Annotated in this window: 88 protein-coding genes, 5 pseudogenes and 1 riboswitch; of the genes and pseudogenes, 48 read left to right on the top strand and 45 right to left on the bottom strand. The window is 57.6% G+C overall.

Annotated features, from left to right (window positions below; all coding sequences use genetic code 11):
• The first annotated feature begins 39 nt into the window (after positions 1-39).
• The 3 genes and pseudogenes from ltrA to A3220_RS16930 all read left to right on the top strand — a co-directional run bounded on the left by ltrA (position 40) and on the right by A3220_RS16930 (position 1769).
• Positions 40-993 (top strand): group II intron reverse transcriptase/maturase, encoded by a 954-nt coding sequence (ltrA, locus tag A3220_RS10315; protein WP_252860453.1) that lies wholly within the window; start codon positions 40-42, stop codon positions 991-993.
• Positions 994-1018: 25 nt separating this feature from the next.
• Positions 1019-1546: pseudogene (locus A3220_RS10320) on the top strand (helix-turn-helix domain-containing protein); the annotation flags it as partial.
• Positions 1547-1613: 67 nt separating this feature from the next.
• Complete coding sequence (locus A3220_RS16930) at positions 1614-1769, top strand: hypothetical protein (protein WP_208596182.1); 156 nt, start codon at positions 1614-1616, stop codon at positions 1767-1769.
• A 21-nt stretch (positions 1770-1790) separates the two neighbouring features.
• Here A3220_RS16930 and A3220_RS10325 read toward each other — a convergent pair whose 3' ends face one another.
• Positions 1791-3371, bottom strand: a complete 1581-nt coding sequence (locus A3220_RS10325) for an ATP-binding protein (protein ID WP_062361343.1) — start codon at positions 3369-3371, stop codon at positions 1791-1793.
• Between the two features lie 170 nt (positions 3372-3541).
• Between A3220_RS10325 and A3220_RS17435 the strand changes: the two genes are divergently transcribed.
• Positions 3542-3769 (top strand): hypothetical protein, encoded by a 228-nt coding sequence (locus A3220_RS17435; RefSeq protein WP_062374717.1) that lies wholly within the window; start codon positions 3542-3544, stop codon positions 3767-3769.
• Positions 3770-3852: 83 nt separating this feature from the next.
• Here A3220_RS17435 and A3220_RS10335 read toward each other — a convergent pair whose 3' ends face one another.
• From A3220_RS10335 to A3220_RS10360, 7 genes are all read right to left on the bottom strand, one after another.
• Positions 3853-5061 (bottom strand): DUF3322 domain-containing protein, encoded by a 1209-nt coding sequence (locus A3220_RS10335; RefSeq protein WP_062361338.1) that lies wholly within the window; start codon positions 5059-5061, stop codon positions 3853-3855.
• Positions 5058-8087, bottom strand: a complete 3030-nt coding sequence (locus tag A3220_RS10340) for an SbcC/MukB-like Walker B domain-containing protein (protein ID WP_217284286.1) — start codon at positions 8085-8087, stop codon at positions 5058-5060. The genes A3220_RS10335 and A3220_RS10340 overlap by 4 nt, the downstream gene beginning before the upstream one ends.
• Entirely contained in the window at positions 8084-8449 is a 366-nt protein-coding gene (locus A3220_RS17565) for an ATP-binding protein (RefSeq protein WP_217284287.1), read from the bottom strand. Before A3220_RS17565 ends, A3220_RS10340 begins: the two co-directional genes overlap by 4 nt.
• Complete coding sequence (locus A3220_RS10345) at positions 8439-9047, bottom strand: DUF4194 domain-containing protein (RefSeq protein WP_062361334.1); 609 nt, start codon at positions 9045-9047, stop codon at positions 8439-8441. The genes A3220_RS17565 and A3220_RS10345 overlap by 11 nt, the downstream gene beginning before the upstream one ends.
• Positions 9044-10501 carry a DUF3375 domain-containing protein gene (locus tag A3220_RS10350; RefSeq protein ID WP_062374719.1) on the bottom strand — a complete coding sequence of 486 codons (1458 nt, stop codon included), beginning with the start codon at positions 10499-10501 and terminating at the stop codon, positions 9044-9046. Before A3220_RS10350 ends, A3220_RS10345 begins: the two co-directional genes overlap by 4 nt.
• Positions 10502-10720: 219 nt before the next feature.
• Positions 10721-11344, bottom strand: a complete 624-nt coding sequence (locus A3220_RS10355) for a cytochrome b (protein WP_062374720.1) — start codon at positions 11342-11344, stop codon at positions 10721-10723.
• Positions 11337-12269, bottom strand: coding sequence for a siderophore-interacting protein (locus A3220_RS10360; RefSeq protein WP_062361326.1), 933 nt, complete (start codon positions 12267-12269; stop codon positions 11337-11339). The genes A3220_RS10355 and A3220_RS10360 overlap by 8 nt, the downstream gene beginning before the upstream one ends.
• A gap of 197 nt (positions 12270-12466) precedes the next feature.
• On the opposite strand from A3220_RS10360, the gene fhuB reads away from it, so the two are divergent.
• Entirely contained in the window at positions 12467-14458 is a 1992-nt protein-coding gene (gene fhuB / locus A3220_RS10365) for a Fe(3+)-hydroxamate ABC transporter permease FhuB (RefSeq protein WP_062374722.1), read from the top strand.
• A gap of 117 nt (positions 14459-14575) precedes the next feature.
• Entirely contained in the window at positions 14576-15187 is a 612-nt protein-coding gene (locus A3220_RS10370) for a LysE family transporter (RefSeq protein WP_044628963.1), read from the top strand.
• A 139-nt stretch (positions 15188-15326) separates the two neighbouring features.
• On the opposite strand, the pseudogene A3220_RS16935 reads toward A3220_RS10370, so the two are convergent.
• A pseudogene (locus A3220_RS16935) lies at positions 15327-15488 on the bottom strand (beta-eliminating lyase-related protein); the annotation flags it as partial.
• 142 nt (positions 15489-15630) lie between these two features.
• Here A3220_RS16935 and A3220_RS10375 point away from each other — a divergent pair.
• Both A3220_RS10375 and speG read left to right on the top strand, forming a co-directional pair.
• A complete protein-coding gene (locus A3220_RS10375) occupies positions 15631-16836 on the top strand; it encodes an FAD-dependent oxidoreductase (protein ID WP_062374724.1) in 1206 nt (401 codons plus the stop codon).
• 124 nt (positions 16837-16960) lie between these two features.
• Positions 16961-17560: a spermidine N1-acetyltransferase gene (gene speG / locus A3220_RS10380; protein ID WP_062374726.1), complete on the top strand. Its 600-nt coding sequence runs from the start codon at positions 16961-16963 to the stop codon at positions 17558-17560.
• Positions 17561-17568: 8 nt separating this feature from the next.
• On the opposite strand, the gene A3220_RS18175 is transcribed toward speG, so the two are convergent.
• On the bottom strand, positions 17569-17691 hold the full coding sequence (locus tag A3220_RS18175) for a hypothetical protein (RefSeq protein ID WP_255319117.1): 123 nt from the start codon (positions 17689-17691) through the stop codon (positions 17569-17571).
• A 764-nt stretch (positions 17692-18455) separates the two neighbouring features.
• Here A3220_RS18175 and A3220_RS10385 point away from each other — a divergent pair.
• The 9 genes from A3220_RS10385 to A3220_RS10425 all read left to right on the top strand — a co-directional run bounded on the left by A3220_RS10385 (position 18456) and on the right by A3220_RS10425 (position 27843).
• Positions 18456-19148 carry an alpha/beta hydrolase gene (locus A3220_RS10385; protein ID WP_252860454.1) on the top strand — a complete coding sequence of 231 codons (693 nt, stop codon included), beginning with the start codon at positions 18456-18458 and terminating at the stop codon, positions 19146-19148.
• A gap of 43 nt (positions 19149-19191) precedes the next feature.
• Positions 19192-19953, top strand: a complete 762-nt coding sequence (locus A3220_RS10390; protein WP_062374727.1) for a metallophosphoesterase — start codon at positions 19192-19194, stop codon at positions 19951-19953.
• A gap of 223 nt (positions 19954-20176) precedes the next feature.
• Positions 20177-21088, top strand: coding sequence for a 5-dehydro-4-deoxyglucarate dehydratase (gene kdgD / locus A3220_RS10395; protein ID WP_062374729.1), 912 nt, complete (start codon positions 20177-20179; stop codon positions 21086-21088).
• A gap of 42 nt (positions 21089-21130) precedes the next feature.
• Positions 21131-22075, top strand: a complete 945-nt coding sequence (locus A3220_RS10400) for a tripartite tricarboxylate transporter substrate binding protein (RefSeq protein WP_062374730.1) — start codon at positions 21131-21133, stop codon at positions 22073-22075.
• A 7-nt stretch (positions 22076-22082) separates the two neighbouring features.
• Positions 22083-22616, top strand: coding sequence for a tripartite tricarboxylate transporter TctB family protein (locus tag A3220_RS10405; RefSeq protein ID WP_062374732.1), 534 nt, complete (start codon positions 22083-22085; stop codon positions 22614-22616).
• Between the two features lie 2 nt (positions 22617-22618).
• On the top strand, positions 22619-24067 hold the full coding sequence (locus A3220_RS10410; RefSeq protein ID WP_062374734.1) for a tripartite tricarboxylate transporter permease: 1449 nt from the start codon (positions 22619-22621) through the stop codon (positions 24065-24067).
• Positions 24068-24119: 52 nt separating this feature from the next.
• Positions 24120-25445 carry an enolase C-terminal domain-like protein gene (locus A3220_RS10415; RefSeq protein ID WP_062374737.1) on the top strand — a complete coding sequence of 442 codons (1326 nt, stop codon included), beginning with the start codon at positions 24120-24122 and terminating at the stop codon, positions 25443-25445.
• A 53-nt stretch (positions 25446-25498) separates the two neighbouring features.
• A complete protein-coding gene (locus A3220_RS10420) occupies positions 25499-26236 on the top strand; it encodes a FadR/GntR family transcriptional regulator (protein WP_062374739.1) in 738 nt (245 codons plus the stop codon).
• A gap of 29 nt (positions 26237-26265) precedes the next feature.
• A complete protein-coding gene (locus tag A3220_RS10425) occupies positions 26266-27843 on the top strand; it encodes an aldehyde dehydrogenase (NADP(+)) (protein WP_062374742.1) in 1578 nt (525 codons plus the stop codon).
• Between the two features lie 66 nt (positions 27844-27909).
• On the opposite strand, the gene A3220_RS10430 is transcribed toward A3220_RS10425, so the two are convergent.
• From A3220_RS10430 to A3220_RS10445, 4 genes are all read right to left on the bottom strand, one after another.
• Positions 27910-28848, bottom strand: coding sequence for a cation diffusion facilitator family transporter (locus A3220_RS10430; protein ID WP_062374744.1), 939 nt, complete (start codon positions 28846-28848; stop codon positions 27910-27912).
• A 132-nt stretch (positions 28849-28980) separates the two neighbouring features.
• Entirely contained in the window at positions 28981-29355 is a 375-nt protein-coding gene (nirD, locus tag A3220_RS10435; protein ID WP_044628971.1) for a nitrite reductase small subunit NirD, read from the bottom strand.
• Positions 29356-29383: 28 nt separating this feature from the next.
• Complete coding sequence (nirB, locus tag A3220_RS10440) at positions 29384-31909, bottom strand: nitrite reductase large subunit NirB (protein WP_062374804.1); 2526 nt, start codon at positions 31907-31909, stop codon at positions 29384-29386.
• A gap of 17 nt (positions 31910-31926) precedes the next feature.
• On the bottom strand, positions 31927-33246 hold the full coding sequence (locus tag A3220_RS10445) for an FAD-dependent oxidoreductase (protein WP_062374746.1): 1320 nt from the start codon (positions 33244-33246) through the stop codon (positions 31927-31929).
• 637 nt (positions 33247-33883) lie between these two features.
• On the opposite strand from A3220_RS10445, the gene A3220_RS10450 reads away from it, so the two are divergent.
• From A3220_RS10450 to arfA, 3 genes and pseudogenes are all read left to right on the top strand, one after another.
• Positions 33884-36631, top strand: a complete 2748-nt coding sequence (locus tag A3220_RS10450; RefSeq protein WP_062374747.1) for a nitrate reductase — start codon at positions 33884-33886, stop codon at positions 36629-36631.
• Positions 36591-37486, top strand: a pseudogene (cobA, locus tag A3220_RS10455) (uroporphyrinogen-III C-methyltransferase). Before A3220_RS10450 ends, cobA begins: the two are co-directional and overlap by 41 nt.
• 296 nt (positions 37487-37782) lie before the next feature.
• The gene (gene arfA, locus A3220_RS16940; RefSeq protein WP_074210948.1) at positions 37783-37932 is read left to right on the top strand and encodes an alternative ribosome rescue factor ArfA; all 150 of its coding nucleotides are present in this window, start codon (positions 37783-37785) and stop codon (positions 37930-37932) included.
• 103 nt (positions 37933-38035) lie between these two features.
• Here arfA and A3220_RS16945 read toward each other — a convergent pair whose 3' ends face one another.
• From A3220_RS16945 to A3220_RS10465, 3 genes are read right to left on the bottom strand one after another with little or no spacing between them, the layout of a single operon-like run.
• On the bottom strand, positions 38036-38245 hold the full coding sequence (locus A3220_RS16945; protein WP_275041228.1) for a helix-turn-helix domain-containing protein: 210 nt from the start codon (positions 38243-38245) through the stop codon (positions 38036-38038).
• Positions 38246-38268: 23 nt separating this feature from the next.
• A complete protein-coding gene (locus tag A3220_RS10460; RefSeq protein WP_044628975.1) occupies positions 38269-38799 on the bottom strand; it encodes a chromate transporter in 531 nt (176 codons plus the stop codon).
• Complete coding sequence (locus tag A3220_RS10465; RefSeq protein ID WP_354702736.1) at positions 38796-39284, bottom strand: chromate transporter; 489 nt, start codon at positions 39282-39284, stop codon at positions 38796-38798. Before A3220_RS10465 ends, A3220_RS10460 begins: the two co-directional genes overlap by 4 nt.
• 259 nt (positions 39285-39543) lie before the next feature.
• Between A3220_RS10465 and A3220_RS10470 the strand changes: the two genes are divergently transcribed.
• Both A3220_RS10470 and A3220_RS10475 read left to right on the top strand, forming a co-directional pair.
• On the top strand, positions 39544-40212 hold the full coding sequence (locus tag A3220_RS10470) for an FCD domain-containing protein (protein WP_062374751.1): 669 nt from the start codon (positions 39544-39546) through the stop codon (positions 40210-40212).
• Positions 40213-40302: 90 nt separating this feature from the next.
• Positions 40303-40860, top strand: coding sequence for a DUF1415 domain-containing protein (locus A3220_RS10475; RefSeq protein WP_062374753.1), 558 nt, complete (start codon positions 40303-40305; stop codon positions 40858-40860).
• Positions 40861-40975: 115 nt separating this feature from the next.
• Here A3220_RS10475 and A3220_RS10480 read toward each other — a convergent pair whose 3' ends face one another.
• On the bottom strand, positions 40976-41470 hold the full coding sequence (locus tag A3220_RS10480) for a GNAT family N-acetyltransferase (RefSeq protein WP_054641363.1): 495 nt from the start codon (positions 41468-41470) through the stop codon (positions 40976-40978).
• A gap of 302 nt (positions 41471-41772) precedes the next feature.
• On the opposite strand from A3220_RS10480, the gene A3220_RS17965 reads away from it, so the two are divergent.
• A complete protein-coding gene (locus A3220_RS17965) occupies positions 41773-41949 on the top strand; it encodes a hypothetical protein (protein ID WP_252860455.1) in 177 nt (58 codons plus the stop codon).
• Positions 41950-41959: 10 nt separating this feature from the next.
• Here A3220_RS17965 and A3220_RS10485 read toward each other — a convergent pair whose 3' ends face one another.
• From A3220_RS10485 to A3220_RS10515, 8 genes are all read right to left on the bottom strand, one after another.
• Entirely contained in the window at positions 41960-42952 is a 993-nt protein-coding gene (locus A3220_RS10485) for an LLM class flavin-dependent oxidoreductase (protein WP_062374754.1), read from the bottom strand.
• 110 nt (positions 42953-43062) lie between these two features.
• Positions 43063-43749, bottom strand: coding sequence for an SDR family oxidoreductase (locus A3220_RS10490; protein ID WP_062374756.1), 687 nt, complete (start codon positions 43747-43749; stop codon positions 43063-43065).
• A gap of 88 nt (positions 43750-43837) precedes the next feature.
• A complete protein-coding gene (locus tag A3220_RS17970) occupies positions 43838-43972 on the bottom strand; it encodes an ANTAR domain-containing protein (RefSeq protein WP_252860456.1) in 135 nt (44 codons plus the stop codon).
• Between the two features lie 193 nt (positions 43973-44165).
• On the bottom strand, positions 44166-45092 hold the full coding sequence (locus tag A3220_RS10495; RefSeq protein WP_252860457.1) for a nitrate- and nitrite sensing domain-containing protein: 927 nt from the start codon (positions 45090-45092) through the stop codon (positions 44166-44168).
• A gap of 79 nt (positions 45093-45171) precedes the next feature.
• Positions 45172-46524: a NarK family nitrate/nitrite MFS transporter gene (locus tag A3220_RS10500; RefSeq protein ID WP_044628983.1), complete on the bottom strand. Its 1353-nt coding sequence runs from the start codon at positions 46522-46524 to the stop codon at positions 45172-45174.
• A 316-nt stretch (positions 46525-46840) separates the two neighbouring features.
• Complete coding sequence (locus A3220_RS10505) at positions 46841-47860, bottom strand: patatin-like phospholipase family protein (protein ID WP_044628984.1); 1020 nt, start codon at positions 47858-47860, stop codon at positions 46841-46843.
• A gap of 87 nt (positions 47861-47947) precedes the next feature.
• On the bottom strand, positions 47948-49045 hold the full coding sequence (locus A3220_RS10510) for a CZB domain-containing protein (protein WP_062361435.1): 1098 nt from the start codon (positions 49043-49045) through the stop codon (positions 47948-47950).
• Positions 49046-49220: 175 nt separating this feature from the next.
• Positions 49221-49940 (bottom strand): murein L,D-transpeptidase catalytic domain family protein, encoded by a 720-nt coding sequence (locus A3220_RS10515; protein WP_044628986.1) that lies wholly within the window; start codon positions 49938-49940, stop codon positions 49221-49223.
• A gap of 172 nt (positions 49941-50112) precedes the next feature.
• On the opposite strand from A3220_RS10515, the gene A3220_RS10520 reads away from it, so the two are divergent.
• On the top strand, positions 50113-51744 hold the full coding sequence (locus tag A3220_RS10520) for a L,D-transpeptidase family protein (RefSeq protein ID WP_062361432.1): 1632 nt from the start codon (positions 50113-50115) through the stop codon (positions 51742-51744).
• 88 nt (positions 51745-51832) lie between these two features.
• Here A3220_RS10520 and A3220_RS10525 read toward each other — a convergent pair whose 3' ends face one another.
• Positions 51833-53527, bottom strand: a complete 1695-nt coding sequence (locus A3220_RS10525) for a peptidoglycan DD-metalloendopeptidase family protein (protein ID WP_062374758.1) — start codon at positions 53525-53527, stop codon at positions 51833-51835.
• A 592-nt stretch (positions 53528-54119) separates the two neighbouring features.
• Between A3220_RS10525 and A3220_RS10530 the strand changes: the two genes are divergently transcribed.
• Together A3220_RS10530 and A3220_RS10535 are read left to right on the top strand one after the other, a co-directional pair.
• Positions 54120-55040, top strand: coding sequence for a LysR family transcriptional regulator (locus A3220_RS10530; protein ID WP_062374759.1), 921 nt, complete (start codon positions 54120-54122; stop codon positions 55038-55040).
• A gap of 81 nt (positions 55041-55121) precedes the next feature.
• Positions 55122-56114, top strand: a complete 993-nt coding sequence (locus tag A3220_RS10535; RefSeq protein WP_044628990.1) for a glutathione S-transferase family protein — start codon at positions 55122-55124, stop codon at positions 56112-56114.
• An 81-nt stretch (positions 56115-56195) separates the two neighbouring features.
• Here A3220_RS10535 and A3220_RS10540 read toward each other — a convergent pair whose 3' ends face one another.
• Complete coding sequence (locus tag A3220_RS10540) at positions 56196-56678, bottom strand: PRC-barrel domain-containing protein (RefSeq protein ID WP_044628991.1); 483 nt, start codon at positions 56676-56678, stop codon at positions 56196-56198.
• A 571-nt stretch (positions 56679-57249) separates the two neighbouring features.
• Here A3220_RS10540 and A3220_RS10545 point away from each other — a divergent pair.
• Positions 57250-58962 carry a DEAD/DEAH box helicase gene (locus A3220_RS10545; protein WP_062374761.1) on the top strand — a complete coding sequence of 571 codons (1713 nt, stop codon included), beginning with the start codon at positions 57250-57252 and terminating at the stop codon, positions 58960-58962.
• 141 nt (positions 58963-59103) lie between these two features.
• Positions 59104-59793 (top strand): deoxyribonuclease V, encoded by a 690-nt coding sequence (gene nfi, locus A3220_RS10550; protein ID WP_044628993.1) that lies wholly within the window; start codon positions 59104-59106, stop codon positions 59791-59793.
• On the opposite strand, the gene A3220_RS10555 is transcribed toward nfi, so the two are convergent.
• Positions 59790-60500 carry a glutamine amidotransferase gene (locus tag A3220_RS10555; protein WP_044628994.1) on the bottom strand — a complete coding sequence of 237 codons (711 nt, stop codon included), beginning with the start codon at positions 60498-60500 and terminating at the stop codon, positions 59790-59792. The two genes, nfi and A3220_RS10555, sit on opposite strands and share 4 nt — an antisense overlap.
• Before the next feature lie 112 nt (positions 60501-60612).
• Here A3220_RS10555 and tpx point away from each other — a divergent pair, with 112 nt between their 5' ends.
• Positions 60613-61116 (top strand): thiol peroxidase, encoded by a 504-nt coding sequence (gene tpx / locus A3220_RS10560; protein WP_062374763.1) that lies wholly within the window; start codon positions 60613-60615, stop codon positions 61114-61116.
• Here tpx and A3220_RS10565 read toward each other — a convergent pair.
• Both A3220_RS10565 and A3220_RS10570 read right to left on the bottom strand, forming a co-directional pair.
• The gene (locus A3220_RS10565) at positions 61113-61781 is read right to left on the bottom strand and encodes a type 1 glutamine amidotransferase (RefSeq protein ID WP_044628996.1); all 669 of its coding nucleotides are present in this window, start codon (positions 61779-61781) and stop codon (positions 61113-61115) included. The two genes, tpx and A3220_RS10565, sit on opposite strands and share 4 nt — an antisense overlap.
• Positions 61774-62772 (bottom strand): amidoligase family protein, encoded by a 999-nt coding sequence (locus tag A3220_RS10570; protein ID WP_044628997.1) that lies wholly within the window; start codon positions 62770-62772, stop codon positions 61774-61776. The genes A3220_RS10565 and A3220_RS10570 overlap by 8 nt, the downstream gene beginning before the upstream one ends.
• Before the next feature lie 126 nt (positions 62773-62898).
• Here A3220_RS10570 and A3220_RS10575 point away from each other — a divergent pair, with 126 nt between their 5' ends.
• Positions 62899-65325 (top strand): mechanosensitive ion channel family protein, encoded by a 2427-nt coding sequence (locus A3220_RS10575; RefSeq protein ID WP_062374765.1) that lies wholly within the window; start codon positions 62899-62901, stop codon positions 65323-65325.
• Here A3220_RS10575 and A3220_RS10580 read toward each other — a convergent pair.
• Together A3220_RS10580 and A3220_RS10585 are read right to left on the bottom strand one after the other, a co-directional pair.
• Positions 65242-65673 carry a hypothetical protein gene (locus A3220_RS10580; protein ID WP_044628999.1) on the bottom strand — a complete coding sequence of 144 codons (432 nt, stop codon included), beginning with the start codon at positions 65671-65673 and terminating at the stop codon, positions 65242-65244. The genes A3220_RS10575 and A3220_RS10580 overlap by 84 nt on opposite strands.
• Before the next feature lie 31 nt (positions 65674-65704).
• Positions 65705-66721 carry a DnaJ domain-containing protein gene (locus A3220_RS10585; protein ID WP_062374766.1) on the bottom strand — a complete coding sequence of 339 codons (1017 nt, stop codon included), beginning with the start codon at positions 66719-66721 and terminating at the stop codon, positions 65705-65707.
• Positions 66722-66832: 111 nt separating this feature from the next.
• On the opposite strand from A3220_RS10585, the pseudogene A3220_RS10590 reads away from it, so the two are divergent.
• The 5 genes and pseudogenes from A3220_RS10590 to A3220_RS10610 all read left to right on the top strand — a co-directional run bounded on the left by A3220_RS10590 (position 66833) and on the right by A3220_RS10610 (position 72601).
• Positions 66833-68241 (top strand): annotated as a pseudogene (locus A3220_RS10590) (hypothetical protein).
• A 140-nt stretch (positions 68242-68381) separates the two neighbouring features.
• Positions 68382-69161: a ThuA domain-containing protein gene (locus A3220_RS10595; protein ID WP_044629002.1), complete on the top strand. Its 780-nt coding sequence runs from the start codon at positions 68382-68384 to the stop codon at positions 69159-69161.
• Complete coding sequence (locus tag A3220_RS10600; RefSeq protein ID WP_062374768.1) at positions 69158-70207, top strand: Gfo/Idh/MocA family oxidoreductase; 1050 nt, start codon at positions 69158-69160, stop codon at positions 70205-70207. Before A3220_RS10595 ends, A3220_RS10600 begins: the two co-directional genes overlap by 4 nt.
• Positions 70208-70270: 63 nt before the next feature.
• Positions 70271-71533, top strand: a complete 1263-nt coding sequence (locus tag A3220_RS10605; protein ID WP_062374770.1) for an ABC transporter substrate-binding protein — start codon at positions 70271-70273, stop codon at positions 71531-71533.
• An 84-nt stretch (positions 71534-71617) separates the two neighbouring features.
• Positions 71618-72601 (top strand): LacI family DNA-binding transcriptional regulator, encoded by a 984-nt coding sequence (locus A3220_RS10610; protein WP_044629005.1) that lies wholly within the window; start codon positions 71618-71620, stop codon positions 72599-72601.
• Positions 72602-72740: 139 nt separating this feature from the next.
• Here A3220_RS10610 and cdd read toward each other — a convergent pair whose 3' ends face one another.
• The 7 genes and pseudogenes from cdd to A3220_RS10645 form a co-directional block, all read right to left on the bottom strand.
• Positions 72741-73148 (bottom strand): cytidine deaminase, encoded by a 408-nt coding sequence (gene cdd, locus A3220_RS10615; RefSeq protein WP_044629006.1) that lies wholly within the window; start codon positions 73146-73148, stop codon positions 72741-72743.
• A 37-nt stretch (positions 73149-73185) separates the two neighbouring features.
• Positions 73186-73911: a purine-nucleoside phosphorylase gene (deoD, locus tag A3220_RS10620; RefSeq protein WP_062374771.1), complete on the bottom strand. Its 726-nt coding sequence runs from the start codon at positions 73909-73911 to the stop codon at positions 73186-73188.
• Between the two features lie 90 nt (positions 73912-74001).
• On the bottom strand, positions 74002-75246 hold the full coding sequence (locus A3220_RS10625) for a phosphopentomutase (RefSeq protein ID WP_062374773.1): 1245 nt from the start codon (positions 75244-75246) through the stop codon (positions 74002-74004).
• Positions 75246-76598 carry a thymidine phosphorylase gene (deoA, locus tag A3220_RS10630; protein ID WP_062374774.1) on the bottom strand — a complete coding sequence of 451 codons (1353 nt, stop codon included), beginning with the start codon at positions 76596-76598 and terminating at the stop codon, positions 75246-75248. Before deoA ends, A3220_RS10625 begins: the two co-directional genes overlap by 1 nt.
• A complete protein-coding gene (gene deoC, locus A3220_RS10635; protein WP_062374776.1) occupies positions 76599-77405 on the bottom strand; it encodes a deoxyribose-phosphate aldolase in 807 nt (268 codons plus the stop codon).
• A gap of 83 nt (positions 77406-77488) precedes the next feature.
• A pseudogene (locus A3220_RS10640) lies at positions 77489-78771 on the bottom strand (NupC/NupG family nucleoside CNT transporter).
• Positions 78772-78805: 34 nt separating this feature from the next.
• The gene (locus tag A3220_RS10645) at positions 78806-79651 is read right to left on the bottom strand and encodes an outer membrane protein OmpK (protein ID WP_062374778.1); all 846 of its coding nucleotides are present in this window, start codon (positions 79649-79651) and stop codon (positions 78806-78808) included.
• Positions 79652-79941: 290 nt separating this feature from the next.
• On the opposite strand from A3220_RS10645, the gene A3220_RS10650 reads away from it, so the two are divergent.
• From A3220_RS10650 to cyoE, 6 genes are all read left to right on the top strand, one after another.
• Positions 79942-80709 (top strand): DeoR/GlpR family DNA-binding transcription regulator, encoded by a 768-nt coding sequence (locus A3220_RS10650; RefSeq protein ID WP_062374779.1) that lies wholly within the window; start codon positions 79942-79944, stop codon positions 80707-80709.
• A 298-nt stretch (positions 80710-81007) separates the two neighbouring features.
• Positions 81008-82054 (top strand): ubiquinol oxidase subunit II, encoded by a 1047-nt coding sequence (gene cyoA / locus A3220_RS10655; RefSeq protein ID WP_062374781.1) that lies wholly within the window; start codon positions 81008-81010, stop codon positions 82052-82054.
• 2 nt (positions 82055-82056) lie between these two features.
• Positions 82057-84084 (top strand): cytochrome o ubiquinol oxidase subunit I, encoded by a 2028-nt coding sequence (gene cyoB, locus A3220_RS10660; RefSeq protein WP_062374783.1) that lies wholly within the window; start codon positions 82057-82059, stop codon positions 84082-84084.
• On the top strand, positions 84084-84695 hold the full coding sequence (gene cyoC / locus A3220_RS10665) for a cytochrome o ubiquinol oxidase subunit III (protein ID WP_058575962.1): 612 nt from the start codon (positions 84084-84086) through the stop codon (positions 84693-84695). The genes cyoB and cyoC overlap by 1 nt, the downstream gene beginning before the upstream one ends.
• A gap of 1 nt (position 84696) precedes the next feature.
• The gene (cyoD, locus tag A3220_RS10670; RefSeq protein ID WP_044629017.1) at positions 84697-85023 is read left to right on the top strand and encodes a cytochrome o ubiquinol oxidase subunit IV; all 327 of its coding nucleotides are present in this window, start codon (positions 84697-84699) and stop codon (positions 85021-85023) included.
• Positions 84981-85904: a heme o synthase gene (cyoE, locus tag A3220_RS10675; protein ID WP_062374785.1), complete on the top strand. Its 924-nt coding sequence runs from the start codon at positions 84981-84983 to the stop codon at positions 85902-85904. The genes cyoD and cyoE overlap by 43 nt, the downstream gene beginning before the upstream one ends.
• A gap of 116 nt (positions 85905-86020) precedes the next feature.
• Here cyoE and pta read toward each other — a convergent pair whose 3' ends face one another.
• Complete coding sequence (gene pta / locus A3220_RS10680; protein WP_062374786.1) at positions 86021-88204, bottom strand: phosphate acetyltransferase; 2184 nt, start codon at positions 88202-88204, stop codon at positions 86021-86023.
• A complete protein-coding gene (locus A3220_RS10685) occupies positions 88201-89385 on the bottom strand; it encodes an acetate kinase (protein ID WP_062374788.1) in 1185 nt (394 codons plus the stop codon). The genes pta and A3220_RS10685 overlap by 4 nt, the downstream gene beginning before the upstream one ends.
• Positions 89386-89538: 153 nt before the next feature.
• Between A3220_RS10685 and A3220_RS10690 the strand changes: the two genes are divergently transcribed.
• The 5 genes from A3220_RS10690 (at position 89539) to A3220_RS16955 (ending at position 93644) form a co-directional block, all read left to right on the top strand.
• Positions 89539-90459: a DMT family transporter gene (locus A3220_RS10690; RefSeq protein WP_062374790.1), complete on the top strand. Its 921-nt coding sequence runs from the start codon at positions 89539-89541 to the stop codon at positions 90457-90459.
• Positions 90460-90591: 132 nt separating this feature from the next.
• Positions 90592-91101 carry a porin family protein gene (locus A3220_RS10695; RefSeq protein ID WP_058575966.1) on the top strand — a complete coding sequence of 170 codons (510 nt, stop codon included), beginning with the start codon at positions 90592-90594 and terminating at the stop codon, positions 91099-91101.
• A gap of 186 nt (positions 91102-91287) precedes the next feature.
• On the top strand, positions 91288-92349 hold the full coding sequence (locus A3220_RS10700; protein ID WP_062374792.1) for an HlyD family secretion protein: 1062 nt from the start codon (positions 91288-91290) through the stop codon (positions 92347-92349).
• Positions 92339-93457 (top strand): DUF2955 domain-containing protein, encoded by a 1119-nt coding sequence (locus tag A3220_RS10705; RefSeq protein WP_084812770.1) that lies wholly within the window; start codon positions 92339-92341, stop codon positions 93455-93457. The genes A3220_RS10700 and A3220_RS10705 overlap by 11 nt, the downstream gene beginning before the upstream one ends.
• Before the next feature lie 28 nt (positions 93458-93485).
• Entirely contained in the window at positions 93486-93644 is a 159-nt protein-coding gene (locus A3220_RS16955; RefSeq protein WP_084812772.1) for a CsbD family protein, read from the top strand.
• A 58-nt stretch (positions 93645-93702) separates the two neighbouring features.
• Here A3220_RS16955 and thiC read toward each other — a convergent pair whose 3' ends face one another.
• The 3 genes from thiC to A3220_RS10725 all read right to left on the bottom strand — a co-directional run bounded on the left by thiC (position 93703) and on the right by A3220_RS10725 (position 97560).
• Entirely contained in the window at positions 93703-95619 is a 1917-nt protein-coding gene (gene thiC / locus A3220_RS10715) for a phosphomethylpyrimidine synthase ThiC (protein WP_062374795.1), read from the bottom strand.
• Positions 95620-95642: 23 nt separating this feature from the next.
• On the bottom strand, positions 95643-96311 hold the full coding sequence (tenA, locus tag A3220_RS10720) for a thiaminase II (RefSeq protein ID WP_062374797.1): 669 nt from the start codon (positions 96309-96311) through the stop codon (positions 95643-95645).
• Positions 96312-96392: 81 nt separating this feature from the next.
• Positions 96393-96524, bottom strand: a riboswitch (TPP riboswitch).
• Positions 96525-96615: 91 nt separating this feature from the next.
• Positions 96616-97560, bottom strand: a complete 945-nt coding sequence (locus A3220_RS10725) for an integron integrase (RefSeq protein WP_062374799.1) — start codon at positions 97558-97560, stop codon at positions 96616-96618.
• Between the two features lie 225 nt (positions 97561-97785).
• Here A3220_RS10725 and A3220_RS10730 point away from each other — a divergent pair, with 225 nt between their 5' ends.
• Positions 97786-98106 carry a hypothetical protein gene (locus A3220_RS10730; protein WP_164834383.1) on the top strand — a complete coding sequence of 107 codons (321 nt, stop codon included), beginning with the start codon at positions 97786-97788 and terminating at the stop codon, positions 98104-98106.
• Between the two features lie 122 nt (positions 98107-98228).
• Positions 98229-98543, top strand: a complete 315-nt coding sequence (locus A3220_RS10735; protein ID WP_054641851.1) for a hypothetical protein — start codon at positions 98229-98231, stop codon at positions 98541-98543.
• The last annotated feature ends 6 nt before the right edge of the window (positions 98544-98549 follow it).

Consider the following 98549-nt stretch of genomic DNA (forward strand, 5'->3'; position numbering starts at 1 on the left):
RAGAACCGCGAGTAGGCGATGACGTCTCGAGGATCGATCATGAAGACAGACACTGACGCTGATACCGTCACCCACCCAGAGGGGCAGGGGCGGAACCCTGAGTCCCGGCCGGTGGGCGTCGAGACGGTCCCGGCGTCGTCATCGTGGACGAAAGCGGAGCCCGCCCCGCTCATGGAGGCCGTGGTAGCGAAGGCCAACATGGCGCGGGCTTACCGGAAGGTGGTTGCCAACCAAGGCGCACCGGGTGCCGATGGCATGACGGTGGACCAGCTGGCCGATCACCTGAAACAGTACTGGCCGACGCTGCGTGAGCGGCTGCTGGCCGGTGAGTATCATCCCAGCCCGATCCGGGCCGTCGAGATTCCCAAGCCCAAGGGCGGGACGCGGCAGCTCGGCATCCCCACGGTGACCGACCGGCTGATCCAGCAGGCGCTGCTTCAGGTACTGACGCCGATCTTCGATCCGACATTCTCGGCATCGAGCTACGGATACAGGCCAGGGCGCAGTGCCCAGCAGGCCGTCTCGGCGATGAAGGCCCATGTGGCGGCCGGCCACCGTTGGGTGGTCGATCTTGACCTGAAAGCCTTCTTTGACCGGGTGAACCACGACCTGCTGATGGCGCGGGTCGCGCGCCGTATCCGCGACAAGCGGGTACGGCGCCTGATCCGCCGCTACCTGGAAGCCGGGATGTTCCAGGACGGTCTGGCTGCGCCACGCCAGCAGGGAACACCCCAGGGCGGACCGCTGAGTCCGCTGCTGGCGAATATTCTGCTGGATGACGTGGACAAGGAGCTGGAGCGTCGCGGCCACCGCTTCTGCCGCTACGCCGACGACCTGCAGGTGTATGTCAGGAGTCGGCGAGCGGGCGAGCGCGTCATGGCCAGCCTGAGTGATTTTCTCGAGAACTCACTCCGGCTGACGGTCAACCGCCACAAAAGTGGGCTCTTCGTCGTTGGGTGTGGAATTCGCCCCCTGAGCTGGGCCAGGATATGACCTCCACGACGACAGGAGGCATGGCATGGACGGCACCCAGATTCTGACCCTCGGCCTGGGCCTGGAAGCGCCCTGGATCCTCAAGGACCAGCACCTGGATACCTCCGTGTCACCCCATCGCCTGGACCTCTACGTCGAGGCCGAGCGAGGCAGCCTCTACCCCTGTCCTGAGTGCGGCAAGGCCTGCCCGGCTCACGACTTCGCCGACAAGACCTGGCGGCACCTCAATTTCTTCCAGCACCACTGCTACCTGCATGCCCGCGTGCCTCGCACTAAGTGCCCCGTACATGGCGTCAAGCGCATTGAGGTGCCTTGGGCGCGGCCAGGCAGCGACTTCACCCTGCTGTTCGAGCAAGCCGCCATGTCGCTGGTCAAGGAGATGCCGGTACTGGCCGTCTCCCGGCAGCTGGAGATCTCCGACAAGCGGCTGTGGCGCATCGTGCACCACTACGTCGGCCGCATGCTGGGGGAGCTGGATTTGAGCAACGTGGCCACCGTCGGCGTCGACGAAACCGCCTCTCGGCGCGGCCAGCGTTACGTGACGGTATTCCTCGGCGGCGGATCAGGATCCGTTATTCAAAGAGGTGTTTTACTGCGAGGTGTTGCTCGAGCTAAAACGCATGGGCAAAGCGGTGCTGGTGATCACCCACGATGACCGCTATTTCCACCTCGCGGATAGGTTGGTGCGGCTGGAGAGTGGCAAGCTGTTGGCGACAGAGCAGCTAGATGGTGAGCAGCCGACTAGTGTGGAAATGGAGGCAATCGAACCGCCGTAGGGTTGTTGAGCCAGGGATGGTTCAAGAGCTTTTAACCAAGGTCTCCACCTCAAACGCTACAATCTGGCGCTGGGTGCTGGAAAACTCCACGCCGATCAGGTGTATGGGTTTGCCGGAGGCGCGGTGCTTATCGGCATAGCCCTTGTATTTGATTTGCGTCAGCGCTTTACCTTCTGGCAGTTGTTCGACCACCTTAAACTCAAACAGGTAAATATGCCCACCAACGTCCACACTCATATCCACCTTGCCGTGGTGGCTGGCATCTTCCACCGTCACATCCAGCCCCAGAGCGGCAAAGTGGCTATAGAAGACACTGGCATAGTGGCCTTCATATTGGGCAATGGGATTGTTGCGGTACCAGTCGTGGGGGAGTCCTGCATAAAGGGCTTTGAGATGAGCTTCCAAAGCAGCCAGATCATGGCGCTGAAAAATATCGAATAACGCCAGTTGATGGGTTTGTGCCTCGCTTGCGTTGATACCCAGTACCGGTAGCAATAAATCGTTGAGACTGCTTTCCACCTCTCGATTCGGAAAGCCTAGCGTATAGAGGCGATAGCCCAGTATGGGCTCCTGCACGTCCTTAATGGTGATATAACCCGTTTGAAAAAGTAGCCCTTCGGTGGTGATGTCATCCACATCAAAGCGCCCTAGCAACTGCGCTTTTGCCTGTAAGGTCTCCAATCGAGGGGTAAACACTCCCCGCTGCTTGAGGATATCGACCAAAAACGTCGGCGTCGCAGACTCAAACCAGTACGGGCCGAACTCTTGTTCTTGGAACAGCAACAGTACATCGAAGGGATTGTAGACAGACGTAACCTCTCGGCCACCCCAACGATAGCCGTTATACCACTTTTTGATTTCCTGACGGTCTAACCCAGACAGTTCGGGTTCAAATACTGTATCAATGTCGTCATCGGTATAGCCACAAAGGGTCGCATAGTCGGGCGACAGGGTAATATCGCGCAGATTGTTCAAGCCCGAAAACAGACTGACCTTGCTGAACTTGGAAACACCGGTAAGCAGCACAAAGTGCAAGTGCGGGTCGGCGTCTTTGATAACGCTGTAAAGGTTTTTCAGGCCCTCGCGTAGTTCTCGGGCGCGCTCCGACACCAGGATATTATCCAGAATCGGTTTGTCGTACTCATCGATCAGCACAACCACCCGCTGGCCGCTCTGCTGGTGGGCGGCGCGGATTAGGGCAGAAAATTCACCCGGTATATCGGTTTTATGATGCTGAGTAATGCCGAACTGCTCGCGTTGAACCCTTAACTGCTCACGAATACGCTCGTCCAGCCCTTCACGGCTCTGCATCACTCCATCGGCAAAGCTAATACGAATCACCGGGTAGCGCTGCTGCCAGTCCCACCTATCATGAATATAGAGCCCTTCAAATAGCGCTTGGCGGCCTTCAAACAGGCAGCGCAGGGTATCCAGCAACAGGCTTTTGCCGAAGCGGCGCGGCCGCGATAGGAAATAGTATTTGTTCTGATTAACCAAACGCTCGATATGCGGGGTTTTATCGACGTAGTAATAGTTGCCCTCGCGGATATCCGAGAACGTCTGAATCCCGATGGGTAACTTACGGCGGTGGGAATTCGTCACGGCGGCCTCCAGAGCAAAAAACAGCGATACAAATAGCAGTTTAGCATGCCCAGCGGCTTGGCATAACGCGTACTATATCGCGGAGCAGCCTCGTCGGGTTGAGTATGTCTACCGAGGCAATATTCGGTAAGTCTGGGTGTAGATCATTGATCAAATCGACGAGTAGAGTTATGGCCGATCAACCCGTAGATCTTGCCCTCTTTGAAACGGTGCGCCACAGAATGCAGCAGGCATTTGCCGTTGATCTCGAAACGAAAGTGGCACCCTTGACCTCGAACATGCTGGTTTCCTTGTGCAAGGAGTTTATCTTACAGGGAGTCGATCTCCATAGAGTAAACGAGAATCGTTGCTTCTATCTCTCGTGCTTGACCTCCTTGCATTTCTCAACTCTGGGCTGATTCAATTACCCGCACCCTGCTAGCTTGTTACCGATAGTCGATGCAGCGTTAGGTCATGCGTAGCATCGCGATAGCGGTGCGCATTAACGCCCTTGTGTAATGACCTCGGTCGCCGCCACCGCACGCTCGACGGCGCTGAAGGAGATGCGCTCCTGCTCCAGTCGCACCCTCGCGCCCAAACGGTCTGCGCGCAGTTCCTCGAACAGTGCCTGCTCGTCGGCGGTGAGCCGGGTGGGGTGGCCGGTGTAGCGCTTCTCCTCGGGTTCCTGGCCCCACAGGGGGTGGTGGCCCATCAGAGTGGGACGGTCCATCAATAGGGAGCGGGCATGGGGCAAGCTGGCGCGCAGGCGGTTGAGGATGCCGAAGCCGTGGGTGTCGATGTCGCCCCAGTACCAGAGCGCGCTATCGTGCAGCCAGGGGATCTCTCTCAGCCTCTCCAGGCCATAGCCCAAGCCGAAGATCACCAGGCTGGCGGATGTCTCGGGGAAGGCCAGGCCGTTGGTGCGGTTCTCGGTGATAAACACACGCTGCACCGGCAGGCTCAGCCCGGAGAACTCCTCCGGCGGAACCGCGATATCGCGCAGGCCCTGAATGGACAGCGCCGGGTCGAGCAGACGGAAGCGGATCTGCGGCGCTTCCGTGCGCAGGCCATAGCGGCGCGCGAAGCCCTTAACGCCGCTGGCATCGCGGTGGATGGCGGTCGCCGGTAGCACCACATCCAGCAGCTCGGCGAGCAGGCCCCGGCGGGTTTCGATGAACTTGGTGTCGACGCCGGGAATGTCCAGTTGGCGCAGGTAGAGCCCTGGCCGCGGGTGGGCCAGGAACCACGCCAGTACGGCCAGCAGGCGGGGCCAGTCGTGGGCATGGCGGAGCACGGCGAGGGGGTGGCGCGCTATCCAATCCTGCAGTTCGAGGTGGTGGTGAAGCAGGGTGTCGACCAGGGCCTGGAAGCGCTGGGCATCCTGCTGGCGACGGATCAGCTGCAGGGCCTGGGTTTCATCGGCGATGATCGCTGCCACCGGAATGGCGTTGCTGCCGTGAACCCGGTTGTTGACCTGCTGCCAGCGCAGTTCGTAGCCGTAGCCGCGTCTCTCCCGGCTCTGCTCCCGCAGTGCGTTCACCCAGTCCATCACCGCGCCGAAGCGCTCGGTGATGTCCCGGGCGCTGGGGCGGCGCAGGCGGATCTCCAGGGGGAACGGCGATTCGCCGGACACCCGGGCGGCGAGAAGGCGGCCGCTGTCCCAGGCCTTTTCCACCTGCGCGCGGATGGATGCAGGGGTACTCCAGCTCATGACGCGCTTATCATGCTGCGGGCGGCGCGCTCGGCGCGATACTCCTCGATGCTGAGGTTGCGCACCATCGAGTGCTGACCGCCGTCGTTGTGCACATAGCCGACGTTGGCCACAAAGGGCTCAATGATGTGGATTTTCTGCAGCGGGGTGATGATCAGCAGTTGCAGATTGAGCCGCTGGAACAGCTCCAGACCGTAGCGGGCGGATTCGTCGGAGCCGCGGCCGAAGGCTTCATCGATGACCACGAAGCGGAATGAACGTGAACTTTGCCCGCCCGTTTCGAGGCCGAACTGGTAGGCCAGGCTGGCGGCCAGCACCGTGTAGGCGAGCTTTTCCTTCTGACCACCGGATTTGCCGCCAGCATCGGTGTAGTGCTCGTGCTCGGCGTCGTCCTCTCGCCAGCGTTCCGAGGCGGAGAAGACGAACCAGTTGCGCACATCGGTGACCTTGCGTGTCCAGCGCTTGTCGGGTTCGGTCTGGCCCTCCCGCCCGCGCAGGCGCTCGATGATGGCTTTGACCTGCAGGAATTTGGCTTCGGAGTACTCCTCGGTTTCCGAACCGGTCAGCGCCCCTTCGGTGCAGGCGCGCAGCGACTCGCGGAACTCGCGTACCTCGGGATCCGGGGTCGGTTCGGCCTGCAGGCGGATATAGCGGTTGGGGTTGTAGTCGATGGCGTGCAGCGAGCGGTTGATGGTATCGATGCGTTCGCGGATCAGCTCGCGCTCCTGGTTGAGCTTGGCCTGGAAGCCGGCCACCTCGCGGATGGTGTTCTCCTTGAGCAGCTTGCGGAAGTCGGCTTCGAAGCGCGGCAGGTCGTCACCGACCAGCTGCTCGAGCATGCCGCGGTACTCGTCGCCGGCGGCGATGCTGACGTCCACCTCGCGGGTCTCCAGTGGCCACTCGGTCTGGTAGCTACGCATGGCGTCGATGATGCGTTCGCCGAGGCGCTTGAGGCGTTTCTCCTCGGCGTCGATGCGCCCCTGAAGCCAAGTGCGCATCTCCCGCTCGGCATTGTCGCAGGACTCCACGGTCAGGCGCCGCTCGGGCAGGGCCTCGGGGCGTAGCGCGTCGAGGCGGGGAAAGTCGCTTTCGCGCACCGTGGCAGCGGTACGCTCCACCAGGGCTTCGGCCTCGGCCTGGGTCTCACCGGCCTGATCGTACTTGAGCCGTGCAGTGGCGCGTTCGTCGCGCAGCCCGGTCAGGCGCGCATCCTGCTCCTTGAGCTCTGCTTCCAAGTCGCCGAGCTGCTGCTGGAGCAGGCGCAACGTATCCGAGGTTGACTCGAGCGACTGGCGCTCCTCCTCGAGTCGCTGGATGAGCAGCGTCGGGGTGTGCCAGTCAAGCTCCTGAAAGTGGCGGTAGACATCGATCCGGTGGAGCAGGGTGCCGCGGGTTTCCAGTTGCTTCTGGGTCTCCTGGGCCTGGCTCAGGGTGTCGGCCAGCTGCTGTAGCCGCTGCTGCAGCTGATACTGCTGCTGCTCCAGGGCGGCGATCTTGGCCTCGTTGCTCCAGCCCAGCACATAGCGGGCACGGTCATTGATGGCGTGGCGGTCGTCCTTCTCGTGGCGCTCGCCTTTGGCCTTGATCTGGCCGCTACGGGTGATGGCGCGTTGCTCGCGGCGCAACTGCGCCAGGTCGCGGCAGCAGGCGTAGTCGAAGCGGCGGGCGAGCTCCTGTTCCAGCCAGGCGTAGAAGTCGGAGTCTGGCCGTACGGCGAGCTTGCGCACCAGGGAGTCCGGGTGCAGCTGCGGCAGGCTGGCGCCTTTCGGCTCGCGCACCCGGTAGTAGACCAGGCGTCCACGCAGGTGGGTGCGGTCCACCCACTCGGCGACCTCCTGATAGTGTGCATCCGGCACCAGCAGCGACAGACCGAAATTGTGCAGCACGCGCTCGATGGCGCCCTCCCAGTCGCGCTCTTCATCACGCACCTGGATCAACTCACCGGCAAAGGGCAGCGACTCCACTGGCAGCCCGGTGCTCTCGCACAGCCGCTCACGCAATGCCAGCATGGCGGCAGGGATGTTGGAGCGACGCTGGCGTAGGGAGTTCAGCTCGCGCTCGACCTCCTCGACACCCTCGCGGCCATCGCGGAAGGCGACCGCCGCCTCGGTTACCGCGTTCTGGGCCTCGGCCTTGCGGTCCTCCAGGGTCTCGAGGGCGTGTTCCACCCGCTGGCGGTTCTCCACAAACACCGCCTCGTCGCCCAGTGGGTCCAGCGCCAGGCGCTGGGTAAGCGTTTGGTACTCCTCGGCCCGCCGACGGCGCTCATCGGCCCGCTCGCCCTGATCCTTGATCTGTCGCTTGAGTTGCTCCAGGCGGTCGCCGCCGTTGTCGGCAATGGCCTGCTTCAGCTCGTCGCGCTTGGCCTGGTTGTGCTGTTGCTCGCTGGTCAGCGCCTCAATACGCGAGGCCAGCCGTTCCAGCTCCCGCTCCAGCTTCTCCCGCCGCTGCTCAAGTAACTGTGCCTTGATTCCGGCGAACCAGGGTTGTAGCGCCTCGCGGCAGGCGGTGAGCTCCCGGGCCTGGTCGCTGGCCTCGGCGTAGCGGTCCAGGTTGTCGACCATCGGCTGCAGGGCGTCGATCTGCGCTTTCGCCTTGAGCACCGCCTGGTGGGCGCGGTCAAGGTCCTCGAAGTGACGGATCAGCGCGTCGATGCGCTCCTCCACCGCGAAGGCTTCCAGCATATGCCCGCGCACGAACTCGGTGAGATTGCCGACCGATTTCATCGAGACCGTCTGGTTGAACAGCTCCAGGGCCTGCTCGCTGTCGAGACCAAAGCGCCGGCGGAACGCCGCCCCATAGGGCGGGAAGTGGTCGAAGAGCTCCACCTGGGGCAGCTGGCGCAGGCGCTTGCGCAGGGCATTGAGGTCGCTGCCGAAGTTGGCGAAGTCCTCGGTGATGGTCAGCGGCCGGTCGGCGACCACATAGCTGCGAGCGGGTTGCCCTTGGCTGTCGCGCAGCCAGAACAGCTGGGCCAGGGTGACGTGCTGGTCGTAGCCGGCATGGTAGAACTGCGCGAGAATCACCGAGTAGCTATTGAAGTCACGCAGGGCAACGGGCTTGGCGGCCAGGCGCCGTCGCTGCGCTCGGTCTTATAGTAGCCAAGCACGTAGGAGCGCAGGCTACGCTCGCGCTGTTCGGCGCCGGCGGCCTTGTTGTAGGTGATGCGCTGGGCCGGTACCAGCAGGGTGGTGATGGCGTCCACCAGCGTCGACTTGCCGGAGCCGATGTCGCCGGTGAGCAGGCTGGTTTCGCCATTCGGTGCCAGGTGCCAGACTCGCTGATGAAAGGTGCCCCAGTTGTAGACCTCCAGGCGCTGGAGCCGAAACCCGGTGTGAGAGTCGTCGCTGGCGAAGTCGAACAGCGCGTTCTGCGGATTATCCGTCATCGTCGTTATCCAGGTGCTGGCGGTAGTCTGCTAGGTGTTGGTCGAACTCGGCGAGCCATTGGGCGTCGACGAAGGCGGCGAGAATGCGGCGCACCTCGAAGCGCTCCTCCTGGCCGCGCAGCCGGCGCAGGAAGCCCAGTTCCACTACCCGCTTGATATGGCTGTCCATGCGGCTCATCAGGCGCACTTCATCCCCTGTTTCAGGCAGGAACAGGCGCAGCATGTCGGCGATCTGCTCGCGAGAGAGAATCAGCCGCGGATCGCAGCCGGTGGCGTCATGCTCTGCCAGCTTCTTGCGCAGCAGTGCCAGCAGCAGGCTGACCGGGTAGCTGAGCTGGCGGCGTGGTACCAGACGCGGCAGCTCCTCCTCGCCCTCCTCGGTCGGGCGCTGGCGCAAATAGGCGTAGCCCTCGGCTTCGTCCAGGATCAGCTCCAGCCCGAATACACCGGCATGGTCGCGTACTTGCGCCTGGAGTCGCAACAGATCCTGCCACGCTCCAGACTGGTCATCGCGGTAGAGGACGCCTTTGAACAGTTGGATCAACACCGGAGAGAGCGCCGGTTCGCGCTCGTTGGGTGGGGTGCCGGTCTCGTTCATGGGTGGGCTCCCTGGTGGCCACTAACGAAGATCACCGCAGGCAGGGCGGCGCGGCGCTGCTGGCCCTGGTCATCGGTCCAATACACGACCTGCTCCTGCGTTTCATCGACGAGGCCCAGCCCCTCCCCGGTGGCCAGGCTCAGCCAAGTCACCAGCTCCGCCAGTCCCTGTTCCAGTGGATGCCGCTGCAGCAGCGCCTCCAGGCTGATCTGGCGCTGGGTCTGCAGCGCCTGGCGTAGCCGGGCCCGCAGCCGCTCCTTCTCCACGTAGACCTGTTCGAACAGTGGGTCGGCAGCGATGTCCGCGGTTCCCTCCTCGAGCGGCGCCTGCTCGATACGTGGCTTGATGGGAGGGCTGAACAGCGGCCGATCCATGGCCAACTGGACGTCGGGGGCGGGAGCCTCTACGGTCATGAAAGGGGTGGTTGGCAGGTTCTCGCGCACCGCCAGGGCGTGCTGTTCCAGACCGCGCAGCAGATCCATGATACGCCGATTCTCCAGCCAGGCTTGATCGTCCAGATAGCGTCGCAGCTGTTCGGAGAGCCGGGCCACGGTGCGCTGGGTCGCTTCTCCGGCGGTTAGCCAGTCATAGTGGATGCGGCGCAGCCTCGGGTCAGGATTCAGCTCAGCGACCGGCTCCAGCGACAGGATCGACTCCAGCAGTTCGGTGAGCTCCTGCTGGCGGTCGGCGGACATCAGGAAGTCCCAGAAGGCACGAAAACTGCGGCCCTGGTCGGAGTCTGTAATGGCATCACGCTGGCCCAGTACCTCCTCCAGTATCGCGGCCTTGCCGCCCTCCCAGGTGGCGATTCGTTCGCGTACCTGGCGATCCAGGTCACGAAAATTCTGCTCCACCTGGCGGAAGTCGGCCAGTAACGCCCGAGCCGTGTCGGTGGCCTGAAGAAAGCGCTCGCGTAGTCGCGTGGGATCCATGAACGCCATATGGCCGGCACGAATCTCCTCGATCTCTGCGTCAATGGCGGCGCGGCGGCGACTCAGCTCCGCGATGCGCGTCTCGGGATCCGTTTCGCTGTTCTGGGAGATGTCACGTAGCAGGTCGAAGACCAACTTCAATCGCGACTCCGCCCCCACGAAGGTGCGCTGCTCGAGCCCGGCCAGCCACTGAATGGCTTGCTCGACGGCAGGTATCAGGTCGTAATGCGGTTCGTCCGAGTCGGCGGGAAAATAGCGCCGCAGCCAGCCGCGTTCATCGCTGGCCCAGTCATTCAGATACTCCCGCGCGGGCTTTGGGAAGTGCCCTTCGCCCAGCCCCTGGCGAAGGTGGAACAGATAGTCTTCCAGCCTTGCCGCCAGCTCCTGCTCCGGCAGGCTGCGCACATTGGGCTCGATAAAACTGCGATGCACGAAGGCAATGATCAGCGGTGCGTGGTCGGCCAGCAGCAGCCGCCAAGCGGGATGGTATTTACGTAGACTGTTGAGGTAGTCGTAGTCCATGCGGCTGGATTATGCTCTATGAATAGCCACCCATGTCCAGGCCGCACAGGGGGAACTAGGTAGCCTTGAACAGTTGGATTGAGATTCGTTCGATTATGCCTCACCTTAGGCCGCGCTTGCTACCCCAGCCAACCACGCAGCCGTTGGCGAGGGGATGAGTAGGCGGCAGTGTTGCGCTGTGCACTACTCGAAAGCTGTGCGGTGGCTTTGCTCAATGCTTCACCGCCCCCTTGCCCCCACCATACGTGCCAGTACCCGGTCTTTGAGCCAGAAGCGGTGAATCAGCGCCATCGTGATGTGGCCGATGACTAATCCACATAACAGCCACGAGAGCGGGCCGTGAAGGAGCTTGGCTGGGGCGATCATCCAGGTGATGTCGCGTTCCGCTTCGGGCAGCAGCTCCATGCCATAAAAGCGTAGTGCCCCGCCGCGGCCGTACTGGCGCAAAATGGCGAAAGCAGGCAGCAACAGCAGGAGCGCATAAAAAGTGATATGTACAAGGCGTGCTATGCGGCCATCCCATCCGAGCGGCTGCGGAGGACGCTGCTTGCGGTTGACCCATGCCCAGCCAAGGCGAGCCAGCGTCACGATCAGAATCAGAAACCCTAACGAGCCATGAGGCCCAATGCTTGCCAAAAACAGCGTGATAGCGTTTCCGCCCATTCCCCGCCAAGCCAGCAACACAGTAAATTGCAGCGTGACCAGCGCGGCGGTCTGCCAGTGAAGCGCACGGCTGACCCGCCCATAGCTGTCAGGGCTGTCTCGCCAGCCAATAGGCGTTTGAGCTGGCTTGCGTGTGAGATCACTGTTTAACGCCGTGTTGTTTGCCGTTCCTTTAACCATTGGCCTTGCCCTGGCGCCAGTAGCCCATGCTGGTAACGTACTGCTTGGGTAGCCCGCACTCGTTGACTAAGTAGCGACGCAGCTTCATAGCGACCTTGGTTTCAGCAGCTATCCAAGCGTAGAAGGGAGCTCTGTCATCCAGGGTGGCGGGTTCCCAGAGTGGGCCGTCCTCATCGTCGCTTTCGTCGTTGCTAGTGGCTGCCGTAGGCACGCCGCCTAGCGCTTGAATTTCCTTATGCAAATCAATATCGCGCACTGCTCTCATCAGCAGCTCACCGTGTTGGCAGCCGGGTTCAGCATCGCGGGCCAGCCAGTGCAGCTTAGCGGCTTGGGGCAGCGGCTGAACGTCGTCACTGCGAGGCACTTCGAACAGCGCTTCGACCCTGGGTTTGAGCGGCAGGTCATCAAGAGTTTCAAGAATGCCTGCGGCGGCGGGGAGGGCGGTTTCATCGGCGATGATCAGAATACGGCGTACACCTTGGGGCGGCTTCCACTCGTAGCCCAGCTTTGGGCCTTCCGAGTTAGCGTCGGGGGCTGTCATGGCAAGGCGGTCACCTGGGCGGGCGTGCATAGCCCAGCGCGATGCGGGGCCATTGTCGCCATGGAGTACAAATTCTACGTCCACCTCTGCCTTCTCCGGCCGCAGAGCGCGAATGGTGTAGGTGCGCGCAGAGGGGCGCTGTGCATCCGGTAGTGCGCGGTAAGCGCCGTACCAGTCATGCTCTTCCAGCTTGGCAATCTCAAACAGCGGATCGAGACTACCACCGCCTTCGGGGAAGAACAGCTTGACACGCTGATCCGGTGCGTAGGTCGCCATATGGCTGACTTCCGGGCCAGTGAAAGTAAACCTGACTAATGAGGCGCTGACTTGGGTGCGTCTGGCAAGGGTGATATCGAAAAGCCGATAGCTCGGTTTGGCTGCCATGATGGGGTTCCTCATGCGGAGACATAAATCAAGGGGGCAATTGTAGTGCTAATTATTATCATTTAGAATCTTCGACAGTCATTCACGCGCTCATTTCCATGCACTCGTTTGCTTATATCCAAGGTCACTCCCATGACGCAGCCGCCTGCCCTCGCTCTTTTGGTGAATCGTCCCGCCACCACCAACGGAGGGGCATCATGCTAGGCGCTGCTCAACGAATGGGAGGAATGACCCCCGCGAAAGCTTGTCTGTTGCTGAGCCTGCCGATGGTCGTGCTGTTTTGGGTCGGTCTAGAGAGCCAAGGCGGTTTTGCGCTGGGCCTAGAGGCATTAGTGACCCCTTCTTTCGAGAATGTCGACGAGCTTCTGCTCTATTACGCCTGGTGGCCGCGCCTCTCGATCGCGCTGTTGGCCGGGGGCGGTTTGGGGCTAGCGGGCGTGCTCATGCAGCAGGTGCTGCGCAACCCGTTGGCGTCACCCACCACGTTGGGGGTGGCATCGGGCGCTAATCTGGCGCTGATGACCGCTACCTTGCTGGCGCCAGGGTTGTTGGTGGTGGGGCGTGAGTGGGTCGCCTTGTCGGGTGGCGCACTGGCGGTGGGGCTGGTGTTCCTGCTCTCCTGGCGGCGCGGTTTGGCCCCTGTTGTGGTGGTGTTGGCGGGCCTGGTCGTTAATTTATACCTGGGCGCACTCTCCACCGCGCTGTTGCTGTTTAACCACGAGGTGCTTTCCGGGCTGCTGATTTGGGGCGCGGGATCGCTGGCTCAAAATGGTTGGGATGGCGTGGCGTCGCTGGCTCCTAGGCTTGCCATTTGCGGCTTGGCGGCATGGCTGTTGCTGCGTCCTTTGGCGGTTTTAGAGTTAGATGACGCCAGCGCCAAAAGCCTGGGGATTTCGCTGAAGCATTTGCGCTTTGCCGGGTTAGGGCTGGCGGTGTTTATTACCGGTAGCGTGGTGAGCGTGGTGGGTATTATCGGCTTCATTGGTTTAGCGGCCCCCAATATTGTGCGTATGGCGGGGGCACGCACGCTGCGTGCGCGCTTGCTTTGGTCGACATTATTAGGCGCCGTGCTGCTGGCCACCACGGACCTCTTACTGCAGCGCTTTTCCGGCATGGTGGCGACGCTGATTCCCACCGGGGCCGTGACGGGCGCCTTAGGCGCACCGCTGCTGATGTGGTTAATTCCGCGCCTTAAGCTGCAGGGCGACCGTCCTCCCCAGGCCTCCGGCGTGGTGATCACGCGCCATGCCGCGCCCTATCGATTAGCCACTGGGCTACTGCTGGCGCTGGTGGCAGCTATGGTGGTGGGCCATTTGGTGGGGCAAGGGGCAAACGGCTGGAGCATCATCGCCCCGACGAATTGGGGTGTGATTGAGTGGCGCTTTCCGCGCGTGATAGCAGCAGCGGCCAGCGGTTTGATGCTGGCAATAGCGGGCACTATTCTGCAGCGCCTTTCGGCTAACCCTATGGCGAGCCCCGAAGTGCTGGGTATCAGCGGTGGCTGTGCCATTGCACTGATTTTAGGTATTTACCTGCTCCCCGCCCCCAGCAATGCCCTGCTGGTGGCGATAGGAACGCTAGGGGCGTTGGCGACGCTGCTTGTGCTGGTAGCGCTCAACCGTAAGAGTGGCTTTGTGCCTGAGCGTTTACTGCTCAGCGGCGTAGCGATTAGCGCGCTGTTCGATGCGGTGCGCAGCGTGCTGCTGGCGGGCGGTGACCCGCGCGGCCAGCAGGTTATTGCATGGCTGGCAGGCTCTACTTATTACGTGGATGTAGGCAGCGCGCTGCTCGTAGGCAGTATGGCGGCGGGGCTTGCGTTGGTATCGCTGCCGTTCACCCGCTGGCTAGATATTATGCCGCTGGGTACCGCCACAGCGCGTTCTCTGGGCATAGGTCTGAACCGTGCGCGCCTAGCGCTGTTACTGCTGGTCGCCTTGCTTACCGCCTGCGCCACGCTAGTGGTGGGACCGCTCTCCTTCATTGGCTTGTTGGCCCCGCATATGGCTCGGCTAATGGGCTTCGCCCGCGCCCGCCAGCACTTAGTAGGCGCTGCCTTGATCGGTATGCTGTTGATGGTGCTGGCCGACTGGGTAGGCCGTCAAATCATGTTCCCTTATGAGATTCCGGCAGGCTTAGTGGCTTCGCTGATCGGCGGCGCCTACTTTATGTGGGGGCTGCGGCGCTTATAAGCGCTTAACCTGAGCGTGTATAAGCTGCGCTAATGAACTATTAGCAAGATGATTTTTTGTTATGTCAACTTACCCTTACCCTAGCGCTTTCTTAACTCAAGCATAAGGCGAGCGGCGATGTGGGAAAGCTACCTAACGGGTTTAGTGGTGTGCGGCGGCATTATCATGGCGATTGGGGCGCAGAACGCCTATGTGCTGGGGCTGGCCATTCGTCGTGAGTATCACTGGTGGTCGGCGGGGCTGTGTATGAGCGCGGACATCATTCTGCTTACGGCGGGTATGTTTGGTGCCAGTGCGTTTTTGCTCACCATGCCTAACGCCATGGAAGCCATGCGCTGGGTGGGCGTGCTGTTCTTGGCCTGGCTAGCGGCACAAGCGTTATGGCGAGCTGCCAGTGGCCGTGAAGGCTTAAAGGCCAACAGCGCCAAAGCGCGCAGCTTGCGCGGCGTGTTACTGGCAACTCTGGCGGTCACGGTGCTTAACCCGCAAGTCTATCTCGATACGCTGCTGTTAATTCCCGCCATTGGCGCTCAGCAGGAGAGCGCCGGTGTGTTCGTCGCCGGGGCGTCAACGGCGTCGATTCTTTGGTTTAGCTTGCTGGCCTGGGGCGGCGCGGCGCTGTCGCCCTGGCTCTCTCGCCCCGGCGCTTGGCGCACCATCGATGGGCTGATTGGCCTGATGATGGCTGCCATCGCGGTGCACCTCGCACTCGGCTCAGCGCTGTTGTAAGGGACGAATCGCTCGGTTAAGCCTGAACGAAGTAGCGCTTGATGGTATTTAATACCTGCTCAATATCGCTGTCGCTGATATCACGATGCACCACCATCTGTGTGGCGTAGAGCAGCTCTATCAGTACGCCGTGCTCTTATAGCAGCGCGGCTTCCTTACCTGATCGCTCGGCTAGCGTGGCTTGAAAGGCATTCACCGTTGGGTCGTCGCCCCACGCATTATCGTCCAGCGGTGCTGACATCATAGCGTCTCGCATGGCGGCGGTAGGGCGTGTCACCGTATCGCTACGTAAGTCGATCATATAATTCTCTCCCGGCGGCCCTCCCGAACAGGGCACTATGGATATAAACAGCTATGGTTATCGCAAACATGGTTATCGCAGACATGGGTCATCGTTTGTATAACCAACTCCTACCGCATGGCAACCTAGCATAGGCAATTAGATGGATCTTAAAAGTGGTTACCCGTTTTGGACGGTGAAAAATGGTCTGTTAACGGCTTTCCCGCAGCTTACCTACGATCACCAAACGGAAACGGTGATTATTGGTGGCGGTATTACAGGGGCGTTAATTGCCGACGAGCTAAGTCGCCACGGTCATCAAGTGGTGGTTCTTGAACGCAGGGACGTAGGGTGGGGCAGCTCTGCTGCCAGTACGGCGCTGCTGCAGTACGAAATTGATACCCACATGGTCCATTTGGCCGAGCAGTACGGAGAAGCTAATGCGGTGATGGCTTATCGTAGCTGTGCCGAAGCGATTCATTCGCTGGAGCGACTCGCGGCGGAACTTGGCAATGTGGCGTTTAGCCGTCAGCAGAGCCTCTATTTTGCCAGTCATGACGGAGATGTGGCGGCCCTGAAAGCGGAGCTTGCGATGCGCAAGCGCTTTGGCTTTGACGTTGCCTGGCTTGACCAGCGTGCGCTTGAATCCGACTACGGTTTTTCAGCTCCAGGGGCGATTCTTTCCTCGTTGGCCGCCAGCATCGACCCTTACCGTATGGCGTATCATCTGCTGGAGAATGTGGTGCGGCGTGGCGGAGGTGTGTTTGATCGCACACAGGTCGAGCGGCTTGAGCCGAACGCCGAGGGTGTCGAGGTGATCTTGCGCAACGGAGCGACGCTACGCTGCCAACAGGTGATTATCGCAGCGGGTTACGAGAGCCAGTCGTGGTTGCCTGAACCGGTAGCCGAAAATCGCAGCAGCTACGCGTTTGTCACTGACCCGTTGCCTCTTGAGGTGCTGGGCAAGCTAAGCCATACCCTGGTGTGGGAGTCGGCGCGACCATATCTCTACCTACGCTCTACCCAGGATGGGCGGCTGCTCATCGGCGGTGAAGATGATGAGGAAGATATTCCGGAGTGCCGGGATGCGCGTGTGATGGAAAAAGCCCAGACGCTGGCCGCAAAGGTAGAAGCGCTCTGGCCGGGTTTAAAGATCAACCCGACGTTTTGTTGGGGCGGCACCTTTGCGGAAACGGACGATGGTTTACCCTATTTCGGGCCTCATGAGGCGCTAGGGCCACGGGTTCATTTTGCCATGGCCTATGGTGGCAACGGCATTACCTACAGCATGATAGGCGCACAACTGCTGCGCGCGCTCATTGAAGGCCGTCAGCACCCGTTAAGCGCGCTATTCTCATTTCAGCGGTAGTGTCTGGCCAATCACCTAACGGTAAGTAAACCGCTACACTACGAATATGGATGAATGTGTGCTTTGTCAGCAGGTGCGTCTTTCCTGCTGGTGAGCATTATGTAATTGATAAGTGAGTGTTTTCATGAGCCCCACCCTGTTTTTACGTGCTCTAGAGCGTAACGATCTGCGCTTTGTGCATGAGCTCAACAATAATCAGAGCATTATGTCGTACTGGTTTGAAGAGCCGTATGAGTCGTTTGATGAGCTTGAGGAGCTGTATAACAAGCATATTCACGACAATGCGGAACGGCGCTTTGTTGCCGAAGACAGCACGGGCCGAGCCATTGGCTTGGTGGAGCTCATTGAGATTGACTACATCCACCGCAGCGCCGAGTTTCAAATTATCATTACCCCAGAGCATCAGGGCAAAGGGTTCGCACGCTCACTGATTCGCCAAGCGCTGCACTACTCCTTCACGATTTTGAATCTGCACAAGGTCTACTTGATCGTAGCGGTACAGAACGTTAAAGCGATCCATCTCTACGAGGAGAGCGGGTTCATCGAAGAGGGCCACTTGGTACAGGAATTCTTCATCAACGGTCAATACCGTGACGTCAAACGTATGTATATCCTTCAGGAGGCGTATCTGGCGCAGTTGGATCAGCAGCCCGTTGAAGAGGGGGGGGGAGGTCATGACACCCCACGTCTTGGTCGTTTGCCAAAGGCGCTGACCAAGACGTAGTCAGCGCCTTACTGCTGACGCATATAGGCAGCTAGGGCGTCGAACGCGGCGCGTTGCTGCTGCGCGCGTTTTGCCCACACTTCCATGACATCGACTTCCATTGCCGGGTGTTGATTAGAGGCATTTTGCATGGCGAACACTCCTGGTGCAGAGGTTGAAGAATCATTTTTGTTATACGCAGTTTGCTTTGTGCAATGCAGCAAGATAGCTGTGATGTGAATATTAGGCGCTTTTGCAAGGCGTGGCTAGTCAAAAAGATGTAAGTGATATGCCATGGCATGTAAGAAATAGCTTACAAAACGGGACAAAGAAGCGCTGCTTCTTCCTGGCCTGTTGAATGGAAAAGATTTTCATAATACAAAAAAGCCGACAGAGGGTGTCGGCTTGGGGTGTTATCTTTTCGTCTATAGGGGATATAACAGTCGAGCAAAACGCTCGTTAGCAGTAAAAGTTGGCGAGTGCATCATTGGCGGCGCGCTGCCACTGCGCCTGACATTGCCAAAACGCGAGCACTTCATCATTACGTGCTGGGATTGCCTTTATGATTGTCATCACATGGTCCTCCTGTGGGACAACCTTACCAGTATAGTCTCTTTTTGTTGCGGTGCAGCATTTCGTTGAGGACGACGTGCTCAAGAGATACACAGCATGGCGATGCTTAGTGAAAAAGCGTTCACCTTGGCTAGCTGGGTGGGGCTGCCGCTTAAAAGCAACTTCTTAAAACGTTAGCGGCGTACTACATGCTATGTTGGCTGTGAGCTCATTACACACTAACAACATTAAGATGACATCAATGCCCGCTATTCACCATCAAGACCGCTGGGTAAGCGCTCCCGACGGTTGCCTTTATACTCGTAGGTGGCAGCCAAATAATCCACGCTCGGATGTCCCGATTGTGCTGTTTCATGATTCACTGGGCTGTGTAGAACTCTGGCGCAGTTTTCCCGCGGCGCTATGTACCGCCACGCACCAGCCGGTGATTGCCTATGACCGGCTAGGATTTGGCCAATCAAATGCCAGCGCAACACCGCTACCACTGAGCTTTGTTGACGATGAACCTACCGGTAGCTTTGCAGCGCTTTGCCAGGCTTATCAGATCACGCGCTTTATTGCCCTCGGGCACAGCGTGGGTGGCTGTATGGCCGTACATTGCGCTGGGCGTTATGCAACTCAGTGTCAGGGGCTTATCACCATCGCCGCCCAAGCATTTAACGAAACGCGCACAAGGCGCGGTATCGAAGAGGCACAAGCGGCTTTTCAAGCGCCGGAACAGTTCGCCAAGCTGGCCAAGTATCACGGCGACAAAGCCCGCTGGGTACTCAACGCCTGGGTGGACACATGGCTAAGCCCCGCGTTTGCAGAGTGGTCACTCATCCCAGCGCTTGAACAAGTACAGTGCCCGACACTCGTGCTGCATGGCGAAAAAGACGAGTACGGGTCTCATCGTCAGCCTGAGCGTATTGCCCGCTATACCCAAGGTCCCGCTCACTGCGAAATGCTGCCCGGCATCGGTCATATTCCTCATCGGGAAGCCGAAGCCGTGGTGGTCGAGTTTGCCCGCCAATTTATCGCTCGCCTTGCCTATTAACGGCTTAATCTCAGGCCCATGTAAGCATAATGAGAGACGTTCTATGCGCTTAAGAGTTTTATCCGATCTTCATTTAGAACATTTTGACGGACACCGCGAACTGCCGCCTGCCGAGGCGGATGTGGTGGTGTTGGCAGGGGATATTCATCGCAGAGCAGAAGGGTTGGCATGGGCACGGCAGCAGTTTCCCGACCTGCCGATTCTCTACGTGCCGGGCAACCATGAGTTCTACGGCACCAGCATGCCGCTGCTGCGCCAAGAGTTAGCGCTAGAAGCCGCTCGGTATGATATTGAGCTGCTGGATAATCGCAGCGTGACCATTGGCGGAGTACGCTTTTACGGCACGACGCTCTGGACAGATTTTGCGCTCTATGCCGACGACCCCACCCGCAATCCATTAGACACCGAAGCGAAAGCACTGCGCTACATGCCTGATTTTCGCATCATTACCACGGCTCCCGGCCAAGTGTTCACTCCCCAAGCCAGCCAAGACATGCACCGTGAGGCGCTGGAGTGGTTGAGTCGCGAGCTTCAACAGCCTTTCGATGGCCCCCGCGTCGTGGTGAGCCATCATGCTCCATTGCACGGTTGCATTCCCGAACAGTATATAGGCGACGCGCTCTCGCCCGCCTTTGCCTCCCACCTCCCGCAACTGATGGGCAAGATGGACTTGTGGATTCACGGCCACGTTCACGAACCGGTGGATACACGACACAGCGGCACCCGCATTATCGCCAACCCGGGCGGTTATCCAGAGGAGTTTTTGCCGCCGCTGTTTCAGCCTGATTGGATTGTGTACCTGTAATATCCGTTTATAAAGCAAAGCGGCTTGGTATATGTGGGCGTTGTCTCTAAATAAGCCTCAGATTTTTTGGTATTGCTACTTTGGTTTAATTTTGGATTGTGCAGCTTGCACTTCAAAGCGTCAGTATTTATCTTTGAGTTGTATGATGTATTACATAATATGTTGGCCAGCGAAGATATCGGTTCCTCATAGTGGCCAGCGATATTCAAAAAGAGGGTGCAAAGTGACGTTTTCAAGAGAAGCTGTAATTAATGCCATTAGTGATGGCTTGCTGTCATTTCCCATCACCGATTTTGATGACCATGGCCGGTTTGATGAAGCTAGTTATCGCAAACGCCTCGAGTGGTTTATCAGTCACGATATTTCTGCTGTCTTTGTTGCGGGTGGCACCGGAGAGTTTTTTAACCTGTCACTGGAAGAGTATCGCGATATTGTCCGCGTGGCTGTGGAGGTGATCGATGGGCGCCTGCCAGTAATTGCGAGTGCAGGCTTGAGTGTGGAGACGGGTAAGTCTTTTGCAAAAGCCGCCGAGGACGCTGGCGCTGATGGCATTTTGCTGATGCCTCCCTACTTGACGGAGTGCCCTCAAGATGGCCTGGTAGCGTATGCACAGCAAATCTGTGATTCCACCTCGATTAATGTCGTTTACTACAATCGCGGTAATGGCATTCTCGATGCTGCCTCCGTTCAAGCCCTGGCTGACGCCTGCCCAAACTTGATCGGGCTGAAAGACGGCAAGGGCGATATTCAGGCGCTCAATACCATCATCAAAACGGTTGGCGATCGACTGGTCTATGTAGGTGGCGTTCCTACGGCCGAAATCTTCGCGGAAGCGTACCTGTCTATCGGTGTGAACACATACTCCTCGGCTGTATTTAATTTCGTGCCTGAAATGGCCGTGACGTTTTACAAGGAGTTGCGCCACGGTAATAAAGGTCGTGTGAAACAAATCACCAACGATTTTTTTATTCCTTTTGTTGAGCTTAGGGATCGTAAAGCTGGATATGCCGTTAGTCTGATTAAGGCGGGCGCTGAGATTATCGGGCGTCCGGCGGGAAGTGTCCGGGCACCTCTGGTGATGCCAGCTAATGATGAGCGAGAAGTATTAAGAAGGCTGATTGACTCGGTAAAGTAGTATTAATTTTCAATTGCAGAAATAACGCCAAAGGTGAAAGAAATGAAAAAGACAATATTAACTCTTTCCGTCGCTGCCGTAGCTCTATCCTCCTCGTTAACTTTTGGAGATTATCCAGATAAAAATATAGAGTTTATCGTCCCGTGGAACGCTGGTGGTGGCGCTGATAATGTTGTTCGTGCCATCCAAAATCCTCTTGAAGAGGCGTTGGGTACAACAGTAGTTGTTCGCAATGTATCGGGGGGCGGCGGAGCCGTTGGATTTTCGACGGCAATCGCTGCAAAGCCCGATGGTTATGTAGTTACAATTCCAACCAATGCAACATTTACGCTTGAAGGTCTTGGGAACGTTGGCTTTACCTATACCGATTTTGAGTATATTGCCCGTGTACTTGTAGAACCCTATGTGCTTGCCGTCAATAGCCAAAAGGGGTGGAGTTCTTTAGAAAGCATGGTTAACGAGCTTCAAAACAGCCAAGCTCCGCTAATGGTGGGGGCATCGGGTGTTGGGTCTTCAACGCACGTTATGGCAGTTGCGCTGGCAGAAGAGCTCGGCGTCAATTTTCAAGTAGTGCCTTATGACAGTGGTGCTAACGCTGTGACCGCTGCCATGGGAGGACATATCGATGCTGTTGTTTTGAATCCTTCTGAAGTGGTATCTGCAATTGACTCTGGACGACTCCATGCAATTGTAACGACAGGAGAGGAGCGAAGCGGTGCAATTCCTGACTCACCGACCATGCTGGAAGAAGGGTATGACTTTTCCATTAGTCAGTGGCGGGGTGTTGCAGCACCTAAAGGGATTAGCCAAGAAGTTGAGGATCGCTGGGTAGAGGCTATTAAGACTGCCGTAGAGGATCCAGAGTTCCAGCGCGCTGCAGAAATGATGGGCTCTGATATTATGCCTCTCTTTGGCGATGAGCTTGATCAGTTTGTCGAGAACACTGCCCATGTAATGATCGAAGAAGCTGAGAAACTAGCTCAGTGAGGGATTTATGCAACGGCCTATTCCAGAAGCAACGTTTCATATTGTACTAATAGGCCTTGTGGGCTACTTCCTAATGGAAAGCTTTTCTATTCGCGGAAGTGCAGCTGGCGGCAGTTTGTCGCCAGCATTTTTCCCCAAGGCAATTTGTATCCTCTTGATATTTTTTCTCCTTTTTTCGTTGTTCACGACGCTTGTTCAAAGCAATGATAAAAAAACACGTTGCAATAAAGGCGAAGAGCCTAGTGGAAAGAGGTTGAAAAGTAACACCTGGGCTCCATGTGTCGCTTGGCTATCAGTACTTTTGTTACTAGTGCTTTATGCTTTTTTACTTGAAGTGCTAGGTTATGTGATTGCTACGGCAATGCTCATTTTTGGCATGGTTTCAGTTTTGGTGGTGCTGAATAAGCAAGGGAATGAGGTAACTCTGAAAGGTGTGACAACACTTGTCGGCTTTTCAGTGTGTACTTCATTGGCTATTTTCATGCTTTTTACCAAAGGGTTTAGTATTACTTTGCCAACCCTGGGAATCGCCGGAGTTTAATCATGAATGACTATATTGATGCGCTAGGGCTTGTTTTTCAGGGATATGTGTTACTAGCGATTGCAGGTGGAACACTACTTGGACTTGTGATGGGGGCATTACCAGGTTTAACTGCGGCCATGGCAATCGCGTTATTACTTCCTCTGACGTTTGGGATGCCTCCGGTCATGGGAGTGGGAATGCTGCTAGGTACGCTATGTGGTGCCATCGCTGGTGGCTCCGTATCGGCAACGCTACTTAATATTCCAGGCACTCCTTCTTCAGTCGCAACAACGCTAGATGCCTTCCCTATGGCACGTAGTGGGCAAGCCGGGCGAGCACTAGGCATTGCCATTGTTGCTTCTTTTCTAGGAGGGATATTCAGTGCGGTGGTGTTAAGCATACTTGCACCGCCAATCGCTGAGTTTGCTTTACGGTTCGGTGCACCGGAATATTTTTCGCTAAGTATTTTTGGCTTGGTTATCATTGCTTCTGTGTCTAAAAATCTAGCAAAGGGTCTCGCCGCTGGCTTGATAGGCCTATTGTTGGCAACAGTCGGGTCGGATCCGATGGTAGGCAGCATGCGTTTCACCTATGGAAATATGTCGCTGCTAACAGGGATCAATCTATTACCCGCTCTTATCGGTCTTTTTGCTGTTTCACAGGTGTTAGCGGATGTCGTCGATTACTTCAAAACGGAAAAAGCCGATACTTCTACTACTTCTGTCGATAAAGCATCGCCTCGTTGGTTAGAGGTCATCAAGCACTGGCGTGTTGTATTAAGTAGCTCGGTGATTGGAACCATTGTGGGGGCTATTCCAGGGGCTGGGGGAAGCATCGCCTCCTTTCTGTCCTATGATCAAGCAAAAAAAATGTCGAAAACACCTGAGAGGTTTGGCAAGGGGCACTCGGAAGGGATTATTGCCTCTGAATCTTCTAATAACTCATTAGTGGGAGGGTCGCTAATCCCTATGCTAACGCTTGGGGTGCCTGGAGAAGCTGCGACCGCCGTTTTAATGGGAGGGTTAATGATTCAAGGTATACGCCCAGGCCCTACATTGTTTACAGAACAAGGCGCCATTATTTATGGAATTTTTATCGCCTTCTTTGTTGCCAATATCTTTATGATGCTGTTTCAATGGTTTGGGATTAGGTTGTTTATTAAGATACTGCAAATACCACGCAAGCTTCTTATGGCTATGATTCTGGTCTTTTGTGTGATTGGTGTTTATGCCGTAGACTCTAATATATTCAATGTTTATCTGATGTTGGTCTTCGGTGTTCTCGGGTTTTTCTTAAACAAGTATGGTTTTGGAACAGCGCCAGTCATTTTAGGAATGATTCTGGGGCCAATTGCAGAGTCAAACCTGAGGCGTGCATTGTTGGTGTCAGGGGGCGATTGGTCAGTCTTTGTTCTTCGTCCAATAAGCCTGGCGTTTTTTAGTCGTTGCGTTGTTGTTCCTAGCATTTAGCTTGTGGCAGAACGCTAAATATAAAAAAAGTACTAACTTAGGACTGATCACTATGTTTCCTAAAGTAAAATCAATGAAAGTAGTCCCTGTTGCCGGCTACGATGGTTTTTTGTTGAACCTTAGTGGTGGGCACGCCCCTTGGTTTATCCGCTGCGTTGTCATACTTGAAGATGACGCTGGAAATAAAGGGGTAGGAGAAATTCCTTCCAGTGATGGCATCCTTAAAGGACTCGAACAATGCCGTGATAGTGTAGAAGGCTCTCGTGTTAACCTTTTTAAGCAGACGCTTAATAAAGCACGCTTTGTATTATCCCAAAATGGTCGTGAAGAGCGTGGTCGACAGACATTCGATCTACGCGTAGCGGTGCATGTCATTACGGGTATTGAATCAGCGTTGCTTGACCTTTATGGCCAAGCCTTGCAGCTGCCTGTAGCGGATCTTCTGGGGCAGTACGGGCGCCAGCGCGATGAAGTAGAAGCTTTAGGTTATCTCTTCCTTCTCGGAGACCCTGATAAGACTGACTTGCCTTATCAGAAAGCATTTTCGCCTAAGGATGCTTGGGATGAAGTGCGCTACAAGGAAGCCTTGACCCCTGATGCTGTAGCGAGTTTGGCCAAAGCTGCATTCGAGCGTTATGGTTTTAAGGACTTTAAACTAAAAGGGGGAGTGTTAAGCGGCGAAGAAGAGGCTGACTGCATCCGAGCGCTACATGAAGCATTTCCTGATGCCCGTTTGACACTTGATCCCAATGGCGCATGGAAGCTTGATGAAGCTGTACGGGTGCTAGAGCCTATTAAGGATTTGCTAAGTTATGCGGAGGATCCCTGTGGACAAGAGGAGGGATACTCTGGGCGTGAAACCATGGCTGAGTTTAAAAAGCGTACAGGGTTGCCGACAGCGACAAATATGATCGCGACTGACTTCAAGCAGCTTCAGTATGCAGTGCAGCTCAATGCGGTAGATATACCGCTGGCTGACTGTCACTTTTGGACTATGCAAGGTGCGGTGATGGTGGGCGAGCTATGCAATGAGTGGGGCATGACCTGGGGATCCCATAGTAATAACCACTTCGATATTTCACTTGCCATGATGACCCATGTAGCCGCTGCCTGTCCTGGTGAAATTACCGCTATTGACACACATTGGATTTGGCAAGATGGCCAGCGCATTACCAAAGAGCCATTTTTGATTCGTGATGGCAAGTTGAAAGTACCGAAAACGGCAGGTTTAGGTGTCGAGTTAGATGAATCAAAGCTTATGGAGGCGCATCGCCTTTATAAAACTCTTGACGTTACCCAACGCAACGATGCTATGGCGATGCAATATCTAATTTCTGGTTGGGAATTCGATCCTAAAAGACCTGCATTGTTACGTTAGTTTGCTAGTCCATAAAACCTATTCAAGGTTTTGAATAATATAAAGGTGAGGAAATGCCATCAGATAGCACACAATTAGACTTTCATAAAGTTGCTAAGCAAGGTAGCTTGTCTGTGCATGTGGCTGAGCAATTAGAAGCGTTGATCACCCAGGGAAAAGTAGCGGTGGGTGAGAAGCTGCCCACTGAAAGTAGTCTGTGTGAGTCTTTTGGTGTTAGCCGTACGGTGATTCGTGAGGCAATTACTCACCTTAAGTCTTTGGGTATGGTTGAAACACGGCGAGGGGTGGGGACTTCTGTGCTGCGTTCCTCGTCCGTTGAGGCGAGACCTGCCGAGCGTATTAACCCCACTACGGTGGAAGATATTCTGCACTTGCTAGAGCTACGGTTAACGCTTGAGCCAGCGGCTGCGGAGTTAGCGGCTTTACGTTATGACGATGGAGACCGTCAGCGGCTTGAAGCGCAACATTTGGCATTTAGTAAAGCAATTGTTGCAAAAAATCAGGCCCGTGAAGAGGATTATCTTTTCCACTTTGCGATTGCCACAGCGACCAAAAACCCCTTCTTTCAATCCTTTTACAAGCAGTGGAGTCAGAGTGTCATTCCTCGCGCCAAGCTTTTAAGCAGTGATATTAACCCGATCTCTTCAGAGCGCTATTTAGAGTGTGTTCAGGAAGAACACACTTACATACTTGAAGCGATTCTTGCCCGCGATGCGCAAGCCGCCCGCGAAACGATGTTTCAGCACCTCAATCGGGCGCGCGACACATATGCCCAGTATCGCGAACAGTGATTGTACTTGATCCCTATAAGGAGCGACCTATGACGATTCGAGGCGAAATGCTAATCGGTCAAAAAGCAGTGATCGGAACTCAAGCCAACATTCAAGCGGTGAACCCTGCCACTGGTGAAAAGCTAGAGCCCGTATATGTGGGTGGTAGTCGAGCCCATGTTGAGCAAGCTTGCGAGCTGGCTGAAGCGGCCTATGGCATTTACCGCGAGACATCCCTCGAAGAGCGCGCTACGTTTCTTGAAACCATCGCCAATGAAATTGAAGCCATCGGCAGTGAACTGATTGAGCGCGCCATAGCCGAAACCGGCCTGCCGCAAGCGCGCATCGAAGGTGAGCGGGGTAGAACCTGCGGGCAACTGCGGTTGTTTGCTTCTGTAGTTCGAGCCGGTGAGTGGCTGGACGTACGCATTGACCCGGCTATGCCTGAGCGCCAGCCGCTGCCACGTGCGGATTTGCGCCAACGCCATATTGCTTTGGGCCCAGTAGCGGTGTTCGGCGCCAGCAACTTCCCGTTGGCGTTCTCAGTCGCGGGTGGTGATACCGCGTCTGCGCTCGCCGCTGGTTGCCCGGTCGTGGTAAAAGGCCACTCGGCGCACCCAGGTACCTCTGAACTCGTCGGTCAGGCGATTCAAAAAGCTGTAAAAACCTGCAACCTACCGGAAGGTGTGTTCTCACTGCTGTTTGGTGCCGGTAATGAAATCGGCCAGGCGCTGGTAGATGATCCGCGCATTCAAGCGGTTGGTTTCACTGGTTCGCGCAGTGGCGGTATGGCGCTAATGAAAACAGCCCAAGCGCGGCCTCAACCAATTCCGGTATACGCTGAGATGAGCAGCATTAACCCAGTATTCGTGTTGCCGGAGGCGCTTAAAGCCCGCGGTAAAGCGCTGGGTGAAGCGTTTGTTGGCTCGCTCAACATGGGCGCGGGCCAGTTCTGCACCAACCCTGGCTTGGTGATTGCGGTAAAAGGCCCTGAGCTGGATGCCTTCATCGAAGTGGCACGCGGTGAAGTAGAAGCTAGCGGCGCACAGACCATGCTGACGCCAGGTATTCATCATGCCTATCAAGAAGGCGTTTCCAGTCTGGGTGGCGCAGCCAACGTGCGTGAGATCGCCCGTGGCCAAACGGGTAGCGACTATCAGTGCCAGACCGCTTTGTTCGCCGCTTCAGCGAGCGATTTCCTTGCTTCTGAAACGCTGCAAGCCGAAGTGTTCGGCGCCAGCTCGTTGGTCATTGAATGCGCTGATATGTCTGAGGTGAGGCGTGTTGCTGAACAGCTAGAAGGTCAGCTCACCGCAACGCTGCAAATGGACGATGCGGACATTGATGCTGCGAAAACGCTGCTGCCCACCCTTGAACGTAAAGCGGGGCGCATTCTTGCCAATGGCTGGCCCACTGGGGTCGAAGTGTGTCATGCCATGGTGCACGGCGGACCGTTCCCAGCGACGTCTGATTCCCGTACTACCTCTGTCGGTACTGCCGCTATACATCGTTTCCTTCGTCCTGTCTGTTACCAATCACTTCCGGAAGAGCTACTTCCAGATGTCTTGAAAGATGAGAACCCCATGAGTGTTTCCCGCTTAGTGGATGGTAAGCGGGAGCTTAAATAGCACGCTGCGATGATTGGGATTGTCACTTATAAGGCGGCCTACGGGCCGCTCTTTACGTGTCAGGGGTTAGCTAGCGGACTTCTCCACCAGCAGCCCACAAGAGGGCGCTGCCCAGCGGTTGTCAGCGGTGAACACCACGTCGCACACCACTGGCGAGTAGTAGCGGCGTACTTCTTCATCGATGCGCTGACGCAGCGCGTCTTGGTTTGCCAATGTCGCCTCTGGGAGGTCTTTGGGGAGTACCACGTGGACGATGACGTAAAGCAGGCGGCCGGGGCGCACCATACGCACGCGCATCTCCAGGGTATCGATATCGGCAAGGCCACGGGCAACGGCTTGGCGCACCGGTTCGGCGACGGCTTCTTCCGGAGTTTTGTTGAGCAGCTCTCTTAGCGCTTGCGATGCCATGCGCACGGGCACCCCCAGGCAGAGCACCACCACTGCAATCACCAATACGGAATCCACATAGGGCAACACCGCTCGCCAGCCTAGGCGCTCAAACAGCATTACTAAGCAAAAAGCCGCGAGTACGGCTCCTGAAATCACACTATTGACCAGCCAGTTGAGTTTGTCGGCGGCCACCAAGGGGCTACTCACATGGCGTTGACTACGCTGCATGACCCAGGCAGTGAGCGAGCAGGCGGCGGTCGCGAACAGTGCATAAATCACCGCAAGCCCAGCGGAAATTTCTCGCCCACCGGTAAGCAGTGCGGCCACGGCATCCACCAGTGCGAAGATCGATACCCCAAAAATCAGCAAACCTTTGCATAAATTAACCAACGACTCGAAGTAGCTGTAGCCAAAGGGGTACGACTCGCTATCTGGGCGGCTGGCAAGCTTGCTGACCTTGATGGTCACCAGCGCTACGCTAAAGTAGATAAGATTGAACAAGCCATCCAATAGGATGGCCTGGGAGTTCGAGGCCAAGGTGGCCACGATACCGGCACAGCCAATGAGCAGCGCCATGAAGGCGGAAAAGGCTAACGTACTGGATTCTGTCTTCACGAACGTATGGCTCCCATGCCTAGCGAATCAAGAGGCTGGGAAGCATAGCAACATCAAGGTGGGAAATGTCAGTGGTTTATACCACAGTAAAATAACGCCGCTTGGCGGCGGCGCTATTTACTGGTGAGTCTATTAGCCCTCAATCCATACTTCATCGCCCTTAAAACCCACGCGCCAGACGCGTAGCTGTTGGCTGTCGTCCTCCAGGCACTGCCCATCTTCCAAGCGGAAGTGCTGTTTGTAGATCGGAGAGGCCACCGCGGGGCTGCCCTTGATATCGCCGACGATACCGCGGGCAATCACATAGGCCTTCGAGAAAGGATCGAAGTGGTCCAGGGCATAGAGTTCTTGCGCGTGGCCGGGCAAATAGAACAGCGCCACTTGGGCGGGGCCTTCCGGTGTGCTCAGCCATGCGGCAACGCCGGAAAAGGCCACGAGGTCTGCTCTGGTGCAGAGCGGCTGCCAAGTGTCGTTGTGGTTCGATAGTTTGAGTGCGGTGGCGGTCATGGTCGTCCTCGATTCGGTGGTCACTGGGTTAAGCAGGGCGTAGCTGGCCGCGCTCGGAGGTCATGATGATGGAAGGGTCGGGCCGTGCATCGTTCACGAAGTTTCTAAAACGCTTGAGCTTTTCCGGGTCGCTGATGGCGTTGGCCCACTCGCACTGGTAGCTATCCACCACATGCTGCATTTGGCGCTCCAGCTCATCGTTGATACCCAGGCTGTCTTCCAGAATCACCTCCTTCAGGTAGTCCAGGCCGCCTTCCAGGTTTTCCCGCCATACCGAGGTGCGCTGCAAGCGGTCGGCGGTGCGTACGTAGAACATCAAAAAGCGGTCGATGGTGCGGTAGAGTTGCTCGTCATCTAAATCGGTGGCGAAGAGTTCCGCATGGCGGGGGCGCATGCCGCCGTTGCCGCACACGTAGAGGTTCCAGCCGTTTTCGGTGGCGATAATGCCAATGTCTTTGCTCTGCGCTTCGGCGCACTCGCGGGTACAGCCGGAAACTCCGAACTTGATCTTGTGCGGTGCGCGCAGGCCCTTGTAACGGTTCTCTAACTGAATCGCCATGCCCACGCTGTCCTGTACGCCGTAGCGGCACCAGGTACTGCCGACGCAAGATTTCACGGTGCGCAGCGACTTGCCGTAGGCGTGGCCGGTCTCAAAGCCTGCTTCAATCAGTTCGCCCCAAATGGCCGGCAGGTCTTCCAGCCGTGCGCCGAACAGGTCGATGCGCTGGCCGCCGGTAATCTTGGTGTAGAGCTGGTATTTCTGGGCCACTTGCCCCAGCACCACCAGCTTATCCGGGGTGATTTCACCGCCGGCGATGCGCGGCACCACCGAGTAGGTGCCGTTTTTCTGCATATTGGCCATGAAGGTGTCGTTGGTATCCTGCAGCGGCACGTGGGCGGCATCGGTAATCGGTTCGTTGAAGCAGGAGGCGAGAATCGAGGCCACCGCCGGTTTGCAGATATCACAGCCCAGGCGATGCGTCTCTTGATTGCCGTGTTTCTGCATCAGCTCGCTGAATGTCTTGATGCCTTCGACACGTACGATGTCGTAAAGCCCTTGGCGGGTATGGGCGAAGTGCTCGCAGATCGATTTATCCACTTCGACGCCGCGGGCCTCCAATTCGTGATCCACCACGCTTTTGAGCAGCGCCGCGCAGCCGCCGCAGCCGGTGCTGGCTTTGGTGGCGCCTTTAACGCTGCCAAGGTCAGCCGCGCCCGCGTCGATGGCACTGCAGATGCTGCCTTTCGTCACGTTGTGGCAGGAGCAGATCATCGCCGTTTCCGGCAAGGCATCCGGCCCCAGCGCCGGGGCAGCACCGCTTTGTTGCGGCAGAATAAGCGATGCGGGTTCCTTAGGCAGCTCGATGCCGTTGGCGTAGTACTGCAACAGCGTGTCATACACACTGTTATCGCCCACCAGCATGGCCCCCAGCAGCTTCTTACCGTCGCTGGTGACGACCAGTTTGCGGTAGACCTGAGTGAGCGGGTCGAGGTATCGGAACATGCGGGCGCCAGGGTTCTGGTTGCCGTGGGCATCGCCAATGGAGCCGACATCCACACCCAGCAGTTTTAGTTTGGTGCTCATATCGGCGCCGCTAAAACAAATATCGCCCCCCGTCAGCGTGGCGACGGCCGTTTTGGCCATTTGGTAGCCAGGCGCCACGAGGCCGAAGATGCTCTGGTTCCACAGCGCTACCTCGCCGATGGCGAGGATATTCGGGTCGTTGGTGCGGCACTGGTCATCGATCACCACGCCGCCGCGCTCGCCAATGGTTAAGCCGCACTCCCGGGCCAGCGTATCCTGGGGGCGAATACCGGCGGAAAAGACGATCAGGTCGGTTTCCAGCACTTTGTCATCTTGGAAGACCATCCGCAGGCGGCTGGTGTCGCCGGGTTCGATACGCTGGGTGGCCCGCTCGGTGAGTACCTGAACACCGAGGGCTTCGATTTTCTCTTTCAGCAGCTCGCCGCCTTCGCTATCTACCTGCATGGGCATCAGGCGTGGGGCGAACTCCACCACGGCGGTGTCCAGGTTCAGCCCGCGCAGCGCGTTGGCGGCTTCCAAACCGAGTAAACCGCCACCGACCACCACGCCGTTGGTGGCGTTTTTGGCCGCTGCCTGAATGGCATCCAAGTCATCCAACGTACGGTAAACCAAGCAGCCTTCGCTGTCGTTGCCGGGAATGGGCGGCACAAAGGGAAAAGAGCCGGTGGCCAGCACGAGCTTGTCATAGGCGTAGTGGCCCTGTTCGGTCACCACCAGCTGCTGTTCGCGGTCAATCGCGGTGACCGCTTCGCCGCTGCGTAGTTGAATGCCGTGGGTGCGGTAGTAATCGGCGTCGCACAGCGCAAGCGACTCCGCATCGCGGCCGCTAAAGTACTCGGATAAGTGCACGCGGTCGTAGGCGCGGTGGCGCTCTTCGCCAAATATCGTTACCTCAAACCCCGCCAGCGCGCCGCTTTCCACGAGCTGCTCGGCAAAATGGTGACCGACCATGCCGTTGCCTACAATGATCAGCTTTTGCTTGTTGGAAGACGTGGTTGGAGTAGACATTGTGTGATTCACCATAGCTAAGCCGCCTCACGGGTGAGAGATAAAGGGGATGACAGGGTGTCGAGAGGGTTGTCGAGATGGTTATCGAGCGCTGTTTGGGCATCGGTTGCGCCAAACAGCAACAGGTGGCGGCACGCGGTGAGATCGGTTGCGGCCAGCGCCTGCTCGAAATACCAGGGGCCGTGGCGGGTATCGCCATACAGCACCGCGCCGATAAGGCGGCCTTGATGGAGCAGCAGGCGGCAGTAGTCGCCGGTTTCCGGGTCTTGGTAACGAAGCTCTTCGTGCTTAGCGGCGGCCTCGGTGGGACCAAAGGCAAACAGGCTGACACCGCTGACCTTGAGTTTGGTGGCCGTGGGGGCTTCTTGATACGCCGCTGGCGTTTCACCACACAGCACGGCAGCCAGCACCTCCACCTGCCGCCAAATGGGTTCCACCAGCCCGTAAGTGTGCTGCTCGAACTGGCAGCATTCGCCCAGCGCATAAATGTGGTCGTCTGAGGTGGTGAGGTGCCCATCCACCACAATGGCGCGGTCGAACATAAGCCCGCTTTGCTGGCCTAGCTCCGCATTGGGGGTAATACCCGCCGCGACAATCACGCTGTCGGCAGCTAGCTTCCGGCCATCGCTTAGTGTGACCGACTGCACCTGCCCGTGGCCGTTACCCTCCAAGGCAGCAAGCGATGCGCCGGTTTCAATGATGATGCCACGCTCGCGCAGCGTGGCTTCCAGCAATTGGGCGGCGGTGGTGTCTAGCTGGCGGTTCATCAACCGCTCGCTGCGCTGTAAAACGCTGACGGTGAGCGCGCTACCGCCGCGTTTGCGCAGCCCTTCAGCGGCTTCCAATCCAAGTAAGCCGCCGCCAATCACCACGGCGTTGCCGCCTTGCTGAGCAATAGCTTCTAAGGCGTCGGCATCGCGCAGGTCACGAAACGTATGAACACCGTCAAGCGTGATGCCAGGCACCGCTGGCAGCGTGGGGCGCGAGCCAGTGGCCATCACTAATCGGTCATAGCTTAAGATGTCGCCGCGATGCGTGAGGAGCAGGCGGCGTTCGCGGTCGATGGAGGTCACGCGGTCGCCAAGCGTCAGTGTGATGTTGTTATCGGCGTACCAGGAGGCGTCTTGCAGAGTGAGCGCCTCGGGCGCCAGTTCGCCCGCCAGTAAAGGAGAGAGCAAAATGCGGTTATAGGCAGGTACCGGCTCCTCACCCACCACTGTGATACGGCGGGGGCGCTGCGGATGGTTAACCAGCGCTTCAAGTAGTCGGTGGCAAGCCATGCCGTTACCGATAATGACGAGGTGTTCGTTCGGTGAGCACCGGGAAGCGGTTTCCATAGGTAGCTCCTGTGGTTGAAGCATAATGTTCAGCAAATAAAAAAACGCCCCTGACACAGCCCTTTCAAGAAGGGAGTATCAGGGGCGTCGTTGCCCGTTAGCGTCGTTGATAACGCGCAGCAACCGCCGTTGGCTGCCGAGCTGTCTTATCTTATGGTGAGCAAAAAGCCCGCCAGCTTTTGCCGTCGGTGGATTTAATTCAGCCTAATCAGGGTATTAAGCGTTTTTGAGGAGGCGGCAGGCCGCTCATGGTTAGCTAGGTTTGCCCCACTTTGGTGCTTAAGCGGCGGTTAATGCACTCTCTTCAGCCGCTTATTCGACAAAGAGCATTCCTTTGGCGAGTAGTAGAAATGCAGGCTGCGTTTATAAATTATTGTTTATTAATTATTTTAATGGTTTTAGCGCAGCGTGGGCGCAGGGTTTGCAGTTATTCCAGTAACAAGCAACAACGGCTCAGTGCAGGGTCTTTGCCCATAACGATCACAACGACTAATTGCGTCGAACAATACCAACTGCAGCAAATCACTGATGAGTACGGCACCCGGTAAGCGGTGCCCCTGAGACAACGGCGTCCAGGCAGGCTTCTTTCGAGGCTGGCTTGGGCGCTTTTTGCTTTTTAACGCCGGAGGAAACTGCCATGCCACAGGCCAATCGGCTCGCCCGAACCACCTGCCCCTACTGCGGCGTCGGCTGCGGCGTTACCGCCACACTGGAGAACGGGCAGCTCATCGCCGTCGAAGGAGACCGCGAGCACCCAGCCAACTATGGCCGCCTGTGCGTGAAAGGCACCGCGCTGCACGAAACGCTAGGAGAGCAGGGGCGCTTGCTGAAGCCGCGCGTGGACGGCCAGGAGGTCTCTTGGGAGCAGGCGCTCACCACCACCGCCGAACGCTTGCAAGCGCAGCGCAGCGCCCATGGCCCGCAGTCGGTGGCGGCGTATCTGTCTGGGCAACTCTTAACCGAAGATTATTACGTTGCCAACAAGCTGTTTAAAGGCTTCTTGGGCACTCCGCACCTGGATACCAACTCGCGGCTCTGCATGGCATCTGCCGTGGCGGGCTACAAGCGCGCCTTTGGAGCCGATGCGGTGCCTTGCAGCTATGAAGACCTAGAAGAGGCAGAGCTGGTGGTGCTGGTAGGGTCTAACCTTGCCTGGAATCACCCGGTGCTCTATCAGCGCTTGAAGGTTGCCAAAGAGCGCAACCCGCTGATGCGGGTCGTGGTGATTGACCCCCGAGTGACTGACAGCTGTGAGATCGCTGATCTCTACCTAGGCATTCGTCCAGGCAGCGATGCTTACCTGTTTAACGGGCTGTTGGCGTGGATGGACGCCCACAATCGTTTGGATAGCGTGTACCTAGAACGCCACACCGAAGGGCTGGAAGATGCGCTGAATGCCGCTCGGCAGAATTCAGGACAGAGTGTAGGAGAGAGTGCAGGCAGCGTGGAAGCCGCTGCTCGCGAGTGTGATGTGGACCCGGAACGCCTGGAAACCTTCTACTACTGGTTTTCCAGCCAGCTGCACGTGGTCACACTCTACTCACAGGGGGTGAATCAATCCTCCAGCGGTACCGATAAGTGCAACGCGATTATCAACTGCCACCTAGCGGGCGGGAAAATCGGCCTGCCGGGGGCGGGGCCGTTTTCGATCACCGGCCAGCCCAACGCCATGGGCGGGCGAGAAGTGGGCGGGCTAGCCAATCAGCTAGCGGCGCATATGGATTACCACACGCCTGGCGCTCGCGAGTTAGTCAGCCGCTTTTGGGCTACTGAGCATTTAGCCCCGGCACTGCCTGACGCCCCGGGTTACAAAGCGGTAGAGCTCTTTGATGCCATCGAGCGTGGCGAGATTACCGCCCTGTGGGTGATGGCGACCAATCCGGCGGTGAGCATGCCGGATGGGGAGAAAGTGCGCAGCGCGCTGGCAAAATGCCCGCTGGTGATCGTTTCGGAGTGCGTCGCCAATACTGACCTGCTGCCCTTTGCGGATATCGTGCTGCCCGCGTCGGGTTGGTCGGAGAAGGATGGCACGGTGACCAACTCAGAGCGGCGAATTTCCCGCCAGCGGGGGATGCTGCCTCCTCCTGGCGAAGCGAAGCACGACTGGTGGATACTCTGCGAAGTGGCTAAGCGGTTAGGTTTTAGTGAGGCGTTCAGCTATACCCACCCGTGGGAGATTTTCGATGAGCACGCACGCCTCTCTAGCTATGAGAATAGCGGCGAGACCCAGCGGCTGTTCGATATCTCAGGGCTGGTAGGCCTGGGCCAAGCGGCTTATGATGCGCTCGCACCGATCCAGTGGCCCGTGACTCAGCAGGCTCCTCGCGGCACGGCAAGGCTGTTTGAAGATGGCCGGTTTGCTACGGCGAATGGCCGAGCCAAACTGCTGCCGATTACGCCGCGACCACCGGCGCAGCCGCTGAGCGACGACTACCCGCTGCGCTTGAATACCGGTCGCGTGCGGGATCAGTGGCACACCATGACGCGTACCGCCCGTTCGCCGCGTTTGATGAACCACCGCGCCGAACCGTTCATCGAGCTGCACCCAGACGATGCTGCTCAGGCAGGCTTAACAGATCAAAGCTTGGCGACATTGACCGCTGCCGCCGGGGAGTACCGTGGGCGGGTGCGGGTTTCCAACGCCCAGCGCCGAGGCGAAGTCTTCGTGCCGATGCACTGGACCGACTGCTTTACCAAGCAGGGTCGCAGCGGTGCACTGATTAAAGGCTATACTGACCCGCTCTCCGGGCAGCCGGAAGCCAAGCAGGGGGCGGTGGCGGTGAGTAAACTCTCCATTGCTTGGCAGGCGACGCTGCTGCTAGCCAACGAGTTGGGTACGCAACCATCGCCCTGGTGTCGCAGCGACTACTGGGCGCGCATTCCGATGGCAAGCTGCACCCGTTGGCAGCTAGCGGATAGCCAGCCAGTTAAGGATTGGCTGGTGCAGGTGGAAGCGTGGTGCGGCATGCCTGTCTCTTTGTGGTGTGACGACCCGGCAACGGGTAGGCTGCGCGCAGCAGGAGTAGTGAACGGGCGGCTGCGCTGGTGGTTGATGGTGGGGCCACCCGACGAGCTGCCCGGGGTTGCCTGGCTTGAAGCGCGCTTCAATGACGCTACCCTGGAGACACAGCACCGTAGACGCCTGCTGGCCGGGTGCGATGATGGTGCTGTCGATACCGGCCCGGTGGTGTGCAGCTGCCACCAGGTTGGCCAAGCCAGCATTGTGAAAGCGATTCATGCGGGCGATACCAGCGTTGAAGCGTTAGGCGCACGACTGGCCTGCGGCACCCAGTGCGGCAGCTGCCTACCCGAACTAAAAGCGATACTTGAAGAGGAGCGGCCCCATGCGCGCGCTAAGCAAACAGCTAACACAGAAGTGGCCTGACGCGCTGTGGCGCTTGGGTCAGCGGGCGTGGGCGCCTTTTAGTCGCGACACCGCCGCTCGTTTACACCTGCCGTTAAGCGGTGAGTGCCAGCCGGGAACCGTCTATTTAGTCGGCGCAGGCAGCGGCGATGTCGAGCTGCTGACGTTAAAAGCCGCGCGGTTGCTAATGCAGGCAGACGCAGTAGTGTATGACCGCCTTGTCGGGGACGAGGTGTTAGGGCTCATTCCTCCGGGTGCCGAGCGCTACTATGTCGGCAAAGCCAGCGGCCACCACAGCATGCCTCAGGCAGAAATTGGTGCGCTGATCGTCTCCCTGGCCCAGTCAGGCAAATCGGTAGTGCGCTTGAAGGGCGGCGACCCTGGCGTGTTTGGGCGCATGGGCGAAGAGTTAGCGGCTCTGGCAGAGGCCGAGCTGCCCGCAGAGATTGTGCCGGGTATTACCGCCGCCTCCGCCGCAGCGGCGGGGATGGGAATTCCGCTTACTGATCGCGGCCACGCCCAGCAGGTGCGTTTTATTACGGCTCAGCTATGCCGGGAAGGCGGTATGCCGGACTGGGCATCGCTGGCGCGTCAAGACGAGACCCTGGTGTTCTACATGGGGCTCTCCAAAGTGGCCGCCATTTGCCATGGCCTGCGCCAAGCGGGCCTGCCCGATACGTGGCCTATCATGCTGGTGGCCAACGCCAGCCAGCCCGAGCAGCAGTCCCTGGTGGGCACGCTAGCCGATATGCCCGAACGCTTGCCGCTCAGCCGCTGCCATCGCCCTGCCTCATTATGGTGGGGAGTGTGGTGAGCATGGTGGCCCACAGCCCCGCCGCTCGACTCTCTCAAACGCAGTGCTGGCAGCAGCATTGATAGCCGAGTCGTGTTCTTTTACTAAGCGTTTTAAACGCTGGGGTTGAAGTCTTCAAAGGCTCTCCCCATATTCGTTAACACGCTATCAAACGAGGCGGTGGAGAGGAGAGTCAGGAGTGCATGACGATGTCTCTAGGTGCGATGTTGGCCAGCAGCAGTACGGTCGGCCATTCGGTATCTCATGGGGCTTATTGAAAACTACCGTGCTGGCAGGAACCGATGGCGACGCGAATGTTCATAGGAGCGGAGGCTTCCACTGCCCGGTTAAGCGTCTCTTAATAAACCAGGAGTATTCTATGAAAAAGCACAAGGTTGGCGAAAACGCGCTCAAAGCGCAGTTACGTACCCCTATGTTCAAAATGCAGCAGCAAACGCCGAAGAAAGGGAAGGGCAGCTACTCTCGTAAAGGGCGTCATGCTCAAAGAGGGCATCGCCAAGCCGCTTGAACCAGCGTTTTGGCGATGCCTTCCCCAGGCATCGCTGCAGGCAATTTGCCAGTCTGCAGACTCTCATCAGCTTTTGGCCGACCGCTAGGTCGGCTTTTTTATGTCAATTGGCCGCTTGCTCCACAGTAGAGATACTGCACACTTCCATACGGTAGCCTGATTGGTACACGCTGCGTAGGCGCAGCACGTGCCGACCGTCCAGCTCTAACTTGCGTCGCAAACGGCTGACTGAGTATCCGTACGCGTCGACACATCGCCTTTGATCCCCCCACACCAGCTCCAATAAGTGAGCGCGGCTTAACAACTCACCCACTTTAGCCAGTATTTTTATCCTTATTAAGAAATGAAGAGCCCTCCATAAACCAAGGCGCCGATAACAACAAAGGCGGGATGGGTGTTAAAGCGCACAAGCGCAATCGTGGCCACGATACCGATAATCAGCGTGTGGAGGAGGCCGCTTGCCGCCATACTTTCTGTGAAAAAACTGAGGGTAAGCCATGCCATCATCATGGCAATCACTGGTCGTACCCATTGGCTCATGCGTTTAACGCGCGGGGAGTCGCGGTGGCGATATAAAAGCCCCAAAGCGCCAAGCATCAGCAGGAGTGAGGGAATGACCGTCGCGGCAACAGCCACAAATGCCCCGCCAATACCGGCAACTTCATAGCCCACATAGCCCGCCATTTTGGTGGCAATCGGGCTGGGGAGTGCGTTGCCGAGCGCCAGCGTTTCAGCAAAACCCTGCGAGGTCATCCAGCCGTAGCGGCCTACCACTTCTGCTTCAATGAGCGGAATAATGGCGGGGCCACCGCCATAACCAATAATGTTAGGAATAAAAAACGCTAAAAAGAGATCCCAATAAATCATGCGGCACCCTCCGCGCGTTTTTTACGGGATGGACGTAGGAGGGCCGCCAGCAGAATAGCCCCAATCACCCAGCCGGGATGTACGCCTAGCCAATAAATCACCGCGCCTGCGATGACCGCCATAGCGATGCTGATTAGCCAGCCAAGGGCGGCTTTGGATTTATCGAAGAAGTCCCAGGTGAGCTGAGCCATCATGACCATGACTACCGGAATGACCGCTTGTCCCATACCGCGAATCCAGCCAACGTCGCGGTAGCGGCTAAAAATTCCTAACATCACAATCATGGCCACGATCATCGGTAGGATAACGGCAATGACGGCCGCCGCGCAGCCGCTGATGCCCGCTACCCGGTAGCCAATATAGCCGGGCATTTTGGTGGCGATGGGGCCGGGTAGGGTATTGCCGATGGCGAGCACGTCGGCAAACTCTTCATCCGTTAGCCACTGGTGGCGTGTCACGACCTCCGCGCGGACCAGCGGTATCATGGCAGGGCCGCCGCCAAAGCCGAAAATGCCGACGCGGAAAAACGCCCAAAAAAAGTGCTGTTTGCTTCATACGCTCATTGCCCGCAGCGGTAGCATCACAGTAAAAAGCATCGAGATTGCCTATTTATCGTTTGTAGGTTAAAAAATCGATTATTCTGTCTAAAATAGAATATAGGTGAGCCAGACAAGAGGCGTCAACACCTAGTCATGGAATCTCCGTCAACTGATGCCTTGCGAAAGTACGCAAAAGGACTCCGGTATGAACAAGCCAATGCAGCTTTCCTCCACGAAAGCATCTAGCTCTATCTATGATTTACTGCGCCGCGATTTGGTGGGGGGGCGCTTTAAAGCGGGTGAGAAACTCGCCATTAATACGCTCAAGGAGCAGTACCAGGTAGGGTTGAGTCCGCTGCGTGAAGCGCTTAATAAACTGGCGGCTTACGGCCTGCTGATCCAAGAGAATCAGCGTGGGTTCAGAGTGCCTAAGCTCTCACGTGAAGAATTAGACGATATTGCGCGACTGCGCACCGAGCTTGAAGGTATGGCGCTGGAGCGAGCTATTGCTCATGGCGATGCGGTATGGGAAGCAGACCTTTTGGCGGCGGCACATCGCCTAAAGCGTGCAGACATTACACTAGATAAAGGCGAAGAGTGGGAACGCCTGCATACGCAGTTTCACCGTACCCTGGTGGCACCCTGTGGTTCAGTATGGCTGTTGCGCTTTATTGAACAATTGCACGACCAGTTCGACCGCTACCGTCGTTTAGGGCCGAAAATGCCGACAATCCGACAGGAACTGGATGAACAACACCATGAGCTGGTGGAACTAGCGCTTCAGCGCGACGCGACAGCCGCAAGAGCACTAATGGACGACCATATTCACAAATCTTATGAGGTTGCCTTGGCGCGTTATCAACAGCATGCCTAGCGTATTTGCGAGGGCTTATCTGTACACTGGCGTCCAATACGTGGCGATGCCACGCCTTTTAAAGATCCATAAGGTGCAGGTGGAACGGGTATGACGCAAGCAGCAGATCAGCAGGTAGTCTCACAAACGTTAGCGTGGGTAAGCGGTTTTATTGTGGAGCACAATATTTGCCCGTTTGCTAAGCGGGAGCTAGAGAACAGCTCGATTCGTGTTGAAGTCGTGCGCTCGAAAAAGGTGGATGTGGCCCTTGAGGAGCTAGTGGCCGAGATTGAGTGGCTCAATGAGCACCCAGAGACAGAAACTACGCTATTGGTATTTCCCACGCTATTTAAAAGCTTCGATCACTACCTTGATTATGTAGAGCTTGCCGAAAACCTGCTGTTTGAGCTCGGCTACGAAGGCGTTTACCAACTGGCGACGTTTCATCCTGACTACTGCTTTGCAGATGCGGACCCGCTGGATGCGGCGAATTATTCCAATCGTTCTCCCTATGCCATGGTTCATCTGCTCCGCGAAGCCAGCGTTGAGAGAGCCATCGCCTTTTACGGCGACACGGCCGCTATCCCTGAACGAAATATCGCTTACTTAACAGCGTTAGGCAGCAAAACCGCTGAGGCGCAGCTGCAGCGATGCTACAACCTGCCTTAATTTGCATAGGGTGCCTAAATTAATTTTTATGTTTGCAGACCATTTTTAATGCAGCGTTGGAAGACCAGCAGACTAGCAACCTGCTGGCAGTAAGAAGAAAACCCTCTTAATAGCCTTATAACGACTTATGCATAACGTAAGTATCCACATAACCAAGCGATGAGTGGCAATAAGCGTTGGGCACCGTGCCAACAATGCTAAACCCCAGACGTTGCCATAAGGCCACGGCGACTTGGTTGCTGGCCACTACGGCGTTGAACTGCATGGCTATAAAACCATGTTGGCGCGCAGCTTGCTGTGAGTGTTCGCACATGGCTCGCGCAACCCCTTTACCTCGCGCGTGCGGCGTTACCATATAGCCGCAGTTACACACGTGGCTACCAGGGCCAGCGGCATTCGCTTTTAAGTAGTAACTACCTAGCAACTGCCCCTGTTCGTCTTTCACTGCAATACTGAGCAGTGGTGTTTTGCACCACAGTGAAAAAGCGTCGTCATAAGTGATGTTAGGATCTATCGCGTAGGTTTCTTCGGCAGCTACAATGGCCTGGAACGTAGGCCAAAATAGGGCGAACTCATCCGCAGTCATTGGTGAAAATTGAAGGGTTTGCATGGGGCTTTTCTCGTTCATTAAGGCATAAGCTACGTTAGCATATTCTGATACGGCTCAGCGCAGTTGCATCGTTCCCCACCGAGTGGGCCATAAATTACAACGAGAGGGCTTGGCAATGACCATAGAGAGCGCACTGACCTACTTTTTAGCTATCTTTGTGTTTGCCGTGACGCCTGGCCCAGGAATTTTTGCGTTACTAGCTAAGGGGATGTCGGCAGGTACGCGTCCGTGTATCCCGCGGGCGCTGGGTATGACGGTGAGCGGTGTGATCTATCGATCTCACCGTGCTAAACCGGAGCGATATGTTTCTGGTGGTGGGCTTAACGCTGGTTGGGTTGATGATGGGCTTAATACTGGTAGCATCGTTTACTTCCTCTGCGCGGCGCTTTTTTCAATCGGCGCGCGCTCAGAAAGGCACCAACCGTACCGCAGGCTCGCTGATGGTAGCGGCAGGTGCTTTTCTCGTTGCGAAAGGGTGAGTAGAGCGGCTTAACGTGCGGCTTGGGCAACAATCTCATAGCTACGCAGCCGATCAGCGTGGCTATAAAAGTCGCTATTAATCATAAGTTCGTTAGCGCCGGTACGTGCTTGAAACTCTTCTAATTGCGCTTTTACTGTTTCCGGGCCGCCAATAATAGCCGCCCCCAAAAACTGCTCTACTTGAGCGCGTTCCATGGGGGACCAGTCCAACGTGTCGACGGGGGGCAGTGACTGGGTCGGTTTACCACGAATCAAGTTTAAGAATTTTTGCTGAGCGGTGGTGGCCAAGTAGTGCGCCATCTCGTCGCTTTCCGCCGCCATGACAGGCAGGCCCACCATCGCATAAGGTGCCTCTAAATGCTCAGATGGCCGGAAATTATCCCGGTATAGGCGCAGTGCTTCAAAGAGATAGCCCGGCGCAAACTGCGCAGCAAAGGCGAAGGGTAGGCCGAGCTTTGCCGCGAGCTGTGCGCTGTAACCGCTGGAGCCCAGTAGCCAGATGGGGACATGGGTGCCTTGGCCTGGAACGGCTTTAACGGTTTGGCGAGGGTCCGCATCGTCTAAATAACGGCGCAGCTCTTCAAGTAGCTCTGGAAAATCATCAACTCCTGCATGGGCGTGGCGGCGCATAGCCCGCATGGTGGCACCATCTGAGCCAGGCGCGCGGCCCAGGCCAAGGTCAATTCGCCCTGGGTAGAGGGTTTCCAGCGTGCCAAACTGCTCGGCAATCACTAACGGTGGGTGGTTAGGCAGCATAATACCCCCGCTACCCACGCGAATAGTGGACGTCTGGCCTGCTACGTGGCCAATCAGTACGGCGGTGGCCGCACTGGCAATGCCAGCAATGTTGTGGTGTTCGGCTAACCAGTAGCGCTGGTAGCCCAAAGACTCTGTGTGTTGGGCTAAAGAGACGCTATCACGAAACGTTTCAGCAGCGCTGCCGCCTTGGCGGATGGGCGCTAGGTCAAGAACAGAGAGTACGGTTGAGGCAAGTTGGCTCATAAGTCACCTAATAAACATGCATGGTCGGCGGGCCAAGTTGTTAGCACGCTTCATAATGCTATGTTTATGCGGGCAGCAACGAGCAAAAACAAGGCGTCAGGCGAGCAGAGTTACTCTCGGGGCGGTGTGGGTCGCACCAGAATTTCATTAACGTCAACATGGGGTGGTTGCGACAGAGCATAGATCACCGCATTGGCGATATCGCGGTCTGCTAGCGCGTACTCGGGTGGTTCATCAAAGAAGGGAGTATCGACCATGCCGGGCTCAATCAGCGTCACCCGCATGCCGGTGCCGCGTAACTCCTCGCGCAGATTATAACCAATACCCGTTACTGCCCACTTAGTGGCGCTATACATGGAGCCTGGGATGGTGGTGCGGCCTGCGGCAGAGCCGGTTAAAAGAACATGACCCTGGCGGCGTTTTAGCTCTGGCAAGCAGGCTTGCAGCGTAAGGCCAACGCCGTAGACATTGGTGAGAATCATCTCCCGCCAAGCATCGTGATCGGCGCTGCTAAATCCACCCGGTGAGCCACCGCGACCTGCATTGGCGAATACTGCATCAATGTGGCCGAAGGTTTCAATCGCCTGTTCCACCATAGCTTGCTGCTGGCTTAAGTCGGTAACATCAACTTCGCAGGTGAGTACGTTCTCTGGACCAAGCTCTTGAGCAAGCGATGTCAGCTTATCGGCTGAACGAGCGGCAAGTACCAACTGGTAGCCTTCACGAGCCGCTGCACGAGCGGTGGCCGCACCAATGCCGCTGGAAGCGCCGGTAATTAACAGTACGCGGTCATGCATCGCTTGCTCTCCTTGCTCATTAAACTGGGTGAGCTTTCAGCATGGCTAAAACCTAATCAGGTTGCAAATCGGGCTCAGCGCTGCTGTTTTACTCTTTACGTTGCAGCATGGCAGAGAGGTCAAGAATCGACTGTGCCATATCCGCCATGCTTTTGCTTTGGTCCATTGAGGTTTTTCGCAGAAAGCGGTAGGCCTCCTCTTCACTCATGGACTGGTGCGCCATGATTAATCCTTTTGCCCGCTCAATCAGCTTGCGTTCACGGAGAGTCTTGCGGGTATTCTCCAGCTCGTCGCTTAAGCTTTGTAGGCGGCTAGATTGCGCATGAGTCAGCTCCAGGAGTGAGCGGCTAAGCGGTGAGTTGAGCGCATTGACGGTTAATTCTCCTAGCGGTTGTGAAGTGAGCGCTAATAGCTGTTCACAGGGTGCTGGCAGCTGCCGCTCCGGCGTCGCTTTGGCTTGATCTAATACTGCCTGTGCCTGAGCAATTTTTATGATGGCAAAGCGCTGTTAACTGGGTATTGAGCGTATCTTCTACCGTTTTGATCGTATCAATACGCAGGGTAGTGAGCTCATACCAGGTTTCGCCCAGCGTATTGCCGGATGCTGTTTGGTGGTGCGAGCGCTGACAGGCAATATCCCTTAGTTGGCAAATACCTGCCAGTGTCCGGGGGGAGAGTGACTGCTGCCAAGCGATCAGCGCTTCAGGAGTGGCAAATTCTGCAAAGGTGTTAAAGCAGCGCTGCTGGGTATCTACGAGTTGATTGAGTAGTGTGCGATGGGCTTGATCAAAGTGCCCCAAAGTGAAGCCGAAAGCGCCACAAGCCCGCTCTTGCCCGGCGAGCTCTTTGCCCTGCATAAGATGAAAAATAGCGACCAGGGCACGGGTAATGTCTGGGTCGACCGCTGTGTCGGCCGCTTCAAAAACAATCGCTAAGAGATTGCTAATGAGATGGTTAAACGCTTGAGTTGCTGCATCTGGCGATATGTTGAAGGTCTCAATTGCATGCCGTAATACATCTAGTTCATCCAGAGCCAGCCAGACAGAAGCAATACGCCGCAGCAATCGCGCCGTGGCTTGTGGGCGTGCTTCTTGACTGAGTGCTTCCAAGCGATGGCACATGGAGTCTTCAGCGGCTTGGCTATGCTGTAGATAGGTGATGCGTCGAGTTTTAAAACGCTTGCCTTTTGAAGCTAAGTAAATCGTCGAGGCTCCTCGCTCGCGTTGAAGCACATGAATAAACTGGCTGATATTGCTGACGATATCTGCTGTGGTTGCTAAGTGGTGAAGGTTATCAATGTCGCAGCGCAGGGCGGTTAAGAGTAGCTGTTGGGCAGAAGACATGTTGATTTCCTTATTACTCGCCGCCTAAAGGTAAAAAGCCCCCACAGCGATGCGCATGCAGGGGCGGTGTTAATTAATATTAACGCAGTGACAGCGCGCCTGCCCCTGTGTCTTTGCCTACCGCATCACGATAGGCGCTGGCTTCTTCTGCTTCGGTGGCATCACTAAAGCGAACGACCAGTACGCAGGAGGCAAGTACCAATACGGTTAAGCCGAGGTAAAAGAGGCCTTGCTGGTAGCTGAGGCTTTCGCTACGGAATAGAAACGCTGCCGATACAGCGCCCACGTTACCGCCTGCACCGACGATACCGGCCACTGCGCCCAAGGCTTTTTTATTGATAAAGGGCACCACACCAAAGGTGGCGCCTTCCGCCATCTGCACGAACAGGCTAAATACCAGCATGATGCCAATCGCCAAGCTGAGTACATGCATTTGCGAGAAGGTGACGAGAGCGATGCCTTCGCATAGTAGTGCGATAAAGAGCCAGCGGACGCGTCCTTTTAGCCCACCCTGTTTAGCGAATAGGTCGGAAAAAACGCCGCCAAGGGTACGAGCAAAAATGTTCATTAAGCCGAACAGGCCTGCGATTAAGCCGGCGGTTGCCAGGGTAAGATCGAATTTATCGAAGAAGTAGATTGCCGCGATATTGTTGATGGTCAGCTCGACCCCAAAACAGAGTCCGTACACCACAAACAGCGCCCAAACGCGGATATCCTTTGCCGCCGCTAAAAAGCTCTGGGCTGCGCCATGCTCTCCGGTGGCTGGCGGTAGTTCACCGCGGGCGCGCAGCTCGCTGAAGTTGCCGTCTGGAGCATCTTGAGTGAACAGCCAGTAAGCGATACCGGTAAAAAATAGCACTACGCCAGGCACGACCATGGCCAGACGCCAGCCGAGCGCCTCATTAACGCCTAGCATCAGCATGCCCGCAAAAATCAACGGCATAACAATTTGTGTGGTGCCGCCGCCTAGGTTGCCCCAACCTGCGCTCGTGGCATTAGCTGTGCCAACCACATTGGGCGCAAACATCATGGTGGTGTGGTACTGGGTAATCACAAACGAAGCGCCGATAGCGCCAATCGCTAGGCGGGCCAGCAAAAACGTTTCAAAACTGTTAGCCAGACCAATGCCCATAACCGGAATGGACCCGAGCATCAGTAGGCCTGTGTAGGTTTTACGTGGCCCAATACGATCACACAGCACGCCAATCAACAGGCGCACCACCACGGTGATCGCCACCGAGGCAATAATGGTATTGCCGATTTGGGTTTGGGTGAGCGATAGATCCTCGCGAACCACCGCCATCAGCGGTGCAATGCCGAACCAGCCGAAAAAGCAGATATGAAATGCGAACCAGGAGAGGTGAAACGCGCGCATTTGCGGTGTTGAGAAGTTCAACAGTCGAATGCGGTTGGCTTTATTGCGAATGTCCATGGATGGCCTCACAGAGCATAGAACGAGTTTGCCGAGACACAACGCATCAGGCGTTGCGTGGTTACGAGAACATGCCTTCGCCATTGAAGGTCAGGTTCGACGCACTCGTACCCTTGCGGGCCTGGTCCACGCCTACTACTACTGCATAGCAATAAGCAAATACTCCGCCATCTGTCTTTTTAAATATTTAAATCAGTTGCTTACTGTTTTTTCAAAGCAGTGCTAAGGGAAATAAAATCACTAGATTAATCAAGTGAGCGCACTCCTCATGAGCAGAGTGCGCCAAGTTGGGGCAGTGCTGGATGGCTGAAGGGAGTTATTCGTGCAGATATACTGCATCAATATCCAGGGTTGAGCGTTGGCCGATGGCATCAAAGTTAGCCGTGATCCAGTTGTCGGCGGCTTCTCTCCCTTGGTCAAACAGGTGGCATAAAAATGGCCATTCAGAGTTGAGTTTGCTTGAAACCGATAAGCTATCGAGTGCCTGATCGCCACTAATGCGGTGAAAAAGCGACTGCTGGTAGCAGTTTTCAATACCCTGCTCTTCAAGGGTACGTTTCAACAGCGCGATCATGCGCACTTCTTTAATCAGCGCGGCATTAAAGGTGATTTCGTTAAGGCGGTTCATAATGGCCGAAGCGGAGGTGGGTAGTTCATCACGGCGAATCGGGTTGATCTGTACCAACAGAATATCCCTTGCGCTGCACTCTTCCATTAAGGGGAAGAGGGCTGGGTTGCCCATGTAGCCGCCGTCCCAATATGCTTCGCCGTCGATTTCCACAGCCTGGAACATAAAGGGCAGACAAGCCGATGCCATGACCGCATCGACGCTCATCTCTTCTCGACGAAACACACGCTGTTTGCCGGTGCGCACGTTAGTAGCTGCCACAAAGAGCTTTAGCTGGTCGCACTGGCGTACCCGCTCAAAGTCGATGTGGGCCGCCACAATATCGCGCAATGGATTCAAATTGAGCGGGTTGAGTTGGTAGGGCGACACCAGGCGAGTCATCAAGTCCATGGCGATATAGCCGGGGGAGTGCTCCAAACTCCAATTGCCGGTTAGTACATCCATCGGCGAGCGGCGGATAGGGCTTGCCATGCCCGCGCGGCTTACCGCCTTCCAAAAATCCCTGAGAGATTGCCGGGCGGCCTGTTTACCACCGCGGGTAAGGGCATCTGCCATGACTACGCCATTCATAGCGCCTGCGCTGGTGCCACTAATGCCCTCAATCTCAATACGGTCATCTTCCAGAAGTCGATCAATAACTCCCCAGGTATAAGCACCATGGGCTCCACCGCCTTGTAGCGCGAGATCTAGCTTCTTTGCAGCTGCCATCGTCATCCTCACCGTCTGCGTTATGAGTTCCATGCTCAGCATGGCATAAATAACGCATTACGGGAGGAGTGTTATATGGGGAGCAATTTAAGGCGCATCAGCAAGCGGTGAAGGATGACTTACTGACATCGGTATCTCATAAACAGCCTGCTCCATAAGCTGATCAAGTTGCTTAGCAAGTGCTACGCTTGCTTCCTCCATTAGTGCTAGGGAGGCCAGTTGACCCGTATGATCCCCTTGTCTTGCATAGCGCAAAGCGTCCAAGCCGCTTTCATGGAAGCGGCGGTGAGGAGCCGCCAGCGAGCGATACGCCTCGGTATGTTTATAGCGCCGCCCCTCGCCCGTAAAGTACCAGCGGCCTAGCGTACAGTGCTGATGATCCACCATGTGGTCCTCGAAATAGGCGGAAAGTAGCTGGTGGTAGATCCGACTTTTCCAAACGGCGTGCTCTAGCTTGGCAGCGTGCAAACAGGCCGTCGTGGTGCTGTGGTGAATCACTTTATACATATGACGTGCTTGATCCATGAGTTGCTCTATCACCTGCTCTGCCGCTTGGGCTGCATTGGCCAGCGCCGTAGATGTTTCCCGCTGATGGGCCTGCACGCGAGCATCTTCTTTTAGCAATATGGCAACCTGCTCAATCCAGTGATCCAATTGGTGGCCTAGATGCTGCATATGGTCGGTAAGGTGCTGGATATCGCTGACGATGGCAGGTAAGCCAGAGGGCTCCTGGTGTATATGAGCCTCCTCTAGCGCCGTGGTCATGGCAAGTGCACGGGTATGCCCGGCGTTACGGGATAGCTCTACACCGATTTTGCGTAGCTCGTGCAGCGCCTGTTCGCTAGCGAGCGGGGCTGCATAGTGAACATCTGCCTGTTGGAAGCGTTGACACTGGTGTTTGATCGTCTGAGCCGTTTGTTCAGCATGATGAAGCCGCGCAAATAAGTCTGACAAAGTGGCCCGTTCACTCGCTAACTGCTCGGCATGGTGTTCGGCCCCCGTGCTTAATGAAGTCAGCATATCTGCTCCTTTGGACTGGAGCATGCTGATCGATTCAATCGGTGTCATCAGGCTAATAGCACGGCAACCATGAACGCTTTTTTCAGTCGCAAGCTGAGTACGCAGCTCGGTAACTTCATGCTCTAAACGGCGGATCGTTTGAAAGGGGTGCATAAAGGCAAACATGACCAATACCTGCAGTAGCGGAGCGTTGTGTGATCTTTTGTCACAGAGTATTGCAGAGGGTTTCCATGTCTGCCTGGAAAGAGTATCGATTCACGATCAAAATCAACCTCTTGCATATAAAAAGAGGGAGTATTTTCATGCTTCACGACTGCTTTTCTTAATTGTTACCTACCCTTTAGCGGCGAGCTAACGACAGTGCGGTAGGGCAGTTAATCACCTGAGAAGTAGCTAACCACTCCTCATCAGGGTAGTAAGCAAAGACATACTGGTTCTCTTTCAAACTATCAATCAGCGGATATGTGATGTCTTCACGCACGGCGGGGCAGCCGTGGCTACGGCCAAGGCGGCCGGTTTGCGCAATAAAGTCATCGCTAACATAGTCGGCGCCGTGAATAACAATTGCTCGCTCAAAAGCTAGATCGTTCACTTCTGGCTCCAGGCCGTCCAGGCGCAGCGAATAGCCATTACGGCCGTAGTAGCTATTCATAGTGCGGAACAGGCCAATGCTGGACTGATGGCTGTCAGGTGTATTCGAGAAAGCACTAGCCACCGCATCGCCAGAGCCCTGGCCATGTGACACCAGCTCTTCAAACAACAGGGTATGCTGGTGAAGGTCAAATACCCACATGCGTGGCTCTGAAGAGGGGAGCGAGTAATCAATTACGGCTAGGCGCTCTGCTGATGGGTCTGCACAGCTTAGTGCCTGGGCAGCAAGGCGCAGTGCCTCGGGCGTGGCCCCTGGTGCTAACTGGAGTAACTGGTGGTGAAGAGGAGAAACACCCGCGGGCGGTGCTGTTGCCACCTGGGAGAAAAAACTCGCCGCTTGAAGCGGGTAAGAAAGTAACACGATAGGTAAAGAAAACAGTACAGTGGTTATGCGTGAGCGAAAAAGCATGGGTGCAATCCTGACTAAAGTGGCGAAAAAAGGGTACACACGTAGAGTCATCACGAGTAAACGTAAACGGCTATGATAAAAAACGCGTATTGGTACGGGAACAGCTGATATGACGTTAAGCAAAAAGAGTGAAGCCACACCACAACGCTGCATAGTAACGCAAGGAGAGGCGATGAACGACAATCAGCCACTAAGACGATGGGCGATAGGGGCCGCGCTCTGTCTGACGCTAACCTACCCACTGATGGCCACCGCAAGCGAACCCGCTAGCGAAGCGTTACAGCAAGCGCTGACACAACGCATTCAGCAAAGCGGAGAAACGCTGCCGGTAGAGTCGTTTTACCAACTGAGGGATGGGCAGCCTGCTTGGCAGGCTATCAACCGTGTTGAAGCGCTGGTCAGCGCATTGAATAGCCTCGTGGATGACGGTTTAACGCCGAGTGATTATCAAGCCGCTTCGCTGTTGGATGATTTTCAGCTTAGCCAGCAGCTAGACGCCCAAGCGAAAGCAAGCTTCGATGTGCGCGCTACCCGTTCGCTGCTGTTAGCACTGGATCATTTATCGCTAGGTAAAGTGAACCCTAAAGACGTCGAACCCAACTGGGACTTGCCACGCCCTGAGCGGAGTTATGCACTTCCTCGGGTAGTGCAGGCGGTTGAAGAGGGTGATGTGCATCAGGCGCTGGCTTTCGCTCGCCCTGCATCTCCTGAGTATGCTCAGCTGCGCGAAGCGTTGACGCATTACCGCCGTTTGGCAGAGCAGGGCAGCGTGCCTTACTTACCGGGGCGTGAGGAGTCGCTGCGCCCCGGCGATATTGATGACGACGTTCAAACGCTACGCCAGCGCCTGACGCTATGGGGCGAGCCCCACCTGCTGGCAGCAGATAGTAGCGCTTACCCCATGGTCGACGTGCAGGCGTCAGGAGCTGACCCTCGCAGCTTCGACCGAGAGTTAGCGCAAGCGGTCATGCGTTTTCAGCGACGCCACCAGTTGCAAGAAGATGGCGTAGTGGGAGAGCGCACACGACTGGCACTGAACATGCCCGTCTCCGCACGAGTGAACCAATTGCGCATCAACCTGGAGCGCGCCCGCTGGATTCGCCCTTCGCTGGAGCGGATGCCCAACGTGTGGGTCGATATTGCAGGCTATCGCTTGCATTATACGCGCCCCAATGGCCAGCATTGGGATACCCGAGTGGTGGTGGGCTCGCCCAGTCGTGAAACGCCGATCATCCACTCCTCGATCAGCCACTTGACCGTCAACCCAAGCTGGACGATCCCACCGACCATCATGCGGGAAGATGTGCTACCACGGATCCGCCGGGATGAGCAGTATCTGGCGCGGCAGAACATTCAGGTAGTGAGCCTATCTGGAGAAACGCTGGATGCGAGCACGATCGATTGGCAGCGTCCTGGAGGCGTGATGCTTCGCCAAGTGGCAGGGAGCAGCAATCCTCTGGGACGTGTCGTGGTGCGTTTTCCCAATAACGACATGATTTACTTGCACGATACCCCGGCAAGAGGGCTCTTTCAGCGTGAGCACAGGGCGCTGAGCTCTGGCTGTGTGCGGGTTGAGGGGGTAACGGAATTTGCCCAGCTCCTACTGCATGACAGCGGCAGCCGCTATCAACTCACTACGCTGATCGCGAATGGCCGCAGCGATCAAAACGTGAACTTGCCTAACCGTATTCCGGTAGCGCTGCACTATCTGACTGCTTGGCCCAACGGGCAAGGCGATGTAGTGTTTAGAGAGGATATCTATCACCGTGATGCGGCGTTGCTCGCAGCGCTCAAAGCAGTGTAAGTCACTCGTCATGCATCACTACGGGTAGTATCAAAAAAGCCGCCCCCCGTCGTGTGGAGCGGCTTTTTCGTATCGCCGTGGAGAGTACTTATTGGAGGCTTTCGTCGCTGTCGTTATCGCGCTCATAGTTAGCCACGCTAATGGTGCCGGTTTCGCCACTCTCCAGCGCGGCCAACATCGGCTCGGCTTGGCGTTGGAACGCGATCAGCGTGTCGCCGCTTAGGCTAGTGTTCTCGGGCAGTTCGACCGTCATCGCGTTCACCGGCGTGTTATTGACGATGACTTCATAATGCAGGTGGGGGCCTGTGCTGCGGCCGGTATTACCGGACAGCGCAATACGATCGCCCATCGTGACGCGCTCGCCCTGGCTGACCAATGGTTGCGACAAATGCAAATAGCGGGTGCGGTAGCCGTTGTCATGGCGCACAACGATGTAACGACCGGCAGCGTGGTGGTTGCCGACACGCTCGACACGGCCATTGGCTGGCGCGGTGATAGGGGTACCAATGGGCATCGCAAAGTCGGTGCCGTTGTGCGGGCTCACTCGACCGGTGACCGGGTGTAGGCGGCGTGGGTTGAAGTTGGAGCTAAGACGATAATTACCTTCGAAAGGATGACGCGCAAAGGCTGGATCGAGGCTGCTGCCTTCGGGCGTGTAAAAATTATCGTCGGTGGTATTGCGCACGACGGTCAGGTCCATACGCTCGCCGTCATACTTAACGGCCAGTACACGCGAATCAAGTGTCTCGCCATCGATCATGTCAGATTCGACCAAGACCTGAAACTGATCCCCCCGGCGGCTGTCACGACGGAAGTCCAGCTTTTTTTGCAAGATGCGCGTAAGCTCCGTGACGGAGCTGCTGCTCAAGCCGGTGGCTTGGGCTGAGCGAGCAAAGCTGCCCGTTACGCTACCGGCATAAAGGCGCTGTACGGGCTCACCCTGACGTTCGATAGCCGTAATGGCGTATTGGTCACTATCCCGCTCTAGTAGAACGCCTTCGCGCGTGTTCTTCATCATGCGCAGTGCCAATAACCGGCCCGTTTCGTCCACCTGGTAGTCGAAGCTGTGACCTGCACGCCAATGCGTCAACATACGAGGATCGGGTAGGTCGTCCAGCAGGGCGAGCACTTCGCTGTACCCCAAGCCCAGCTCGTTTTGCGCTAACACGGCAAACGTCTCGCCAGGCTCGACGATATGAGTTTCCCACTCAGGAACGAACGGCTCTTCGGCTGCCAGCTCCAGTTCCAGGAACGAGACATCGTCCTCGTAGAGTTCGACCCCATAATCCTCGTAAGAAGTGGCATCAGCGATTTCGACGGAGTCGTCGACATTGAGCATGCCGCTTGTAATCGTGCCTAACACGATGGCCATATGAAGGGCACCGTCATCCAGTGCCCCCTCGTGCAGCGCTACCTGAGATTGGGCATCGCGTGGCTCAGCTTCACTCGCCATAGAGGCTTCTGCGCTGGTAATCACGTCGAGATCAACGATCTCGGTGGCTGCTAATTCACTTAAGGGGATATGTTCCCGGGTAGCGTCGAGCGCGCGCGAGGCACGGTCAATCGCTTCTGCAACGGGCGCTCGCTCTTGACGAAGCGAGGGGACGCCAGGCGCAGAGTCGCTAGGAAGCGGAACTAACACGCTTTCCAGCGGAGTTTGGGGTTGATTCAGGTCATCATAGGTCGTGATAAGTTTTTGTGCGCCCAGCACAGTGACCATGGTGGCCACGGGTAACAGTAATAATTTATGCGTGCGGGGCAGCGAATGAAGGATTCGCAACATGGGTAAATGGGCCGCCAAGTTCGTGAAATAAAAGTAACATGATAGTAAGCAAACTCGGGAACCATACCCCATGGAGGCAGGAGTGAATAGACTGTACATCTATACACAAAACATACTTTCGCTAAAAAGCGGAATTATTCAACTTGGGTGAGGATTTATGAACGCCGTTTGCTAACAAAAGTAACGTTGAACGTGCATGCTGGTGTGCGAAGGCCCTCATTATTTTGCTCTTAACCATGGATGTAAGTTAGGCATTGCGAAAGCTGTTATACAGCTTGTGTCTAATTTAAAAGGCTTTTATCTCTTTTTGCGACTTTAATGAGCAGCCAAACAGGGTCTGAGTGAGAGGATCTACACCACGTTAGCAGCCTATACGATGATCATTACTCAAATAATTGAGGCAGCGTTAAAGATAACGAACAGGTTTTTGTAATTTTTTGTATTTTTGGCGAGTGAGCTTTTGTCTTAGCGCGCTGCCGTTTACGCAGTGTTTGTCAGAGAACGAGTACTCGACGCTATTTCCTGGCATTCTAGTGGTATTTTTTCGAAGATGAAGTGGGTTGTTTCGCTGTATGGCGTCGAGGAAATCGAAATGTCTCGGGTAACACTAGCGCAGTGGCAGATGCTGGCCGCCGTGGTGGATCACGGTGGATTCGCACGGGCGGCAGAGGCTATCCACAAAAGTCCCTCCACGCTTAATCATGCGGTCCATAAATTAGAAGAGCAGTTGGGTATTCAGGTGCTTGAGCCGGTAGGTCGACAGGTGCGCCTAACAGAAGCAGGCGAGCTGCTGCTTCGCCGTGCGCGCCAATTGATCGAGAATGCGGCGTCATTGGAAGATGTAGCGTCGCGGCTTGCGGCGGGTTTAGAGGCTGAAGTGGTGGTGGCCATCGACCAAATTTTTCCTGCGGCTGCTCAGGCAAAAGCGTTGGAGCGCTTCTCTGACACCTACCCGCAGGTCAGAGTGCAGCTTCACGAGAGCGTGCTCAATGGCGGTACTGAAATGCTCTACGACGGCCGGGCGGACTTGGTGATTTCTGGCATCGAAGCGCAGGGATTTCTGGGGGAGCCGCTAGTGAATGTGCGTTTTGTGGCCGTCGCGCATCCAGGCCATGCGCTGCATCAGTTGGGGCGCTCGCTGGATTTGCGCGACTTGGCGCAGCATCGACAGTTAGTGGTGCGCGACTCGGCGCTACGACAGTCTACCAACGCTGGCTGGTTAAAAGCCGAGCAGCGCTGGACGGTCGGGCATGTGAGTACGTCATTAGATATGCTGCGTCGCGGGCTAGGGTTTGCCTGGATACCGGAAACGCGTATTGCCGATGAGCTGGCCAGCGGTCAGTTGAAGCCGCTGCCGCTAAGCGCCGGGGGTATACGCGAAGTCCCCGTTCAATTGATCTTCCGTGACCGTGACCGCGCAGGCCCTGCGGCCCATGCCATGGCGGCAGCGTTAAAGCGGGCAGTAAAAGAAGTCTGCGAGCAACGTTCGATTCCCTCGAATGAACAGCCGTAAAACATGCGCTTGAGCCTGAATCAGTCGGGGGTATGCTGAACGTCAATCACAGTATAAAACGTTCAACGTAGGAGACGCCTGATGGGACTGCTTGTAAACGGTGAGTGGGTAGACCAGTGGTATGACACCAAAAAGCATGGCGGTGAGTTTGTACGTGAGTCCGCGCAACTGCGCGATTGGGTGGGCAGTAGTGAAGAGTCGCAAGGCGACAGTTATCCGGCCCAAGCGGATCGCTACCACCTTTATGTATCGCTCGCCTGCCCCTGGGCGCACCGTGCGCTGATCATGCGCAAACTGAAAGGTCTGGAACCGTTGATAGGTACTTCTCACGTTAGCCCACTGATGCTGGGCAACGGTTGGACATACCATCAAGACGAAGGCGCCAGCGGCGATCCGATCAATCACGCTGAGTTTCACCACCAGCTCTATACCATGACCAACCCGACCTACACTGGGCGGGTCACGGTGCCGGTATTGTGGGATAAACAGCGCAGCGCGATTATCAATAACGAATCCGCTGATTTGCTGCGTATCTTCAACCGAGCCTTCGATGAGCTGACAGGCAATAATCTGGATTTCTACCCAGAAGATCTGCGCAGCGTCATCGACGAAGTAAATGATGACGTATACGACCATATCAATAATGGCGTTTACAAATCCGGGTTCGCCACCGAGCAGCAGGTGTATGAGAAGCACGTGACCGCACTCTTTGATGCGTTAGAGCGCATTGAGAAGCGACTGGCAGAGCATCGCTACCTCGCGGGGGAGTGGCTCACCGAAGCGGATATTCGCCTCTTCACAACGCTAATTCGCTTTGACGCGGTCTACTTTGGCCACTTCAAATGCAATTTCAAACGCATTGAAGATTACCCGAACCTTTCCAACTACGTGCGTGAGCTTTACCAGTGGCCGGGTGTGGCGGAGACCGTCAATATGGATCATATCAAGCGACACTACTATTACAGCCACGACACGATTAACCCCACGCGTATTGTACCAGCAGGCCCGCTACTGGACTTTATGCGCCCGCACGACCGGGAGCGTTTGCCGGGACAGGGGATACGTCGCCGCTAAATGCTGTACGCTATGTACGAAAAAGGGCCATCCGCTTGGGTGGCCCTTTCCTATATTGCTGTGTATCAGCAAACAAACGTGTTACTCGTTGGCATCTATTGCTTCACGAGTAGACTGCCAAGCGCTCTGTGCACCTTCTTTAGTGGTTTGCCAAGCATCGCGTGCGTTCGCTTTGGTTTGTTCCCACCAGTCGCGATCATACGTTGGGAATGACTCCACTTCTTCAGATGTAGCTTCCAACATGATGCGATGCTCAGTGTCGCCATCGTTTTCAGTATGTGTTTCAAGCGTAAATTGGTCAGTGTTCACTACAATTTCGCGTCCGCCTAAGCCAAGTACAGCACCACTCTCGATTACGAGGGCTGAAATACGCATCTCTTCGTCAAACAAAATGTCATCGACTTCGCCAATCTCTTCGCCTGACCCATTGGCAAAGAACACTTCTGCATCAAGGATATCATCGGCAGAGTACATACCCTGCGGCTCTGTTTGCGCCTGAACATTAAAGGCCATACCGCCAAGCAGTGCCGTTGTAATTGCAGTCGTGAGGATTGATTTACGCATAGCTTCTCTCCATGTGGCTATAAAAGTAGCGTTTTAACGCTAACAATAATCTGATCCCAGTTCATGTGCATCACGCCTTGAAGTTCTTGAACAACGTGAGGCACCTCTCAGGTTAGACCAATAGTGAACAAGTGCAAGTTTCAGGATGATATTGGTTAAAGTAAAAAAGCTGGTCAGCTCACCAGTGGGGTGGTAGGATGCGCGCTCCTCGCATGTGTTGACCCCTCCATCACGACGGCAAGCGTTGATTCAGTGGCCTTGTGGCATTGAGCAGAACGTTTGCAGGAACATCCCCTCGACTGGATGTTCATTGCTGTGAAGATGGCGCGCCTCCAGCATTTCACCAAACGGGTGAAATCGGCGCAGAAGGTCGCCACAGCGGTTGGCCCGCAAATGCGGTGTTGCCAACCGAATGCCAGGTGCGACCGGCGTCTCCGACTCCACTGATGACGATATCCGCGATGCGGAGCCTTGTTCTTTTGCAGCGTACTGTTACGCGCTGCATGAAAACAGAGTCAGAGACGCTTACGATGTTTTTTGCCGGTTCTTCCGGCCTACCAAGGTGTGATTAATGACCTCGACTTCTGTCGCCTCGCCGAGCTTCGGCGATCTGGCTCTATTGCCTGCCGTTCTGTCTGCTGTTGAAGCACAGGGCTATGAAACTCCTTCACCCATCCAGGCGCAGACCATCCCTGCGTTGCTGGAAGGTCGCGATATGCTGGGCCAAGCGCAAACGGGTACCGGCAAAACCGCTGCTTTCGCACTACCGCTGCTGTCGCGTCTCGACATGCAGCGTCGCGAGCCCCAGGTACTGGTGCTTGCGCCGACCCGCGAACTGGCTCAACAGGTCGCCGTCTCTTTTAGCCGTTATGGCCAAAACCTTCAGGGGTTGGAAGTGGCTACCCTCTGCGGTGGTCAAGAGTACCGTGAGCAGTTAGGCGCGCTGAAGCGTGGTGCCCAAGTGGTAGTGGGCACGCCGGGCCGCGTGATTGACCACCTGGATCGTGGCAGCCTGAAGTTAGATGGCCTGTCTGCGCTGGTGCTGGACGAAGCCGACGAAATGCTGCGCATGGGCTTTATCGACGACGTAAAACGCGTGGTTGCCGATACCCCGAAAGATGCTCAGCGTGTGTTTTTCTCGGCGACCCTGCCGACTGAAATCGAGCGCATCGTCAACCGTTATTTGGTCAACCCGGTGAAGGTGGCGATTGAGTCGCGCACGACCACAGGTGAAAACATCGAGCAGCGCCTCGTGCGTGTCGACGGTGGTGCCAAGCTGGAAGCGCTGTCGCGTATTCTCGAAGTGGAGCCGGTGGATGCGGCCATCGTGTTCGTGCGTACACGTGCTGCCTGTACCACGCTGGTCGAGCAGCTGACTGCTCGTGGCGTCAACGCCGCTGGCCTATCGGGTGATCTAGATCAGAGCCTGCGTGAGCGCACGATTACCCGCTTGAAGCGTGGCAAAGTGGACGTGCTGATTGCGACTGACGTTGCTGCCCGTGGTCTTGACGTTCCGCGTATTACGCACGTTATCAACTACGACCTGCCGCAAGACGCTGAAGCCTACACCCACCGTATCGGTCGTACCGGTCGTGCGGGCCGTAGCGGCATCGCAATCACTTTCGCGGGCTTCCGTGAAGGTCGCAAAGTGGGTTGGATGGAGCAGGCAACCGGTCAGAAAATGACTGAAATGCCGCTGCCTGACGAAGCCGCTATTCGCGCCCACCGTGATGAAGTGTTCCATCATCGCGTTGTTGCCGCGCTGACGAAAGGTGCAGAAGAGCAGCGTGCCCTGGTCGAGCGTTTGGTGGAAGAGGGTCACGACGCCGTCGAGCTGGCCTGCGCGTTTGCCGCCATGGCCCGCGCCGACGAAGCGCCGATTGGTCGTCTTCAGGCACCGCGCAAAGAGCGTGCCCCGCGCGATGGCGCACCGGGCAAGCCGGGCGGTGCTCGTCGCGAGCGCTCCAGCGCGCCCAGCGAAGGCATGACCCGCTACCGTGTTTCCGTTGGCCATAAAGACGGTGTGAAGCCGGGTCAACTGGTCGGCGCGCTGGCGAACGAAGGCGGCATTGAAGGCGCGCGTATCGGTCGTATCGATATTCGCAACGCTTTCTCGGTCGTTGAACTGCCTAGCGGTCTGCCGTCTACCATTCTGGCCAAGATGGCTCGTGCCCGTGTGGCCGGTCGCCCGCTGGAAATCAGCGAAGACCGTGCGTCTGAGCGTGCACCGCGCCGCCGTCGTGACGATGGTGATGCGCCGGTTCGCCGCCGCGAACGTGCGTAACTCAGTCTTGGGCGCTTAACATCGCCTAACGCTTGAGTCACGTCGATCCCCCTATGCCACTGGCCTCGCGCCAACTGGCGTAGGGGGATTTTTTTTGGCTACGCTATACGTACTTCACTTTGATAGTCACAAGGAGCATGCATGGACGCTGCGCTACACGAATGGAGCCTGTCACCCAAACAGGCGATTGCGCTGCAGTCACAACTCGCCCAGCAGTTAGAGAGCCGTGACCGCATCAACCCGGTGAGGTATATCGCGGGGGTAGACATTGGCTTTGAAGAGGGCGGGGCGGTGACGCGGGCGGCAGTGGTGGTGTTGCAGTGGTTGCCAGAAGAGGCTCCGTATCTACCGGTGGTCGAGCAAGTGGTGCATCGCGAACCCACACGCATGCCCTATATTCCAGGGCTACTCTCCTTTCGCGAAATCCCCGCTGTGCTAGGTGCGTTTGCCAAGCTCAAGACTCAGCCACAGCTGGTGATGGTCGATGGCCAAGGCATCGCCCACCCCAGGCGGCTAGGGGTCGCGGCACATCTAGGGCTTTGGCTTGATCTACCTACCATCGGTATCGCCAAGTCACGGTTGACTGGTAAGCATGCAGAGGTTGGTGAAGCGCGGGGCGATTGGGTACCGCTCATGGCCGGGCAAGAGGTGATTGGTGCCGTACTACGCTCGCGGGGGAACGTAAAGCCGGTATTCGTCTCGCCGGGGCATCGGCTTTCGCTGGATACCTCCCTTGAGTGGGTAATGCGCTGCCTGGGCCCAACCAAGCTGCCTGAGCCGACCCGCTTGGCAGATCGGCTGGCATCGCGGCGAGATCAAAAGAAGCGTTAAATAAAGTCGATAAAAAGCTGCAGCAGGCTGGTCGCTTCTGGCGTCTCGCTAATCTCATTGAGTAGCTGGTCTGGGTTGTCACCCTGGTCACGCAGGGCTGCGCGCTGGCGCTCAATGTAGGCGCGCATGACGGGCGGTGAAAACTCAGGGTGAAACTGGACGCTCCATTGGCGCGGCCCGTAGCGTAGCGCTTGGTGGGCGTCGTGGCAGTTGTGGGCCAGAATAGTAGCGCCATGAGGAAGCTGCATCACCGACTGTGCGTGGGTGAGGTGAGCAGGAAAGTGCCCGGGTAGTTGGCTAAAGAGCGGGTCTTGCTGGCCTGCCTGGGTTAAGCGTACCGTCCGAGTGCCCGATTCTCGGCCAGCGGGGTGATAGTCGCTAATACCGCCAAACGCCGCCGCCATTAGCTGATGGCCATAACAAACGCCCAGCAGCGGCAGGTTATCGGCCAGTGCTTGCTGCAGCCAGGGTTTTAGCGCCTCGCTCCAGGAGGGCTGCTCGCTCACCATGCTGTGAGAACCGGTAATCACGGCACCTGCAATGTCGTCGGGAGGCGTCGCCGTCAGCCGCGCATCCCACACCTTTAGCGTTAACTGCTCGGGTAACGCATCGTTCAGCCGCCGGATAAACAGCTGCTCAAAATCACCGTGTTGGTCGACCACTTCAGGGAAGGCGTCCCCGGTTTTAATAATGACTAAAGAGGCCATGGCATTCTCGTTATCGTATCGCGGCGGTGGAAAGATAGCCGAATCAGGTCATTACGCTGTAAGCTGAAACGTCTTGTTTAATTACCGTTTTACCATACATTAGGAGCTTGATATGCAACAGATTACTCGTGCAGGGCAGCCGATAGATGTAGCAGGTACTCTACCTGTCGTTGGGCAAGCTGCCCCGGCGATGACGCTGACCAACAGCGACCTGGAAGATGTCACGCTGGACACCTACCAAGGCAAACGTAAAGTGTTGAACATTATACCCAGTGTGGACACGCCCACCTGTGCGATGTCTACCCGGCGGTTTAATGAACTGGCCTCCAGCCTGCAAGATACCGTTGTACTGGTAGTCTCGGCTGACCTGCCGTTCGCCGCCAAGCGCTTCTGCGGAGCCGAAGGATTGGATAACGTTGAGACGCTCTCCACCTTCCGCCATCGGGAGTTCCAGGAAGCCTGGGGCGTGGCGCTGTGTAACAACAGCATGGAAGGGCTGTGTGCCCGCGCGGTCGTTGTACTGGACGCGGACAACCGCGTGCTGCACAGCGAGCTGGTCAGCGAGCTGAAAGACGAGCCGGATTACGACGCGGCATTGGCGGCACTGAAAGGCTAGCGGGGCGCCTTGGCCGCCTTCACCAGCGCACGTATCAAACGCTGCTGGGGGCGGTTGAAGATTAGCCATTCGGGATGCCACTGTACGCCAATCAGAAAGTCGTGGGCTTCGGACTCAATCCCCTGCACTAGCCCATCTCTGTCTCTCGCGACGATTTTAATGCCTTTTCCCGCCTGGTTAACGGCCTGGTGATGCAGGCTGTTCACCCGACACCAAGTGACGCCCAGCAGTTGATACAGTTGGCTGCCGCCGACGATATCGACGGTTTTGCGGGGCAGCACGGTACGCCGCCGCTTCAAGCCTTCATGGGTCGTATAAATATCGGGGTCCAGCGTGCCACCCAAATGTACGTTAATTAACTGAGCGCCCCGGCAGATGCCAAGCACCGGTGTGTTTTGCGGAATGAACCGATTCAACAAGCTCAATTCTAACTCGTCCCGGGCGGGATCCAAGCGCACGTCGAGCTGCACTTCGCCGCCGTACAGGTGGGCTTGAATGTCGTCCCCGCCGCCAATGATCAGGCCGTCCAGATGCTCTGGCAAGGGGCGGGAAGGGGAAAGCCGCAGCGGCCTGCCGCCGTGACGCCAGACGGCAAACCAGTCGAAGCACCAGGCAAGCTGGCTTTTGTAATCTGAGGTCGTGATGCCGATCAGGGGTCTAGACATGGCCAAACAGTCTGCGCTTGAGGCGCTGCCACCAGGGCTGGCGCTGTTCGGCCATGTACTCCTGGCAGCGGGCGTGAAGGTTGTCCTGATCGTGGGCCAGCTTCTCTACCTCCACCCAGCGGTTCCACTCCATTACGCTGCCCCAGCCCGGCTGCGACAGCTGCGCATTGGGCAACCGATAATGGAAGGTGGGCCGTGGCTTGGTCAACTGGCCGTGCAGCAGCGCGTGAGGGTGTTCCGGGCGCAGGTGGGCAAACAGCGGCAGCAGGTCCAGCTCGCGGTTACGGGTAGGATTATCGGCCAGGTAGTCGTCGATGAAGGTGTCGAGGTCCGGCTGGTAACGCAGATCCAGCACCTTACGGGCGTACTCCTTGGGAAACGGGTTGGCGTGCGGCAGCACTTCGCGGGTGATATCCACCTTAATTTCTTCACGCAGCCAATTGGCCAGCAGCAGGTAGGCGCGCATCATGGCGAGCAGGTACTCCACCTCCTGGCTTTCCACCTCAGGGTTCAGGTGTAGACCAAAACCATAGAGCAGGCTGGCATCGGTGCCTTTGGCGCCTTTTTCCCGCAGCGTTTCAAAGAGCGTATCGAGTGTTTCTAGCTCGTCCCAAGGAATAGGCGGGCAGACGATTTCGGTGGGCACCAAGCCGGTCACCATATCGCCGATTAGCTCGCGGGTTTTTTGGTGAAACTCTACTCGCCGCTGGTGCTGCTGGCGCGCCCATTCACTGTCGCTTTCATGGTGCTCTTCCAGCAGTGCTTTATCAGGGTGGGCGTATTGGGTATCCAGCTCAATGCCAAACTCTCCCCAACGTGTGCCTTCCACCTGTAGCCGATGAGGGCTGACCACGTTAAGCTCCCCACCAAATAGCGTGCGCACCAGCTCAGCTGTCTCGCGGGGCGGTAGCCCGGCAAACTCGATTTCAACGCCGACGCAGCGTGTTTGGCCATCTTTATTTACGCGTTTGGGTGGGGCTTGCAGCGTCATCTCGGTATCCTTGAGAGGAACGTTTGAAGGGGCAGCCTATCATAGTCACACGTTGAGGCTGAGCGTAATCAACGAAGTAAATGTTAATCACCGGCACCTGTGGCCGGTCTATGACGGGAGTAATGCGTGCGACAGCACTGGATAACCCAAATCATCGTAGGCGTAGTGCTCAGCATGCTGCTCAGCGCGGCGGCACTGGCGCAGAGTGTTTCCTTGCCTAACCTGACGGGTGGCGACTCGTCGGAACAGTCCGAGGTAAGTAACGAAGATTTTCAGCGCTCGCTTGGCAATGTGATCTCCATACTCGAAAACGAGGAGCAGCGCACCGCACTACTGGACTCGCTGCGCGAGCTGCAGGTGAGCACCGAGGCCGCCGAGGAGGATGGCGTCGTTCGCCAGGGGTTGTTAGGCGCGCTGGCCGATACGCTAACCGACATTGGCGAACAGGCCCAGGCGGGAGATTCACCGATTGACGAGTGGTCACGCCAGCTAGTGCAGGGGGCGGATGACTTACGCGCTTTACATGATGGCGCTGACCAAGGGGAGGTCATTCGCGCGGTGGCCGACGGCGCCGTGCTGGCCTTTGTATGGAGCGCGCTGTTGGTAGTGATGATTGCCTTTGGCCGCTTAGTCGCCACGCGACGTCACTGGCCGTTGGATCTTCCCCGCGACCCCAAAGCGTGGCTGCTGGCGGTGCACTTTTTACGTCGCATGCTGCCGTGGACGCTGTCATTTGCCATTACCCTCGGTATTGGTCAAATCCTGCCTTACAGCCCAGGGCGTGCCGTGGTGCTGGTGGTGGCATATATCTGCCTATGTGGCCGCGCGCTCTCGGTAGTGTTTGAGACCGTGATCGCCTTCTTCAGTCGGGGCCATCGCTTCCCGGCAGTGCAGGTGTTACAGCACAAAGCGCTGCGTGGCCTGTTTGTGATTGGCGCGCTGATTGCCTTGGGCGATGCGGTGAACTCCACGCGCTTAGTAGAACTACTGGGCGCAGAGCTTTCCGGCTTGGTATCGGTGCTGGCGAACATGCTGGCAGCGCTGCTATCGGCGCGCTTTATCTTTAAGTTTAAGCGCCCCATACGTCATCTGATTTGCAACCGGCCTTATAAGCAGCGCCGCGATGCCAGCGCCGCGGTTGAGATGATTCGTACCTTGGGAGGGCTGTGGCATATCCCGGCGCTTTTAATGGTTGGTGGCTCGCTGCTGGCGATTTTTATTACCGTAGGGGATGTGGGCACGGCCCTGGCGCGCTCGATTGTCTCTGCCAGTTTACTAGTGCTGACGCTAGTCGTGACCGGGCTGCTGCGCCGCCAAGCCGAGCGGCTCAACAAGCGCCGCCATCGCCGCCGCTTCAGTCAGTACCGCAAGCGTTTGGAACGTTTCGGGTTCGTGCTGGCACATATTTGCGCGTGGATGGTGTTCGCCGAGCTCTCTATGCAAGTGTGGGGCGGTTCGCTGTTTGGTTTAGGCCAGCAGGCGGTGGCCAGCGCCCGCATCGGGCAAGCGCTGGTGAGCCTTGGTGCTACGATTTTGCTGGCCTGGCTGGTATGGATCTTTGCCGATACGGCCATTCAGCGGGCGTTGACCTCTTCGGCTCGCTCCCGCGGGCGGCGGGTAAATCAAGCCCGTGCGCAAACCATTACGCCGATGATTCGCAACGTGATTTTTGTCGCTATTTTGATCATCGCGGTGATTGCGGGGCTAGCCAACCTTGGGGTGAACGTCACGCCGCTGCTGGCCGGTGCCGGTGTGATCGGTCTGGCGATTGGTTTTGGTGCCCAAACCCTGGTGCAGGATTTAATCACTGGTATTTTTATTCTGATTGAAGACTCGTTGGCGGTGGATGACTTTGTGCAGATCAACGGCCATATGGGCACAGTAGAAGGGTTAACACTGCGCACCGTGCGGCTGCGTGACCTGGACGGCGTGCTGCACATCATCACCTTCAGTCGTATCGAATCGATCCACAATATGTCCCGCCAGTTCGGTATTGCGCTGATGCGTATTCGCATTCCTTACGATATGAAAATCGACGATGCGATTACCCTGATGCAGGAGACCGCCCAGGAGCTACGTAAAGACCCGATGATGCGCCACTACATCTGGTCGCCGCTGGAGATGCAGGGCGTGCAGGGCTTTGAAGAGGGCTGCCCCATCCTGCGGATGCGTTTTCGCACTGCGCCGGAAATGCAGTGGGATGTTTCCCGCGCCTTTAACCTGCTGCTGAAGCAGCGCATGGAAGCACAAGAGATCGACCTGGGTGTACCGCGTTTGAGTGTCAGCATGGAAGCGCGCTCTGAGTCGCGTATGGAAGACACCTCCGGCACCGATTTAAGCATGGAGCGGGGCGAGGAGAGCCATTCTTCTTCCAATGAAGAGCCACATAAAAAGCCCGCGCCCCCGAAGCCCGCACCACGCCCCACTCAGGCGGAAATCCGTCAAGACGAGCGGGAGCGCCACGGCACGTCAGCCCAAGCCAAGCCCCAAGCTCAAGGCAAACCCCAAAGCGAGGCCTATGCCCGCCCCCACGGTGAAAACGGCGATGAGTAACCATGGCCCCCGCAGGCGACGCCAGCGGTTATAGAGCGAGACCGCGTGACTGACGCGGTCAACTAGCTCATCGTGGCGGGAGACCGCGTTATCCGGCGGCAGCGAAAAATCATTGGCCACATCGCCCTGCCAATGGGCACCGTGGGTTAGGCCCAACCGGGCGCGCAGGCGCCCAATGTCGCTCAGGGTGTGGTGAAGGGTGTCGTAGGTTTCCCGGTGTGGGGCAACGGCGAGCACGGAGGTAGCATCCTGGCGTAGTGCGCTATTGGGGCAGCGGGCCAGGGCACTGTTGATCTGATGGTCGTTCGCGTCAGGCGACAGAGCGAGGCGTTGATACAGGTCGCGCATAATCCAGGAAGTCTCTTTCCAAGCGTAGTGATTAGTAGGTTTGCATCAAATAATCATAGGCATTTTTGATGCGTTGAAAACGCGCCGACGCTAGAGCGACCTGGTGCTCGCTATCGGAGTAGAAGCGATCTGGGTGGTGAAGCTGGGCCATGCGGCGATAGGCGCGGCGTACATCGGTTTTGCTCGCCCCTGGCGTCAGCCCCAGGACGGCGAGGGCGCGAGTGGTGCGATCGGGAGGCGGTGGGCTGCTACGTTGCTGGCGTTGTCGTGACTCCTCTTGCCGCGCCTGCTCCTGGCGTGCTCGCTCTTGGCGTGCTCGCTCTTGGCGTGCCTGCTCCTGACGCGCTTGCTCGGCTCTGGCCTTCTCCGCTTTCTGTTCGGCGCTGGACTGCTCCGCCCGCGCTTTGGCACGGCGGGCGTCCTCTTTTTGCTGCTTTTTTTCCTGCTGCTTCTGCTTCTTTTCCTGCTGTTTATCCGCTTTGGCCCGCTGCTGCTGTTCTTGCTCGGCCTGCGATGCCTTGGCGCGTTGTGCAGCCTCGGCTTCTTCCCGCGCTTTGCGGGCATAGTAGTCCGGGTCGTGAGCTTGCCAATAGGCGTCGCGGCTCGGGTCTTCCGGCTGGCGCAGCGGCTGGCCAGTCAGTTCCTGAAAAAGCGTGCCCAAGGTGGCCGGCGCTACGTTTAGCAAATCGGCTAAAAAACGCAGGATATAATGGTTGGCAAGCGAGATATCGCCGTCGTCCGTGGCCACGGTAATCGCTTGGTGCATCACACTCAGGCTACGCTCTTTAGAACACTCTTTGCGTACCACCTCGGCGGCCAGCTGAATGGCGTGCAGGTCTTGGCTGTGGGCAATACTCATCACCGGCCCCAGTTCGTGTCCGTGGCGAAACTGCGATGTCACCTGGGCCAAGCGGCGACGCCGCTGGCCTTCCGAGACGTGCTGGCGGTGCACCAGCACCCAGCCCAGCAGTAGTAGTGTGGCCGTATCCACTTGGCTGCGGCTTTTGAGCAGCAGCAGCTCAAAGGGTGAAAAACGGGCGGTGGACATTCCCTAGCTCCAAGGCGAAGTAGTAAACCGTAGCCTCTGTTTAGCAGACCACTATGGCGAGCTCACCATGGTATATCATCGTGTTTGGCAATGAAGTAGGAGATTCGTGAGGTGATCAACGTTGAGCGTAAAAATAGCTTCCAACTGCGCCTATCGCGGCGGCTAAAAGAAGAAACCTCGCATACGCTCGATGTGTATTTGTTCGTGCCCAAAGAGCTTGGGTTGAGCACTCACGTCATTTCCGAAGAGGCATTTTATCATGGTGCGATCAGTGTCTCGCGCACTTACTACAGCGACGAGTATCACTTGCCGCTGGTGCATAGCCGATTGGCTAGCCGTAACCAGTTGGGTAGCGACTCTTACCGCTTGAGCCTCAGCCTTTACGCCTATCAATACGTGGGGGCCTTGGAGCGCACCACCCAAGCCTTGCTGGCTGACGCCCGTAAGCTGCGTCGCGAGCCAACCGATGAGCCAGACGCCTGGAATGAGAAGGCCAACGCACTGACCGAACGGCTCGCGGAAATGAGTGACCTGAGTGACGGCATTCTCAAACGCCTGCGGCGCAACCCGCCCAGCGACGAGCGTCTTTATAAATACTTTGCCAATATCGACAACTACCTCTCCTGGTTCACCGAGCAGCAGCTATTAGCTCTAGTCGCGCATATGCCACGGGGCGGGCCGTTTAGTGATATCAAGCGGCGCTTTATTACCATTTGCCAGCGCGAAGGGGAGTACCGTCAGGCCCAGGAGTACAACGCCGAACGGGTCATGGAAGATCCGACTCGCATGTCGAATAAAATGCGCCTGCTGCGGCTCTTGATTGAGCAACCGATCACCCTCAAGCAGCGTACCCTGGAGCTGGGTAGCGGCGAACAAAAGGCGGTCAAAGCGCTGGCCACGGCGGTGGTGATGGCGTTTGTGTCGCTGGGTGTTCTGCAGCTACGCAACGCCTTGGGGGATATTACCGCACTGTTTGTGCTGGCCATGGCGCTGCTCTATGCGCTGCGGGAAGTCTTCAAAGATGACCTGCGTAACACGCTATGGCGCTGGCTGCGCCGTGGCGCCCCAAATGGCGTCGCCAATACATCGACCCCACCCGCAACGCCCTGGTAGGGCGGCAACTTGAGTGGTTCGACTACAAGCGCTATTCCGCTCTGGATGACGATATTCAGCAGATGCGGCGGCGCACCGTGGCCCAGCGTGACGAGGTAGTGATGCACTATCGCTCCAGCTCGCGCATGTCGCCAACGCGCTTTCTCAGTGGTTATGAACACACCCGCGAAACGCTGCATATCGATCTCTCGATGCTGACCCGCCTAATGAGCAAAGAGAAACATCACATCTACCGGCTCAAAGATGGTCAGGTGGTGCGCGAGAGTGTGGAGCGGCGCCATCTATTCAACCTAGTGATACGTGAAACCGGCAGCGAGGACACGCCCTATCTTGCTCGTTGGAAGGTCGTGGTCAGCCGCTCGGGCATCGTGGATGTAGAACGCGTGGCGGAAAACACCGATAAATAATCTCTGTGGCACGACATTGAAGATGCGACTAAAAGCTAATAAGTAAACGTTTACTCTAATCGCGTAAACGTTTACTTTTTGCCCAGGCGCCGGTCGAAACGGCTGGTGAAGTCATACACGAACACGCTTGGGAGAGAGCGATGACACTACGAGTCACCGTGTGGGGCGAGAACGTCCACGAGCAAACCAACGAGGTGGTAGCGCGCATTTATCCTACCGGGATGCACCAGTGCATCGCCGACGGTTTGAATGAGTCAGAGGCGCTGTCCGCTACCGCCGTCACGCTGCAAGACCCAGAACAAGGGCTCAGCGAAGAGACGTTGGAGAATACCGATGTGCTGCTGTGGTGGGGCCACGCCGCCCACGGCGACGTGCTGGAAGAGACCGTTGACCGGGTGCAAAAACGCGTGCTGCAGGGCATGGGCTTGATTGTGCTGCACTCCGGCCACTACTCGAAAATCTTCAAACGGCTGATGGGCACCACCTGCTCGCTGAAATGGCGAGAAGCCGGCGAGCGTGAGCGGCTCTGGGTAGTGAATCCTGGCCACCCCATCGTGCAAGGGCTCGGCGATTACATTGAACTGCCCCATACCGAAATGTACGGCGAACCCTTTGCGGTACCCAACCCGGACGAAGTGATTTTCATCAGTGCCTTCGAAGGCGGCGAAGTGTTCCGCTCCGGCCTGACCTACAAGCGTGGCAACGGCAAGGTTTTCTACTTCCGCCCCGGCCACGAAACCTACCCGATCTACTACGACGAGCAGGTCAAGCGGGTGCTCAAAAATGCCGTGGTCTGGGCGCAGCCGGAAGGCTCCCGGTGGATCGACAGCTGCCCCAACGTCCCCGCCGACCAGGCGCCCAACCCGGTCGAGATCAAGGGCGAAAGCCTGCACAAACCCGGTGAGGAGGGGTTCAAATGATCCGTATCGCGATTATTGGCGCGGGCAGCATGGCGGGCGAGCACGCCAAGCACTATGGCCGACTCGAAGGTGTCGAAGTGGTTGCCGTATGCGACCGTGATTTCCCCAAGGCCCAGGCCTTCGCCGAGCGCCATGGCATTGCCGATGTTTACCAGTCGCTGGACGACATGCTGGCCCGGGACGATATCCACGCGGTGAGCAATGTCACTCCGGATGGCGTGCACAAGGCCGCGTCGCTGGCCGCCATTGCGGCGGGCAAACATATCCTGTGCGAAAAGCCCCTGGCTACCAACGCCGAGGATGCCCATGAGATGGCCGCCGCCGCCCAGGCCGCCAACGTCATCAACATGGTCAACTTGAGCTACCGGGACGCCCCTGCCATTCAGCACGCCCGCGCGCTCGTCACCGGCGGCGCCATTGGCACCGTGCGCCATGTGGACGCCAGCTACCGCCAAAGCTGGCTGGTCAGCAACGCCTGGGGCCGCTGGGACCAAGAGAGCCAATGGCTATGGCGGCTCTCGGAAGCCCACGGCAGCAAAGGGGTGCTAGGCGATGTGGGCGTGCATATCGTCGATTTCGCCAGCTTCCCGGTGGGCGATATCACTCGGGTGAACTGCGAGCTGACCTGCTTCGATAAAGCGCCGGATAACCGCATTGGCGACTACGTGCTGGACGCCAACGACACGGCGCTGATGCGCGTACGTTTTGCTAACGGTGCCATGGGCACCATCCAGGCGACCCGCTGGGCCACCGGCCACCACAACTCGTTAACGCTGAGCGTTCACGGTGATAAAGGCGCCATCCGCGTGGATCTGGATGCCTCCAAAGACGAGGTACAGGTGTGCCTGAACGACGATGTGCATCCTGCCCGCTGGAGCACGGTCAAGGCGCCGCCCACGCCCAGCATTTATCAGCGCTTTATCGAGAGCATTCGCACGGGGGAGAACGACCAGCCCGATTTTGCTCGCGGTGCGGCCATTCAAACCGTGCTAGACGCCTGCTTTGTGTCCAGTCTGGAAGATCGCAGCATGGCGATTGCCAGCTAACAAGCACGTTGCAACACGCATCTTTAAACGTACGACACCCAATAACAAGATAAGGACTCCACGATGCGCCATACCCTGAAAACACCGCTGCTACTACTGACCCTGCTGCCCACGGCGCTGCCTGCTATGGCCGCCGAAATTACCGTTGCCTGCGGCGACGGTGGGGCGGCGGATTTCTGCCCCGAGCTCTCCCAGCGCTGGGCCGAGGCCAGCGGCCATCAGGTTAATATCGTCACCACGCCTGCATCGGCTACCGAAAAACTGTCGCTCTACCAACAGCTTTTGGGCAGCCAATCCCAGGATGTTGATGTGCTGATGGTGGATATCGTCTGGCCGGGCCTGCTGGCAGAGCACTTGGTGGATTTGCACGATTACCTGCCGGAAGGTGCAGCAGAAGGCTTTATCCCCTCGCTGATGGAGAACAACACCGTGCAGGGCAAGCTGGTCGCGCTGCCCTGGTTTACCGATGCCGGGCTGCTCTACTACCGCCACGACCTGCTGGAGCAGTACGGCGCTGACGTGCCGCAGACGTGGCAAGCGCTCACCGACACCGCCCGACGCATTCAAAACGCCGAACGGGAAGCGGGCAACGAGCGCATGCATGGTTTCGTCTTTCAAGGGCGTGCCTACGAAGGGCTGACCACTAACGCGCTGGAGTGGGTGGCCAGCTACGGCGGTGGTACGTTCGTGGATGCCGAGGGGCAGGTCACGGTGAACAATCCCCAGGCGGTGGAAGCCCTGGCGCTAGCGGTCTCTTGGGTGGGGGATATCAGTCCAGAAGGTGTGCGTAACTACATGGAGGAGCAGGCTCGCGGCGTTTTCCAGGCGGGCAACGCGGTGTTTATGCGCAACTGGCCCTACGTGTGGTCGCTGGGGCAAGCGGACGGCACGCCGATTCAGAACAAATTCAGCGTAGCGCCGCTGCCCAGCGGGCCAGAGGGCGAGTCCGTCGCGACGCTGGGCGGTTGGAACTGGGCGGTGTCCCGTTACTCGGATGAGCCGCAGGCGGCCGCTGATCTGGTGGCTTATCTCACTGCCGAAGCCCAGCAAAAAGCCCACGCCATTGAGTTTGGCCGTAACCCCACGCGCCCAGCGCTCTATGAGGATGAAGACGTGCTGGCCGCGCAGCCGTTTATCGGCGAGCTATATGAGACGGTGATGAACGGCGTGCCGCGCCCGGCCAGCATTACTGGCGATGCCTATCCGCGGGTCTCCAACGCGATCTTCAACCGCGTGCACGACGCGCTGTCTGGCAGCGTCACGCCGGAGCAGGCGGTGCAGCAGTTGGATAGCGAGCTGGCGCGATTGGGGCGGCGTGGCTGGTAGCGCAAGCGGCATTAGCGTCCGTGCATTCAGCGATTTTCGGCCCCGCTTTTTGTACAATCAGGGCCCGACTGGCTGAGGCATGGCATGAAACAGAACAAACCGAGCGCGCAAACCGCCACCATTCGTGAAATCGCCCGGCGTGCCGAGGTCTCGATTGCCTCGGTAAGCCGGGCACTCAATGGCAAGCCAGGGATCAGCGACGCGCTGCGCGACAAAATCCTCACCATCAGCCGCGAAGTGGCCTATCAGCCCAGCGCGGCGGCGCGGCAGCTCATCAGCGGCAAAGCCGCCGTCGTAGGAATCTCCCTTGGGCGGCAAGATATCGAGCTGCGCCCTTACTATATTCTGCTCTACCAGCACCTGACCGTCGCGCTGCACCAGCAGGGCATGGTGCCGATCTTTTTCCACCACGACCAAACCCATGAGCTGCCAGAACGGGCGGGCGCGGCGATTTTGCTAGGGGAAACGGGTGAAGACGAGCGCCCAGGCGTGCTGCGCGCGGCGGACATACCGTTTGTACGCATTGGCAATGCGGGGGAAGGCTTTTCGGTGGCTCCGGACGATGTCTCCGGGCTATACCAGATCACTCAGCATCTGATTCAACAAGGGCGAACGCGGATTGCCTTTGTGGGCGGAGAGTTGGACGTACCGCGCCCCCACAGCCGCCTTTCCGGTTACCAGCAAGCGATGGCAGAGGCAGCGCTTAGCGAGCAGCTACTCAGCCTGCCCTATCGGTTTACGTCCGACTCGCTCACTAGCTACCGCTACCTTAACCGTATTCTCAACCATGACGATCCACTACCGTTCGATGCGCTGGTCTGCGCTACCGACGAGCTGGCGCTCGGCTGTGTCGCCGCGCTGGAAGATCGCGATATTCGTGTGCCCGAAGACGTGGCCGTTACCGGCTTTGACGACCTGCCTACCTTAGCTACAGGCTTAACCACCGTGCGCCAGGATATTGCGGCCATTGCGGCGATGAGTGTCGAGCTGTTGAGCGAAGCGCTGGCGGGAAAAGCGCCCCGGCACGTGTCGCTGCCGGTGGCGCTTGTGTTGCGAGAAACGAGCTAAGAAGACCCCGATTTACTATTACGCTTGTCCATACTGCGTTGAAATTAACCTCAAAATGCTCATTTACTATCTGTAAACTCCGCTTTTTCGGTTAATTTCGCCTTGTCTGGCCTGCGCTCATAACGTAAATCATGGCCTTCTAACGCCCCGGCAGCTGCTCCGGCCCAAAGGCATCGGGCAGCAGGCTGTCCATGGTGTAGGTTTTCAACACCTCACCCTGCTTGGAAAGCACCATGATTTGCGTGCTGGGGGTGGCGAACTCGCGAATGCGCTGGCGGCAGTCGCCGCAGGGCGTGCAGAGATGCTCGCCGGGGCCCATGACGTATACCTTGGCAAGCTCGCGCTGGCCAGCGGTAATCATGGCGGAAATGGCCGAGGCTTCGGCGCATAGCCCTTTGTAGTGGGCCACTTCCACGTTACTACCGGCAAACTGCTGACCATCCGGGCACTCCATGACCGCTGCAACCGGGTGGTTGGAGTAGGGCGCGTAGGCGTTGCCCAGGGTGGTCAACAGCGTGTCTACCAGGGCCTGATCCGCTTGGCTCATGGCGTTATCCTCTCAGTGGGCGCTTGATTCCAAGCGGTTAAGCGCTGGCAGCGTCGTCGCGTAGAACGGTGTCGAGCGCAATCACCATCATGTCGTTGAAGGTGGTTTGACGGTCGGCGCTGGAGAGCGAGTCGCCTTTCAGAATGTGGTCAGACACGGTGCAGATGGTCAGTGCGCGGGCACCGAACTCGGCGGCTACGCCGTACAGGCCTGCGGCTTCCATCTCAACGCCCACAATGCCGTAGCGCTTCATCAGCTCGGCCATGTCGGTTTGCGGGTTGTAGAACAGGTCCGCTGAGAAGATGTTGCCCACTTTCACGGCGACGTTCTGCGCTTTGGCGGCGGCGACGGCGTGGCTTGCCAGTTCAAAATCGGCAATGGCAGCGAAGTCGTGGTCGTTAAAGCGCATGCGGTTCACTTTGGAATCGGTGCAGGCACCCATGCCGATCACCACGTCACGCACGTTCACGTCGTCGCGCACCGCGCCGCAGGAGCCGACGCGAATGATCGACTTCACGCCGTAATCGGTAATCAGCTCTTTGGCGTAAATGGAGACGGAAGGAATACCCATGCCGTGGCCCATTACGGAAATCTCGCGGCCTTTATAAGTGCCGGTGTAGCCGAACATATTGCGCACATCGTTTACTTGGCGCACGTTCTCCAGGTACGTATCCGCGATGTACTTGGCGCGCAGCGGGTCGCCGGGCATCAGTACGGTATCAGCGAAATCGCCCTTCTCGGCATTGATATGTGGGGTAGCCATGAAACTCTCCTCTCTGAATAGGGAGCCTGAACCCCGCTCTGCGGAGTTCAGGCCGTGCACGTTGACGTGCCAATGATGCGTTATCGGCGCTTAGGCCGCGTCAGGTAAAAAACTCTCGCCGTCGGCCATGGCGTCTACGGCAAAGAAATCCGCCAGGGTTTGGCCAATGTCGGCAAAGGTGCCGCGCTCGCCCAGCGGGCCGGGGGCGAAGCCTGCGCCGCGCACCATGATCGGCACGTATTCGCGGGTGTGCTCGGTGCCTTCCCAGCTAGGGTCGCAGCCGTGGTCGGCGGTGAGCAGCAGCAGGTCGTCGTCGTTGAGCGTGGCGAGCAGCTCCGGCAGGCGGGCATCGAAGTGCTCCAGCGCAGCGGCGTAGCCCGGCACGTCCCGGCGGTGGCCATAGACCGAATCGAAATCGACGAAGTTGGTCATGATCATGGTCGGGCGGTCACTGGTTTCGTTGGCGGTGCGCGCCACTTCCGCCAGGGTGGCCTCCATCAGCGCGTCGTGGCCGCTGGCTTTGACTTTATGGGTAATGCCGCAGTGGGCGTAGATGTCGGCGATCTTGCCAATCGACACCACTTCACCGCCGGCCTCAGCCAGCTTTTGCAGCACGGTGGGGCTGGGCGGCTCAACGCTGTAGTCGCGGCGATTGCCGGTGCGGGCAAAGCTTTCGCGGTCGTCGCCGATAAACGGGCGGGCGATGACGCGGCCAATGTTGTAGGGCTCCAGCAGCTCGCGCACGGTTTCGCACAGGGCATAGAGACGCTCTAGGCCAAAGTGCTCTTCGTGGGCGGCAATCTGGAACACGGAGTCTGCGGAGGTATACACAATCGGCTTGCCGGTGGCGATATGCTCTTCGCCCAGGCGGGCAATGATTTCGGTGCCCGAGGCGTGGCAGTTGCCGATTACGCCGGGCAGGTCGGCTTCTTGAACGATGCTATCCAGCAGCGCTTGGGGAAAACTGTTGGTTTTGTCGAGAAAGTAGCCCCAGTCAAAGCGCACCGGCACACCGGCAATTTCCCAGTGGCCGGACGGGGTGTCTTTCCCGCTGGAGATCTCTTTGGCGTGGGCGTAAGCGCCGTTCAACTGCTCGGGCAGGCTGACGCCTTCCGCCACGCTACCGGTGGCATCCCGGTGGGCGTGGAACAGGCCGAGCGCGGCCATATTGGGGAGCTTCAGCGGACCGGAGCGCTCGGCGGTATCGGCCTCGCCGCGCGCGCAGGCGGCGGCGATGTGGCCCAGGGTGTCAGCCCCCTGGTCACCGAATTTGTCGGCGTCCGGCGCACTACCGATTCCAAAAGAGTCGAGTACTAAAACAATGGCACGGCGCATTAGGCTTCTCCTCGGAAGGTCTCTTGCAGCAGTGTGTCGGCGGTGGCTTCAGCGTCGCCGACGGTGACCGCCGCGCGTAGCTGGGCGGCGGCACGGGCGGCGGCCTCTTCGGTGCGGGCGTGGACGATGGCCAGCGGGCGCTGGCTATCCACGCGGTCGCCGATTTCGACGATATCGCTAAACCCGACGCTGTGGTCGACGCTGGCGTCGTTACGCAGGCGACCGCCGCCCAGTTCCACCACGCTCATACCTACGGCGCGGGTATCGAAGCGCTGTACGATACCGCTCTGCTCGGGGTACACCGCTTGAATCACCGGGGCGGTGGCCAGGTAGCTGTCCGAGCGCTCCATAAAGTCGGCGGGGCCGCCTAGTTCGCGCACCATGCGGGCGAAGACTTCCGCCGCCGCGCCAGAGGTGAGCGCTTTATCGAGCTTGGTGAGGGCTTCTTCGCGGTTAGCCACCAGCTTACCCGCAATCAACATCTCAACGGCGAGTTCGCGGGTGACTTGCATCACGCGGCTGTTGGCGCGCTCGCCGCGCAGTAGCGCCAGGGTTTCGACGATCTCTACCGCGTTACCGGCACAGGGGGCCAGCGGTTGGCTCATATCGGTGAGCAGCGCGGTGGTGGGCGTGCCCGCTTGGGTCGCGACATTGGCGATACTTTTCGCTAGCTCGCGGGATTTTTCCGGGGTGGGCATAAATGCGCCGCTGCCCACTTTAACGTCCATCACCAGGGCATCCAGGCCAGAGGCCAGCTTCTTGCCCAAAATAGACGCGGTGATCAGCGGAATAGATTCCACGGTGGCGGTCACGTCGCGCACGCCGTAGATGCGCTTATCCGCCGGGGCGAGGTTGCCGGTTTGGCCGATAATCGCCACACCGGTGGATTTTACGACATCGCTGAAGCGCTCGGGCGCGGGGTAGGGGTCGTAGCCGGGGATTGATTCCAGCTTGTCCAGCGTGCCGCCGGTGTGGCCCAGGCCACGGCCAGAAATCATCGGCACGAACGCGCCGCAGGCAGCGACCCAGGGGCCGAGCACCAGCGATACCAGATCGCCCACGCCGCCGGTGGAGTGCTTGTCCACAATCGGGCCGGGCAGGTTGAGGGAATCCCACTGCATGACGTGGCCAGAATCGCGCGTCGCGGTGGTCAATGCCACGACTTCTTCGCGGCTCATGCCGTTTAAAAACACCGACATGGTGAAGGCGCCAATCTGCGCGTCGCTGATGCGGTCGTCGGCGATGCCCTGTACGAAGGCTTTGATCTCTTCAGCGGGAAGCGGCTGGCCGTCGCGCTTCAGGCGAATCAGTTCTTGGGGGAGCAGGGCGTGGTGAGATGCGTTTGACGACATTTAGTAGCCTCCATTGGTCGCGGCATCGGCATTGCCGTTTAGCGTGTTCAGTAGGTTCGTCAGTAGGCTGGATGCACCGAACCGGAAGTACTCGGGCGTCACCCACTGCGGGCCCATGATGTCGGCAGCCAGCGCCAGGTACTGGGCCGCTTCTTCGGCGGTGCGAACGCCACCAGCGGCTTTGAAACCGACATTTTTACCGCTGGCTTTGATGGCTTTTAGCATGATCTCGGCGGCTTCCAGGGTAGCGTTGACCGGTACTTTACCGGTGGAAGTTTTGATAAAGTCCGCGCCACCTTCGATGGCCAGCTCGCTAGCGCGTTGGATAAGCGCAGGCTCTTTGAGTTCGCCAGATTCGATGATGACTTTTAGCTGGGCTTGTCCGCCGCAGGCGGCTTTACACATTTCTACCAGCTCGCGGCCGGTCTCTTCGTCGCCTGCCATTAGCGCGCGGTAGGGGAACACTACGTCGACTTCGTGAGCGCCAGACGCCACGGCTTCGCGGGTTTCACGGGCAGCCCCCATGATGTCGTCGCCGCCGTGGGGGAAGTTAGTCACGGTGGCAATCTTGACTTGGCCGTCCAGCTTGTGGGCACTCAGGGCGCGGGCAGCGGTGACGATGAACTGCGGATAAACGCAAACCGCCGCCGGGTTGCCGAACGGCGTCTTCACCTGCTGGCACAGCGCTTCGATCACGCTGTCGGTGTCGCTGTCGTTCAGGCTGGTCAAATCCATCAGCGTCAACGCTTGGCGAGCGGCTTGGGTGAGTTGGGCTTGAGTGAACTGGGGGGAGGCAGTCGCGTTCATGAAATTCTCGCAAATCAATAAAAGACAAAACGGGCACTGCGAAAACATAGCAGCGCCCGTTGCATGGTGTCGTACTCGCTGCGTTAAGCCGTCAGGTTGCCCAGCGCAATAAAGAAGCCAGCAATGGATGCCGACATCAAGTTAGAGAGCGTACCGGCCAAAACGGCTTTCACACCGAAGCGGGCAATCTCTTTGCGACGCGTGGGCGCAATGCTACCCAAGCCGCCCAGCAGAATCGCAATGGACGACAGGTTGGCAAAGCCACACAGTGCAAAGGAGAGTATCGCCATGGTGTGCGGGGTCATCATCTGACCTGTAGCCGCCACCACCTGTTCCCCATCGATGTAGGGGGCGAGGTTGATATAGGCCACGAACTCGTTTACCACCAGCTTTTGGCCGATGAAAGAACCTGCCAGCGTTGCCTCTTCCCAGGGCACGCCGAGCAGGAACGCCAGCGGCGCAAACAGCCAGCCGAGAATCAGCTCGAGGCTCAGCGATTCAAAGCCGAACCAGCCGCCAACGCCGCCTAAAATGCCGTTGATCAGCGCGATCAAGCCGATGAACGCCAGCAGCATGGCACCCACGTTGGCCGCCAGCATCAGGCCGGAGGTCGCGCCGGACGCCGCGGCATCCAGTACGTTGGTAGGCTTGTCGTCCTGCTCTTTCAGCTCTTCATCGACCTTGGAAACGCTGTCGCTATCTTCCACGTTCTGGGTTTCCGGCATGATCAGCTTGGCGAACAGCAGGCCGCCAGGCGCCGCCATGAACGAGGCCGCCACCAGATACTCCATGGGAATGCCCAGCGCTGCGTAGCCTGCTAGAACGGAACCGGCTACCGAGGCTAAGCCACCACACATCACCGCAAATAGCTGCGAAGGCGTCATGCGAGCAATAAACGGACGCACCACCAGCGGTGCTTCGGTTTGGCCGACAAAGATGTTCGCAGTCGCAGAGAGCGATTCGGTGCGCGAGGTGCCCAGTGCTTTTTGCAGTGCGCCGCCCAGAATCCGAATGACCCACTGCATGATGCCTAGGTAGTAGAGCACGGCAATCAGCGACGAGAAGAAGATGATGACCGGCAGTACTTTGATAGCAAAGACAAAGCCGACGTTTTCCACATCGCTAGGCCGCCAAACAGGAAGCCGATACCGTCGTTAGCAAACACCAGTACCTGGCTAACACCGGCGGAAATGGTTTGCAGCACCGCCTGGCCGAACGGCACGTAGAGCACGAATGCACCGATACCGGCCTGGATAGCAAAAGCACCCAGTACGGTGCGCAGCCGAATCGACTTGCGGTCATAAGAGAAGATTAGGGCGATGGCCACCAGGGTGACCATACCAACCAAGCTCATGATGAGGGTCATGGGAGTACCTTCGGATCGTGAGGAGTGGGAGCGATTACAGCAAGTTCAACTTAACTGAGTAGATCATCGCATTTTGGTAAGCGTCCGGGGTACCCAGTTTATTCTCTGAGTAGCGGTACTGCACGCCCGTGGTGATCAGATCAGACGGGTGCCACCACAGGCTCAGTGCGCCGTTGGTACCTACGCTGCCTGCTTTATCGCCCACGTAGTTCTGGGTCAGGTACTCGTCATCACGGCCAAACGTCTGCTCGTGCCAGTTGATCACGCTGAAGTTTTGGTTCAGAGCGGTGAAGTCGTAGCCCGCGACCCAGCCAGCCATAAAGCCGTTCATGCCAGTGTAGCTATTGCTCTGTACCCGCGCGGCGCCGATGAACGGTTTGAACCATAGGCCGTTATCGAGCGTGGTGCGGTAGCCAAGACCCAGAATTTGGTCTTGCTCGCGAAGTTCATAGCCGTAGTCGCGGAAATCGTACAGGTGGGCGTACAGCGAAAGTGGGCTGTCACCCAGGTAAATGTGCGAGGTCACTTTGCCGGAGGTACGGAAGTTGTCTTTACCGCCACTGGCTTGGTCGAACTGATCGTTAGTGGGGTTCTCGAAATCGAAGAAGCCGTAAAATTCGCCCCAGCTAAAGCCAACGCCGCCTTCGATTTCAACATACGTAAAGTCGCTTTTCGCTGCGTTGCTAGCAGTGCGCGCTTCGGTGCCGTTCGACCAGTCCAGGTAGTTGACTGAAACGTTGGCAAACGACCAAAGGCGGTCAAGGGTGTGCGGCTCGGCATCGTCGGCAAACGCTGGAGTTGCCAAGGCAGCTCTTGTCAGTAAAACGCCAGCGCCAAGCGTGACGAACGAAGAAGAACGAGAGTGGGATAAAGCAGTCATGGAAGCCTCAACAGGGTTATATTACGGTACCAGAGCAACTGGCGTACCGACGTTGTGGGTCGTGTAGGCTGGCGTAATGTTAAAATTATAACATTGAGTGTTATTTTTTTAACGTTGATTTGCAAGCATTGTCACATCAACGCTGTTTAAATGTGATAAGCGCATCACGGGTGGGTGACGCCAGTGAAAAGAGTGCGCAGTAGTGGAAATTGGCAGGGCCCTAGCTCAGCATAGGATGCCTGGCGGGGCGCAATGCCGATAACAAAATGAATCATAAGGAGATGCCGGACATGAACGATCGCAGCGCACAGCGCATGGCCATGCTGCAAGAAGCGCTGGCCAGCGGGGGAACCCTGCATCTTCGAGATGCCGCCGAGCTGTGCGGCGTCTCCGAAATGACCATTCGACGGGATCTCTCGACGCAGCCGTCGGCCATTAGCCTGTTGGGTGGGCGATTGGTGATGGCCAGCTACCCCGGCGTGACGCCGGTATACGATTTGACCGAGCAGCAGGCGAGCCATTACCAAGTCAAACAGCGCCTTTGCCAGCGCGCGGCCAGCTTCATCGAAGAGGGCGATACGCTGTTTATCGACTGCGGCTCCACGCTCATTCCACTGCTGGGTCAGCTTAGTCGTTTCCGAGAGCTAACCGTGGTGACTTATGCCCTCAACGTAGCCAACGCCGTCGCTGGGCTGCCCAATGTGCGCCTCGTATTGCTAGGTGGGCTTTTCTACGCGTCCTCTCAATCGTTTGGCAGCGACGGTATGGGCGCGGCCATCGAGCGCTTGGGCATCAACAAGGCGCTGATCTCTGCTGCCGGCGTGGATTGCGAACGAGGCGTAAGCTGCTTCCATTTTCACGAAGTAGGGCCAAAGCAAGCGGCCATTGCCACGGCAATGCAGCGACTGTTGGTGGTCGATGCCAGCAAATTTGGCGTGGTTCGCCCGGCCTATTTTGCCTCGCTGGAAGACTTCGATGTCATCGTCACCGACGACGAGCGCGCCCCTGGTTTGCTGGAGCGCCATCCGCTGCCCGCGCTTAACGTCACGCTCGCCTAATGAAAGACGGTCGAAGCCCCGTATCGCCCTCTTCAAACCGGTGCGCGGGGTGCGGCATAACGTCTCTTTCTGATTGACTCAGATCAATAGAAAATACTTTAGTCTTAGTTGATGCGCATCAGCGCAGGCCGAGGCTCGCCACCAACCCCATGCGGTGGCGCATATTTTTCCCGGAGCAACGCTTACGCTCTCACTGTTCTGGGAAAAGTATGGGGTGATAGTTAGCTTGCTATATAGCTGGCTAGTTAGCTAGCCAAACAGCAGGCTGTTTTAGACAACTCTCTGATGAGATCACACCATGCAACTACCTACCCACTGGCGCAGGCGAGGCACGTTTGTGCTCGTCGTATTGTGCTTGCTGTTAACGGGCTGCAGTTCTGCATTGCTGGATCCGAAGGGGCAGATTGGCGTTGAGCAGCGCTCGCTGATTCTGACCTCCTTTGGGTTGATGCTGATCGTGGTCATTCCGGTCATCGTGATGACGCTTTTGTTCGGCTGGCGTTACCGCCGCAGCAACCGCGTTGCCAAGTATCTGCCGGATTGGGCGCACTCCAATGCCATCGAGGCGGCGGTTTGGACCGTTCCCTGCTTGATCATTGCTGTTCTCGCCTTTCTTACCTGGAAAACCTCCCACAGCCTGGACCCCCACAAGCCGCTTGAGAGCGACGTGGCGCCCATGGAGATCCAAGCCGTGGCGCTGGATTGGAAGTGGCTGTTCATCTATCCCGAACAGGGCATTGCTAGCGTCAATGAACTGGCGTTCCCGGTAGATACCCCAGTGCGCTTCCGAGTGAGTTCTGGCTCGGTAATGAACGCGTTCTTCATTCCACGTTTAGGCAGCCAGATTTACGCCATGGCGGGCATGGATAACGACGTTCACCTGATTGCCGACGAAGAGGGCGTCTACCCCGGCCGTTCCACCAACTACAGCGGCGCTGGCTTCTCTGGGATGACCTTCGATGCCCACGTCACCTCTCCGGCGGAATTCGATGCCTGGGTGGAAAACGTGCGCGCAGCCGATGACACCCTTACCTTCCCTGAAGGCTACAACGCCCTGGCAGAGCCGAGTGAATACCACCCGGTGGAGTACTTCTCGGCGGTCACGCCCGAGCTGTATGAGTCGGTTGTCAGCAGCTTCCACGGTGGTGACGGCAGCGGGCACGGCGGTCATGCAAGCCACGGTGATGCCATCAGCGATGCCCACGAAAGTCACGGTGAATCCAGCGAGCTAGAGAGCGCCAGCGCTTCTCAACAGCAGGCCGCGATCGGCCACGTTACCAATCAGCATGCAGGTGATGACCACGCCATGGGCGGCCATCCCACAAGCGTTGAAGCGGGGGGTTAAGCATGTTTGGAAAACTCACGTTAGAAGCAATTCCGTATCACGAACCGATCATTATGGTCGTTGCTGCCTTTATGGCGATCGGGGGTGCCGCGCTACTTGGCGCATTGACGTATTACCGTAAGTGGGGCTGGCTGTGGAACGAGTGGTTTACCTCCGTTGACCACAAAAAGCTCGGCATTATGTACTTTGTGGTGGCCTTGGTGATGCTGCTTCGCGGCTTTGCCGATGCGATTATGATGCGTACCCAGTTGGCCATGGCGGCCGGTGGGGCTGCTGGTTATCTCCCTCCTGAACACTACGATCAGATCTTTACCGCCCACGGCGTAATCATGATCTTCTTCGTTGCGATGCCCATGGTCATCGGCCTGATGAACCTGGTGGTGCCGCTGCAAATCGGCGCCCGCGACGTTGCTTTCCCGTTTTTGAATAACCTGAGTTTCTGGCTGTTCGCTGTCTCGGCGATTTTGGTCAATATTTCCCTCGTGGTAGGGGAGTTCGCCAAAACCGGCTGGCTCGCTTATGCGCCTTTATCGGGGATAGAGTTTAGCCCTGGGGTGGGGGTTGATTACTGGATATGGGCACTGCAAATATCCGGGATAGGCACCACGCTCACCGGCATCAACTTCTTCGTCACCATTCTGAAAATGCGCACCAAAGGCATGACCCTGTTCCGCATGCCGATTTTTACCTGGACGTCGCTGTGCGCCAACGTCCTGATTATTGCCTCGTTCCCGATTCTGACTGCGACCATCGCGCTGCTAACCCTTGACCGCTACTTCGGTATGCACTTCTTCACCAATGACTTTGGCGGCAACATGATGATGTACGTCAACCTCATTTGGGCCTGGGGTCACCCGGAAGTGTACATTCTGATTCTGCCGGCCTTTGGCGTGTTCTCTGAAGTCATCGCCACCTTCGCCCGCAAGCGCCTGTTTGGTTACAAAACCATGGTCTGGGCCACGGTGGCGATCACGCTGCTGTCGTTCATCGTCTGGTTGCACCACTTCTTCACCATGGGGGCCGGTGCCAACGTCAATGCCTTCTTCGGCATCATGACGATGATCATTGCCATCCCCACCGGGGTGAAGGTGTTCAACTGGCTGTTCACTATTTTCCGCGGCAGCCTAGAGCTGACCTCGCCAGTGCTGTGGACTCTGGGCTTCATCATCACCTTTACCCTAGGCGGTATGACCGGCGTCATGCTGGCGTTACCGGCAGCCAACTTCGTGTTGCACAACAGCCTGTTCGTGATTGCCCACTTCCACAACGTGATCATTGGCGGCGTGGTGTTCGGCATGATGGCGGGCCTGACCTACTGGTTCCCCAAAGCGTTCGGCTTCACGCTGAGCGAGAAGTGGGGCAAGCGCTCGTTCTGGTGCTGGTTCATCGGCTTCTACGTCGCGTTCATGCCGCTCTATGTCTTGAGCTTCTTCGGTGCCGTGCGCCGTATGCAGTCCTACGCCAATCCTGAGTGGCAACCCTGGATGATTCTGGCTTGGGTAGGTGCCGTGATCATCATGATGGGGATTGCCTGCACCATCATTCAGTTCTGGGTCAGTATCCGCGACCGCAAGCTGAATGCAGATCTAACCGGCGACCCCTGGGATGGCCGCACGCTGGAGTGGTCGACCTCTTCTCCTGCGCCGTTCTACAACTTTGCTCGCCTGCCGGAAGTCGGTGACATCGACAGCTTCTGGTCGCAAAAGCAGCGGGGTAACGAGCAGTTGGACGAAGCGCCCTACACCGATATTCACATGCCGCGTAACACCGTGGCGGGGCCGGTCATCAGCTTCTTCGCGCTGATTCTAGGCTTTGCGCTGGTGTGGCATATCTGGTGGCTGGCAGCCGTGGGTGCATTGGGCGTCGTCGTCAGTTTCATCGCCCGTGTATTCAACGAAGATATCGACTACTACGTGCCCGCCGCCGAAGTGGCGCGCATCGAGCGCGCGCACGAAAAGCGCAAAACGTCTGCGCCGAGCAGCGCAGCGTCTGACCGTGAACAGACCAACTATGTGGAGGCACGCGCGTAATGGCCACCGATACCCTACATCATGGCGCCGCGTCCGAGCCCCATGAGCACCACGACGCGACCGGCACGAAAGTATTTGGCTTCTGGGTCTACTTGATGAGTGACCTGGTGATCTTCGGGTCACTGTTCGCTACCTACGCCGTGCTGATGAAAGGCACGGCCGCCGGGCCAACGGCGGCAGATATTTTCGAGCTGCCCTTTGTGCTGGTGGAAACCTTTCTGCTGCTGTTCAGTAGTTTCACCTTTGGCATGGGCGTACTGGCGATGAATGCCGAGCGCGTCGGCCAAGTAAAAGCGTGGCTGGCGATCACCTTCTTGCTCGGTGCCGCGTTCGTCGGTATGGAAGTGTACGAGTTTCAGCACTTGATTCATCAGGGCTACGGCCCTGATCAGAGCGCGTTTCTCTCGTCCTTCTTTACCTTGGTCGGCACCCACGGCCTCCACGTGACCGTTGGTTTGGTGTGGATTCTAGTGATGCTGGTGCAGCTTTCGACCATGGGCATCACCCCGATGACACGTCCGCGGATTCTGTGCCTGAGCCTGTTCTGGCACTTCCTGGACATCGTGTGGATCTGCGTGTTCTCGTTCGTTTATCTGATGGGAGTGCTGTGACATGAGTCATTCATCATCTTCAACGTCTTCCCACGGCAGCGTTAAATCGTATGTGACGGGGCTTCTGCTATCTTTAGTGCTAACCGTGATTCCGTTCGCGGTCGTTATGAGCGGTGCGTTGAGCACCGCCACGACGGTGGTGGTCATCGCTATAACAGCCGTGCTGCAGATTTTGGTCCAGCTGGTCATGTTTATGCATATGAATACCAAAGCCGACGAAGGCTGGAACGTGATGTCCTTCGTTTTCACACTGACGATACTCGTCCTGGTGGTAGGGGGCTCGTTATGGATCATGCAGCATCTGCATCTCAACATGATGATCGGCTAAACGTGGCGCCGAGCCGCTGGCGCGACGTGCTGGCGCTTACCAAGCCGGGGATCATTGGTGGCAACTTGATTGCGACCTTGGGCGGCTACTTTTTAGCCGCTCACGGCACCTTCGATTGGGTCACCTTTGCCTCGGTGATGATGGGCATTGCCCTGGTGATTGCTTCGGGCTGCGCCTGTAACAACGTCATCGACCGGGATATTGATGCACTGATGGCGCGTACGCGCCATCGCCCGCTCGCCAAGGGGCGTATCTCGATTACCCAGGCACTGGGTATTTCGGCGCTGCTGGGCGTGGCGGGGATCGTGTGCCTGGCATTGGGCACCAATGGCTTGACGGTGGCGCTGGCGGTGATTGGCTGGGGCGTGTATGTCGGGGTCTACAGCCTCTACATGAAGCGCCACTCCGAGTACGGCACGCTGGTGGGCAGCCTTTCCGGGGCCATGCCCCCTGTGGTGGGCTACTGTGCCGTCACGGGGCAGTTCGATAGCGGTGCGCTGATGCTACTGGTGATTTTCTGCCTGTGGCAAATGCCGCACTCCTATGCCATTGCGATTTTCCGCTATGCGGATTATCAGCGGGCATCAATTCCGGTGCTGCCGGTGGTGCACGGGATCAAAATGGCCAAGCATCACATCCTGGGCTATATCGTGGCGTTCATTCCCGCCTCGCTGGCGCTGGTACTGGCCAGCCAGGCAGGGATGGGGTATCTGTGTGTGGCGCTGGTCATGGGCGGCTACTGGCTCTACCTCGCACTGCGCGGTTATCGGTTAGATGACGATGTTCGTTGGGCCAGGAAAGTGTTTGGGGTCTCTATTCTGACGATCACTGCGATGAGCTTAGTGATGGTGCTGGAAGCCATGGTGCCGATGTGGGTGTAATGCCTAACAACGATTGAACCTGACGCAAAACTTGAAACGCCCCGAACAGTGAACTGTTCGGGGCGTTCTTTTTAGCGCGGCTTTCAGCGGATACGTATACAGGGCTCGGGGAGTGCTTAGCCTTTCCGCTGGCTGGCCTGAATCGCGGTGAGGGCGATGGTGTAGACGATGTCATCCACCAGGGCGCCGCGGGACAGATCGTTCACCGGCTTGTTCAGACCTTGCAGCATCGGGCCCACGCTGACCACTCGGGCGCTACGTTGAACGGCTTTGTAGGTGGTGTTGCCGGTGTTGAGGTCGGGAAACACGAACACGGTGGCCTTGCCCGCCACGGGGGAGTCGGGGGCTTTTTGCTTGCCCACGCTTTCGATGGCGGCGGCGTCGTACTGCAGTGGGCCGTCGATGGCCAGGTGCGGCGCGCGCTCCTTGGCGATGCGGGTCGCTTCGCGGACTTTATCCACGTCGGCGCCGGTGCCGGAGTCGCCGGTGGAGTAGCTGATCATCGCCACCCGGGGCTCGATACCGAAGGCCTCGGCAGAGCGCGCGCTCTGCAGGGCGATTTCCGCCAGGGTTTCGGCGTCCGGGTCCGGGTTCACCGCGCAGTCGCCGTACACCACCACTTGCTCGGGCAGCAGCATGAAGAAGATCGACGACACCTGGTTGTACTCCGGGGCCGTCTTGATCAGCTGAAACGCCGGGCGAACCGTGTTGGCGGTGGTGTGTACCGCGCCCGACACCAGGCCATCCACTTCATCGAGCTGCAGCATCATGGTGCCCAGCACCACGTTATCCTGAAGCTGCGCTTCGGCGGTCAGCTCGTTGAGCTTGCCGCGACGGCGCTCCACCATCGGGCCAATGTAGCTGGCGCGGGTGCTTTCCGGGTCGATGATGGTCAGCGCATCGGGCAGCGTGAGGCCACGGTGATGGGCGACGCTCTCGATATCTTCGCGTTTGCCCAACAGTACGCAGTCGGCAATGCCACGGCGCTGGCAGATGATTGCCGCCTCGATGGTGCGCGGCTCGTCGCCTTCCGGCAGCACGATGCGCTTTTTGGCTTGCTGAGCAAGCTTCACCAACTGGTGGCGGAACGCCGACGGCGAGAGGCGGCGGGTGTAGCCACGGCTCAGCTTGGCTTTCAGCCACTCCAGGTCCATGTGTGCCGCCACGAAGCGGGCCACCTGCTCGGCGCGCTCGAAGTCATCCATGGGGATTTCAGTGCTGAGCTGGCTCAGGTTTTGCGCCGTGGTCAGGCTGTCGGTTTCTACCGCCAGCACCGGCAAGCCGGTTTTCAGCGCCGGGCGGCACATCTCAATCATGCCCTCGTTGGGCAAGAAACCGTTGGTGAGTAAAACGCCCGCCAGCTGGGTGCCGTTCATGGTGGCCAGCGCCGAGGCCAGCACCACGTCATCACGGTCCCCGGAGGCGACCACCAGACTACCCGGCGTGAAGATATGCAGCGCATTGGCCGCACTTCTGGCACACAGGCTGGTAGAGAGGACGCGGCGGCTGGCGGCTTCACCTTCGTTGAGCATCTTGGCATTCAGCGCCCGGGCTACGTCTAGCGTGCGCGGAGCGCTCAGGGTCTTGCTGTAGGGTACCACGCCAATCAGGTGGAAGCGGTCGGTGGCTAGCGCCGGGGAGTAGCGTCGCAGTTCGTTGAGTACCGGCTCTTCCAACTGCGGCTTGATGGTGCCCGGTGCAGCGGAAAGATCATCCTCCTGACCGTAGGGCAGGTTTTTCATGCGCATCAGAATGCCGCCCAAGGTGCGGCTGGAGCTGACGCCGCCAAAGCTTCGAGCGTGCATATCCAGCTCTTCCGCCAGCGTCTGGGGCTCGTTGAGATCCCCGGAGCCCACCAGAATGATCCGCGCGTTCAGCGCATGAGCGAGCTGCACATTGGTTTGAGTGGCGTAGGTGGTGTGCTGGGTCGGCACGACGCCTTCCACCACCACCAGGTCCAGAGCGCTACCGTCGCGGTACGCCTGCTGGGTGACCTGCTCGTACAGCTCGACGACGTTTTCCATCAGCTCGTCGGTTTGGTCGTCGCGTAGCAGCCGCTCCAGGCGTGCCTGGGAAATAGGCGAGGGCGGGCGCTGGTTCAGCGTCCGCGAGACCAGCGCCGTCGAGCGGTCAAGGCCCGGGCCGTTCAGCTCGTTCTGCATGAACGGCTTCAGAAAGCCGGCTTTCAGGCCAATGGTGTCCAGCGCCTGAATCAGGCCCAGACAGGCCGAGGTCAAGCCTGCCCCCATGCTGGTGGGGACAAGCAGAATGGCTTGGGGTTGCTCGGGGGAGCTGTTCATTCAGGGGTCTCCACGCAGTGGCGGGTTTCCATGGCAATGCGGCCCTCTTCATCGGTGGGGATCACCCACACTTCCGGGCCTTGATGACCAGCGCTATCCAGCTTGCCCTCTTTGCCACGGATGGTGGCTTCATTGGCCGCTTCATCTAAGCTGAAACCAAAGTGGGGCAGCAGGGCCAGCACTTCACGACGTACGATAGGCGAGTTTTCGCCAATACCGCCAGTGAAGATCACGCCGTCTAACTTAGGTAATGCACAAGACAGCGCCGCCAGGGATTTGGCAATGCGGTAACAGAAGACGTCCAGCGCCAACTTGGCGCCAGGGTGCCCGGCCATGGCTTGGTCTTCTACTTCGCGCATATCGTTGGTCAGGCCGGAAAGCCCCAGCAGGCCGCTCTGCTTGTTCAGTACGTTATCGATTTCATCTAGCGACCAACCTAACTGGCGGTGCAGATGCGCATGCAGGCCGGGATCCACGTCGCCGCTGCGGGTGCCCATCACCAGGCCTTCCAGCGGGGTAAGGCCCATGCTGGTATCCAGGCTCTGGTTGTTCCACACGGCGCTGGTGGAGCAGCCGTTGCCCAGGTGAGCGGTAAGCCAGCCGCCTGCGCCACGGCTGCTCAGCTCGCCAGCGCGCTGGCTAACAAAGGCGTGGCTGGTACCGTGGAAACCGTAGCGGCGAATGCCGTGCTCGGTATACAGCGCTTCCGGCAGTGCATAGCGATAGGCGCGGGGCGGCAGCGTCTGGTGGAACGCCGTATCGAACACGGCCACCTGAGGCAGGTCCGGAAACACCTTACGAGTCGCGGCAATGCCCGCTAGGTTGGTGGGGTTATGCAGCGGTGCTAAGGCAGCGGTGGTCTCGATGGCCTCGATCACACTGTCATCGATCAGCGCTGCTTGGGTGAAGTGCTCGCCACCATGAACGATGCGGTGGCCCACGGCCCCCGGTACGCGACCTTCCAAACGCTGAAGAATGGCGTTCAAGGCGTCGGCGTGGTCAGCATTCGGCAGCGGTTGGGTAAAGCTTTCACCGGCGCTGTCTTTACCTTTCAAGCGGGCGTCGCTGCTGCCTAAGCGCTCCGCTAGCCCGGCCAAGCGTGGTGCCTGCGGGTCCGCATCGATCAAAGCGTATTTAATAGAAGAAGAGCCACAGTTAATGACCAGCACCGGTGCGTTCATAACCACCTTTGTAACGTAATGAGGAAGTTAAGGGAATAGACTTTAGTTTAACATGCTGCGACGCGGAAAATCAGCGAAGAATTTAGTTAGCCTTCTATGTAAAATGTCGGCATCCTGTTCCTTATATAACCCATCGTGAGCCGTTTTGTTCTTATGTCCTCGATTTCTAGCACTAAGCTGTTACCCCGCCATCTGGCCATTCTGTTAATGATGACCGTGGCGACCATGTTCGCTGCTAACCACGTTTCAGCCCGTCTGGCCTTCGATAACGGCACAGGGCTGCTATTGGCAGTGTTGATGCGCTCGGGCGTTGCCTGCTTGATTCTACTCTCGCTGGTGATTCTGCAGAAAAAGCGCCTTTGGCTGCCTGCCGGAACGTGGCCCTGGCAGCTGGCGGTGGGGCTACTCATTACGCTGCAAAGCGTTAGCCTTTACTCTGCCGTCGCGCGTCTTCCGGTGGTGATTGCTTTGCTGTTGGTGAATACCTTCCCCATTCAACTGGCGCTGATTAGCTGGGCGCTGGGCGGGCCTAGGCCTTCTTTACGTAGCTGTCTGATCATGGGCACCATTTTGATCGGCCTTCTGGTGGTGCTGGATATTCCCAGCTGGGTGGCTAACGCCGATGCCATGGGCCCTGAATGGCTGGCAGGCATTGGTTTTGGACTACTAGCGGCCTTTGCGTTTGCCTGCGCGTTGTGGGTCACCGAGCATCGCCTGTCTGGGGTAGGTAGCACGCTGCGCAGTCTGCTGACCATGCAAACCGTGTTCATCGCCATGATCATTGGAGGGTTTCTCGGGGCCATGCCGGGCGGTATGAGCCTGCCGGATAACAGTACTGGCTGGATAGGGTTAACGCTACTGGCGCTGCTGTACGGTAGTGGATTCTCGATTCTGTTTATTTTCGTGCCCCGGCTAGATATGGCCCGCAACGCTCCAGTGATGAACTTCGAGCCGGTGGCGTCGCTGTTGATAGCCTATCTGGTACTGGGCCAAATGCTCAGCCCTAGCCAACTCGTGGGCGGCGCGGTGGTGGTTGGGGGCATCGTCGTACTGAGCCTTTCCAAAGGGCGTTAGAAAACGTCATCAACAGCGCAAGAAAAAAGGAAACTCGATGCAAGTGCCAGTAGGTGAATTGCGTTCTTCATGGGCCTAGGCCACACTTCGAAAGCGTAAGGAAACACTGTTTTTTTAACTGAGGTGATCCCCATGAAGATGACCGTACTATCACTGACCTCTGCAGCGCTTCTGTTAGGTGCAGGTGCGTTTGCGGCATCCGCCCAAGCCCAAGAATCTTTCCAATACCCACAAGGATACGTGGGTGGCGATGCCATGTTTTGGAGCCTCAACCCTGACCGTGGCGACTCCCGTGACGATGTCGGCCTACGCCTGCGCGGTGGTGCCCAATTCAACGATTATTTCGCCCTCGAGGGCCACCTAGGCACCGGCGGTTCGGATCGCGGCGCCGATCTAGACCATCTGGCGGGTGCGTATGCTAAAGGCATCCTCCCGGTAGCGCCCAACTTCCGTCTTTACGGTTTAGCGGGTTTCTCCGAGGTCGAGATCAGCGATAATCGCGAAAGTGGTCTCTCTTACGGCGCGGGTGCCGAGATGGATATTGCTAACAACGTCTCGATTGGTGCCGACTACATGCGCTACCTGGACGAGTCCGCCTACGATTTCGATGCGGCGAGCGTAGGCCTTCGCTACCGCTTCTAACACGGCAAGCGTTTAGCGCTTATTCATCAAGGGAATAGGACCCCGCTGACCGAGCACAGACTCGGCAGCGGGGTTTTTTTTACGATTATTGTTAGCGTGCTAATAAATTTGTTAGACTAAGGTATTCCATCTAACGCTACCCCGAGTGCACGTGACCGCTTGGGGGCCAGTGAACGAGTAATACCCATGACCCCTGATCAACGATTTACCCGCTGGGTGAAAATAGCCCTGGCGGCGTTTGTAGTGCTGTTCGTCTATTTCTTACTCGCCGATAGCTTTATGCCCATGACTCCGGAAGCGCGCGCGATGCGGCCCGTGACGCGTATTGCGCCGGAGCTCAGCGCGCCGGTGAAAGACGTGGTGGTGCGGGACCATCAGCGGGTGAACGCGGGCGATGTGCTGTTTCAGCTAGATACGACGCCGTTCGAGCTGGCACGCCAGCAGGCTGCGCTGAATCGCGAGCAGGCCGAGCAGGAGAACGCTCGGCTAACCGCCGAATTGGCGGCGGCGCGAGCCTCGCTGGCATCAGCTCAAGCCACGTTCGAAGAGCGCAGCGGTGAGCGCCACCGCGCTGAGGCGTTGTTAGGGCGGCAGGGCATCTCCCGCCAGCAGTACGAGCAGCAAGTGGCCGCCGAGCATACGGCCCAAGCTGCCGTGACGTTTGCCCGCGCGCAAATCGATAGCCTAGAAGTGCAGCTAGGTGAAGAGGGCGACGCCAACCTGCGGCTGCGCCAGGCCGACAATGCGCTCGCCCAAGCCGAGTTAAACGTGGCCCGTGCCACGGTAAGAGCGCGGGAGGCGGGCGAAGTCACCAACCTGCAGCTACAGCCGGGGGATTACGTACAGGCCGGCCAGCCCGCCGTGGCGCTGGTGGCCAGCCGTGTCGACGTCGTGGCCGATTTTCGCGAGAAAAGCTTGCGCCACGTGAAGGAAGGCGACGAAGCAACGGTGGTGTTCGATGCGCTGCCGGGACGACTGTTGGCAGGCCACGTGAGCGCGTTCGATGCCGGTGTGCGGGAAGGGCAGCAAGTGGCCGACGGGCAGCTGGTGGACATTCCGACCTCCGACCGCTGGGTGCGCGATGCCCAGCGGGTGCGTATTCACATCACGCTGGACGAGCCTTTGGACGAGCTTCCGCCCAGCGGCGCGCGGGCCACGGTGCAGCTAGTGCCCGGCGAGCACGCGCTGGCCAAGCCGTTTGCCTGGCTGCAGGCTCGGCTCGTGAGCTGGCTTCATTATGTCTACTAAATCGCCTACTCAATCAAGTGCGCGTACGGGAACATCCGCTACGCGCTCAGTGCCCGCTTCCTCGGCGCTCAGTCAGAATGGGTTTAGCCAGAACGGACTTAGCCAAAACGGACTGCGCCAGTGCCTGCGGGTCGCGGGCGGCGGCACCTTGGGGTTCATCATCAGCCAATTGATGGGCTGGAATTACGGCGTCTTCTTTACCGTATTCCCGATGTTCTTGCTGGGGTTGGTGCCGGTGCTGAATGGCTCGATCATTCGCCAGTTTCTCTCCAACGTGAGCCTCAACGTGCTGGAGGTGAGCCTGGTGGTCGGGCTGTTAAAACACATGCCCGTGGTGATGACGCTGGTAGTGCTGGGGCTGTTTTTGCTGCGTTTCAACTTAATGGCCAAAGGCCCGCTGTTTCTGTTTGGTGCCAACGGAGTATTGACGCTCAGCATACTGCTGCACTTTGCCAGCTACCCCAGTGTGGATTTGAGCGACCTGTTGGCCAGCAACCTCATGGCCAGTGTGCTGGCGGTGTTCATCGCCATGCTAATGTACACCCTGTTCCCCGATAGGGAACCCCGCCAACCGCCACCCAGAGGCAGCAAATCGACGGCGCAAATCCGCCATGAAACCCTGATTGGCGGCATCACCGCCACGCTTTCGTTCGTAGTGTTTCAGGTGCTCGATCTGCGCGGGTCGCTCTCGGCGCAAATGGCCACCATCTTGATTCTGTTTACGCTGGGCTACTTTGGCGCGCAGGTGTCGGCGGCCAAGCGCGCGGTGGGCACGCTCTTGGGCTGTAACCTCGCGCTGGTGATGCAGCTGGCGCTCTACACCCAAAGCCACCACTTTGTGCTGGTGATTCTGCTTTATTGGCTGGGTTTGATGCTGTTTGCGCGGGAGCACATCTTGGAAGGCGGCGGTTCCGGCATCGGGTTTGGCGGGCTCACCACCATGGGCATTCTGTTCGGCCAGTCGTTGGGGCCACAGCAGGACTTGGTCTACAGCGCGCTGTATCGCTTTTCGTCCATGAGCATAGCGCTGATCGGCACGCTATCGGTGATGATTTGTCTGCACTATCTGCTCAACCGCTGGGAACCTACTCGCCTGCTCGAAAAGTAGTTGAGGTGATTTTTAACGACGGACTACGCTGAAAAGAGCCGCCGGGAAAGCTAAAGAAGCCGCAGGTAAGGCCACCGGCAGCAGCAAAGCCGCAGTCAAAGGCAAAGCCCAGCAAGCCAAAGGCGAACTGCAAAAAGGTAAAGGCGATGCCAAGGAAGGGGCCAAGAAGAACAAGAAGAAAAAGTGATGCTTGTTGCGCAAAAGGGACAACCGGAGCCCATGGCTCCGGTTGGGGTGTCACAGGGCTACACCTCCTGGTACAGCTCGCTGCCTTCCCGGCGGAACTTCTCCGCCTGCTCCTGCATTCCGCGTTTCACCGCTTCGGCATCGCCTTCAGCGGCGTTTTCCGGGGTGCGGTCGCGGTAGGTGTCGCGCACTTCCTGGCTGATCTTCATGGAGCAGAACTTCGGCCCGCACATGGAGCAGAAATGCGCCACCTTGGCGGAATCCTTCGGCAGGGTTTCATCGTGGTACTCCCGCGCGGTATCCGGGTCTAGGCCCAGGTTGAACTGGTCTTCCCAGCGGAACTCGAAGCGCGCTTTAGAGAGCGCGTTATCACGGCGCTGCGCCGCCGGATGGCCCTTGGCCAAATCCGCCGCGTGGGCGGCAATCTTGTAGGTGATGATGCCGGTTTTTACGTCATCTTTATTGGGCAGGCCCAAGTGCTCTTTCGGCGTCACGTAGCAGAGCATGGCGCAGCCAAACCAGCCAATCATCGCCGCCCCAATGCCAGAGGTAATGTGGTCGTAGCCGGGGGCGATATCCGTCACCAGCGGCCCAAGCGTATAGAAGGGCGCTTCGTCGCAGTACTCCAGCTGCTTGTCCATGTTCTCTTTCACCAGGTGCATGGGCACGTGGCCGGGGCCTTCGATCATCACCTGCACATCGTGCTTCCAGGCAATGTGGGTGAGTTCGCCGAGGGTTTTCAGCTCCGCCATTTGCGCTTCATCGTTGGCATCGGCAATCGAACCGGGGCGCAGGCCGTCGCCGAGGGAGAACGCCACATCGTACTGCTTGCAGATCTCGCAGATCTCTTCGAAGTGGGTGTACAGGAAGCTCTCCTGATGGTGATACAAACACCACTTCGCCATGATGGAGCCGCCACGGCTGACGATACCGGTGACGCGGTTGGCGGTGAGCGGCACGTAACGCAGCAGTACCCCGGCGTGGATAGTGAAGTAATCCACCCCCTGTTCCGCCTGCTCGATCAGCGTATCGCGGAAGATCTCCCAGGTGAGGTTTTCGGCGATGCCGTTGACCTTTTCCAGCGCCTGATAAATAGGCACCGTACCAATCGGCACCGGCGAGTTGCGGATGATCCACTCGCGGGTTTCATGGATGTTCTGGCCGGTGGAGAGATCCATGATGGTATCCGCCCCCCAGCGGATGCCCCAGGTCATCTTGTCCACTTCCTCCTCGATGGAAGAGGTGACCGCCGAGTTGCCTAGGTTGCCGTTAATCTTCACCAGGAAGTTGCGGCCAATGATCATCGGCTCGCTTTCCGGGTGGTTGATGTTGTTGGGAATGATCGCCCGGCCACGGGCCACCTCATCGCGCACGAACTCCGGCGTGATCTCCTTGGGCAGGCTGGCGCCAAAGCTCTGGCCTGCATGCTGATGGCCCAGAATGCGCTCTACTTCTGCCGTTCCCAACGCCTGGCGGCGCTGGTTTTCCCGCAGAGCGATGAACTCCATTTCCGGCGTGATGATGCCCTGGCGGGCGTAGTGCAGCTGGGTCACGTTCTTGCCCGCTTTCGCCCGGCGGGGCGTGCGGGTTAAATCAAAGCGCAGCTGGGCAAGCGTTGGGTCGTTGGCGCGGCGATTGCCGTATTCCGAGGTCGGGCCATCCAAAAACTCGGTGTCGTTGCGCTCTTCAATCCAGGCCCGGCGAAGCTCCGGCAGGCCTTGGCGCAAATCGATATTGGCGCTGGGATCGGTGTAGGGGCCGGAGGTGTCGTACACCAGCAGCGGCGGGTTCTGTTCATCCACGCCGCTGGTTTTGGTGGGCGAGAGAGTGATTTCCCGAAACGGCACGCGAATATCTGGCCGCGAGCCTTCCACGTACACCTTGCGCGAGCCGGGCAGCGGCGCCACGGCGGCGGCATCGACCTGGGCGGTTTCGGCTAAAAAGTGGGCGGTTTTGCTTTTGACGGTCTTAGTCATGACGGTTTCCTTGTTGTTGGTCATTATTCAGAAAGGTCTAAACCCATCTGCCAGAAGTCGATTTCCAGGCGGGTGGCATCGCGGAAGATTTTGCTCAGCTCAGCAAAACGGGCGGGGGTAACATCCGCCAAGCGGGCATCGAGCCACGCAAGCTCCGCTTGCATAGCAGCTTGGAACTCCTCGCCTTCGTACATGGCGATCCAGGCATCAAACGGGTTTTGCGCGCCGCGCAGCGTGGAAGGCTGCGCGTTCAGCCAGTTGGCGATTTCGCCGTAGCCCACCAGGCACGGGGCCAGCGCCACGTGCAAATCGAGCAGGTCGCCGCGGTTGCCGGTATCCAGCACATAGCGGGTGTAGGCCAGCGTAGCGCGGGCTTCGGGGAGTTCGGCAAGCTCCTGCTCGGAAATCCCCCACTCCTGACAAAAGCCCACGTGCAGGCCCAACTCCACGTCCACGATGGCTTTCATGCCTTCGTGGGCTTGGCGTAGATCTGCCAGGGTGGGGCTTTTGTAAGCGGCTAGCGCATAGGCGCGGGCGAAGTGGATCAAGAACAGATAATCCTGCTTCAGGTAGTGGCGAAACGATGCCTCAGGCAGCGTGGCGTTGCCCAGCTGGTGCACGAAATCGTGCTCGATATACGCGCGCCAATCGTCCTGGCAAGCGGTGGTGAGATCGGTAAAGCGGTAGCCCATGATGCCTCCGGTGGTACAGCGAACCGGCGCACGGGCGAAGGGAGAGTGAGTTGGGGCAAGGTATCAGGTGAACACGGCGCATCCCAACCACCGCTTGATTCCTACGCCGGTACTAGCCGGATCAGGTTCAACGGGCCCCGCCGTGACGACTTGCTGCAGCAGCCAGCCGTATAGCGATCTCAGCCGGTTCCACCGGCACCCCGTCAAGCAGTATTCAGCGCAGTGTAGGAGGCGAGAGGGGGAGATGCAAGGGGCGTTAGCTTGATCGAACACACGGGGTTCATGGAAGCATAACTGCCCTTCACTAACCCAATGGACTTCTGACACCCGCAAACCCATTGCCTAGCACATGGGTATATATTTGGGTGGTCTCGATACTTTTATGGCCCAGCAGCTCTTGAACAGTGCGAATGTCAGTACCTTGGCTTAGTAGCTGAGTGGCGAAACTGTGCCGCAAAGAGTGGCATGAGCCAGGGCGTGTTAAAGAAGATGAGCGCATGGCATATTTGACGGCTTTTTGGACGGCAGAGGCATGAATGTGATGTAGAACGACGCGCCCCCTCTCATCGAAGCAAGGCCTAGAGGAAGGGAAAAGCCACTGCCATGCAAGTGAAATACCCGCGTTCGGGTATTTACGGTCCAGAGCATATGGCAGTGACACAGGAGTAGCGTTGGCTTCAAGGCGAGCGTTCAGTTGTTGTTCTGCCATTTGTATATGCGTATGTAATGGCTGGACGCAAGAAGGCGGCAGTAGCGTGGTGCGGTCTTTGTTGCCTTTGCCTGCATACACCGTGATGATTTGCCTTGAGAAATCAATATCTTTGACGCGAAGCCGACAGGTTTCGGAGACACGTAAACCTGAGCCGTACATCAGTGAGGCCATGAGAAGCATAGAGCCAGACAAGTGCTGAAATACCTCCATTACTTCCTGATGAGAAAGCACCACTGGTAAGCGCTGAGGGCGCTTAGCTCGGCTAAATTGACCAATCTCGCCAAGCGGTTGGTCCAGCACATGGCGATAAAGGAAGACGATGGCATTGAGTGCTTGATTCTGTGTAGCCGCTGCCACGTGCCTTTCGATTGCCAGATACTCCAAAAATTGCCGTACTTCATGACCTGTTAGCGTGGCAGGGTGACGTAAGTTGTTGAACCGAATGTAAAATCGAATCCAGTAACAATAGGTTTTTTCGGTGCGTAAGCTATAGCGCTTGACCCTCATGGTTGCCTTGACGCGTTCCATCAGTTTCATGGGAGAATGCCTTAATAATGCTGTATGTAAAAATAGTATTATTGGGGCGAGCAAAACGCGCAAGCCTGCGAATTTTGGCTACATCGCCAAAATTCTCTTTGCACGCTGTAGAATCAATGAGGTAGATTCAATTTGGTGGCTATGAAACCTCAGTCATTGTGATGTCACGTTCATTGAGGTTTCATGGCAGGGCGTATAATCACTGTTATGTTTTAAGGAGGTAGTTTGAGTAAAGTCGTTGGACGCTGGCGAATTAAGTGGATGGAAATGTGGGATCAAGACTTTGTTGATCTTATCGAGCCCGGATACTTCCAGTTCGATGAAGATGGCCTCGGCTTTTTTGTATTCGGAGCAGTTGAGGGCCAAATCGACTACCGCATTCCAGATGATGGAGGGCGAGTCGAGTTTTCTTGGTCTGGAAATGATGATGGTCGTGAAAAGTCTGGCCGTGGTTGGTTTCAGTTTTCATCTTCAAATTCAGCGAAAGGGGAACTCTTCATTCATTGTGGAGACGAGTCGGCCGTAGAAATCGAATATCAAACATAACCAGGCGCGGCACTCGGATGCCTTTGTCTCCGCTTCGCTACGTCAAAGTCACCGGTGCGCTAAGCGTTAACCCTTGTGACCAGTATCTTGCAAAACTCCGTCAATGACGTATATTGACTGTCATGTTTACCATCATCGAAACCCCTACATTTGAAGCAGATGCCAGAAAAATCTGGACTGAGGAAGAGCGAAGCGCTTTCTTTGCCTGGCTTGCGGCAAGTCCGGAAATTGGTGACCCCATTCCGGGTAGCGGCGGATGTAGAAAGGTTCGTTGGTCGGTAGCGGGTTCAGGGAAGCGCGGTGGGGTGCGAGTCATTTACTTCACCAAGTTGGCAAATGGTGAGATCTGGTTATTGGTGATCTACAAGAAAGCCGTCAGGGGCAATATACCCGCTCATATCCTGAAGTCGATTCGTGAGGTATTGGAAAATGAGTGACGAGAC

It is taken from the genome of Halomonas sp. KX33721 (assembly GCF_001596805.1).
Lineage (GTDB): Bacteria > Pseudomonadota > Gammaproteobacteria > Pseudomonadales > Halomonadaceae > Vreelandella > Vreelandella aquamarina.

Bases quoted from the DNA above. Each gene is read 5' to 3' on its own strand.
- ltrA (WP_252860453.1), top strand. From the start codon at position 40: ATGAAGACAGACACTGACGCTGATACCGTCACCCACCCAGAGGGGCAG.
- A3220_RS16930 (WP_208596182.1), top strand. From the start codon at position 1,614: ATGGGCAAAGCGGTGCTGGTGATCACCCACGATGACCGCTATTTCCAC.
- A3220_RS17435 (WP_062374717.1), top strand. From the start codon at position 3,542: ATGGCCGATCAACCCGTAGATCTTGCCCTCTTTGAAACGGTGCGCCAC.
- A3220_RS10335 (WP_062361338.1), bottom strand. From the start codon at position 5,061: ATGAGCTGGAGTACCCCTGCATCCATCCGCGCGCAGGTGGAAAAGGCC.
- A3220_RS17565 (WP_217284287.1), bottom strand. From the start codon at position 8,449: ATGACGGATAATCCGCAGAACGCGCTGTTCGACTTCGCCAGCGACGAC.
- A3220_RS10345 (WP_062361334.1), bottom strand. From the start codon at position 9,047: ATGAACGAGACCGGCACCCCACCCAACGAGCGCGAACCGGCGCTCTCT.
- A3220_RS10350 (WP_062374719.1), bottom strand. From the start codon at position 10,501: ATGGACTACGACTACCTCAACAGTCTACGTAAATACCATCCCGCTTGG.
- A3220_RS10355 (WP_062374720.1), bottom strand. From the start codon at position 11,344: ATGGTTAAAGGAACGGCAAACAACACGGCGTTAAACAGTGATCTCACA.
- A3220_RS10360 (WP_062361326.1), bottom strand. From the start codon at position 12,269: ATGGCAGCCAAACCGAGCTATCGGCTTTTCGATATCACCCTTGCCAGA.
- fhuB (WP_062374722.1), top strand. From the start codon at position 12,467: ATGCTAGGCGCTGCTCAACGAATGGGAGGAATGACCCCCGCGAAAGCT.
- A3220_RS10370 (WP_044628963.1), top strand. From the start codon at position 14,576: ATGTGGGAAAGCTACCTAACGGGTTTAGTGGTGTGCGGCGGCATTATC.
- A3220_RS10375 (WP_062374724.1), top strand. From the start codon at position 15,631: ATGGATCTTAAAAGTGGTTACCCGTTTTGGACGGTGAAAAATGGTCTG.
- speG (WP_062374726.1), top strand. From the start codon at position 16,961: ATGAGCCCCACCCTGTTTTTACGTGCTCTAGAGCGTAACGATCTGCGC.
- A3220_RS18175 (WP_255319117.1), bottom strand. From the start codon at position 17,691: ATGCAAAATGCCTCTAATCAACACCCGGCAATGGAAGTCGATGTCATG.
- A3220_RS10390 (WP_062374727.1), top strand. From the start codon at position 19,192: ATGCGCTTAAGAGTTTTATCCGATCTTCATTTAGAACATTTTGACGGA.
- A3220_RS10400 (WP_062374730.1), top strand. From the start codon at position 21,131: ATGAAAAAGACAATATTAACTCTTTCCGTCGCTGCCGTAGCTCTATCC.
- A3220_RS10405 (WP_062374732.1), top strand. From the start codon at position 22,083: ATGCAACGGCCTATTCCAGAAGCAACGTTTCATATTGTACTAATAGGC.
- A3220_RS10410 (WP_062374734.1), top strand. From the start codon at position 22,619: ATGAATGACTATATTGATGCGCTAGGGCTTGTTTTTCAGGGATATGTG.
- A3220_RS10415 (WP_062374737.1), top strand. From the start codon at position 24,120: ATGTTTCCTAAAGTAAAATCAATGAAAGTAGTCCCTGTTGCCGGCTAC.
- A3220_RS10420 (WP_062374739.1), top strand. From the start codon at position 25,499: ATGCCATCAGATAGCACACAATTAGACTTTCATAAAGTTGCTAAGCAA.
- A3220_RS10425 (WP_062374742.1), top strand. From the start codon at position 26,266: ATGACGATTCGAGGCGAAATGCTAATCGGTCAAAAAGCAGTGATCGGA.
- nirD (WP_044628971.1), bottom strand. From the start codon at position 29,355: ATGACCGCCACCGCACTCAAACTATCGAACCACAACGACACTTGGCAG.
- nirB (WP_062374804.1), bottom strand. From the start codon at position 31,909: ATGTCTACTCCAACCACGTCTTCCAACAAGCAAAAGCTGATCATTGTA.
- A3220_RS10445 (WP_062374746.1), bottom strand. From the start codon at position 33,246: ATGGAAACCGCTTCCCGGTGCTCACCGAACGAACACCTCGTCATTATC.
- A3220_RS10450 (WP_062374747.1), top strand. From the start codon at position 33,884: ATGCCACAGGCCAATCGGCTCGCCCGAACCACCTGCCCCTACTGCGGC.
- arfA (WP_074210948.1), top strand. From the start codon at position 37,783: ATGAAAAAGCACAAGGTTGGCGAAAACGCGCTCAAAGCGCAGTTACGT.
- A3220_RS10460 (WP_044628975.1), bottom strand. From the start codon at position 38,799: ATGATTTATTGGGATCTCTTTTTAGCGTTTTTTATTCCTAACATTATT.
- A3220_RS10465 (WP_354702736.1), bottom strand. From the start codon at position 39,284: ATGATACCGCTGGTCCGCGCGGAGGTCGTGACACGCCACCAGTGGCTA.
- A3220_RS10470 (WP_062374751.1), top strand. From the start codon at position 39,544: ATGAACAAGCCAATGCAGCTTTCCTCCACGAAAGCATCTAGCTCTATC.
- A3220_RS10475 (WP_062374753.1), top strand. From the start codon at position 40,303: ATGACGCAAGCAGCAGATCAGCAGGTAGTCTCACAAACGTTAGCGTGG.
- A3220_RS10480 (WP_054641363.1), bottom strand. From the start codon at position 41,470: ATGCAAACCCTTCAATTTTCACCAATGACTGCGGATGAGTTCGCCCTA.
- A3220_RS17965 (WP_252860455.1), top strand. From the start codon at position 41,773: ATGTTTCTGGTGGTGGGCTTAACGCTGGTTGGGTTGATGATGGGCTTA.
- A3220_RS10485 (WP_062374754.1), bottom strand. From the start codon at position 42,952: ATGAGCCAACTTGCCTCAACCGTACTCTCTGTTCTTGACCTAGCGCCC.
- A3220_RS10490 (WP_062374756.1), bottom strand. From the start codon at position 43,749: ATGCATGACCGCGTACTGTTAATTACCGGCGCTTCCAGCGGCATTGGT.
- A3220_RS17970 (WP_252860456.1), bottom strand. From the start codon at position 43,972: ATGGCGCACCAGTCCATGAGTGAAGAGGAGGCCTACCGCTTTCTGCGA.
- A3220_RS10495 (WP_252860457.1), bottom strand. From the start codon at position 45,092: ATGTCTTCTGCCCAACAGCTACTCTTAACCGCCCTGCGCTGCGACATT.
- A3220_RS10500 (WP_044628983.1), bottom strand. From the start codon at position 46,524: ATGGACATTCGCAATAAAGCCAACCGCATTCGACTGTTGAACTTCTCA.
- A3220_RS10505 (WP_044628984.1), bottom strand. From the start codon at position 47,860: ATGGCAGCTGCAAAGAAGCTAGATCTCGCGCTACAAGGCGGTGGAGCC.
- A3220_RS10510 (WP_062361435.1), bottom strand. From the start codon at position 49,045: ATGTTTGCCTTTATGCACCCCTTTCAAACGATCCGCCGTTTAGAGCAT.
- A3220_RS10515 (WP_044628986.1), bottom strand. From the start codon at position 49,940: ATGCTTTTTCGCTCACGCATAACCACTGTACTGTTTTCTTTACCTATC.
- A3220_RS10520 (WP_062361432.1), top strand. From the start codon at position 50,113: ATGAACGACAATCAGCCACTAAGACGATGGGCGATAGGGGCCGCGCTC.
- A3220_RS10525 (WP_062374758.1), bottom strand. From the start codon at position 53,527: ATGTTGCGAATCCTTCATTCGCTGCCCCGCACGCATAAATTATTACTG.
- A3220_RS10530 (WP_062374759.1), top strand. From the start codon at position 54,120: ATGTCTCGGGTAACACTAGCGCAGTGGCAGATGCTGGCCGCCGTGGTG.
- A3220_RS10535 (WP_044628990.1), top strand. From the start codon at position 55,122: ATGGGACTGCTTGTAAACGGTGAGTGGGTAGACCAGTGGTATGACACC.
- A3220_RS10540 (WP_044628991.1), bottom strand. From the start codon at position 56,678: ATGCGTAAATCAATCCTCACGACTGCAATTACAACGGCACTGCTTGGC.
- A3220_RS10545 (WP_062374761.1), top strand. From the start codon at position 57,250: ATGACCTCGACTTCTGTCGCCTCGCCGAGCTTCGGCGATCTGGCTCTA.
- nfi (WP_044628993.1), top strand. From the start codon at position 59,104: ATGGACGCTGCGCTACACGAATGGAGCCTGTCACCCAAACAGGCGATT.
- A3220_RS10555 (WP_044628994.1), bottom strand. From the start codon at position 60,500: ATGGCCTCTTTAGTCATTATTAAAACCGGGGACGCCTTCCCTGAAGTG.
- tpx (WP_062374763.1), top strand. From the start codon at position 60,613: ATGCAACAGATTACTCGTGCAGGGCAGCCGATAGATGTAGCAGGTACT.
- A3220_RS10565 (WP_044628996.1), bottom strand. From the start codon at position 61,781: ATGTCTAGACCCCTGATCGGCATCACGACCTCAGATTACAAAAGCCAG.
- A3220_RS10570 (WP_044628997.1), bottom strand. From the start codon at position 62,772: ATGACGCTGCAAGCCCCACCCAAACGCGTAAATAAAGATGGCCAAACA.
- A3220_RS10580 (WP_044628999.1), bottom strand. From the start codon at position 65,673: ATGCGCGACCTGTATCAACGCCTCGCTCTGTCGCCTGACGCGAACGAC.
- A3220_RS10585 (WP_062374766.1), bottom strand. From the start codon at position 66,721: ATGTCCACCGCCCGTTTTTCACCCTTTGAGCTGCTGCTGCTCAAAAGC.
- A3220_RS10595 (WP_044629002.1), top strand. From the start codon at position 68,382: ATGACACTACGAGTCACCGTGTGGGGCGAGAACGTCCACGAGCAAACC.
- A3220_RS10600 (WP_062374768.1), top strand. From the start codon at position 69,158: ATGATCCGTATCGCGATTATTGGCGCGGGCAGCATGGCGGGCGAGCAC.
- A3220_RS10605 (WP_062374770.1), top strand. From the start codon at position 70,271: ATGCGCCATACCCTGAAAACACCGCTGCTACTACTGACCCTGCTGCCC.
- A3220_RS10610 (WP_044629005.1), top strand. From the start codon at position 71,618: ATGAAACAGAACAAACCGAGCGCGCAAACCGCCACCATTCGTGAAATC.
- cdd (WP_044629006.1), bottom strand. From the start codon at position 73,148: ATGAGCCAAGCGGATCAGGCCCTGGTAGACACGCTGTTGACCACCCTG.
- deoD (WP_062374771.1), bottom strand. From the start codon at position 73,911: ATGGCTACCCCACATATCAATGCCGAGAAGGGCGATTTCGCTGATACC.
- A3220_RS10625 (WP_062374773.1), bottom strand. From the start codon at position 75,246: ATGCGCCGTGCCATTGTTTTAGTACTCGACTCTTTTGGAATCGGTAGT.
- deoA (WP_062374774.1), bottom strand. From the start codon at position 76,598: ATGTCGTCAAACGCATCTCACCACGCCCTGCTCCCCCAAGAACTGATT.
- deoC (WP_062374776.1), bottom strand. From the start codon at position 77,405: ATGAACGCGACTGCCTCCCCCCAGTTCACTCAAGCCCAACTCACCCAA.
- A3220_RS10645 (WP_062374778.1), bottom strand. From the start codon at position 79,651: ATGACTGCTTTATCCCACTCTCGTTCTTCTTCGTTCGTCACGCTTGGC.
- A3220_RS10650 (WP_062374779.1), top strand. From the start codon at position 79,942: ATGAACGATCGCAGCGCACAGCGCATGGCCATGCTGCAAGAAGCGCTG.
- cyoA (WP_062374781.1), top strand. From the start codon at position 81,008: ATGCAACTACCTACCCACTGGCGCAGGCGAGGCACGTTTGTGCTCGTC.
- cyoB (WP_062374783.1), top strand. From the start codon at position 82,057: ATGTTTGGAAAACTCACGTTAGAAGCAATTCCGTATCACGAACCGATC.
- cyoC (WP_058575962.1), top strand. From the start codon at position 84,084: ATGGCCACCGATACCCTACATCATGGCGCCGCGTCCGAGCCCCATGAG.
- cyoD (WP_044629017.1), top strand. From the start codon at position 84,697: ATGAGTCATTCATCATCTTCAACGTCTTCCCACGGCAGCGTTAAATCG.
- cyoE (WP_062374785.1), top strand. From the start codon at position 84,981: ATGGATCATGCAGCATCTGCATCTCAACATGATGATCGGCTAAACGTG.
- pta (WP_062374786.1), bottom strand. From the start codon at position 88,204: ATGAACAGCTCCCCCGAGCAACCCCAAGCCATTCTGCTTGTCCCCACC.
- A3220_RS10685 (WP_062374788.1), bottom strand. From the start codon at position 89,385: ATGAACGCACCGGTGCTGGTCATTAACTGTGGCTCTTCTTCTATTAAA.
- A3220_RS10690 (WP_062374790.1), top strand. From the start codon at position 89,539: ATGTCCTCGATTTCTAGCACTAAGCTGTTACCCCGCCATCTGGCCATT.
- A3220_RS10695 (WP_058575966.1), top strand. From the start codon at position 90,592: ATGAAGATGACCGTACTATCACTGACCTCTGCAGCGCTTCTGTTAGGT.
- A3220_RS10700 (WP_062374792.1), top strand. From the start codon at position 91,288: ATGACCCCTGATCAACGATTTACCCGCTGGGTGAAAATAGCCCTGGCG.
- A3220_RS10705 (WP_084812770.1), top strand. From the start codon at position 92,339: ATGTCTACTAAATCGCCTACTCAATCAAGTGCGCGTACGGGAACATCC.
- thiC (WP_062374795.1), bottom strand. From the start codon at position 95,619: ATGACTAAGACCGTCAAAAGCAAAACCGCCCACTTTTTAGCCGAAACC.
- tenA (WP_062374797.1), bottom strand. From the start codon at position 96,311: ATGGGCTACCGCTTTACCGATCTCACCACCGCTTGCCAGGACGATTGG.
- A3220_RS10725 (WP_062374799.1), bottom strand. From the start codon at position 97,560: ATGAAACTGATGGAACGCGTCAAGGCAACCATGAGGGTCAAGCGCTAT.
- A3220_RS10735 (WP_054641851.1), top strand. From the start codon at position 98,229: ATGTTTACCATCATCGAAACCCCTACATTTGAAGCAGATGCCAGAAAA.